Below are 112,591 nucleotides of genomic sequence, written 5' to 3'. Positions count from 1 at the left end.
CCGACCCCAACGCCCGCCCCAACACCTCATCCAGACCCGGCTCGAAGAACGGCGCCTTCCCCTCCCCCAACGCGGCCACCTTCACCGCATCAACATCAACCCCCACCACCTCGAACCCCAAATCCGCCAAACACGCCGCATGCACCGCACCCAAATACCCGGTACCAATCACCGAAATACGCAACGACATGTCAGCGGCTCCGTCTCGTACGGCGGTCTGTCCGGGCGGCGGACTGACCAGGGTAGAGGGCGCTCAGGCGGCCGCGGGCAATCCCAGCCGAGTCAGCGCCGCGCGCTGTCTCGGCCCGACTCGCCAGCTCGGTGGCAGGGCGCCCAGGGTGGCGCGTACCGCACGAACCGCGACCGTCCCCGGCAGCTCGTCGATCATCGACCAGGGCAGCGTGACCCCGCCCAGCGCCGGCCCGAGCAGCGACCCGCCGTACAACCGCTTCGCCCAGCCCGGCAGCGTCGCGAATGCCGTGGCCGCCAGGGTGGTCCACGCAGGCGCTGCGGGAGTCAGCAGCCTCACCCGGGCCGGCATGGGTGGCAGCAGCAGGAAGCGGGCGGCCTCTCGCGCTTCCGGGGTCGCCTGCAACTGCGGTCGAACGGCGGCCAAGTAGCCAGCCAGCTCCGTCGCGGTGCGAGGGACATCCGCCGGCTGCAGCCCGACCAGCGTCGCGGCTCGTACCTGTTCGGCGACATACTCGTCGGCCCGTTCGGCCGGCAAGCCGGCACCGGACCGGCGGTGGACCTGCAGCGCCGAGTCGACGAGGCTGGCGTGGACCCACATCAGCAACGCCGGGTCGTCCAGCCCGAGTCGGCGGTGCACGCGGCGTACGGCGTCGCCGGCGGCCCGCGCCTCCGTCGTGGTGCCGAACGCCACGGTGCCGACGTACTCCGCGGTGCGCGCCAGCCGGCCCCACGGGTCCGCTCGATAGTCCGACCGTGTCACGAAGCCGCCCATGACCTGTGGATGCAACGCCTGCAGCAGTAGCGCACGCAGGCCGCCCACGAGGGCGATGGGGTCGCCGTGCAGTTCCCAGGTCGCGCTGCCGGGACCGAACAGCCCCGGGTCGGGCGTGCGGTCGTCGGGTTCGCCGAAGCGCGGGCCAGCAGCAGCCATGACGAGGCCAGGGTGACACGACGAGGCCACGGCTGCGACCGTCCGGCCGGTAAGGTCGGCGCACCCGGGACGTGCCCACTGCCGTCGAGGGTCCCGACGCCGACCTGCCAGGACGACAGGAGAACCCGTGGCCAGCATCGATGCCGTCATCGCCCGCGAGATCCTGGACTCGCGAGGTAATCCGACCGTCGAAGTCGAGGTGTCGCTCGACGACGGGGTCGTCGCCCGCGCCGCGGTGCCGTCCGGCGCGTCGACCGGCGCGTTCGAGGCATCCGAGCGTCGCGACGGCGACGCGGCACGGTACGGCGGCAAGGGCGTGCGGGACGCGGTCGCCGCGGTGGAGGACGAGATCGGGCCGGAGTTGCTCGGTTTCGCTGCCCACGAGCAGCGGCTGATCGACCAGACGATGATCGACCTGGACGGGACGCCGACCAAGTCGAGGCTGGGCGCCAACGCGATCCTGGGTGTCTCGCTGGCGGTGGCCCGGGCGGCGGCCGAATCCGCGGACCTGCCGCTGTTCCGGTACGTCGGCGGCCCGGGCGCTCACCTGCTGCCGGTGCCGATGCTCAACATCCTCAACGGCGGTGCCCACGCCGACACCGACGTCGACATCCAGGAGTTCATGATCGCGCCCATCGGGGCGGAGTCGTTCGCCGAAGGTCTGCGGTGGGGCGCGGAGGTCTACCACGCGCTGAAGTCGGTGCTGAAGAGCCACGGCTACGCGACCGGCCTGGGTGACGAGGGCGGCTTCGCGCCGAACCTGCCGAGCAACCGGGACGCGCTGGACCTCATCGCGGCCGCCATCGAGAAGACCGGGCTGTCCGTCGGTTCCGATGTCGCACTCGCGCTGGACGTCGCGGCCACGGAGTTCCACGCGGACGGCTCGTACACGTTCGAGAAGGCAGCCCGCTCGGCGGAATGGCTGACCGCGTACTACGCCGAGCTGGTGTCGGCCTACCCGTTGGTGTCCATCGAGGACCCGCTCTCCGAGGACGACTGGGCGGGCTGGAAGCACATCACCGACACCCTCGGAGCTCAGGTCCAGCTCGTCGGCGACGACCTGTTCGTCACAAACCCGGCCCGGCTGCAGCAGGGCATCGACGCGGGCACCGGCAACGCGTTGCTGGTGAAGGTCAACCAGATCGGCACGTTGACCGAGACGCTCGACGCGGTCGCGCTGGCCCACCGCAACGGATACCGGGCGATGATGAGTCACCGCTCCGGCGAGACCGAGGACACCACGATCGCCGATCTGGCCGTCGCCACCGACTGCGGACAGATCAAGACCGGCGCGCCGGCGCGATCCGAACGGGTCGCCAAGTACAACCAGCTGTTGCGGATCGAGGAGGAACTCGACGACGCGGCGCGGTACGCCGGCGCGACGGCGTTCCCGCGATTCCGCCGCTGACCGTGCGAGCATCGGGCGAGTGAGCCGCCGTCCGACCCTGACCAGCCGGACCGCGGTCCTGGGACTGGTCGCCGGGGCCTTGTTGTTGCTGCTCGCGCTGCCGGTGCGGTCCTGGGTCGAGCAGCGCAACGAGATCGCCGCGCTGGACGCGGCGGTGAGCGCGCAGCGCGATCGGGTCGCCGCGCTGCAGCACGAGCAGGCCCGATGGGCGGATCCGGCGTACGTCGCGGCGCAGGCCCGGCAGCGGCTGCATTTCGTGCAGCCCGGCGAGGTGGGGTACGTCGTGCTGGACCCGCAGGTCGTCACGCCGGCTGCGAGCCCGACGGTGGGCGCTGCGGTCACGTCGGCCGACGGACCCTGGTACGCGGCCCTGTGGGACAGCGCCAAGCGGGCGGCCGGCGAGCAGCCGGCAGTCACGCCGTCGCCGACGGTCAAGCCGCCGGTGCGTCCCGACGCACCCCGATGACGATGCCGCTCGACCCGCACGACCTGGCGGTCGTCAGCGCCCAACTCGGCCGGCCGGCGCGCGGGGTCGTCGGCGTCGCGCACCGGTGCTCCTGCGGCCTGCCCGACGTGGTGCAGACCTCGCCCCGGCTCCCGGACGGCACCCCGTTCCCGACGACCTACTACCTGACGTGCCCGCGCGCGGTTGCCGCGGTGGGGACCGTCGAAGGGGCGGGCGTGATGCGTGAGCTGCAGGACCGGTTGTCCGACGATCCGGTCCTGGCCGCGGGCTATCGCGCGGCGCACGAGGACTATCTGCGGGCGCGTGCCGACCTCGACGACGTGCCGGAGATCGCCGGGACCTCGGCCGGGGGCATGCCGGCGCGCGTGAAGTGCCTGCACGCGCTGGTCGGGCACTCCCTGGCCCGCGGGCGCGGGGTGAATCCGGTGGGAGACCTGGCCCTGGCGATGCTCGACCCCTGGGGGGACGGCGGTCCGTGCGTCGACGCGGCGGCCGCCCAGGACGCGGCGGAGCAGGCGGAGTGAGGGTCGCTGCGATCGACTGTGGGACGAACTCGATCAGGTTGCTCGTCGCCGACGTGGAGCCGGGAGCGGGGGCGGTCATCGACGTCGAGCGGCGCATGGAGGTCGTGCGGTTGGGCGAGGGCATCGACCGCACCGGCCTGATCTCCGACGCCGCGTTGGCGCGGACGCTGGCCGCCTGCGACGACTACGCCGCGGTGATCGCCGCGACCCGGGCCACCGCAGTGCGGTTCGTCGCGACCAGTGCCAGCCGTGACGCCCGCAACCGGGACGCCTTCGTCGCGGGCGTCCGAGCCCGGATCGGCGTCGAGCCGGAAGTCGTCAGCGGCGCGGTCGAGGCGACGTTGTCCTTCGCCGGGGCTACAGGCGGCCTGAGGGGGGCGGAGCTGCCGTACCTCGTCGTCGACATCGGCGGCGGCTCAACGGAATTCGTGCTGGGCACGACCGGCCCGCAGGCGGCCCACAGCGTCGACGTCGGCTGCGTCCGGATGACCGAGCGGCACCTGCACGACGACCCGCCCACCCCGCAGCAGCTACGCACCGCGCAGGCGGACATCGACGCGGCGATCGGCGAGGCCGGCGCTGTCGTGCCGTTCGACCAGGCTCGCACCCTGGTCGGGCTCGCCGGCAGCGTCACCACCGTCGCCGCGCTGGCGCTCGGGCTGCCGCAGTACGACCCCACCGCGATCCACGGCAGTCGTATCCCGGCCGATCAGGTCCGTACGGTGACCGCCCAGTTGCTCGCCATGACGCGCTCGCAGCGGGCCGCCCTACCGGTGATGCATCCGGGCCGCGTCGACGTCATCGGCGCCGGATCCCTGGTGTTGCAGCGCATCCTCGAGCTGACCGGACTGCCGGAGGTGCTGGTCAGCGAGCGCGACATCCTCGACGGCATCGCCCTGTCCCTCGTCCCCGGCTAGCCGCCGGCGGGTGGGGCCTCCCGGTCCGCGTCGACCAGCGGCGATGCCCTGCCTGGCAACGCATCTGCCGTACCGGACCGTCGGGCGCGTCGGCTCATCATCGGCACGGTGACGATCGCCAGGCCGAGCGCCGACATGGTCCCGGCGGCCAGGCCGATCGCCGGCGTACCGCTGAGGCTGAGCAACGCCGCGCCGGTGGCAGCCGCCACCGCGGCGCCCAGGTAGAGGCCGGAGCTGTTGAGGCCCATGGCGAAACCGCCGCCGGCGGGACCCGCCGCATCCAGCAACCGGGTCTGCTGCGCGGGAATGACCATGCTGCCGAAGGCCGCCCAGCAGGCGACGCAGACCAGTCCGACCGCCCACGACCCGGCGACGGGAAGCACCACGACGCTGACCCCGAGCATGACGAAGCCGATGAGGAGGACCGGGCCGGCCCCGAACCGATCGACGAGGGAGCCGGAGGCGAACGTCCCGACCGTGCTGAAGACGCCGTACACGAACACGACCAGGGTCAGGCCGGCACCGATCGCACCGAACGCGTGCTCGGTGATCGGTGCGACGTAGGTGTACACGAGGTTGGTCGCCGTCGACGCGAGCAACGAGACGAAGACGACGAGGAGGACCCGGCGGTCGCGTGCGGCCTGGAAACGCCCGGCCTGGCTGTGGACCGGCAGCGGTGCCACGCGCGGGACGACGAGGACCACAGCGACGATGGCCAGCGCTGCCAGCCCGGCGACCAGGACGAAGACGCTGCGGAACCCGACGGTCCGGGCCAGCACGGTGGCCAGCGGGACGCCCACCAGCGAAGCACTGACGATGCCGCCCAGGACCCAGGACAGGGCACGGCCCCGCCGCTGCGGCGGGCTGAGCGCCACCGCGGTCACATACGCGGTCGGGGTGTACGTCGCTGCGCCGAGAACGGCCACACAGCGCAGCACGATGAGCACGACCAGCGTCGGGGCGAAGGCGGCAGCCGTCGAGCCCGCGACGAAGACCGTGAGCCCGCCCAGCAGCACCCGGCGTCGCTCGTAGCCGCGGGTGAGCGCGCCGAGAAGGGGTGCGGCCAGCGCGTACAGCAGCGACGACGCGGCGACGACGAGCCCGGCGGTCGGTACCGATACGTCGAGGCCGGCCGCGATGAGCGGCAGGATCGCCGAGACGGCGAAGATCTCCGTCCCCAGGGCGAAGGTCCCCAGCGCCAGGACCGCGACGCGGGCACGCTGGTCGCCTTCCCGCCTCGTGGCCATTGAGGGGAGCGTAGTCACGACCGCGGCCGCGCCGCGGGCGGCGGCGGCGAGGCCGCGCCTAGGCTCGGCATGTGCCGTCGGTCCCTGAAGTAGCCGACGACGAGGTGGCGCACGACGCTGACGCGGTACGTCGGCTGGCCGCGTCGGCGGGAGGCCTCGCCGTACTGGACGCCCGGGTGAGCGTGTGCCGAGCGTGCCCGCGCCTCGTCGGCTGGCGCGAGGAGGTGGCACGGACCCGGCGGCGGGCATTCGCGGCGGAGTCGTACTGGGGCCGGCCCGTCCCGGGCTGGGGGGACGCGCAACCGCGGATCCTCGTCGTCGGCCTGGCGCCCGCGGCGCACGGCGGCAACCGGACCGGGCGGATCTTCACCGGCGACCGCAGCGGTGACTGGTTGTTCGCGTCGTTGCACCGAGTCGGTCTCGCGTCGATTCCCACCTCGGTGTCAGCCGGCGACGGGCAGCAGTTGTTCGGCGTCCGGATGGTTGCCGCCGTTCGTTGCGCGCCCCCGGCGAACAAGCCCACGCCGGCCGAACGCGATACCTGCGCCCCGTGGCTGGACACCGAACTGGAGTTCGTCCTCGCCGGCCTGCGCGCCGTTGTCGCGCTCGGCCGGTTCGCGTGGGACGCCAGTCTTGCCGCGCTGCGCCGCGCGGGTCTGGAGATTCCCTCGCCCCGGCCGGCATTCGGGCACGGTGCGGCGGTCGACTTGGCCAAGCCGGGCGGGCTGACTGTGCTCGGCTCGTACCATCCAAGCCAGCAGAACACCTTCACCGGCAGGCTGACCGCCGACATGCTCGACGACGTCCTCGGCCGAGCAGCCCGGCTCGCTGGCCGGGCCGGTCCGCCGCCAGCTGATTAGGCTGTCGGCGTCGAGCAGGCGGCGCGCCCAGCCCCCGGCGGCGGGGGACCACGAGCCAGGGAGGCATCCGTGGCAGACCCGAGCAGCGCAGCGCACCATCGCGACCCGGACCATGCACCGATTCGGCGCACCGCGGTGGCCGATGACTCGGCCAGGTATCCGGACGGGCCGCCGCGGCGCATCCTGATCGTGGGCGGCGGATACGTCGGCCTCTACACAGCCCTGCGGCTGCAACGCAAGCTCCGGCCGGACGAGGCGGTGGTCACCGTCGTCGACCCGCGCCCGTACATGACCTACCAGCCTTTCCTGCCGGAAGCAGCCGCCGGCTCGATCCAGCCACGCCACACCGTCGTCCCGCTACGAAAGACCTTGCGCCGCACCACGATCGTGTCCGCGTGGGTGACGAAGATCGATCATGCCCGCCGCACTGCCTGGCTGAAGCCGCTGCAGGGCGATCCGCAGCAGGTCGACTACGACATCCTGGTCATCGCCGTCGGATCGGTGCCGCGGACGCTTCCCATCGCCGGGTTGGCGGAGAACGGCATCGGATTCAAGAACGTCGAGGAGGCGATCGCATTACGCAACAGGGTGATCGAATGCCTCGATATCGCCGAGACCGCAACCGATCCGCTCGTTCGTGAATGCAACACGACCTTCGTCTTCGTCGGCGGGGGGTACGCCGGCGTCGAGGCCCTCGGCGAGATCGAAGACTTGGCCCGATACGCAACTCGGTTCTACCGCAATGTGTCTGCCGCAGACCTTCGGTTCGTCCTGGTCGAGGCTTCCGATCGGATCCTGCCCGAGGTGGGCCCCGACATGGGGCGGTACGCCCTCGCCCAGCTGCGTGCGCGGGGAATCGACGTACGACTCGGTACCCGGCTGGAGTCTGCGGTCGATCGCGAGATCGTGCTGTCCGACGGCCAGCGGGTGCATTCGGACACCCTCGTCTGGACCGCCGGGGTCAAACCCAACCCGATGCTGGCCGACACCGACCTCCCGCTGGATGCCCGCGGCCGGGTTCGGTGCACCGCGGACCTGCGGGTCGACGGGATCAGCGACGCCTTCGGCGCGGGCGACTGCTGTGCCGTACCCGATCTCACCAAACCCGGGGAGTTCTGTTCGCCGTCGGCCCAGCACGCGGTTCGCCAGGCGACCGTGCTGGCCGACAACATCATCTCGTCGATGCGGGGATTCCCGTCGCGGGACTACGAGCACCGCTACGCCGGTTCCGTGGCCTCGCTCGGGCTGTACAAAGGCGTGGCGCAGGTCTACGGAATCAAACTCAAGGGTTTCCCAGCGTGGTTCGCGCATCGCACGTACCACATGAGCCGGGTTCCTACCCTGCAGCGCAAGGTCGCGGTGGTGCTGGACTGGACCATCGCCCTGCTGTTCCAACGCGACGTGACCTCGCTGTGGCCCATGCACGAACCGGGGAAGTCCTTCACGGACGCGGCGAGGACGGCGTCGCCGGGGACCGGCTCGCCGCGCGGCGGGGACGGCGGCCGCGGCTAGGCTGGCGCCATGAGCATCGCGGTCACCGTCGTCGGTCACGACCGGCGGGGCATCATCGCCGACGTGACTGGGGTGCTGGCCGAACTGGGCGGCAACATCGAGGACTCGTCGATGACGTTGCTGCGCGGGCATTTCGCGTGGACGCTCGTCGCCGACGTCGATGCGGACGTGGCTGCCGTGCAGCAGCGTCTGGCGTTCCTCGGCGGTGAGGGCCTGGTCGTCTCGGTGCTGCCCGTCCCGGACGAGGAGTTGTCGCAGCGGCCGGAGAACGGCTGGCTGGTGTCGGTGCACGGATCGGACCGTCCGGGGATCGTGTCGGCGGTCATGCGGGTCCTGGCCGACATGGGGGGCAACGTCACCGACCTGACGACCCGGTTGGGTGCCGACCTGTATCTGATCGTCGCGGAGGTGGAACTGCCCGGCGACGTCGACCGCGGGGAACTGTCCAGCCGGCTGGCCGCGGTCGCCCACGACCTGGGGGTCGAGGTCTCGCTGCGCCCGGCCGAGTCTGACGTCCTGTAGCTGGTGACCGAGCCATCCGAGGTCACCGCGCCTCCCGTGCTGGCTGCCCTGCCACCCGGCCGGGTCCGCTCTGTCCTGCATGCGCCGGCAACACCGCTGTCGGCACCGTGCCGGCTCGTCGAGGATCCCGGCGATCCGGTCGTGGTGCAGCTGTGCGCCGACCTCGTGGCCACGATGGCAGCCTCGGCGGGATGTGTCGGCCTGGCAGCCAACCAGGTCGGCGTCGGCCTGCGGGTGTTTGCGCTGGACGTCCGGGATCACCCCAAGACCCGTCGCTGCCATGGCCGTCTGGTGCTGCTCAACCCGGTGATCGAGGAGGCCAGCCGGCGGGAGCGGGGCCGCGAAGGCTGTCTGTCGGTGCCGGACTTCACCGGTGACGTGCGGCGGGCCACGCGACTCACCGTCTCCGGCGTCCTGCCGGTGACGGGAGAGCCGGTGACGCTTCGAACGGACGCGTTCGAGGCGATCGCCGTGCAGCACGAGATCGATCATCTGGAAGGTCTGCTGTTCCTTGACCGGGTGACCGGCGCGCACGCCGTACACCCGCGCCGTACCTATCTGTAGGGCCACCGGCCCTTTGTCACGTCGCCGGCCCGGCCACGGGCGCCTTCGGTCCTCCTTGAGGAGCCACCGATTCGCCACGGCCGGCCTTCGGTCGGGCGGCCGCGCCTACAGTGGTGCCGCCCGCTGGCCCGGGTGGCGGAATCGGCATACGCAGCTCCCTTAAAAGGAGCCGCCGGCGACGGCTTGTGGGTTCGAGTCCCACCCCGGGCACCCGGTGCAACGCCGGACCGTGCTTCCCGCTGGTTGTCGCCGCACCGTGCCGCCGCTGGGCCGACTGCGGTCGACGTGCGCCCACAATCCTGAGCGTGAGCTACCGTGTTTCTCAGCGGCGCCGCCAGGGAGGTGGCGTTCCGCTCGAGGAGGACCACCCCCATGGAGACGCGCAATCCCATCCTGTCGAGGATGGCCAAGCCCGAGCAGGGCGGCGCCGGCTTCGCGTACGACGAGGGCCGCTCGGCCTACACGCAGGCGGCCACCGGTACGGCGACGGCCGCGACGCCCGCCCCGTCGGCTGACGACCTCCGGCGGATGTACACCGCGGGGACTCCCACCGGCGTCGGTGCCCGCGTCACGCTCAACGACGTCATCGTCAAGACGGGGATCTGCTTCGTCCTGGTCGTCATCGGTGCGGTCGTCGGCTGGAACACCGCCGACTCGATGCCGCTGATCTGGTTCGGGGCCGCGATGATCGGCCTGGTCCTCGGCCTGGTCAACGCGTTCAAGCGGCAGGTCTCGCCGGCGCTGGTCCTGCTCTACGCCCTCGTGCAGGGTGTGTTCCTGGGCGGTATTAGTTACGCCTACAACGACTGGGTCATCCGGTACGCCAACTACCAGGGCCTCGTCATGCAGGCGGTCATCGGCACGCTGACCGCATTCGGCGTGATGCTGCTGGTGTACAACACCGGCCTGATCAAGGTCGACGGCAAGTTCGCCAAGGTCATGGTCGTCGCGATCATCTCGTACGCCGTGATCGGGCTGATGTCGCTGGTCGCCGCGATCTTCGGTGTGGGCGGCGGTTTCGGCTTCTACGGGATGGGCTGGCTCGGCGTCGCCCTGTGCGCCGTGGGTGTCTTGTTGGCGTCGTTCACCCTGTTGCTGGACTTCGAAGCGATCAAGCAGGGGATCGCGATGGGCCTGCCGGAACGCGAGTCGTGGCGGATGTCCTTCGGGCTGCTGGTCACCTTGATCTGGCTGTACCTGGAGATCCTGCGCATGCTCGCCATGATCGCGGCGGCCAGTCGCTAGGCCTGCGGTCATCCCGTACGACGACGGCGGGGCACCTCCACCCAGGAGGTGCCCCGCCGTCGTGCGTGGTGCCGGCCGGTCAGCTGAGCCGGCGCGCCGCGCGGGCCATGTCGTACTCGTGGACGATCGCCGTGCTGTGACCGTGCGGCAGGTCGTGTTCGTCGCGCAGCCAGGAGACTTTCTCGTCGAAACGGGAAAAGGCCGGTCCGGCCTCGAGTATCGAGAACCATTCGTCCATCTGTCGGCCGGTCGTGGCCGGCACCCGGTCGACGAGCTGTCGGTGAGTTTCCTCCGAGTGGTGCAGGGCCATGGTCGGTCTCCTCTGCGGTCCGGACGTGGGAGCCACGGTAGTCCTCGTCCCGCACTCCGGCGCAAGGGAACGCGGTGATCGACTCCACGCCGCCGGCCGGCGCGGCCGACGCCTTCGCCGTCGAGCTGCACCGGACAGTGGACCTGTTGCGGAGCCTGTCGCCGGCCCGCCTCGCCGGTCTGGCGGAGCCCGTCCGCACTGCGGCACAGGAGTTTGCCGACGCCGCGGCGGACGCGGCGGGCGACGTACGGCGGTCGCTGCCGGTGCTGCCGCCCAGGGCGGTCCCCGACCAGTTGGCCGTCACCGGGCAGGACCTGCTCGAGCTGGCCGGCTCCGCTGGGTCAGCCCCGGTCGACGCCGTCCTGCGGCAGGGGGTCGAGCGCCTCCGGGCGCTGCGGCGTGCCACCTGACCTGCCGCCGGCCGCGCCACCTGACTCGCTACCGGCTGCGCCAGCGCCCGGTCCGCCGCCCTCGCGGAGGTCGACCACGGCCGGTTCGTCTGCCTCGGCGGCACGCCCACCGTGACCGCGCAGGCGCAGTCGCGCCCACCGGCCACGAGGCCCCCGGTCCTGACCGCCGACCTGAGCCGCCTCGACGGCCGCACCGGCCAGCTGCGCCGCCGCCACCGCCGCCTCCGCGACCGGCAGCGGCGCCGACCAGCGGGCCGGGAGGAGATCGGCCCCGGTGCCGTGCCGGATCCCGGCGAGCACAGCCGGCAGCAGTGCCTGCGCGGCGGCCCGGTAGCCCTCGGCCGACGGATGGAATCGGTCGGCCGAGAACATCGTCTCCGGGCGCGCGTCGAACTCCGGCCCCAGCAGGTCACCGAGGGAGACCGCACGCCCACCGGCCTCGACCGCTCCGATCGCCTGCGCGGCAGCCAGCGACCGCGACAGGCGGCGGGCGACGTACCGCAAGGGTTGGGCGATCGGTCGGACCGTGCCGAGGTCCGGGCAGGTGCCCACGACGACCTCGGTGCCGTGCTCACGCAGCCGGCGTACCGCCTGCTGGAGTTGCCCCACCGAGACCTGCGGGCGCACCGCGTGGGTGACGTCGTTCGCGCCGATCATGATCACCGCGATGTGGGGACGCAGGACCAGGATCCGCTCCACCTGGTCGGCCAGGTGCCGGGACTGCGCGCCGACCACCGCGACGGTGGTGAGCACGACGCCGCGTCCCAGGGTCGCGGCGACCGCCCGAGCGAGCGTGGCACCGATGGTGTCGTCGCGGTCTGCGACGCCGAGGCCCGCCGCACTGGAATCGCCGAGCATGGCCAATCGCACCGACGTCCCGTCTCGTGGGCCGTAGCGGCCGTCCTGGTACGGCGCGACGTCGCTGCGCGGTCCGATGGCACGCCGGGCGGCGCGAGCCTGGGCGACGAGGAGACCGAGCGTCGCGGCGCCGGCGCCGGCCGCACCACCGCTGCCGAAGGCCGCAGCCTTGGCGATACGACGGGCGTGCGCGACCTTGCTCACGAGTCGAATGATCTCATCGGGCGCCGACATCGGGCCTTCTCGCGTCCGGCCCGTACTCTCGGCGGGTGACGGTCTACGACTCGGTGCTCGATCTCATCGGCAATACCCCGCTGGTCCGGCTGCGTTCTGTCGCTGCCGGTTCGCCGGCCACGGTGCTGGCCAAGGTGGAGTACCTCAACCCGGGCGGTTCGGTGAAAGACCGCATCGCCGTGCGGATGGTCGACGAGGCCGAGCGGTCGGGCGCGCTGCGGCCCGGCGGCACGATCGTGGAACCCACCAGCGGCAACACCGGCGTCGGCCTGGCCCTGGTTGCCCAGGCGCGCGGCTACCGGGCGGTGTTCGTCTGCCCGGACAAGGTCAGCCTGGACAAGATCAATGTGCTGCGGGCGTACGGCGCCACCGTCGAGGTGTGCCCGACCGCGGTCGAACCGGACGACCCGCGGTCCTACTACTCGGTCAGTGACCGGCTCACCCGCGAGATTCCGGGCGCCTGGAAACCCGACCAGTACTCCAATCCGGCGAATCCTCGCTCGCACTATGAGACGACCGGTCCGGAGATCTGGGAGCAGACCGCCGGCCGGGTCACGCATTTCGTCGCCGGCGTGGGGACCGGCGGGACCATCACCGGCACCGGGCGCTACCTCAAGGAGGTCAGTGGCGGCCGGGTCCAGGTCATCGGTGCGGATCCGGAGGGGTCGGTGTATTCCGGCGGGACGGGCCGGCCCTATCTGGTGGAAGGTGTCGGAGAGGACTTCTGGCCGACCGCCTACGACCGCGAGATCTGCGACGAGATCATCGCGGTGTCGGACAAGGACTCCTTCGTGATGACCCGACGGCTGGCCCGCGAAGACGGGCTGCTGGTCGGCGGTTCCTGCGGCATGGCCGTGGTCGCCGCGCTCCAGGTCGCCGCCCGGTCCGGCCCCGACGATGTCGTCGTGGTGCTGCTGCCCGACGGCGGCCGCGGCTACCTGTCCAAGGTGTTCAACGACGAGTGGATGGCGTCGTACGGCTTCCTCGAGTCGTCCTCGACCGACGACCGGACCGTCGCCGATGTGCTGCGGGGCAAGGACACCACGGGGTCCGGGGCCATACCGCCGTTCGTTCACACGCATCCCACGGAGACCGTGCGCGACGCGATCCACATCCTGCGCGAGTACGGCGTCTCCCAACTGCCTGTCGTCAAGGCGGAGCCACCGGTGATGGCGGCGGAGATCGTCGGCGCGGTCGTCGAGCGCGACCTACTGGACGCGCTGTTCACCGGCCACGCGGCGATGGCCGACGCCGTCGACCGGCACATGTCCGCGGCGCTCCCCATCGTCGGCGGTGGGGAACCGATCTCGGCAGCCGTGGAGTTGTTGCGCACCAGCGATGCTGCCGTGGTCATCGTCGACGGCAAGCCGGTCGGCGTCGTCACCCGTCAGGACGTGCTGGGCCTGCTCGCGGCCGGCTGAGCCGGATGGCCACGACGGGGGAGCCGGTTCCCGGAGTAGCGCTCTTCGTCGCACTCGTGTTCACGATGGTCGCTGTCGTGGTGACGATCGTCGGCTACCTCGTCGCGATTCCGGCCGCGGTGGCCTGGGCGGCGGTCGCGAGCTTTGCCGGCGGAGTGGTGATCGCGGCGGTCTTGGCGTATCGAGACGCACGAGCTACCGGAGTATCGATACCTCGCGCGGTGGGCCGGGCGATTCGCCTCGGCGGGCGGTGGATCGTCGAGTTCATGCCCTGAGGCGGGGAGGACGGCGCGCGCAGCAGCTAGTCCTTGCAGCTCTGCCGCACATATAGATCGACCGCAAAGTTCGGTCCAGCTCGTGTCGATCCTTCGCGTGCATAACAGGCGGCGAGAATTCGCGCCTTCTCAAGGTCGCCCGGATCGGCGAGCGCAGGACCGCGGAAGCGCCGAACAACCCACAGCCGGTTGTGCTGCTGTAGGGCAACATCCATTCTTGATGGGGATATCTCCGTCCCGGTGAGCGTACCGGAAGCGGCACCGGACTCCTGCAGCATGGGATCCGCGATTGTAACCGGTCCAAATCCTCGGTTTAGAATACGTAGGTTGTTCGGCTGGTACAAAATTGCGTCGCCTGGTAGAGCATCCTTCTCGATAATACTTGCTACCGCTCGGACATTCTCGCCATGTCCATCGGTGGCCCGAACGGAGGCCTGTGCGCTCCAGCCAAGTACCAGAAGGCACGCCGTGACGGATAGGGCGATGACGGTCCCCACTTGCCGACGCGCAACCTGACGTGGCAGTCGGATGTCGGCGATCAATGCAAATGTCATGGCCACGCCGGGAATGCAGACGACCAGGTATCGAACATCGAATAGCGGATGCACTTGAGAAACCAGCCACAGGGCTACCGCAGGTGCGGCAGCCCACGTCACCGCCAGGGTTGCTGTCCGGCGAGAACGACCCCAGGCCAGTACGACAACGGCAGCAACAAGCAGCAAGAAACCAGCAACAGACGTCCAGCCGAATGAGATCGCTTCCCAAAGGTCTGCGCCGCTAGGTCGACTTAACCAGTCAACCTGCCCGATCTGCTTCGTCGCGAGGGCAGCAAACGGACCAACCAAAAGAAATGCAGCCCCTATGCTAGCCAGCCACCGCCGCGTGGCATGGCGATCCCAGGCGACGTAAGCCAAGTGTCCCAGCAGTACGGAAAGTGCCAAGATATTGATCAAGCCAAGCACGACGATGCACGCTGCATATCCGATCCACATCCCATAGTGACGTCGCCGACAGGCGACTACTAGGGCCAAGGTTCCGGCGGTCGCAACGAAGGTGGCCAAGGCATATGGCCTGGCTTCTTGGGCGTACCGACTTGATATCGGGCATACGACCAAGACCAGGGGTGCCGCAATCATCACGGCGGTCGAGCCCAGCTGCCGTCCGAGAACTGCCAACAGGCCAGCGGTCGCAGCCATGGCGGCCGCCGACAACCCGCGAAGTGCTGACAGATCGCCGCCAGCTGTCACGACGCCGCGTGCCACAGAGTAGTAGAGGCCGTGGACGAGGTCAGCGTTGCCAAGGGCGCGCCATAGATCCCCAGTTGAGCGTGAGGCCATGTCGAGTGTTACGAGTTCGTCGCGCCACGGACTCGCTCCGTCGATGCGCCAAAAGAAGACGCCAAATGCTACGACACTCACCACTGCCGGCCACCAGCGGAGCCAAACAGCACCGCTCGCGGGAGCTGAGGACCCTGCGCCTGCCGTTCCCGCATCCGAAGCCGGCGCGGAGGCAGATCCCGACTCGCCACCTGCAGTCACTGAGCTCGGCCCCCGTCCTTGGTTCGACTCCCTCGATGGTGCGCACCATAGCCGCATTTCGGGCCTGTTGTCCGGTCGTGGCGCCTACCGAGGTTCCGAGTCTGTCTTGTCCTCTAGCTCCGTTGTCGCCCTCGATCACAAGTTGCCTGAAACAGCTTCACATCACACTGATTGCAGTCTTTTCCCGAGCTAAACGAGTCGTTCCATCCGTCGAGCAAACTCTCGACCGCATAGTCGGTATCACTGACGGTTGCCGTGAAAACTCCGGGCCCGGAGACGCGATAGCGAGATCCGGCGAAACCTGCGTGCTGAAAGAATTCGACGCGAGTAGACGAGCCGCTGCCGACGTCTTTGTTGCTTGAAGGGTCAGCGAAGGCCGGGACGGCGTCGTTTCGTCGGCCAGACGGTGAACTCTTGCCACAGGCTCGATCGGTCGCTGTTGGGCACACGCGACGCATCTGCACGACGGCGCGTCGGGGTGGCGGCCACGGAGAGTTAACGCACAGTTCTGCTGCCATGAAGGCGGCGCTCCCAGCGGCCTTAGCGGTGTTCGCCATCATGGAACGACGTCTGCACCATGCCTGGTGCGTTCTGGACGAGGAACAACTGCGGCCCTATGCCAGATTTGTTGTGGGTCGGGCTCGAACATCATCACCACGATGTAGGCCAGGCCGAGGAGGAGATACACCGCTCCCAGAACGGGTTCCACGAGAGTCGTGTGTGAGCCGAAGACATCCGACAGCGGACCCAGCCACCAGACGGCGTACGTCGCGGTGGCGGCGATGATCGTGGCGAGCAAGATGATCGCGGCGCGGCGGGCCCGGCGCACCTGCCAGAGGGTGCCGACCGCGGGTACGAACCATACCCAGTGATGGGTCCACGAAATCGGCGAGGCGGCCAGCATGGCGAAGCCGACGACGCAGGTCGCCGCGAGGCGAAGGTCGCACTGCCACAGCTGGGTCGCGATATGGCAGGCGGCGCCGACGAGGGCCACCGCGATCGGTAGCCACAGCCATCCTGGCGGCTGTCCGTCCGCGGCGCGCGCGAGAACGCCGTACAGCGACTGGTTGCCGAGATAGGTGACGCCGCCGACCCGATCAGGCTGGTAGGCGAGGTCCGTCCAGTACTGCCAGGCGGCGGCGTAGGGCAGGAGCACGCCGATCGCGGCTGCGCCGACGAATGTGGCGGCCGTACGCACCGCGTCCCGGCGCCGGCCGGCAGCCAGGTAGAGCAGCACGAATCCGGTCGGGACGAGTTTGATCGCGCCGGCGATTCCGGTGAGGACGCCGCCGAATCGTCGTCCCACCGCGGACGACACGTCCTCGACGACCAGCCACATGACCAGGAGATTGACCTGACCGAACCCGAGCGTCGCGTGCACCGGTTCCATGCACAGCGCCAGCAGGACGAGGACCGCGGCACGCCGCCCGCGGCGCCGCGACGGTCCGGCCACACTGAGCCAGCAGACGCGGACCAGTGCGGCCAGTGACGCACAGGTCAGGACGATCTTCGCTGTCAGCAGCGGCAGCACTGCCAGCGGCGCGAACAGCAGCGCGGCGATCGGCGGATAGGTGAAGGGGAGCCCATCCGGACCGGTCACCTCGTACAGCGCTGTCGCGTGAACCGCGGCATCGCCGCCGGCGCGGTACACGAACAAGTCGATCATTTCCAGCCGGGCGCTCAGCACGACCGAGACGGCCACGATCCCTACAGCGACAGCGGCAATGGCCAGTCGGCGGCCGCCGACAGCAGGCCGCCGTGAGGTCAGATCGATCACTGGCGCCCCCGGGCCCGGCAGGGGTCCGCTGACCGGTCTGGCCTGCCCGAGCACCCCGCCGCCCCGATGCTGACATGCGTGCCGACCGTGGGGCAACGTCGGCCGCCGAGATCGCGGTCACCAGACGTCGCCGGCCGTTGCGTGCGCGGCCGGGGCGGAGGCGAGGACCGGGAGCGTCCTGTCTGGCCGCGCCGTGGATCCGTTACAGCGGAGGCAACTGCGCCAGCGGCGGCAGCGAGATCCCGGTCTCCGCGTGGCAGTCGTAGCCGTGCGGAACCTTGTACAGGTACTGCTGGTGGTACTCCTCGGCGTAGTAGAAGGGCCGGTCGGCGGCCGGGCCGATCTCCGTGGTCACCTCGCCGTATCCCTTGCCGCGCAGGATCGCGTCGTACGCCCGGGCGGTCCGTTCGGCGAGTTGTGCCTGCTCGGTGGTCGTCCAGTACACCGCGCTGCGGTACTGCGTACCGACGTCGTTGCCCTGGCGGTAGCCCTGGGTCGGATCGTGGTTCTCCCAGAAGACCTTCAGGACGTCGTACGTGGACACCTTCGTCGGCTCGTAGGCGACCAGGACGTTCTCGGCGTGACCGGTACGTCCGGTGCAGACCTCGTCGTACGTCGGGTTCGGGGTGTACCCGCCCTGGTAGCCCACCGCCGTCGAATAGACCCCCGGCAACCGCCAGAAGCGCTTCTCCGCGCCCCAGAAGCAGCCCAGTCCGACGTAGAGAATCTCGACGCCGTCCGGCCAGGGCTCCTCCATCGGCTTGCCGAGGACCTGATTCGCGGCCGGGACGTGGAACGGGCGGACCGGCCGGCCCGGCAGGGCGTCGGCTTCGGTCACCATGCGGGAGCGGGCGCCGAACAGCGAGGAGAACGACATGCCGCCATTGTCCTCCGTCCAGTCAAGCGCCCCGGGCCGCACGAGTCCGCCGCACGAGCCGCCGCCGCCCAGCCGACCCGGTGTTGTTCGCCTTCGCGACCCGGTGTTGCGCGCCTTGTGGTTGCTATGCCGGCCCGGATTGGCCTGCTGAGCGACCGTACGGCGCGCAACGCGAGATGGGGGGCGGGTCGGCTGCGCGACTGCCGACTAGGGTCGCGGCCGTGGGTACCGCCGAGTACGGAGCCGAGTACGGATTCGAGACGCGCGCCATTCATGCCGGCCAGGCGCCGGACCCGACCACTGGTGCGGTGGTCCCGCCGATCTACCAGGTCTCGACGTACAAGCAGGACGGCGTCGGCGGCCTGCGCGGTGGGTACGAGTACTCCCGGTCGGCCAACCCGACCAGGACTGCCCTCGAAGAATGCCTGGCCGCGTTGGAGGGCGGTGTTCGTGGTCTGGCGTTCGCCTCCGGGCTGGCTGCCGAGGATGCCCTGCTGCGGACGGTGTGCGAGCCCGGCTCGCACGTGGTGCTCCCCGACGACGCGTACGGCGGCACCTACCGGCTGATCGCCCGCGTCGCCGGGCCCTGGGGGGTCGGCCACACCGCCGTACCGCTGCAGGACCTCACGGCGGTGCGGGCGGCGATTCGTCCCGGGGTCACCCGGATCGTGTGGGTCGAGACGCCGACCAATCCGCTGCTCGGCATCGCCGACATCGCCGCGCTCGCCGAGATCGCCCACGACTCCGGCGCTCTTCTGGTGGTGGACAACACGTTCGCCTCGCCGTACCTGCAACAGCCGCTGGCGCTGGGAGCCGACGTGGTGGTGCACTCCACGACGAAGTACCTCGGCGGCCACAGCGACGTCGTCGGTGGGGCGCTGGTCACCGGCGACGCCGAACTCGGTGAACGGCTGGCATTTCACCAGAACGCGATGGGCGCCGTCGCCGGCCCGTTCGACTCCTGGTTGGTCCTGCGGGGGACGAAGACGCTCGCCGTCCGAATGGACCGCCACTGCGCCAACGCGGCGGCGGTCGTCGACCTGCTGAGCCGCCATCCGGCGGTGGTCGAGGTGCGCTATCCCGGCCTGCCGGATCACCCCGGCCACCTCGTCGCGGCGCGGCAGATGCGTGGCTTCGGCGGGATGGTGGCGTTCCGCGTCGCCGGGGGCGAACGGGCAGCCCTCGATATCTGTTCGCGGACAACGGTCTTCACCCTGGGCGAGTCGCTCGGCGGCGTGGAGTCGTTGATCGAGCATCCGGGCCGGATGACGCACGCCTCGGTGGCGGGTAGCGCACTGGAGGTGCCGGCCGACCTGATCCGGCTCAGCGTCGGGATCGAGACCGCCGCCGACCTGCTCGCCGACCTCGACCAGGCCCTCAGCGGCGGTTGAGCGGGGCCGACCTCGACCAGGCCCCAGCCGCACGCCAAGTACGTCGACGACCGCTGAGCACGTCGACGACCCGCCGGCGCGAACAGTGTCGGCTGAGCGCGATCAACCGGACGCCGGTACGGGCGTCGGCGGCGTACGGCGGAGGGTTTCCGGCATCGTCGTGGTCAACGCGACAGTGACGACGGCGACGACGGCGCCGGCGAAGAACGCCCAGCCGTAGCCGACCGAGTCCGCCAGCAGCCCCGCCACGAGCGGGCCGACGATCGTGCCCACGTCCGACGCCATCTGGTACGCCGCGATCGCCACACCGCGACGTCGACCGCCGACGACGTCGCCGACCACGGCGGCCGGCGCCGAGCCCAGGCAGGCGGCCGAACCACCCAGCACGAGCATCGCGAGCAGGAAGACGACCGGACCGGAACTCAGCGACAGCGTGAGCATTCCTGCCAGCAGCAGGATCGACCCGCCGATCATCACCGGGCGACGCCCGCGGTGGTCCGCGCTGCGGCCCGCGGGGACGAGCAGCACTGCTTGCGCTGCGGCACCCAGCAGGAATCCGGCGCCGGCCAGCGACGGCCCGCTGCGCAGCGACTCGACGACGAAGAGCGGCACCAACGCCGTACGCAACCCGAACGAGACCATCCCGTTGCCGAAGTTGACCGCCAGCGCTGCCCGGTATGCCCTGTCGCGCAAGGCAGCCCGCAGCCCGGTCGCTTCGGCAGACTGCTCGGCCACGCCGGTGTCGTCGCGCAGCTGGGTATGGGTGAGCATCACCAGCGTGACGGCGACGGCGGCGACCAGGGTGGCGGCGTAGACGAAGAAGGGGGCGCGCAGCGACCAGCCGACGACAAGGCCACCAAGAGCCGGACCGGCGATGCCGCCGAACAGGAAGCCGGCCTGGAACGTGCCGGCCGCGCGGCCCCGCTGTTCGGGAGCGACCACCCGAAGCAGCAGCGCGAACGCCGAAACCGTGAACATCGCCGAACCGATCCCGCCCGCGCCCCGCAGGACGAGCAGCCAGGCGAACGACTGCGCGAAGCCGGCCAACAGGCTCGACAGCGCGACGATGCCCAATCCGGTCGCCAGGACCGACCGCTCGCCGAGCGTGTTGACCAGCCAGCCCGCGCCGGGGGAGGACACCAGACGCATCAGGGCGAACACGGAAATCACCGTGGTCGCCGCAAAGGCGCTGACCCCGAACGATCGGGCGAACACCGGCAGGGCCGGCGCCAGGATCCCGAACCCGAGCGCGACGCAGAAGGCGACTCCGGCCAGTGCCCCGACCTCGGGCGGCAGTCCGCCGAGAAGCCGGCGCCTCACGCCAGCGCAATGGGATCGGACACGTCGGCAGCCTAGTAAGCGCGGCGCGCCGGCTTCAGACGGACCGTCGCCGGCCGTGTCGCCGCCGCCGTCAGGCGGGCCGTCGCAGGCCGCGTCGCCGGTGTCAGGCGGATCGCCTCCGGCCCCGCCGCCGGCGCAGATAGTCGCTGACCACGTAGTCGCCCAGCCGGTCGGTGGAGGGGCTCAGCACGCGGCCGCCGTTGCGCCGCGCAACCTGGTCGAGGAATCGCGCCAGCCGCGGCTCGTCACCCAGCCGGAAGAACGTGATCGGCACCCCCCGGCGGGTCATCCGGTCGACCTCGGCGAGAGTCAGCTCGATCGTCTGCCGAGCCGGCGGCCACATGAACGACCACTCGCCGTCGCTGTCGATGTGGGCGGTCGGCTCGCCGTCGGTGACGACCAGGACCACCGGTTCGGCGTCGCGGTGACGATCCAGGAACCGTCCGGCCAGCATCAGCGCGTGCTGCAGATTGGTGCCCTGGACCTCGTTCGCATCCAGATCGGGCAACTCATGCGGCCGGATGATGCGCGCCAGATTGGCGAAGGCGATGAGCTGCACCGCATCCTGCGGAAACGCCGTGCTGGCCAAGGCGTGCAGCGCCATCGCGGTGGTCTTCGCCGTTCGCCACGTGTCGTTCATGACCATCGAGAAGGACTGATCGACCAGCAGGACGACGGCGGCCCGGGTTCGCCGCTCGGTCTCGCGGATCTCGAAGTCCTCGCCACGCAACGGCAGCCGCAGCCGGGAGGGGGACTCGTCGGTGTCGGCTGAGTGCCGGGTCGCCTGCAGGGAGCGGCGTACGGCGTTGCCCACTGTCCGCACCACGTCGATGGGTTGCTCGTCGCCGAAGCGCCATGGCCGGGTCGATCCGGTGAAGTCCCCGGCCGAGCCCGCGTCGTGCAGCTCGTGGTCACCGCGCCGCGCGCCGTCCAACGAGGAGAACACGTGACGCAGCGCGGCTTGGCCCAGCCGCCGCATCGCCTTCGGGGTCAGTTCCAGCTTCCCGTTGCGGCGTAGCAGGTATCCCTGCCCCTCCAGCTGCCGTTGGACCTGCTGCAGCCGGCGCAGGTCGTCGACCGCCTGCCGGCCGAGCGCCCGCCGCACCGCCTCTTCGTCGACGTCGTCGAGCATCGCCCCGTCGTAGTCCTGCCGCATCGCCTCTTCCAGGGCAGCGAGGTCGGCGAGCTCGGCCAGCGCCGTCGTGGCGTCGCCCAGACCCATGGCCTGTTCACCGTCGACGCGTTGCCGGCCAGTCCACGGCAGGTCCGGGCGCAGCGCCCGGAGGTTGTCGGAGAGCCGGCCCAGCTGCGCGGCCAGATCCAAGTCGCCGAGCGCCTGCTGGATCAGTTCGCCGAGCTCGGCGCGCTGCTGGGGTGACAACGAATCCAGCAGCCGCGCGGCAGCAGCGGCCCGGCGCGCCAGCTCGTCCAGCAGCTGGTCCAGGTCCTGCGGCCGGTCCGGGAAGAACTGTCCATGCCGGGCCATGAAGTCGTCGAAGTCGGCCGCGGTGTCCTCGCCACGAGACCGCTTCTCCAGCAACTGGTTGAGGTCATTCATCATGTCCTTGAGCTGCTGCTGCTCGGCGGGATCTCCCGGATCGCGCAGCGACTGCTTGAGGCCCGCGAACTGTTGGTCGAGCACTTCCCGCCGCAACAGGTCCTGGAGTTCTTCGTACGCGGCCCGCGCGGCCGGTGACCGCCAGTCGTAGTCGGCCAGCTCCCGGACTGCCCGGGCAGTGTCGTCGGGCAGCGCGTCGAGCGACGCCTCACGGAAGCGCGCCTCGTCGGCCGGATCGGCGAACAGCTCGCGCCGCTCCGCGGCCAGCGCTCGGTCCAGCAGCTCCCGTACGGCGGCCAGCGTCCCGTCCAGCCGGCCGGAGCGCTGCAATGCCTTGCGGCGCTGGCGAACCTGTCGAAGCAGATCGTCGAGTCCCCGCAGTCCGTCGGTGCCTCGACGCAGCAGGTAGCGCATCGCGTCGCGAACCGAGTCGCCGTCCAGGATCCGTTCGCCCAGTTCGTCGACGGCCCGTCCGACGTCGTACGGCGCCGCCAGCGGGTCGGGCCCTTCGTGGTAGGAGCCGTAGCGGTAGGCCATGTCTCAGACGCTCCCGTAGACGGTTCGACCCTCGATCTCGTCCTTGGCGATCCGGCGCGTGAGATACAGCCCATCCAGTGCCAGTTCCAGGCAGGCCGCGACGACTCCGGCGGATTCGCCGGCGTCACCTTCCAGCGCGGACACGATGCGTCCCAATCCATCCAGCGGCCCGACCTCGGCCAGCAGCGCAGTCGCCGGGACCAGGTCGCCGGACACGATGGTGATGCCCTCGTCGAATCGGGCCACCAGTGGCGCGAGATCGACGCTGCCCAGGTGGGAACGGAAGGTCTCCGCTATCGCCCGCCGGAGCAGATGGTCGAGGACCTCCTCCTCACGACCTTCCTCACTGACGTCGAACTCGACCTTGCCCCGCAGGGTGGGGACGACAGCCGGCAGATCGCATACCCGGGCGACCGCTTCGGCCTCGCCGGTGAGCGCAGCACGCCGTAACGCGCCGGCGGCCACCGACTCTGCTGCCGCCACGGCGAACCGCGCCGACACCCCGGACCGCGCGTCGATGGCGGGGGATTCCCGGACGAGGCGGGTGAACCGGCCGACGACCTCCAGCAGATGGCCCGGAACGACGGCGGCAAGGTCGGCCTCCTGGCGCACCAGGGCGACTTCGTCGGCGAGTTGGACCGGGTAGTGGGTTCGGATCTCGGCGCCGAAGCGGTCCTTCAGCGGCGTGATGATGCGGCCGCGACTGGTGTAGTCCTCCGGGTTCGCGCTGGCGACCATCAGCAGGTCCAGCGGCAGGCGCAACGTGTATCCCCGGACCTGGATGTCGCGCTCCTCCAACACGTTCAGCAGGCTGACCTGGATCCGCTCGGCGAGATCGGGCAACTCGTTGACGGCGAAGATGCCTCGATTGGTTCGCGGCACCAGCCCGTAGTGCACGGTCTCCGGGTCGCCCAGCGTCCGGCCCTCGGCGACTTTCATCGGGTCGACGTCGCCGATGAGGTCCCCGACCGACGTGTCCGGCGTCGCGAGTTTCTCGCCGTACCGCTGCGAGCGGTGCAGCCAGCCGACCGGCAGCTGGGGGCCGAGGTCGTCGGCCAGCCGCCGGCACCGGGTGCATACCGGCGACAGCGGATGGTCGTTGATCTCGCAGCCGGCGACGACCGGCGTCCATTCATCGAGCAGGCCGACGAGGGTGCGGATCAGCCGCGTCTTGCCCTGTCCGCGTTCGCCGAGCAGGACGATGTCGTGTCCGGCCAGCAGCGCGCGCTCCAGCCGGGGGCGGACGGTGTCGGCGAATCCGACGATGCCGGGGAAGGGGTCCGCGCCCGAGCGCAGCCGGGCCAGCAGGTTCTGTCGTACCTCCTCCTTCACCGAGCGGTGCTCGTACCCGCCGGGGGCGAGGTCGGCGCGGGTGGTGGGCAGGGCCGCGGGCGGCTGGGGCGGCAGCGACGTCATGCCCCGACGGTACGTCGGATACGCAGCGGCCGTCGCCGTCCGCGACAGGCGCCCGGCTGAGCGAGGATGGGCGCGTGGTGCAGATCGCCGAGGGGATGGCGGCCGGCGAGGACCTGCTGGCCGCGGCCACTCGCGCGGTCGCCGAGGCCCTCGCGGGCCTACCGCCGCGTGACCACTCCGGCGAGGCCGTCGACCCGCGTGCGACCGTCGACCCGGGCGAGGCCGCCGGGGTGGACGAGGACGCGACGCTCGGCTTCGTGTTCGTGTCCGGCGGCGAATCCCCGGTGGCGGCCGCGACGCTCGCCCACGTCGCCGGGCTGCTGCCCGGGGTGACCGTGGTGGGGTGTACGGCGGATGGCGTCATCGGCGGCGGGGCAGCGGTCGAGAGTGCGCCGGCGGTGGCGGTCTGGCTGGCGCGCCTGCCGGGTTGCCGGCTGCGGTCCTTCCACCTGGAGGTGATGCGCTCGGCGGAGTCCATCTCGGTGCTGGGAATGCCGTCGCGCCACGACGACGACGTGGTGGCGATCCTGCTGGCCGATCCGTGGTCGTTCCCGGTGGATGGCTTCGTGGCACGGTCGGCCGACAGTCTCGACGGGCTGCCGCTGGTCGGCGGACTGGCCTCCGGCTCACTGGGTCGCGGCCAGTCCCGGCTGATCGTCGACGGGGTGATCCACGACCGGGGCGCGGTCGGGGTCGTGCTGTCCGGTCCCGTCGCGGTCCACAGCCTCGTCAGCCAGGGCTGCCGCCCGATCGGCCCGGCCATGACGGTGACGGCCGCGGAGGGCCCGGCGATCTTGGAGCTGGCCGGGGCGCCGGCGGTGCAACGCGCCCGCGAGGCGGTGGCGACGCTGCCGGCCGAGGAGCAGGCGCTGGCGGTGCGCGGGCTGCGACTCGGACTGGCCATGGACGAGTACGCCGGGCACCACGGTCACGGGACCTTCCTGGTCCGGGGACTGCTCGGCGTCGAAGGCCAACCCACCGCCATCAGCGCCGGTGAACCGGTGGCGGTCGGGCGCACCGTCCGATTCCACCTCCGCGACGCCGAGGCTGCCGAGGTCGATCTCGATGCCATCCTGCAGGCGTTTCGGCAGCGACCCGGCGGCAGCGACGTTGCGGGCGCCTTGCTGTTCTCCTGCAATGGACGCGGGCGTGCGATGTTCGACCGGTCCGACCACGACGTGCGTGCGGTACGGCGAGGTCTGGGGGCCGGGCCGGTGGCCGGTTTCTTCGCCGGCGGCGAAATCGGCCCGGTCGGCGGACGCAACCACGTGCACGCCTTCACCGCATCGGTCCTCGTCTTCGACGCTGCCGCGGGCAGCGGCCGTCACGACGAGGTCGGCCGGCCGGAGACCGGCGATCCCGACGACATCGACGCGGACATCGACGCGGCCCTGCGGGAACTCACCGACGACTGACCCGCGCGGCCCTGCCAGCCACGACCCTGCCGGCGCTGCTACTCCGACGGCACGGGCAGCGGCGTAATGGCGTCGTCGTTGAGGCTCTCGGAGTCACGTGGCGCGGTCCGCAGCGGGTGCTCCTTGAGGAACCAGGTGATGACGAACGCCACCAACACCACCGGAACCGCCAGCAGGAACGTCGTGTCCAGCGCGTGGCTGAAGGCGGCCACGAGCGCGTGGTACAGGTCCGAGGGCAGCGCGAGGAGGTTCTGTACCGATGCTGTGGCCGCACCGTCGCCCTTGGACAGTTGTTCGGCGGCAGCCGGTCCCAGGCTTGCGGTGATCTCATGCTGCAGTCGGGCGGCGTACACCGCGCCGAAGGCGGCCGTCCCGAACGACGCCCCGATCGAACGGGCGAACGTCGTTGCGCCGGTGGCGATCCCGATGTCGTGCGGCGACACGCTGTTCTGCGCGGCGATGGTCAGGACCTGCATGACGAAGCCGAGACCGAGCCCGAGGATCAGGGCGTAGAGCGCGAACAGGACGTACGGCGTGTCCGGATGAAGGAACGACATGAGGTAGATGCCCAGCGCCGCGAGGCCGGTACCGACGATCGGCAGGACGCGGTACCGCCCGGTCCTGGCGACAAGCCGCCCGCTCCCGATCGACGTGATCATCAGGCCGAGCATCAGGGGAAGCAGTTGCAGCCCAGCCTCGGTGGGGCTGGCGCCGCGGACGACCTGCGTGTAGATGGACAGGTACACGATCGCACCGAACATGGCGAAACCGAGGATGAACATGACCGCGGTGGCCACGCGCATGGTTCCGTTGCGGAACAGGCGCATCGGCAGGATCGGTTCGGGGTGGTGGAGTTCCTGCAGCACGAACAGGACGAGGGCGACGACGCCGCCGGCGGCCAGCCCGAGGATCGTCGCCGAGGTCCAGTCGTACTGCTGGCCGCCCCACACCGTGACCAGCAGCAGCAGCGTGACCCCGACGAGCAACAGGGCCGAGCCCAGCCAGTCGATGCGTGGCTTGGAACGCTTGGGGGGCAGGTGCATCGCGATGCCGATCACGACGAGCGCCACGGCGCCCAGCGGCACGTTGATGTAGAAGATCCACCGCCAGGACAGATGCTGGGTGAACAAGCCGCCCAGTAGCGGGCCGATCACGCTGGCGAAGCCAAACACGGCGAAGAACAGGCCGGTGTAGCGCCCGCGTTCGCGGGCCGGGATGAGGTCGGCCACGGCCGCCAGGATCAGCACCATGATCCCGCCGCCGCCGACACCCTGCAGCGCGCGGGTGGCGATGAGCTGTGCCATGTCCTGACTCGCTCCGGCCAGGACCGAGCCCACGACAAAGGTCGAGACCGCTATTTGCAATATCACTTTGCGGCCGTAGAGGTCGGAAAGCTTGCCCCACAACGGCGTCGTCGCCGTCGAGGTCAGCAGATAGGCCGTCACGACCCACGACAGCTCGGCGAGCCCGCCCAGGTCGGAGGTGATCGTGGGCAGGGCTGTCGAGACGATCGTCTGGTCGAGTGCGGCGAGCAGCATCGTGATCAACAGAGCGGTCAGCACGGCCCGGGGGGCTCGGAAGGGCACCGGCGGTGCCGGCGGGGTGGCGGTGGTCGGACTGGTCACTGGTCATCTCCTGCTCGCCGGGAGGCGCCACCGGACGCCGCGCCGGACAGTTGGGGTGCGGGCGTACGCCCGGGGCGAGAGCACTTGCCGAGGTCGCCGGCCAGGCGGACCAGCAGCCGGTACAAGGTGGTGCGGTCGGCAGGCGTCCACTGCTCCACAGCGGGCGCGATCGACCGGAGGCCGCCGGCGCAGACCTCGGTCAGCGCGGCGTGCCCCCGCTCGGTCAACGACACGGCGTGCGCCCGGCGATCGACCGGGTCGTGGCTGCGCACGATCAGGCCTGCCTGCTCCATTCGCGCGAGATGCCGGCTGACCGTCGAGGAGTCCAGGCCGATCACGTCGGCGACGTCGGCCGCTCGACAGCTGCCCCGCTCCTGCAGGGTCATCAGCAGCGACAAGGTGCCGAGGTCGAGCGAGGCCGGGCCCGCGACGCGCCGAGCAGCCCGGGTCACCTGGAACAGCGCCAGCGCGACGTCGTACGCCGCGGCCTCCGTGACATCCGTCGGCCCAGCGGCGTCCAGCGTGGCTGCCGCCGGAATAGTTGGTTGGTGCATGCAACTATCTGACCACGCCAGGCTTCGACCTGCCAAATCGACGGTGCCCGATGCGAGGATCCGGCCGTGGTGAACTCGGACAGCACAGGCCAGGACGCCGCCGCGGGGCTCGGCGCCGGCTCGGTTCCCGCCGTACCGATCACCGTCGCCACGGTGCGGCAGGCACGCGACGAGTTGCGGGGGGTGATCCGGGAGACCCCGATGTCCGGCGCCCGCTGGCTCGCCGATCGGGTCGGCGGACCGGTGTGGCTGAAGTGCGAGAACCTGCAGCGCGCGGGTTCCTTCAAGATCCGTGGCGCCTACACGCGCATGGCACGGCTGCCGCCCGGCGATCGCGTCCGCGGGGTCGTCGCCGCCAGCGCGGGGAACCACGCCCAAGGTGTCGCCGTGGCCGCGCAACTGCTCGGCATCACCGCGACCGTGTTCATGCCGGAGGGGGCGCCGCTGCCGAAGGTGAGCGCCACTCGGGCGTACGGCGCCGACGTCCGGCTCGCCGGGTCGTCGGTGGACGAAGCACTCGGGCACGCGGTCGCGTTCGCGGAGGCGACGGGCGCGGTGCTGATCCACCCGTTCGACCACGCCGACATCGTCGCCGGCCAGGGCACGGTCGGGCTGGAGATCCTCGAGCAGTGCCCCGACGTCCGGACGGTGGTCGTCGCGGCCGGCGGTGGCGGCCTGCTGGCCGGAATCGCCTTGGTGCTCAAGCAGTTGCGGCCGGAGATCCGCGTCGTCGGCGTACAGGCCGCCGGTGCGGCGGCACTACCGGCGTCGCTGGCCGCGGGTCATCCCGTACCGCTGTCCACGACGACCACCATGGCGGACGGCATCGCGGTCGGACGGCCGGGCGAGCTGACCGTGGAGTTGGTCCGCCGGTACGTCGACGAGATCACCACGGTCAGCGAGGAACAGATCTCCCAGGCGCTGCTGCTGTGCCTGGAGCGGGCCAAGCTCGTGGTGGAGCCCGCTGGAGTCGTGTCGGTGGCCGCGCTGCTGGCGGGGCTCGGCGGCCTGCAGCCGCCCGTCGTCGCCGTACTCAGCGGCGGCAACGTCGACCCGCTGCTGCTGCTGCGAGTGATCCGCCACGGCATGGCCGCCGCCGGTCGATACGTCTCCCTGGCCGTACGGATGGCCGACCGGCCGGGCTCCCTGGCCCGGTTGCTCGCCGAACTCGGGGACGTCGGGGCCAACGTGGTGGAAGTGGAACATCGCCGGACCGACCCGCTCCTGGCCATCGACGAGGTCGACGTCGTCGTGGCGATGGAGACCCGCGGCCCGGAGCACTGCGACGCGGTCGTCGCGCGGCTACGAGAGCGCGGCTACGCGGTCAGGGACCGCGCAGATTGAAGAATAGAAAGGATGACTTGACACTTTGGTAAGCCAGCGCCAGGGTTCTCGGCATGACGAACTCTCAGTCCACCCCCGACGCGGACGACCTGCGGCGGGTGCTGGAGCGGGTCGCCAGCGGCGACCTCGACCCGGCTGCCGCCGTCGGCCTGCTGGATGCCGTCGCTGCCGCGCCGACCGCGGCCAGCAGCGCTGAGCGGGGCCCAGCCACCCGGGTCCGGGTGCGCGGCGACCGCGCCCGGCTCACCGTCGTGTCCGATCCGACCGTCGCCAGCCTCACCGCGGAGGGCCAGCACCGCATCACCCGGGACGGCGACGTCCTCGTGGTGGACGTGTCTCCGCTGGCCTCGGCAACGGGCGGCTGGTCCCAGCCGGACGGCTACCGGATGGGCGGCATGGACGGCTGGGGCAACTGGCGGCGCTGGGTCGGCGGAGAAGCGCGCGCGACCCTGCGGGTGAATCCGGCGCTGCCCCTCGAGATCGACGCCATGGCGTCGTCGTTGGACATCGCCGGGCGACGGTCGCCGATCGCCGTGCGGATCAGCGCATCCGCCCTCCGGCTGCGAGACCAGCAGGCCACCCTCGAGATCGTCGCCGCGTCCTCGAAGGTCGACGTCGAGGCCCGCCTGCTGGGCGGGTCGTCGTCGATCGATGCCGACATGTCCAGGGTCGTTGCGGTGCTGCTCGCTGGTTCCGAGGTGGCCGTCGTCGGGGACGGGGAGATGAGTTCGATCGCCATCCCGAGCGACAGCCGGGGACGCGGCCGACGAGCGGCGGCCGCCGACCCGGCAGGCGGCACCGGACAGCTGCGGGTGTCCGGACGGATGAGCAAGATCACGGTCGAGCGGAGGGACCGATGACAGCCGCGCCGGGGCGCTCGTCGCCGGCCGATTCGCCGGGGCGGTCGTCCCAGCCGGAGTGGCCGGGACGCGCGTCGCAGCCGGACGTGCCCGCCTATCGCGCGCCGGTGAGCTGCCCGGTCTGCGACGACGCGCTGGTCGTCACCGGCCTGGGCTGCCGTACGTGCGGGACGCAGGTCAGTGGCGAGTTCCGCCATTGCGAGTTCTGTAGCCTGTCGGACGACGACCTCGCGACGTTGCGCAGCTTCCTGACGTCGCGCGGCAACATGCGGGAACTCGCCGTACACCTCGGGGTGAGCTACCCGACCGCCCGGCAGCGGTACGCCGAGATCCTCGGCCGGCTCGGCTGGGATTCCGGCACCGCGGCGCCGGACCGGGACCAGGTGCTCGTCGACCTGGCGGCCGGGCGGTTGACCGTCGACGAGGCGGAGGCGCTGCTCCGGCCCTGACCTGCTGTCCCGGCAAACTGCCGGGCGGATTGTCTGATCGATTCTCTAGGTTCGTTTCCAGCACGCACCCCGACGGCCGTGCGCACCACGGCCAGGTGCCCATCCCGGCGGGTGTCCACGACGCCGGTGCCCACACGGCCAGGTGTCCACGACCTGACGCAACAACGACCGAGCAACAACGACCCGAGCAACAACGAGGGGAGACAGTCATGACCGAGGCGATCGTCGCCGAGGGCCTGGTGAAGCGCTACGGCAGCGAGGTCACCGCACTCGACGGACTCGACCTGGTCGTCGAGGAGGGCCGCGTGCTCGGCCTGCTTGGTCCGAACGGGGCAGGCAAGACGACCTGCGTACGGATCCTGACGACGTTGCTGCAGGCCGACGCCGGGCGAGCTCACGTCGCCGGTTTCGACGTGGCCAGGCAGCCCGACGCCGTACGCCGCAGCATCGGCCTCACCGGGCAGTACGCCGCAGTTGACGAATATCTGACCGGCCGGGAGAACCTCGAGATGGTCGGCAAGCTCTACCATCTCGATCCGGACTGGAGCCGGCAGCGGGCGACCGAACTGCTCGCCCAGTTCGATCTGGTCGAGTCGGCCGACCGCATCGCCAAGGGCTATTCAGGAGGCATGCGTCGTCGCCTGGACCTGGCGGCGTCGTTGGTGGCGCACCCGAAGATCCTGTTCCTGGACGAGCCGACGACCGGGCTGGACCCGCGTTCCCGGCTGGCCCTGTGGGCAGTGATCCAGGAATTGGTGTCGGGCGGGACGACGGTGCTGCTCACCACGCAGTACCTGGAGGAGGCCGACCAGCTGGCGGAGTCGATCTGCGTCATCGACCACGGCCGGGTCATCGCGCAGGGGACCAGCGACGAACTCAAGACCCAGGTCGGCGGCGACGTCGTCGAGCTGGTGGTGCGCGACCGGGCGCAGATCGGCGATGCCGTCGCGGCGTTGCGCGGCCTTGCTCGGGGCGATGTCGTCGGCGACGAGGACACCCGCCGGGTGTCCGCTCCGGTCGACGGTGGTTCGACGGTGCTGATCGAAGCGATCCGGGTCCTCGACGGCGCCGGGATCGCGTTGGACGACGTGGTCTTGCGCCGGCCGACGCTGGACGACGTCTTCTTGTCCATCACCGGGCACGCGGCCGAGGTCGCCGCTCCGGAGGAAGCCGACGGTCGCGGGCGCCGCGGCCGGAAGGGAGGTTCACGATGACGGCCACCACCACGGCCATCGCGCAGGTTCCCGTGCGCCGACGGCCGATCTGGGGCTGGAGCGTGCAGGACGGCCTGGAGGTCACTAAGCGCAACCTCTTGCGCTCCACCAGGATTCCGGAGCTCTTCGTCTTCGCGATCGTGCAGTCGATCATGTTCGTGCTGCTGTTCGCTTACGTCTTCGGCGGGGCCATTCCGGTGCCAGGAGGTGGCGACTACGTGTCGTTCCTGCTGCCCGGGATCATGGCGCAGACCGTGGCCTTCGCGGCAGCGGCCTCGACGGTCGGCTTCGCCGAGGACATGTCCAAGGGCCTGATCGACCGCTTCCGCTCCCTGCCGATGTCGGTGTCGGCGGTGCTCGTCGGCCGCACGGCCGGCGACGCGGTGCGCAACCTGTTGCAGTTCGTTGTGCTGGCCGTCACCGGTCTGATCATCGGATGGCGCATCGAGAACGGCTTCGGCAATGCGGTCGCCGCGTTCGCGCTCTTGCTGTTGTTCGCCTATGCCTTCGCCTGGATCGGGACCTGGGTCGGCATGCTCGTCCCGAACACCGAGACAGCCAACACGGCGGGATTCATCTGGCTGTTTCCGGTGACGTTCATCTCCAGCGCGTTCGTCCCGATCGAGGGAATGCCGTCGTGGTTGCAGCCGGTCGCCGAATGGAATCCGGTGTCCGCGGCCAGCCTCGCCGCCCGTGAGCTGTTCGGGAACCCGACCGGTTTGCCCGGCGATTCGTGGCCGATGACGCACGCGACGTTGTGGACGGTGCTCAGCTCGTTGATCCTGCTGTTGATCTTCGTCCCGTTGTCGGTCCGCCGGTATCGGGGAGCGACCGCTCGCTGAGCCGGGCCGATGGTGCCGGTTGCGGCGCACACACGATGGGCCCGTCCCCCGGTGGGGGCGGGCCCATCGCGTTGAGCGGGCGGGTCAGCCGCCGTACGGCGCGACGGCGAGCACCTCGACGGCCATCTGCTTGCCATTGGCCAGGGTGTAGGTCGTCGCGTCCCCGACCTTCGTCCCGAGCACGGCGGCGCCCAGCGGTGACGTCGGCGAGTAGACCTCGACGGTCGCGTGAGCCGCCTCCTCGCGTGAGCCGAGCAGGAACGTCTCCTCCTCGTCGAACGACGGGAAGCGGACCGTGACGACCTTGCCGGGGGCGACTTCGTCGTCGGCAGAGGACGGGGCGCCGACCCGGGAGTGCTCCAGCAGGTGCTGCAACTCGCGCACCCGGGCCTCGTTCTTGCCCTGCTCCTCCTTGGCGGCGTGGTAGCCGCCGTTCTCCTTGAGGTCACCCTCCTCGCGCGCGGCCTCGATCCGCTTCACGATCTCGGTACGCCGGGCGCCGGTGCGGTCCTCGAGCTCGCTGCGCAGCCGGTCGTAGGCGTCCTGGGTGAGCCACGTGACGTCCTGATCGGTGGGGTTGCTCACGGGAACTCCGTCGGGGTCGGCGACAACAGGCGGTCGGGATGGCGGACGGCCGGCACCGACGTGCGGTCCGGCCCACGGGGTACCCGCTCGCCGTGGGGAAACATCGAGGGTAGCCCGTCGCCTGCCGGAGAGCCCGCCGTCAATCCGGTCCGGGCTGTCGCCGACGCATCCAGGCCGTATCGACCCGGCTGGGCCCGACTCAGCCGGCCCAGGGCTGCGGGGGTGGCGCGACTCCGGGTGGGAACTGCGGCGGGGGGACATCGCGGGGTCGCGCCCCGGCGCCGCAGCCGAGCACCTCGGCGGCGAACGCCGGGGCGAGGGTCCGCAGCCGGAAGGTCGGTTGCTCGTACGCCGTCCCCGCCGGCAGCGTCAGCTCGGCGTAACCGACGTCGACGTGGTCGGCGTCCTGCGCCCGCAGGACGCAGACCACCGGCTGGTCGGCGGGCCGGCGTACCTCGAAGGTGACGTCGACGCGGTCCGCCGCCACCACGCGCCAGGTCAGCAGCGTGCTCCTGACCGGCTGGTCGGTCAGCCGCAGCGCGACCAGTCCGCCGGCGCCGACCAGGATCGCGACCGCCATCACGATCACCGGTACGACCCACGCCGGGCGGCCCCGCACGCCGTACCGCAGTCGCAGGTTGGCCGGCAGGTCTGTCCGCGTCATCGGTCCCTTGATCGATCCCTGGCCGCTCGCGGCCCGGTCGGGGCGGGCGTCGGGGAGAGCCTGCCGCCAGACTAATCTCGACGGCAATCAGGACCGGCGGAGGGAGGCACAGCAGTGGTCGGCAACTCCGGACAGGCCCCCACCGACGAGGCCACCACCCGCGCGAGCGCGGCTGCCACGCCCGGCGCGACTGCGGCCGACGGGGATCGGTTGCGCCTCATGGCGGTCCACGCGCATCCCGACGACGAGTCCAGCAAGGGCGCGGCCACGACAGCTCGGTACGTCGCCGAAGGTGTCGAGGTGCTCGTCGTGTCCTGCACCGGTGGCGAGCGCGGCGACATCCTCAACCCGGCAGCGGATTCCGAAGCCGCCCGCACCGACATGCCGGCGGTCCGGCGCGCCGAGATGGCCGCCGCGGCGCGCATCCTCGGTGTGCGGCACGCCTGGCTGGGGTTCATCGATTCGGGTCTGCCCGAAGGCGATCCGCTGCCGCCGTTGCCCGCCGGCTGCTTCGCGGCGTTGCCGCTGGACGACGTCACCGGGCCGCTCGTGGCGCTGGTCCGCGAGTTCCGGCCGCACGTCATGACGACGTACGACGAACACGGCGGCTATCCGCACCCCGACCACATCCGCTGCCACGAGGTCAGCGTGGCGGCGTTCGAGGCAGCCGGCGACCCGGCGAGGTACCCGGGGATGGGTCAGCCGTGGCAGCCGTCGAAGCTCTACTACAACGGCCGCAGCAAGCGTTCGCTGCTCGCGCTGCACGAGGCGATGCTCGCCGCCGAGTTGGAATCGCCGTACGGGCCGTGGCTGCAGCGCTGGGAGGATCGCCCGGAGGACGCCGAGCGGATCACCACCCGGGTCGAATGCGCCGAGTACTTCCCGGTCCGCGACGACGCGTTGCGGGCGCATGCGACGCAGGTCGATCCCACCGGGTTCTGGTTCGCCGCGCCGTTGGAACTGCAACAGGAGGTCGCGCCGTACGAGGAGTTCGAACTGGCGCGGTCACGGGTGGCGACGCAGCTGCCAGAGGACGACTTGTTCGCCGGTCTGCGCGAGGCGCCAGGCCGGCAGGAGTCGGCATGACGCTGTTGGCGGCGCTCGCGGCGACCCCCAGCCCGTCGGCGCCAGCTGGGTCGGCGCCGATCGACGCGAGTCGCGTGACGCCGGGCCTGCTGGGGCTGCTGTCGTTCATCGTGCTGATCGCGGCGGTGATCATCCTCGGCCGGTCGATGACCCGTCACCTGCGCCGGGTACCGCCCACCTTCGAGCCGCCGGTCCAGGGGTCGGAGTCCGAGTCCACCTCGTCTCCCGGACCGCGGCCCGACGGCGCCGACGGTCCGGCGTCGGACGCTGCGGACGGGCAGGGCGGCCCAGCTCGGCGTACGCCGGGCGGATGAACCGGGCGGACCAGGTGCGCGCCGAGGTGTCCGGGGTGCTGTTCACGCCGCGCTGGGTCGGTCTGACGGCAGCGGCGATCGCCGCCGTGGTGCTGTGCGGGCTGCTCGGCTTCTGGCAGTTCGAGCGGGCCCAGCAGCTGCGTCACGCCGAGGCGGCCGCCTTGGCGGCCCCGGTTCCGGTCGCCAGCCTGGTCGCGGCCGGCGACGACGCGTCCGGGACGGCGCTCGGCCGGCCGGTCGTCGCGCGCGGCCGCTTCGCCACCACCGGCCAGGTGACCGTCGCCAACCGCACCGATGCTGCGGGGCGCACCGGCAGTTGGGTGGTCTCCCCGCTGCTGCTGGACGACGGGACCGCCGTGGCGATCGTGCGCGGCTGGGTCGCCGATCCGCAGGACCCGGCCGCGGCCGTCCCCGCCGGTGAGGTCGAGGTCACCGGCGTGCTCCAGGGGTGGGAGTCCTTCTATCGCGGCGCGACCGGCGTCGGCGCGCCGACAGCGATCAGTCGGGATCTGGTGGCCGACCGCGTGGACGTCCCGCTGCGAGGCGGTCTGGTGCTCGCCACTGCGACGGCGCCGGCTCCCGCGACGGCCCCGGCTCCGGTCGCGATCACGGTCGCAACGCCGACGCCCGGCTGGCCGTTGCAGAACGCGGCGTACGCGGTGCAGTGGTGGATCTTCGCGCTGTTCGCGGTCCTGCTGTGGGCTCGCTGGCTGCGCGACGACCTTCGCCGCGCCCGAGCCGATGCCGCCGGGGCTGCTACGCCCGCCCCGGCCCGCTCGGTCGAGCAGACCTGATCGGAAGTCCGATCCGGCAGTCCGGTGCCACCGGATGCAGGGGCGCCCGGCGGCTGCCCGGCACGGCGCGCGACAGTAGGGGGACGGTTGGACGGCTGGGCAGGAGGAGATGGCATGCGGGGTGCGCTGCTGCGCTACCGGGTGATGGCGTGGCTCACCGGTGTCGTGCTCGCGGTGATGACACTGGCGCTGTGTTACAGCCTGACGGTGTCATCGTTGCGCGAGACCGGGTTGTACTCGGTCGGCTGGGTCGCGCACGGTTGGCTGTTCGTGGTGTACGTCGTGACCGCGCTCGATCTCGGCTTCCGGCTCCGGTGGCCGCTGTGGCGGTTGATCCTCGTCGCGCTCGCCGGCACGGTGCCGTTCGCCTCGTTCTTCGCGGAGCGGTGGGTGAGCCATCGGGTCGAGGCGCAACTAGCCGAGGCCAGTTCCCGGGCGCCGGCGACGTCCGGCTGAGGTTTCAGGCCGCCGCCGAAACCCGGCCCGCGATAGAGCGCACCCCCACGGATTGCCGCGGGGGTGCGCTCAATCGAAAACTGGACGTCGCGTCAGATGGCTCGAACGCTGTCGGCCTGCGGGCCCTTCTGGCCCTGCGTGATTTCGAACTCGACGCGCTGGTTCTCATCGAGGCTGCGGTAGCCGTCGGCGACGATGGCGCTGAAGTGAACGAAGACATCCGGCCCGCCGCCGTCCTGGGCGATGAAACCGAAACCCTTGTCGGCGTTGAACCACTTGACTGTGCCCTGTGGCATGTTCCTACTCCTGTGCTGCGGGGTTCGGACGTGCACGGCGCACGCCGGTGCCGGTGTCCCGCGGCCGATCCTGGGGGAATACGACGAAACGCCCGCTACCAGACCGCGGGCGTTCAAGAACGTTCGTGGGACAGAGGCAACGCGGTTTACCGTACACAGTCGCCCCCGAGTTGACCATAGGTCGCGCGGGACCCGGGTTTGCCGCCGCAGCGGTGTCCGCCGCGGCCGTGTCCGGTACGGCGGTGACCGGTGCACGTCCGCCGCGGTGAGTCAGTCGTCGGCGACGGGTCCTCGTAGTCGTTTGGTGAGACCGCGGCGTTGTTTCGATTTCAACCGTCGCTCGACGGCACCGAGGCCGGGCCGTGTCGGGCTACGGCGCGGGCCGGGTGGATCGGTCGCCTCCCGCAGTAGCCGGGCCAGCCGGTGCAGCGCGGCCTGCCGGTTCAACAGTTGAGATCGTTCCCGCTCGGCGTGAACAGTGAGTACGCCGTCGGCGAGGCGGTCACCCAGCCGGGCCAGCGCGCGGTCACGCAGCGCGGCCGGCAGCGCCGTACCGCGCTGGACGTCATACGACAACGACACCCGAGAATCCGTCGTGTTCACCGACTGGCCGCCCGGCCCGGACGAACGGGAGAAACGCCACGACAACTCGGCGGCGGGGATGACCACTCCGGGCCGCACGAGCAGGGGTTCGGTCACGGTTCGGCGTCGCGGAGCCGGCGGGGCAGGAAGGCCGCACCCGGGCCGGCCGTCGCTGCCCGGTCGTCGGGGTTGGACAGTCGGCATCGTCGTAGCGACAGGCAACCGCAGCCGATGCACGAGTCCAGGCCGTCGCGCAGCGCAACGAGCGCGTCGATGTCGGCGTCCAGCCGAGCCCGCCAGAGCCGGGAGATCCGGGACCAGTCGGCTCGCGTCGGGGTTCGCGACGACGGCAGCGTGTCGAGGGCTGCCCGGACCTCGGTCAGGCCGATGCCGACCGTCCGGGCCGCGCGGATGAACGCCAACCGCCGCAGTACCGCTCGTTCGTAACGCCGCTGCCCTCCGGCGGTGCGATGAGCTTCGATCAGGCCTTCGCGTTCGTAGAACCGCAGTGCGGAAGGCGACAGACCCGATCGTGCGGCGACCTCTCCCACGGTCATCGGGTCGTCGACGGAGGCCACGACCGCGATGATAGGACGCGGCACTGGCCTGCTCCAGCGATATTGACTTGAAGTCAACTTCAGATTTTAGGCTCCCGTTCATGGCATCGGAGCAGGCCGTCGCATCGCCGTCGCACGTCGCCGTCGTGACCGGCGGTTCCCGCGGCCTCGGCCGAGAACTCGCCCGGTCGCTGGGCGGTCGAGGCTGGACGGTCATCATCGACGGCCGCGACCCCAGGGCGCTGGCGGCGGCAGTCGAGGCCGCCACCGACATCGCGGAGGTCCCTTCAGCGGGAACCGGTTCCGGACGGCTCGTCGCCATCGCCGGTGACGTCGGCGACCCGGCGCATCGCGAGTCGATCGCCACGGCGGTCGCGGCGTACGGGCGGCTCGACCTGGTGGTCAACAACGCGAGCACGCTCGGGACCAGTCCGCTTCCACCCTTGCGCGACTATGACATCGAGACGTTCGCCGCTGTGCTGCACACCAATACGGTGGCTCCGCTTGCCTTGCTCCAGCTCCTGCTGCCGCACTTGCGGGCCACCGCGGGGACGGTGATCAACCTCAGTTCGGACGCTGCCACGGAGGCCTACGTCGGTTGGGGTGCGTACGGCGCATCCAAGGCCGCGCTCGATCAGCTGTCGGCTGTCCTGGCGGCGGAGGAACCCGACCTGCGCAGCTACGCCTTCGATCCCGGCGACATGCGGACCGCGATGCACCAGTTGGCCTTTCCCGGACAGGACATCTCCGATCGCCCGGAGCCGGTCACCGTGCTGCCCGCTCTGTTACGGCTGATCGACCAGCGCCCGCCGAGCGGCCGCTTCCGCGCGGCGGATCTGGCGCCGTCGCGTCCGTCGCCGGAGCGGCCATGACGACGTCGAGGGTGGCGTCCGGTCCGGACGCCCGGACGCCGATTGAGGCGGGCGGCGGGCGACGTGACGACGTACGTCTGCTCGTGGTCACGACCGGCGCGGGCGGTCCGGTGCTTCGCCACCACCGGCTCCCTGCGCTGCCGTCGGTCCTGCGGGCCGGTGACCTGGTGGTGGTCAACACGTCTGCCACCTTGCCCGCCGCGGTCGACGGGGCGGCGCTGGGCAGCGTCCCGGTGACGGTTCACGCCATGGCGTCGCCCGGTGGGCGGCGGGAATGGGTCGTGGAACTGCGCCGACCGGACCGCAGCGGTCCGGTGCTGACCGCTGCGGTCGGCGACGTCGTCGAGCTCCCGGGGGAGGTCAGTTTGCGGCTGACGGCACCTTTCCCCGCAGGGCAGTCGGCGCGCGGCGCCCGGTTGTGGCGCGCGGCAGCCGCTGTGGAGGGCGGCCTTGAGGGATACCTTCGTCGGTACGGGCAGCCGATCGCGTACTCCCACGTCGAAGGATCCTGGCCGCTGTCGGCGTATCAGACGGTGTTTGCCACCGCGCCAGGTCCGGACGCCGATCCCGATGCGCCGGTCGGCAGTGCGGAAATGCCCAGCGCCGCACGACCGCTGACCGCCGAGGTCGTGACGTCGCTGGTCGCGGCAGGGATCACGATCGCCCCGGTCGTGCTGCACACCGGCTTCTCGTCGCCCGAGGCCGCCGAGCCACCGGCGCCCGAGTGGTACCGCGTGCCAGCGCAGACCGCCCGCCTCGTCGAACTCACCCGGGCGAGCGGCGGTCGCGTCGTCGCGGTCGGTACGACGGTGACCCGGGCACTGGAATCGGCGGCGCTGCCGGCCGGCCGTGTCGTGCCTGGTGAGGGGTGGACCGACCTCGTGCTGGGGCCGTCCCGACCGGCGCGCGTGGTGTCCGGCTTGCTCACGGGATGGCATGAGCCGCAGGCGTCGCACCTGTTGCTGCTGCAGGCCATTGCCGGTCCCGACGCGGTCAGCGCGGCGTACGCCGAGGCGGCGAGGTGCGGTTACCGCTGGCACGAGTTCGGCGACTCCTGCCTGCTGCTGCCGTGACGTGAGCGATTGCGCCCCCATGCTGGGCGGCCATAACGTCATCGACGATCGTGACGGGCGACGACACTGCGAAAGCCGGCTGAACAGTGTCGGACGGCTCCCGTAACGTCCCCGGCGTGGCTGAGGCGCACTCACCGCATCGGCAGGGCAGGGGTTGCCAAGACGTCCCCGTTGACAGGCTTGAAGTCGGGCCGCACCACCTGCATCCTGCGGAGCGGGGAAGGCTCAGCAGCCGCCGGGGCGGCAGGAGAGGACGGGGTATGAAGCGATCGCGGCCAGGGGAATGGGGAGCATGAGCATCCGGGGGTACGCCATCGATGTCGATTTCGACGGTCATACGCTGCGCGTGCGGGGCCGCAACAAGATGGCCACACTGGGTGTTGCAGGAACCAAGATTCCGGGCGAACCGATTCCGTCCGAGGTCAAGGTCGCCATCAACGACATTGCGACTGTTGACTATCGCGATGCGAACATCGTCAGGAATGGTCGACTGGATATTCGGACTAAGGGCGGCAGACGTCACCAGTTACATTTCCTCAAGAAGCACACTGCCGGCTTCGCTGCCCTCTACGAGGAACTGACCCGCGCACTGGCCGAACGGTCACAGGTCGACCCTGTCGCGCACGAGGGTTCCTGGCCTGCAACGGTCAAGCTGCGGATCGTTCCCGATCTTCCGCCGCCTCCGCCGCCGGACGTTCCCGCTGGTTGGTATCCGAACCCGCACGGGCCGGGTCAGAAGTACTGGGACGGTTCGGGCTGGACCGAGCACACCGCGCCCCAGGCCGCCCCGCCTCCGCACTGGTAGCCAGTGCCAGGCGGGCGTCGCAGTAGGTGCCGGAGAAGCGCGGGGCCGGGGAAGGGCGAGAATCAAGATCGAATCGACCTTTGCGGTTCGTGCGATCGACCTTTTGCGGATTCTCCAGCTGAGCACGCGGCAGATCGAGGCGATCTACGAGGTCGCGCGACGGTCGACGACCTGGAAGTAGACGCGAGCAGATTCGCCAAGGTTGGCAGCCTAGCCACTCCGAGCAGTCGAGGTCCGCCCGGTTGTTGGTGCCGGCGCCCACACTGCGAGCGCCCATCCCAAGCCCGACCGCGTTCAGTTCATCGACGCGGGAACCGAGAACGTCTCGCGTTCGCGGACTTCTATACCAACCTCGTGCAGCAGGCATCCTGTCATGGCGACATCGGTACCCAACTGAAACGTCAGATTGAGGCCGTCCGGACCAAGTTGGAATCGGCCATCCGAGGACACGACTCGTTCGACGCACTGGCATTCCTGCCGATGGGGCCGGGCCATCGGACTTCACGGGACTCAACGAGAGCGAGACGCCCGTCGAGACTTCGCAGTTGCCCAAGATGTCACTGCGCTCGCGTTTCTCGGCCTACCTGGCGGGGGCGGCCTTAAGTCCGTACCTGCTCCAGCACGCCGACAATCCAGTGGATTGGTCGGAGTGGGGACCCGAGGCGTTCGAGGAGGCTAAGCGCCGCGACGTACCGATCCTGCTGAGTGTCGACTCGCCGCCGCCACTGGTGCCACATGGTCGCCGCGTAGATGGTCGTTGACGGGTTTCGGCTAAACCGCAGGTCAGAGAGCGCTTGGCGTGCCGCGTCGGTTCACGCCGTATCGCCGTTGAACGCTGTACCCGGGACAGTTTGCATCACTACTTTGCATCACGGGGGCACCTGCCTCCCGGCCGATGTCGGTAGTCGCCGATAGCGTTGACGGTGATGGCGAGCTCAAAGAAGCGAAAGAACGCTCCGGCGCCAACTGTGCGCATTGGGCCCTCTCCTGACGACCCGCACGACATCGTCTACTTCAAGCGGCACGTCGAGGACGACGCCGGTCAGACCGAGCCCGGTCGCAATGCCCTGCGCTCCTGGCCGATCTCGGTCCGTGCGAAGGCCAGCGCCGTTCTCATCGCCGTTGCTACGGCACCGCCCAAGCGGTTCACCGGCGGCGGCTACTGGGAGGCGATGAAGGGCGACATGAGAGGCTGGTTCGAGGTTCGCATCGACGGACCGAGGCGCCACCACTACCGCTTGTTCTGCCTGCTCGACTACGAGGCCAAGGGGCAGGAGAAGCCGCTGTTGGTCGTTATCGACGGTCGTGACAAGCCGTTCCGCACGACGTTGAGCGACGCCGACTACGCGGCGGTGCGCTCGATGGGCAAGGAATACCTCAACCGCAACCCGCGCTCGATCGGGTGACGTCAGGCCGGAACCTTGGAGCGGGTCCGCAGCTCGTGGAGGTGGCGAGCCAGGGCGGCGGGGTCGGCGGTCCGTCCAGCCAGGAGGGGCTCGGTAACCTTCGTCCGCTCGTCCTCATCGAGCGGCTCGATAGTAATTCGCATCCCGAGCGCTGCGGCGACCTCGGCCAGCGTGCCAAGCGTCGGGTTCGACTTGTCCGAGGCGAAGAGGCGCCGGATCGTCGCCGGCTCGACCTGGATGGCGCGAGCAAGCTCAGCCTTGGACAGCCCAGCGGCCTCGCGTGCGTCATCGAGCGCGTTGACTACCTTGTCGACGGTGGCGATGCGCATGGACTCGACGACGAACTCCCGGAGGAACTCAGGATCCTCAAGGTCGCGGGCAAGGTCATCCCAGAAGGCACTGTTGCCGGTCATGTCGATCACTCCTCTCCAGGGAGCGAGCGTATCATAGATGTTACGGAACTAACGGCTGGGCGGGCCCCGATCTGTGGAGAAGCGGCGGCGCGTTCGCTCAAGTTCCGCACGCCAAGGCCCTACTCCGGGTCGTTCGCGGCTTCTTCTTCCCCTGACGCACCCACGGCGAAGGTCCAGGATCGTGCGGCCTCGATCCGTAGGTCAACGTACGGGACGACGGGAAGCGGACTGTGTTCCACCAGCGGCGTCAGTAACGGGCCGCTGGTGACGATGCTCCCGACGACTTGCCACGGTCCGTCATCGGGATCCACGCCGAGGCTGCGTACGACCTCGGCGAGGTTCTCGCGGAGCCACGCGAGCCGCCGGCTGTGCAGCTCAACCGTCGACTTCTTGCCCTTCTTCCTTTGAGGAGCTTCTCGAACTCCCGGCGATCTCGGCGGGGTCCGAGCGATCTCGCAGTCTTTCGCCTCCACCGCGACGATGGATCGAGTCGACCGGTGTGCGGCCAGGATGTCGACGTCTCCGAGGTCCTGACCCTTCGAATCCACGAGCCGCTGTTGTCCGATCTTGTTCACCGACAGCTTCGTTGTCATCCCGAGCTGCTCAAGCTTCGCTGCAACCGAGCGTGCGAACGACTCGGTGACCCTCCCTCGCACCTCGGAGATGAACTGCTTCATCTCCGAGGTCTTCGCTCGACTCTGCAGGCGTCCAGACAGCCTGCCGTCCGCCCAGTAGGGGCCTAGTCGGTAGATGCTCCGGAGTCCGATCACCAATTCATCCCCGCACGCCGGCGGCCGCGGGAGTCTCCCTCTCGGCGTCGAGTGCGGCTTCGGCCTGGGCGAAGATCTTGCGCGCTCCTCCTCCGATGAAGCTCGCCGCAGGACTCGCTTCCGCGGCTCACCTTCACCGGCCGGGGCCTTGAAGATGACCTGGTAGCCGGTTTCGCCAGTGGCGGGCCCGTAGAGCCGCACCCGCCACGACCAGCCGGTCCCGTCGAGGCGGCGCTCCCTTGCCCTGGGCGAGCAGGGTGGTCTTCGTGCGAGCTGCCACCGTGACCACCTCTCCTAGGCTGGAGTCGGGACTCCGCTCGACATGCCGGGCAGAGGGCCTCCACGGAAACATCATTCAAGGATCTCTCATGCAAACACCACTGGCAGGAGTGACAGGACATGGCCAACCGACTCGCATCGGCGACAAGTCCGTACCTGCTCCAGCACGCGGAGAATCCGGTGGATTGGTGGGAGTGGGGACCCGAGGCGTTCGCGGAGGCCAAGCGCCGCGACGTACCGATCCTGCTGAGCGTCGGGTACGCCGCGTGCCACTGGTGCCATGTCATGGCGCACGAGTCCTTCGAGGATGCGGCCACCGCCGGGCTCATGAATGCACGGTTCGTCAGCGTCAAGGTCGATCGGGAGGAGCGTCCCGATGTCGACGCGGTGTACATGCGCGCGACTCAGGCGCTGACCGGTCACGGGGGCTGGCCGATGACCGTGTTCGTCGATCATGACGGATCACCGTTCTACGCCGGGACGTACTGGCCGCGGGAACCGCGCGCAGGTTCGCCGGCGTTCACCCAGGTCCTGCTCGCCGTCGACGATGCGTGGCGCGATCGTCGGGACGCGGTCCGCGGTTCGGCCGCGGACATCCGCGATCTGCTGTCCCGTCAGCAGATTCCGGCGGTGACCGGTGGGCCACCCGATGCTGCCTTGCTCGACGAGGCGGTCGCGGTCCTCGCCTCGCAGTACGACGCACAGTTCGCCGGGTTCGGCGGTGCGCCGAAGTTCCCGCCGTCCATGGTGCTGGAGTTCCTGCTCCGTCATCATGGCCGAGTCGGCGACCGGCGTGCCCTGGCGATTGTCAGCGCCACCTGCGAGGCGATGGCACGCGGCGGGATGTACGACCAGCTCGGCGGCGGCTTCGCCCGGTACGCCGTCGACCGCTCATGGACGGTGCCGCATTTCGAGAAGATGTTGTACGACAACGCATTGCTGCTTCGGGTTTACCTGCACTGGTGGCGTGCCACCGGCCACCGACTGGCGGAGAGGGTGAGCCGGGAGACCGCGGACTTCCTGCTGCGGGAGTTGCGGACCGAGCAGGGCGGCTTCGCATCGGCCCTCGACGCCGATGCGGCCGGCCTCGAAGGGTCGACGTATGTGTGGACCCAGGAGCAACTGGCCGCCGCGCTCGGGACGGCCGACGCCGCGTGGGCCGCACGACTGCTGGAGGTGACGACCACCGGCACCTTCGAGGGCGGCAGCTCGGTGCTGCAACTGCCGGCCGATCCCCAGGACAGCGTGCGATGGGAGTCCGTGCGGCAACGGTTGCTCGCCGCGCGCGCCGGACGGCCGCAGCCGGCCCGCGACGACAAGGTCGTCGCCGGCTGGAACGGACTGGCGATCGCGGCGCTGGCCGAAGCTGGTGCCCTGCTGGGAGTTCCGGCGTACCTCGACGCAGCAACGGCAGCCGCTGACCTGCTCGTCGCCGTCCACCTCGTGGAGTCCGACCGGGTACGACTGGCCCGGGTGTCCCGCGACGGGACGGCCGGCCGGCACGCCGGAGTGCTGGAGGACTACGCCGGGGTCGCCGAAGGACTGCTGGCGCTCTACCAGGTCACCGGGCGGCCGCGCTGGCTCACGGTGGCCGGTCAGCTGCTCGACGTCGTCCTGTCCCAGTTCCGTGACGACACCGGCGCCTTCTACGACACCGCTTGGGACGCAGAGGAACTCGTCGCGCGGCCCCAGGACCCTGCGGACAACGCGACTCCGTCGGGCAGCAGCGCCGCGGCCGGCGCCCTGCTGACGTTCGCTGCTCTCACCGGCAGCGTTCCCCATCGCGACGCCGCTGGTGCGGCCCTGGGAGTCGTCGCCGCGATCGGCCGCAGCCAACCCCGCTTCGCCGGCTGGGGGTTGGCGGTCGCCGAGGCATGGGCGGACGGGCCACGGGAGGTCGCTGTCGTGGGGCCGGACGATCCGGCGCGGGCCGCGCTGCATCACACCGCCCTGATGGGGACGGCGCCGGGGCTCGTGGTCGCCGTGGCCCCACCCGCCGCCGACCCTCCGGGCGCCGACCAATCCGCAGCCGCCCTGGTGGTCGGCCGTCCGCTGCTGGCCGATGGGGCGACGGCGTACGTCTGCCGCGACTTCAGCTGCCAGGCGCCGACCGCCGACGTCGGACAGTTGGCCGCCCAGGTCGGCGCGCTGCCCGAACCGGGGCGCCCGCCGGGCCTTCCTGCATCGACGTAATCGTGTAATCATCGCGCTATGACTCAGCACCTCACCGACCAAGTACGGGGCTGGCTCACCGGCCGCGTGCCGCAGGACTGGTTCGACGGTGACCTCGAGGTGGTCGTCGACCGGGAAGAGATCACCGTCGTCGGCCGGCTCCGGCCGGTCGAGCTGGCTGCCGGAGCTTCGGAGGCCGAGCGCACTGCGGCCGCCGCCGGCCGCACCAAGGAGTTCCGCGAACGCACCCGACCGCAACGCATCGACATCGCCCGCGAGCTGGAGCACCGCACGGGTCGCAAGGTGGCCTGGGGTGTCGACTGCGACGGTCGTCGCGAGCTGTTCACGACCCTGTCGGTCCCGGTCATGACGCGACTGCGGCAGCAGGACCGTCTCGTGCTCGACACGTTGGTGCAGGCCGGCGTCGCCCGCTCCAGGTCCGACGCGCTGGCCTGGTCCGTGCGGCTGGTCGGCCGTCACGAACAGACGTGGCTGGCCGAACTGCGCGAGGCCATGGCCGCCGTCGAGCGCGTCCGGTCGCAGGGTCCCGACGCCGCCTGAACGACCTCCTGGGTTCAGGGCCGAACGCGTGCTCTGGCGTGCACGACAGGGTTTCCCGCAGGCGGCGGCGGTAGCCTTCGCCCCATGGCGCTGTCGGATCTGGTCTACCGCGCCTACCTCCGCCGCCTTCGTGCCGACCTCGACCCGGCGCAGCTGCCCCGCCACGTCGGAGTGATCCTCGACGGCAACCGGCGCTGGGCCAGCGAGCGGAGTTCCTCGTCCGCGGAAGGGCACCGCGCTGGCGCGGCGAAGATCGACGAACTGCTCGGCTGGTGCGAGAGCCTGCACATCGAGGTCGTCACGCTGTGGTTGCTGTCGACGGACAACCTGGCGCGTCCCCCGCAGGAGCTGACGCAGCTTCTCGGGATCATCGAAGACACCGTGCGCCACCTGGCGGCCGCCCGCCGCTGGCGGGTCAACCCGGTCGGCGCGCTGGACCTGTTGCCGTCGTCGACGACGGCCCTGCTCAAGGACGCTCAGGAGACCACCGCCGGCGTACGCGGCCCGCTGGTCAACGTCGCGGTCGGGTACGGCGGTCGACGGGAGGTGGTCGACGCGGTTCGTGCGCTGCTGCAACAGCACGCCGAGCGTGGCACCAGCCTCGACGACCTCGCAGCGCTGCTGGACGTCGAGCACATCGCCGAACACCTGTACACCAAGGGCCAGCCCGACCCGGACCTGGTGATCCGCACCTCCGGCGAGCAACGGCTGTCCGGTTTCCTGCTGTGGCAGAGCGCTCATTCGGAGTTCTACTTCTGCGAAGCGTTCTGGCCCGACTTCCGCGAGGTCGACTTCGTCCGGGCCCTTCGGGCGTACGCCGACCGGGAGCGCCGCTACGGCTCCTGACGGCCAGGCAGCGTGACTGCTGGGTGTTGTGAGGCAGCCGTTCATCTCGATGTCACCTGCCGCCCGGCGTGGCGGTCGTTCGGCGACGTTCGATGCGCCTAGCGTCACGTCATCGGGCCGGCGCCCGGCCGGCCCCCCGACACCGGAGGCCGATGTGCCCACTGCGCACCGCAACGCTTCGCGAGCCGCTGGCAGTCGCCGTACCTACGTCATCGACACCAGCGTGCTGTTGTCAGACCCGAACGCGTTGTTGCGCTTCGACGAACACGAAGTCGTGGTCCCGGTCGTGGTCATCACCGAGCTCGAGGCCAAGCGCACCCATCCGGAACTCGGCTTCTTCGCGCGCAGTGCGCTGCGCCTGCTCGACGATCTGCGGGTCGAGCACGGCCGGCTCGACCAGGCCATCCCGGTGGGAACTGCCGGCGGCACGATCCGGGTCGAACTCAATCACACCGATCCAACGATCCTGCCGAAGGGATTCCACCTGGGGGACAACGACACTCGCATCCTCGCGGTCGCCCGCAACCTGGCTGCCGACGGTGACGACGTCGTCGTGGTGAGCAAGGACCTGCCGATGCGGGTCAAGGCGTCCGCGGTGGGATTGACCGCCGAGGAATACCGGGCGGAACTGGTGGTCGAGTCCGGCTGGACCGGGATGGTCGAACTCGACATCGCCGGACACGACCTGGACCGGCTCTTCCAGGACGAGCGGATCGACCTGGCCGAAGCCCGTGATCTGCCGTGCAACACCGGCATCGTGCTGGTCAGCGAGCGTGGGCACGGCCTCGGTCGGGTCACTGCTGACAAGCAGATTCGCTTGGTCCGGGGTGACCGGGAAGCGTTCGGCCTGCACGGTCGCAGCGCTGAACAACGGATCGCGCTGGACCTGCTGCTCGACCCGGAGATCGGGATCGTCTCGCTCGGTGGTCGCGCGGGTACCGGCAAGAGCGCGCTGGCGTTGTGTGCGGGACTGGAATCGGTGTTGGAACGGGAACAGCACCGCAAGGTCGTGGTGTTCCGCCCGCTGTTTGCCGTCGGTGGTCAGGATCTCGGCTACCTGCCGGGTACCGAGCACGAGAAGATGTCGCCGTGGGCGCAGGCGGTCTTTGACACACTGGGAGCCCTTGCGACACAGGAGGTTGTGGAGGAGATTGTCGATCGCGGGATGCTCGAGGTCCTGCCGCTGACACATATCCGCGGGCGTTCGCTGCACGATGCCTTCGTCATCGTCGACGAAGCACAGTCGTTGGAGCGCAACGTCCTGCTCACGGTGTTGTCGCGCATCGGCCGGGATTCCCGGGTCGTGCTGACACACGATGTCGCTCAGCGCGACAACCTGCGGGTGGGCCGACATGACGGCGTCGTCGCCGTCGTTGAGAAGCTCAAAGGCCATCCGCTGTTCGCGCATGTCACGCTGACCCGGTCCGAGCGATCGCCGATCGCCGCGCTGGTGACCGAGATGCTGGGTGACGTGGGCACTGATCTCGGCTGAGGCTGAATGGCCTGGCCGAGACCGACTTTCGTCACCAAGTTCTACCGGCCGTGACGACAGTGCGACACGCCGTGAGCGAATGTCGAGATCTGTCGTCCGCCATGTGGACACACGGCTGTGCAACACGTCACAGGAATTCGCCGATATCAGGGGTAGTTCTCCCCTAGATGTCCGATTAGTCGTGAAATGAAGCGCCGGTGAGTGGTCCTCCTCACGGCCCATGGTCTTGGCGCTGTGGGACCTGCTCGGCAGGGTAGAGCCCGATCAAGAGCCCCGTGACGGGCAGATCGGTCAGTCGGCCCCGTGCCGGATCGATGGTGCCCGCGCCGCCCCTGCGGGGGCCTGTGCAGTGCGTGCGCGCCGACCCTGGACCCGTTCACGCCCTGCCTGTGCCAGCGGCCCCGTCGACTCGCCCACCAGGGGGCGTGTCCGAGGAAGGGACACGTGTGTCCAAGCAAGCCCTGCGAGGCCTGGCCGTCGCGACCGCCCTGACAGTCGGCGCTGGCGCCCTCGTGGCACAGGCGTCGGCGGACGCTGCCGCCGTCGATGCGACCGAGCCGGCCGCGACGTCAGCTACCGACGCTGCGGCCCCACCGTCCACTGGCCTGGTAGCCGCCCCACTGACCGCTCCGGCATCAACCACGTCGGCCTTGACCGCACCGTCGTCGACCACGGCGACGGTGACCACGGCAACGTCGGCCACGGCAACGTCGACCACGGCAACCTTGACCGCGGCGGTCACGACCGGCTCTACCGCCGGCGCAGCCGTTGTGCCGCAAGCAGTTTTCACGACCAAGACCTCCAAGTCGGCGTTGCGCACGGTTCGGTCCTTGGCGCCCGCCCGCTTCGGGACAGCGACGTACAACCGCTGGTATGCCCGGCAGTACATGGGTCGCAAGTACCGCTGGGACGGCGCGCAGTACACCGCGCTCGTGGCGATGTGGCAGCGCGAGAGTTCCTGGCGTCACAAGGCCCGCAACCCGAGCGGCAAATACCTCGGGATTCCGCAGACGTCGGCTGCGGTGGTCCGTGGCAACGGCTACACCGTCGCGCAGTACATGGCCTCGCCCGAGATCCAGGTCGAGGTGGGACTGCGCTACATCCGCGCTCGCTACGGCACCCCGGCCAAGGCGTGGTCGTTCTGGCGCTCGCACCACTGGTACTGACCCCGCCGGTTCCTCCTGGCCTCGCCGGCTCTCTCCGACGCGGCCGCCTGGCCGCCTGTCGCTTCCTGACCTCGGCCGGCTGCTGCTGACCCGCGTCGGCTGCTGCTGATCGGGCGTGGCTCAGTCGTCGTGCGGCCGGGCCATCCGCCGTACGTCGAGCAGGTCGTCGAGCTCGGCGTCGGTCAGCCGTCCGGCGTCGACGTGCCCGCGGGCCAGGACGACCGCACGCAGGCTCTGGCCTGTCGCACGCGCCTCCTTGACGACCGAACTGGCTTCGTCGTAGCCGAGTCGCGTCGCCAGCGGCGTCACCACGGCATCCGAGGAGGTCGCCAGGTCCCGCATGCGTTCGACGTCGGCGACGATCCCGTCGACGCAGCGGTCGGCCAGCAGCCGCACCGACGCCGCGAGCCAGTCGACCGACTGCAGCACAGCGCGTCCCATCACCGGCATGACGACGTTGAGCTCGAACGAGCCGCGGGCTGCTGACCACGCGACAGTGGCGTCGTTGCCGATGACGGCCGCGCAGACGCCGATGACGGCTTCCGGGACGACCGGGTTCACCTTCCCGGGCATGATCGACGAGCCCGGTTGCAGGGCCGGCAGCGTGATCTCCGCGAGACCGGCGTTGGGTCCCGAGGCCATCCACCGCAGGTCGTCGCAGATCTTCGTCAGCGAGATGGCGACCGTGCGCAGCTGGCCGGACAGCTCGACGAGGCCATCGCGGCCGCCGGCCGCCTCCGCGTGGTCGCGGGCCTCCCGCAGCGGCAGCCCGGTCCGCGCCGCCAGCCGCCGGGCCACCTCGCCGCCGAACCCCTTCGGCGCATTCAGGCCCGTCCCGACGGCCGTACCGCCGATCGGCAGTTCGCCCAACCGCGGCAACGTCGCCAGCAGACGCGCGATGCCGTGGTCCACCGACGTGGCGTAGCCGTTCAGCTCGGCACCGAACGTCGTGGGCGCCGCGTCGACCAGGTGCGTCCGGCCCGGCTTCACCGCGTCGCGATACTGCTCGGCCTTGCCGCGCAGGCTGTGCGCCAGATGCTCCAATGCCGGCACCAGCCGGTCCACGACAGCCTGCACGGCGGCGACGTGAATGGCAGTCGGGAAGACGTCATTGCTGGACTGCGACGCGTTGACGTCGTCGTTGGCGTGAACCGGTCGGTGGAGCCGACGTTCGGCCAAGGTCGCGACGACCTCGTTCACGTTCATGTTCGTGGAGGTCCCGCTGCCGGTCTGGAAGACGTCGACCGGGAAGGCCTCCGGGTAGGCCCCCTCGACGATCTCATCGGCGGCGGCGCTGATCGCGTCGGCGACGTCCCGTGGCAGCACACCGTGCTCGGCATTAACCTGCGCCGCAGCGGATTTCACCAGGGCAAGGGCTCGCAGCAACGACGAGGGAAGCGGTTCGCCGGAGATCGGGAAGTTCTCGACAGCCCGCTGGGTCTGCGCCCGCCAGAGCGCGCCGGCGGCCACACGGACCTCACCGAGGCTGTCGTGCTCCACCCGTACGTCCTGCCCCGCTGAGCCGTCCATGCCCCTATGGTCGCGCGAATTCGCGGCTCCCGCCGCCAGCGACGCGGCCGCATTCGGCCCGATCGCGGTCAGCCGGCGGTTCAACCGCCGGTGGGCGCCCCGACCGGAATGCGCAGCGTCGTCGGACGCATCGTCTCGGCGAAGAAGTCGTTGCCCTTGTCGTCCACCACGACGAACGCGGGGAAGTCCTCGACCTCGATCCGCCAGACCGCTTCCATGCCGTAATCGGGGAAGTCGAGCACCTCCACCTTGCGGATGTTGTCCTGCGCCAGTCGGGCCGCCGGACCGCCGATGGAGCCCAGGTAGAACCCGCCGTGCCGCTGGCAGGCTTCGGTCACCGCCTTGCTCCGGTTGCCCTTGGCCAGCATGACCATGGAGCCGCCCGCGGCCTGGAAGCTGTCGACGTACGCGTCCATCCGGCCGGCGGTGGTGGGACCGAACGAACCGGAGGCGTAGCCGGCGGGCGTCTTGGCCGGACCGGCGTAGTAGACGGCGTGGTCGCGCAGGTAGGCCGGCAGGGGTTCGCCGTTGTCGAGCATCTGCTGGATCCGGGCGTGGGCCATGTCGCGTGCCACCACCAGCGGTCCGCGCAGCGACACCCGGGTCTTGACCGGCAGCGTGCTGAGCTGGGCGCGGATCTCGTCCATCGGGCGGTTCAGGTCGATGTGGACGACGTCGTCGTCGAGGTGCTCGTCGGTCACGTCGGGCAGGAACCGCGCCGGATCGTGCTCGAGTTCCTCCAGGAAGACGCCCTCGGCCGTGATCTTGGCCAGGGCCTGCCGGTCCGCCGAGCAGGAGACCGCGATCGCGACCGGGCAGGACGCACCGTGGCGGGGGAGCCGGATGACCCGGACGTCGTGGCAGAAGTACTTGCCGCCGAACTGCGCGCCGATACCGAACTCCTGCGTCATCCGCAGGATCTCGGCCTCCATCTCGTGGTCGCGGAAGCCGTGGCCGACAGCCGATCCACTCGCCGGCAGCGTGTCGAGGTAGTGGGCCGACGCATACTTCGCGGTCTTGAGGGCGAACTCCGCGCTCGTCCCGCCGACGACGACCGCCAAGTGGTACGGCGGACACGCTGCGGTTCCCAGGCTGCGCAGCTTCGCGTCGAGGAAGGTACGGAACGCCTTCGGGTTGAGGACTGCCTTGGTCTCCTGGAAGAGGTAGCTCTTGTTCGCCGAGCCGCCGCCCTTGGCCATGTACAGCAGCTTGTACACCGCCTCGTGGCCCGGCGCGGTGTCGGCGTACAGCTCGACCTGGGCGGGCAGATTCGTCCCGGTGTTGCGTTCGTCCCACATCGTCAGCGGCGCCATCTGCGAATACCGCAGGTTCAGGGTCGAGTAGGCGTCGAAGATGCCCCGGGAGATGGCGGCCTCGTCGTCGCCGGGGGTGAGCACGTGCTGGCCCCGCTTGCCCATGACGATCGCCGTACCGGTGTCCTGACACATCGGCAGCACACCGCCGGCGCTCACGTTGGCGTTCTTGAGCAGATCCAGGGCGACGAACCGGTCGTTCGGACTGGCTTCCGGGTCGTCGAGGATCGCGCGCAGCTGCGCCAGATGAGTGGGTCGCAGCAGGTGTGAAATGTCGCGGAGGGCCTCGAACGACAGCAGCCGCAGGGCCTCGGGCTCGACGTGCAGGAAGGTGCGACCGGCCGCCTCGACGGTGCTGACGCCGTCGGCGGTCACGAGGCGGTACGACGTCTCGTCGGGTCCCAGTGGCAGCAGGTCGGAGTACGCGAAATCGGCCATGCGCGCAGCCTAGGCACGGCCGGCGCGGGCACGCCCGTCAGGGGCTGCCGCTCACCGGCGCAGGCCAGGCGGCCGCTGCGTGTCCGTCGGGGCGGCCGGTGCGCGGTCCCGTTCCGGGAGCGATCAGGCTCCGCCGTCGAAATCCACCGCGGAGTACAGGCCGAGCTTGTCCAGCCGGTGCTCGCTCTTGATCTCACGGATCGTCCCGCTCTTGCTGCGCATGACAATCGAATGAGTACGGGCCTGGGTGCCGCTGTAGCGCACACCGCGGACCAACTCGCCGTCGGTGATGCCGGTCGCGCAGAAGAAGATGTTGTCGCCGGTCACCAGGTCGTCGGTGAGCAGCACCTGGTCCAGGTCGTGACCGGCGTCCAGTGCCTTGCGGCGCTCGTCGTCGTCGCGGGGCCACAGCTTGGCCTGGATGGTCCCGCCGAGGCAGGTGATCGCCGCCGCCGCGATGACCCCTTCAGGCGTACCGCCGATGCCGATCAGCAGGTCGACGCCCGTGCCGTCGCGGGCGGCCATGATCGCGCCGGCGACGTCGCCGTCGCTGATGAACTTGATGCGTGCGCCGGCCTGCCGGATGTTGCGGACCAGGCCCTCGTGCCGGGGCCGGTCCAGGACGCAGACGGTCAGGTCGGCGATGCGCTCGCCCTTGGCCTTGGCGATCCGGCGCAGGTTGGTCTTGACCGGCGCGGTGATGTCGACGAGGTCCGCCGCCAGCGGCCCGGTCACCAGCTTCTCCATGTAGAAGACCGCGCTCGGGTCGTACATCGCGCCCCGCTCGGCGACGGCGATCACCGAGATCGCGTTGGGCATGCCCTTGGCTGCCAGCGTCGTCCCGTCGATCGGGTCGACTGCGACGTCGCACTCCGGTCCGGTGCCGTCGCCGACGCGCTCGCCGTTGAACAGCATGGGAGCCGCGTCCTTCTCTCCCTCTCCGATGACCACGACGCCGTTCATCGACACACTGCCGACCAGCGCCCGCATCGCGTTCACCGCGGCCCCGTCAGCGCCGTTCTTGTCGCCGCGACCCACCCAACGGGCAGCAGACATGGCGGCGGCTTCGGTCACCCGGACCAGTTCAAGGGCCAGGTTGCGGTCGGGCGCTTCCCGAACGGCCGCTTTGCTCGGTGTCATGGGCCCTCCGGTGTCGGCGCGGCGCAGGGAGCGTCCCCGGCATCCGACGGAGCTTATCGGCGGACGGCCCGCGTCGTCGGTCGGTGCGACCGTCCGGGAGCATGGGGGTCATGGCAGCAGCCCGGCGCCGGAGCCTGGCGCAGAACCTGCGCGACATGGTGCTGTCCATGGTCGTCGTCGTCCTCATCTGCCTGGTGGTCGTCGCTGTCGCCGGCCGCGCCCAGCCGACCCCGACCACCCGGGTCGACTATCAGCCGGTCCTGATCCGGGCCCGGGCGGCCGCGGACTTCCCGGTCCTGGCTCCGGTCGTCAGCCCAGCGGACTGGACGCCCACGAGCGCCCGGTACGAGCCGCTGCCGGACCTGCCGGGGGTCCCGGTGTGGCAGGTCGGGTGGGTCACCGCGGGCGAGCAGTACGTCGGGCTGTCCCAGGCGCGCACCACCGACCGGCGGTTCCTGGCCGAACGGACCCGTGACGGCCGCCGGGTCGGCGTGGTGACCCTCGGATCGACGGCGTGGGAACGCTGGGAGAACGCCGAGGCCGGCGAGCGCTCGCTGGTCTGCACCACCGATGGAGTGACCACGGTGGTCACCGGGACGGTCGACTGGACCGTTCTGGAACCTTTCGCCACCTCGCTGCAGGGCGGCTGACGGCGCCGGCGTTCCGTGTGGCGCAGCAAGATCTTTCGTTCCGAGCGTCCGAAACAGCTGCTCGTGAAATGTTTCCGGCAGTGACTCATTGACGGTCTACCTGGGTCGTGTTAGCTTCGCCAAGCTACTTCACAGACGTTAAGTACCTTGCCGAAAGGGACCGTCGACATGTCACAACCGGAGTACGCGAATCGGTATCCGACCCTGGCCTTCGAACGTTTTGACGACGGCGTCCTGGTGATGCGGTTGCAGGATCCGGACGGGACGACCGCCGACTACGCGCAGGAGCACCACGAGGACTGGGCGCCGGCGCTGCGGGACATCGCGGCCGACCGCGAGAATCGGGTCGTCATCATCACCGGGACCGGCGACGCCTTCATCGGCTCGCACGGTCCGTGGCGCGAGCGCTTCACCACCCCCGACCACCACGAGTTCACTGCCCGGCGGCAGAAGATGCAGTACGACTACCTGTTCCAGATCGACTGCCCGGTGATCGGTGCGGTCAACGGACCGTCGATCCACCACTCCGAACTGGTGGTGCTCAACGACATCGTGCTGGCCGCCGACCACGCGTACTTCACCGACGGCCACGTCTACATGGGCGAGCCGCCGGCCGACGGCGCCCATATCTTCTGGCAGGAACTGCTCGGCCCCAATCGTGGCAAGTACTTCCTGCTGACCGGCCACAAGATCACCGCCCAGCAGGCGCAGGAGATCGGCTTCGTCAACGAGGTCATGCCGCTGGACGAGCTGATGCCGCGCGCGCTGGAGTTGGCGCACCAGCTGGCGACGTTCGACACGCTGGCCCTGCGGTTCATGCGTCGGGCATTCGTCTCGCGCTGGCAGCGAATCTTCCGCGACGACGTCGGAGTCGGATATGGCATGGCCCTGGAGGTCATGCTGCACGTCGACCGGGCGTTCAATCCCTGGGAAGCCGCCGAGGGCGAGAATCAGGGCGAGGACGAACTGACCAAGGGTCTGCGCAGCGCATCCGGTTTCACCCGTCCCCGTGCCTCCAAGCCGCGCAGCCTCTTCCAGGGTCAGTACGGCGAACCGCACACGACGGACTGACCGCGCGATGAGTGCCCAGGAAACGTTGCGTCCGTTCCGTTTCGGAATGCAGACCGCGCACGTGTCGCCGTCGCGTGTGCGCCGCCGGCAGGACTGGGTCGACATGGTCCGGGAAGTCGACGACCTCGGCTTCGACGTCATGTTCGTCTCCGACCACGTCGACGACCGGATCGGCCCGCTCGCCGCGATGGCATCAGCTGCCCAGATCAGTGATCGACTCCGCCTCAGCTACCTGGTGCTGGACAACGACTTCCGGCATCCGGTCGCGTTGGCCCAGGAGACCGCCTCGATCGACATCCTCTCCGACGGCCGGTTCGAGTTGGGCATCGGTGCCGGCTGGATGGAGAAGGACTACACGGCGCTCGGTATGCCGTTCGATCGTGGCGGGGTCCGGGTCGGTCGGCTGGAGGAATCGCTGACCGTCCTCAAGCAGGCCTGGGCGGGCGACCCGTTCACCCATGACGGCCAGTACTACCCGTCGGTGAACGTGCAGTCGCCCCTGCTGAAGCCGGTCCAGCAGCCGCACCCGCCGATCATGGTCGGCGGCGGCGGACCGCGAATGCTGACGATCGCGGCGCAACACGCCAATATCGTCAACGTCATCCCGCAGACCGAACCCCGGCAGATCCCCGGCCAGCCCAATCACAAGTTCGACGACTGCACGCCCGAGGCGTTCGAACGAAAGATCGCCAAGGTCCGGGAGGTGGCCGGCGACCGCATGCCCGAACTCACCCTGGCGGTCAACATCTTCAGCATGGTCCTGGACGACGGGAAGGTCCAGGTGGACGAGGCTCCCACCCGGCACCAGCTCATCGTGCAGGCGATGCAGGGCACGCCGTGGGCGTATCGCGGTTCGGTCGCATCCGTCGCCGACCAGATGCGGATGTACCGGGAACGCTACGGCATCTCGTACTTCATCGGTCTGAACTACAGCAAGGACGCCATGGTCCACGTCGTGGCCGAACTGGCGGGAAGCTGACCGTCGTTCGCGCGAACTCGGTGCGGTCGAACTCATTGCGGTGAGGAGCGGAATGGACGAGGCAAGGTACGACGGCCAGGTGGCCATCGTGACCGGTTCGGCCCGGGGGCTCGGCCGGGCACACGCCGGGCTGCTGGCAGCTCGGGGTGCCGCCGTCGTGATCAACGACCTGGGGATCGATCTTGCCGGTGGCGGCCGCAGCCTGCAGCCCGCCGAGCAGGCGGTGGCCGAGATCGTTGCGGCCGGCGGCAGGGCTGTGGCCAATGGGGACGACATCGCCACGTCGGCCGGCGCGGCTGCGGCGGTCGAACAGGCGCTGGACGAGTTCGGCCGGCTCGACATCGTGGTCAACAACGCCGGGATCGCCAACGAGTCGCCGCTGGCGGAGTTGTCGTACGCCGAGTTCGAGAACATGGTCCGGGTCCACGCCGGCGGGCATTTCAACGTGACGGCTGCCGCGTGGCCGCATTTCGTGGCGCAGGGTTACGGGCGGGTCGTGATGACGACATCGTCGGCGATCTTCGGTACGCCGCAACCGGCGTACACCGCGGCGAAGGCGGGGGTGTACGGGCTGACCCGGTCCTTCGCCCTGCTCGGCGCGTCGGTCGGTGTCCGGGTGAACGCGGTGAATCCGGCCGCCTTCACCCGGCTCGCCGATGTCACCTTCCCCGTGGGCCACCCGCGCCGCGAGGCCCAGCAGCAGTATTCCGCGGACCTCGTCGCGCCACTGGTCGGCTGGCTGTCGCACCGTTCGTGCACGGTCAACGGGGAGGTGTTCGAATGCCGCGCCGGCTCGGTGGCCCGGGTGTTCCTCGGTCTCGGGGCCGGGATGCACGACCCGGAGTTGTCGGTCGAGTCGGTGGCCGAGAACATCGACCGGATCATGGCGGTCGACGAGTTCACCATCCCCGCGGACAACACTGCGGCCAAGTTGTGGCTGGCTGAGCAGGTTTCCTAGCGGCGACACAGCGGGCGCTGCGGGCACCGATCCTGTCAGGACGACCGCTTGCTCGTGGCGGTGTTGTCGCCGGCTGTCGTGTCGCCCACCGTCTGGCCGCGGGTGGTGTCGCTGCCAGTCGTGTCGCTGGTGGTGGCGTGCCGGCGGGCGGCAGCGTCCAGGCGGGCCGCAGCGCCGTCGAGCCAGCGCCGGCATACGGCGGCCAGTGCCTCGCCGCGTTCCCAGAGCGCGAGCGATTCCTCCAGCGTCGCGCCACCGGCCTCCAGCGCCCGCACGATGGTCGTCAACTCGTCGCGGGCTTGCTCATAGCCCAGACCGGCGAACTCGTCGGCGGTGTCCTCGCTCGCTCCGGATGCCGACTCGGCTGCCGTCGCATCGTCGCCCCTGGTCACGGCGGCCACTGTAGGCGGCTCGCCGCCGTTGGGCTGCCGCGCTGGCTCGGCGGCTTTGCGTGCGGCGCCTTGCCTGCGTGCGGCGCCTTGCCGCGTCCGGCTGCTCGACTACGGCGCCTTGCGTCCGGCGCCTTGCGTCCGGCGCCTTGTGTCCGGCGCCTTGTGTCCGGCCGCTGTGGCTCGCGACCGCCAGCCGGCCGTATCGGAATGCGTGGCGGTCAGCGCGCGTCCGGACGGGCCGTCAGTTCGCCGTCGGCCAGCCTGATCCGCAGTAACTCGTCGGCTTCGACGCTGGCCGCGGAGCGGACGACGGTCCCGTCCGCCCGTCGTACAACGGCGTACCCACGTTCCAGCGTCGCCGCCGGCGACAGCGCGCGCACCCGTGCGGTGACGTGGGTCAGGTCGTCTTCGGCGCGATGGAGCCGGTGTCGCAGCGTGGTCACGGCCCGGGCCGTCAGTTGGTCGAGGAGGTGGCGGTGGCCCTGCAGGATGGTGCCGGGCTCGGCGAGGACGGCGCGCTCGACCGTCGACTGCAACCAGCGTTGTTCCGCGTCGAGCCGGCCGCGGGTCCGTGCCGAGGCCCGGCGCGCGAGGTCGTCGATGCGCCGCCGCTCCTCGGCGACGTCGGGGACAACTCGGCGGCCGGCGTCGGTCGGGGTGGAAGCGCGCAGATCGGCCACCAGATCGAGTAGCGGCGAGTCCTGTTCGTGGCCGATGGCGCTCACGACCGGTGTCTGGCACGCCGCGACGGCCCTGACGAGGGTTTCGTTGCTGAACGGCAGGAGATCCTCGACGCTGCCTCCGCCGCGCGCGACGACGATCACCTCGACGGCGGCCAGCGTGTCGAGTTCCCGCAGTGCGGCGACGATCGCCGGGACGGATTGCGGACCCTGTACGACGACTTCCCGCACCTCGAATCGCGCCGCGGGCCAGCGTTGGCGCGCATTGGCGACGACGTCGCGGAGCGCGGCACTGTTGCGGCCGGAGACCAGACCGATCGACCGCGGCAGAAAGGGGATGGGGCGCTTGCGGTCGCTGCTGAACAGGCCCTCGGCAGCCAGTACGGCCTTGAGTTGCTCGATCTGCGCCAGCAGAGCTCCCAGCCCGACGGGCCGAATCTCGGTGGCCCGCAACTGCAATTGGCCACGACCGGTCCAAAACTCGGGCTTGGCCTGGACCACGACGCGCTGACCTTCGGCCAGCGGGGGCGTGACGGAACCGGCCACGAGCAGCCCGGCGACGACCTGCAGGCTCATGTCCGCGTCCGTGTCGCGCAGCGTCAACCAGACCGTACGTGCCCCGGGACGCCGGGTCAGTTGCGCCACCTGGCCCTCGATCCAGACCGCGCCGAGGCGGTCGACCCAGTCCGAGACGAGCCGCGCGATGGTGCGAACCGGAGCCGGCTGCTCGGGTGAGGTTGCCAGTGCCACGGCCGCGAGGCTAGCCGCCGCCACCTACCATGGGCCGGTGAGCGCCACGCGGAAGGTCCTGCTGGCTGCGCCCCGCGGTTACTGCGCCGGTGTGGACCGAGCGGTCGTGACGGTGGAGAAGGCGCTGGAGGTGTACGGCCCGCCTGTCTACGTGCGCAAGCAGATCGTGCACAACCGGCATGTGGTGGCCACCCTGGAGGCGGCTGGCGCGATCTTCGTCGACGAGACCGAGGAAGTGCCCGAGGGCGCGACCGTGGTGTTCTCCGCCCACGGGGTCGCTCCGGTGGTCCACGAGGAAGCCAAGGCTCGCCGGCTGCGCACCATCGACGCGACGTGCCCCCTGGTGACGAAGGTGCACGCGGAGGCCAGGCGGTTCGCGGAGGAGGGCTACCGCATCCTGCTGATCGGTCACGACGGGCATGAGGAAGTGATCGGGACAGCTGGCGAGGCGCCCGACCACATCACCCTCGTCGACGGGCCCGACCAGGCGGCCACGGTCGAGATCGGCCAGGACGCGCCGGTGGCGTGGTTGTCGCAGACCACGCTGTCGGTCGACGAGACGCTGCAGACGGTGGCCCGGCTCCGCGAACGGCTGCCGCTGCTGGTCGACCCGCCGAGCGATGACATCTGCTACGCCACACAGAACCGGCAGAGCGCGGTCAAACAGATTGCGCCCGACTGCGACGTGCTCATCGTGGTCGGTTCGGGGAACTCGTCGAACTCCGTCCGGCTGGTCGAGGTCGCGCTGGAGGCGGGGGCCGGATCGTCGTACCGGATCGATCACGCCGGTGAGTTGCACGACGAATGGTTCGCGACGGCGACAATTGTCGGCCTCACCAGCGGCGCCTCGGTGCCCGAGACGCTGGTCGCCGGCGTCCTGGAGTGGTTGGCGCAGCGGGGCTTCGAGGACGTCGAAGAAGTCGCCGCTGCGGAGGAACATCTGGCGTTCGCGCTTCCGCCGGAACTGCGCCGCGACCTACGCAAGGCCGAGGCCGCCTCGTCGTAGCCCCTGCATCTCGTAGCCCCTGCATCTCGGGGCCCCTGCATCTCGGGGCCCCTGCGTGCCGGGCGGCTCGCGGGCCGATGTGTCTCGTGGCCGGCTGGGTGTCGGGAGCTGTTGTGTTTCGGCGCCGCTGCGTGCAGGGCGGCTCGCGTGTTCGGGCGCGGTTCGACGCGGGGCGGGGCGATTCAGGCGGGCGGCGGTCCTGCGGCACCGGTCGTCGGTGACGTGCCCACCGCGGCTTGCCGCGGTGCGGCAACGGCGCGGCGCCGGACCAACACGATCACCAGGGCCGCCAGGGTCGCGGCGAGGATCCAGGGGGCGTTGAACGACAACGTCGACACGATCATGATCGCTTCGCGGGTCAGCAGGGTGCCTTCGCCCAAGGTGAGCTGTCCGGCGATGAGCACCGTGACCAGGTAGGCCAGCGGCGGGGTGAACACGGCGGTCCACAGGTCGTTGAGGCGTACGGCGAACGCGGCGTACACGCTGGACAGCACAAGCCCGACGCCGGTGACCCAGCCGAGCCGGCCGGTGCCGATGATCGCGTCCGCCAGACCGAGCAGCAGCGTGACGCCGGTGACGACGACGGCGACGCCGCGAGCGTTCAGGCCCGCGCCCGCCGGGCGAACGGCGGCGGGACCCGCTGACTGCGGCCGGGACTGCACGGCGGCCGGTGGCGGCGAGGCCGCGGTTGCCGCGGCGGCTCGGGCCGCCAGCATCTCCGGCGTCAACGCCGGAATCGTGCCGGTCGTCGCCGGACCGGCGGCGCCGGCGGACCGATACAACCGGCCGACGTCGACCGCAGGCGCTGCGCGGACCGGGACGGGCTCGGCCTCCTCGTGGCGTACCGAACCTGCGGGCTGTGCCGAACCCGGTGCCCCCGCCGAACCATCGGGGTGGGCCGTGCGGGCTGTATGGGCGGGGCCAGTAGCGGTCTCCGTTGCCGGATCGCCAGGGACAGCTGAGCCCGCGATGGTCGACGCCGCGGCGGCTGACGATCCGGCGATGGCGGGCGAGGACTGCACTGGCGCGGCCGCGGTGGGCACGGGTCGGCCGTTGGCCGCGCGGGCGGTCTCCCAGGCGGGGTCGAGCACCGGCGGAGTGTCGACAGGATCCTCGAACAGGGTTCTGTCGTGAGACGGGACGCCAGGGTCGCCCGCCGGCTCGGCCGCCGCCGCGTGGTCAGGGATGCTCATCGCCCCATACCGTACGGCAGGACATCCCGCACGCCCCGCCGTCCGCCGACAACACGCGACCACTCAGGCAGCCGGGCCGGCTCGCTGTCGCTGCGCCGCGGGCTGGCCACCACCGAGCAAGCCGCCGGCGAGCCAGTCGTCGTCCTCGTCCTCGTCGTATCCCATGGCCAGGAACTCGGGCGCGGTCACCGGCCGGGGCGCGACGTCGACCGGCGCGGGGGAGTCCAGTGGCGCGTCGACGACCTTGAGGGTGGCCAGTCGACGGGCCGTCACCAGCACCCGGCCTTCGAGGGAACCGAGCGCGGCGTTGTAGTCCTGGACGACGCGACCCACCGAGCGGCCCAGCTTGTCGACGTGACCGGCCAGCGTGGCGAGGCGGTCGTAGATCTGGCGGCTGAGCTCGAGCACCTCCGTGGCGTGCCGCGAGACGGCGTCCTGCCGCCAGCTGAGGGCGACCGTGCGCAGCATCGTGATGAGGATGGTGGGCGTGGCCAGCACGATGCGGCGGCTGGCGGCGTACTCCAGCAGCCCGGGGTCGTGTTCGAGTGCTGGCGCGAGGAACGCTTCACCGGGCACGAACAACACGACGAATTCCGCGGCGCCCGGCAGCTGGGCCCCATAGTCCTGGCCCGCCAAGTCGTCGACGTGGTTGCGCAGATGCCGGGCGTGCGCCTGCATCCGTTCGCGGTGGACGTCAGGGTCCGACGTCGCCGCCGCTTCGAGGAAGGCCGACAGCGAGACCTTGGCGTCGACCACGACATGGCGATCGCCGGACAGGTGGACGACCAGGTCCGGCCGACGGCTGCCGTCGGCGGTCCGCAGCGTCGACTGCTCATCGAAGTCGCAGTGCTCCACCATCCCGGCGACCTCGACCACTCGGCGCAGCTGCATCTCGCCCCATTGACCACGGCTCTGTGGCGCGCGGAGGGCAGTGACCAGGGCGCGGGTCTGGCTCTCCAGCGATTCCGACGCGCGGCGCGCGGCACCGAGCTGCTCAATGAGGCTCGCCTGGCTCGAGATCCGCGTGTGCTCCATCGATCCCAGGGTCTGCTCGACCTTCGCCAAGGCCTCCTGGAGGGGTGCCACGAGCTGCCCGACTGCGTGCTCCCGTTGCGCCAGTTCCGCAGCGGCGTGGTCCTGCGTGGCCCGCATCCGGGTCTCGGCGAGCGCGAGGAACTGGTCGTTGTTGGCCCGAAGGGACTCCGCGGCCAGCCGAGCGAACTCGGCTCGGCTGCTCCGGGCGGCGCCGCGACCGACGTACAGCCCGGCGGCGTACGCCAACACACCGACGACGATGACCGCGATCACGGCGAACGGATCCATGGCCCGATGGTGTCGGAGGGGTCTGACAGGTCGCCGGCAGGCGGTGGCGCCACTCGCGCCTAGACTCCCGGCCCGTGGCGCTCACCATCGGCATCGTCGGCCTGCCGAACGTCGGCAAGTCGACGCTGTTCAATGCCCTGACCAAGAACGACGTGCTGGCCGCGAACTACCCGTTCGCCACCATCGAACCGAACACCGGGGTGGTCGGCGTACCGGATGCCCGGCTGGCGCGGCTCGCGGCGCTGTTCGGCTCTGCGCGCGTGGTCCCGGCGACGGTGACGTTCGTGGACATCGCCGGGATCGTCCGTGGGGCCAGCGAGGGACAGGGGCTGGGTAACAAGTTCCTGTCACACATCCGCGAGTCCGACGCGATCTGCCAGGTCATCCGGGCCTTCACCGATCCCGATGTCGTCCACGTCGACGGCAAGGTATCCCCGCCCGACGACATCGAGACGATCAACACCGAGCTGATCCTGGCCGACCTGCAGACCCTGGAGAAGGCGATCCCGCGGCTGCAGAAGGAGGCGCGGCTGGTCAAGGAGAAGGCCGTCGTGCTCGCTGCGGCCGAACGGGCACGAGAGGTCCTCGACGCCGGCCGGACCGTGTTCGGCGCCGGCCTGGATCCGGAGCCGCTGCGAGAGCTGTTCCTGCTGACGGCCAAGCCTTTCCTGTATGCGTTCAACCTCGATGACGACGAACTCGGCGACGACGAGCTGCGGAGCCGGCTGGCGGCGCTCGTGGCTCCGGCGGAAGCGGTGTTCCTCGACGCGAAACTGGAATCCGAGCTGGTCGAGTTGCCTGACGAGGAGGCGCTGGAACTGCTGGAATCCGTCGGACAACACGAGAGCGGGATCGCCGCACTCGCCCGGGTCGGATTCCACACGCTGGGACTGCAGACGTATTTGACCGCTGGCCCCAAGGAATCCCGGGCGTGGACCATCCCCACGGGAGCGACTGCACCGCAGGCCGCCGGGGTGATCCATACAGACTTCCAACGGGGATTCATCAAGGCCGAGGTCGTGTCGTACGACGATCTCATCGAGGCCGGGTCGATGGCCGAGGCGAAGGCGCGCGGCAAGGTCCGGGTCGAGGGCAAGGACTACGTCATGGCCGACGGCGACGTCGTGGAGTTCCGCTTCAACGTCTAGCGTTCGGGATTCGCCGGTAGGCGTTGAGAGTCGCGGGCCCTCAGGTTCGAGTCGGTCCGCAGACAGTCCGCAAGCCGGTCGACCATCGGGCTTCGTCCTGCGTGGACGAGATCGTCGAGTGGGTGCGGCCGGCTGCGCTCTGGGCTGGTCCGCCCGCCCGATTGGATTGCTCAAAGTGTTTCTCATTATTGACTTAGCACGCCATATGACTAAAATGAGCAACATGCCGGCCTCTAGCCCTTACACAAGCTCTGAACAACAGGCGGACCTCGAACGCCTCGGCGCTCGACTGCGCGAACGCCGAAAGGCCCTCGGCGTCACGGCAACCGCCTGCGCCGAAGCTGCTGGCGTTTCGCGTGTCACCCTGCACAGGATCGAGGCAGGCAACCCCTCGGTCACGATCGGCGCCTACATCAACGTTGCAGCCGCACTCGGACTCCACCTCGTCGTCCCGATCCTCGACGCTCCAGCAGCAGAACCGGCGACGATCACGGTCGGCGACTACCCCGGTCTGCGCACGCTGGCGTGGCAGACCGACGCCGGCACCACCATCACCGAGACAGAGGCACTCAACCTCTACGAACGCGGCTGGCGACACCTCAACCAGCAAGCCCTCACCGATGACGAGAAGGCGTTCATCCAGCACCTCGCGGACACCTACAGCAACGGGAGGCTCCTTGTTTAGGCGGTTGCACCACCAGCAGGTGGCCGAGCTGCTGTCGATGCTCGACGGACGGCTCCTGACCGAGCACAACTGCTGGTTCGGCGGCGGCACCGCGATCGTCCTCGCCAACGGTGAGTTCCGCGAATCGGTCGACATCGACTTCCTGGTCTCCGACCAGCAGTCTTACCGCGCGCTGCGCCAGATCGTCAGGGACCACGGGCTCGACGCTCTCGCCACACGCAAACTGAACCTGGGCCGAACACCTTCTGTCGACGGCTACGGGATCCGGACGTCGGTGTTCGTCGCAGGAGTTGCGATCAAGTTCGAGATCATCCACGAAGGCCGCATCGACCTCGACACTCCCTCCCTGGACGATGAGATCTGCGGGGTGCGGATCCTGACCCGAACCGACCAGGTCGCAACCAAACTGCTCGCCAACGACGACCGTTGGGCAGACACGTCGACGTTCGGCCGCGACCTGATCGACCTGGCCATGATGAAACCCGACATCACCGCCTTGAGAACTGGCGCGCGTAAGGCGGACGCTGCGTACGGCAGGACGGTCGGCGACAGCCTCACCAGGGCGGTCACCTACCTCCAAGACCGCCCGCAACGGCTCGACGAATACATCCGAGCACTCAAGATCGACGCGCCTCGAGCAGTTGTCTGGCAGCGCATCCGCGATCTTTCCGCACGGTACGCGACGATCGAAGGTCTAGGTCAGGGCTCGGACTAGCCTGACCGTCGCTCAACACCGTCGTCGTGGGAACGTGGTGACCGGTCTCGTTCTGTGCGATCCCGTACATCCCACCCCCGAGCGAGGGAGCGTTCATGAAGCTCACGATCAGCCTGCAGATCACTCTGGACGGTGTGGCGCAGGCGAACGGCGGAAACAACGAGGCGATGGACCCGGGTTTCACCCGCGGCGGTTGGGGCCGCTCGCTCAACGACGACGGCGCGGTGCAGTACATCCTCGACACGTGGCGGCGGCCCGACGCATTCCTGCTCGGGCGGAAAACGTACGGCTTGTTCGAGACGTACTGGGGAGCCCGCAGCGACGACGGCGGTTTCGGGGAGGCGATCAGCTCGAAGCCGAAGTACCTGGTCTCCGCCACGGTGAGGACGCCCACGTGGAATGACACTGCGGTCATCTCCGGCGACATCGAAGCGCGCGTCCGGGAGCTGAAGGCGCAATCCGGCGGTGAGCTGCTCGTGGTGGGCAGCGCTTCGCTCGCGCGGTGGCTGCTTCAACGCGAGCTGGTCGACGAGCTCAACCTCGTCCAGTTCCCGGTGATCGTCGGCGAAGGAGAACGGCTGTTCCCCAAGAGCGGCCTGGACTTCGCACTCGACCTGACCGACTCGCGCGTGTTCGGCACCGGGATCGTCGCGCTCACGTACGGCGTGGGCGGCCGTCCTCGGTACGCCTGACGAAGGCACTGTCGCCGTCGTCGCCCAGTTGTCACGTCGCCTGCTCATCCGGGACCGGTGGCGGAGGCGACCTTGGGCCATGGGCCTTCTGGCCCTACTCGGCTCTGGTTGGCCGATCCAGCCTGAGGTCAGTAAGGCTGCCCGTTGGTATCGCCCGGTGATCGGCCGCTGCAATGCGGCGACCGTCGCCATCGACGATCGGAAACCGGAGGGATGGCGAGATGAACACTGTGCTGAAGGTGCCGGCAACCCCTGACCGTGCTGTGGCGCTGCCGCGATGGCGCCGCACTCTCGGCATCACCGCAGCGGCCACCAGCGTTGCCGCGGTTGCGGGATCGGTGCAGCTCGTCACTGGCACCTTCACTCCTCCAGTCAGCGACCTCGAACCCTTGGGCCTCACCTCGTGGGTCGTGCCCGGAATGTGGCTCGCCGCCAGCGTCGCCCTGCCGTGTGCGATCACGGCGGTCATGGCGTGGCGGCGTTCCACCCGGCTGGGTTTGGCCGCCGTCGGCTCCGGTGTCCTGCTGCTGGTCGAGCTCGTCGTGTAGATCCCGTTCGTCGGCCCGGATGTACTCCAAGGAGTCATGGCAGTCCCGGCGATGACTCTGGTGATCCTCGGCGTCTCCTCGCATCGCTGCGCCCGCCGCACCTCGCGGCGCAGCGAGGTTTGAGGTCCAGCCGAGCTCGGTTCCGTCAGTGGAGCCGGCGGAAGCCTCGGCTGAGGGTTGCGCGGTCAGACCTGAACGTCGTACTCCGCGAGTTCGGGTCGCATCGCTTCGATGACGAAGTCGACGAACGCCGCCGGCGCATCCAGATAGAACTCGCGATCGGAGTAGACCCCGACCGTGGCCGGCAGACCACGCTCGCCGAGCCAACCGACGAGGTCGTCGAGATCCTGCCGGGGTTGCAAGCTGAGGAAGGACACCTGGGAGCGCCGCTTGTCGTCGTCACGGTTCGAGGTCGTGCTGTGGGTCAGCTGCAGGTCGATGTTCGTCCCCGGCTGACGCAACCAGATTGCTCGGTCGATCCTACGCAGTTCGACGAATCCCAACCGGGCGACCAGCATGTCGACGATCAACTCGAAATGGGCCGGATCTATGCGTACGGCCACGTGGTTGAACTGCATGAAACTCCGAAATGACGACCTCGTCGCGCCCGTTCGAACCGCAGCCGGACCGGGGCGAGCCAGCGATGATGGGAAGGGACGGCCGGGTTACGGCGTAACGCGGATGCCGCCGACGTCGCTGTTGAAATGGACCGGGGGCTGGTCGTTGACGTGGATCGGCAGGTCGTCGGGGTTCGTCGTGGCGTCGATCACCAGCGGGACGGCGTCCGGTTGCGGTTCTGCCGCCGGCAACGCGTCCTGGTCGGCAGCGCGTTCTCCGCTGGTCTCCATCCGGGCCTCCTTCGTCCGAAGCGACCACGACACCGGATCGGTCGGGTCGACACCTTCCACCTCGTCCGCGAACAGGTCGGTCACCGACCGGTGCTCGGGGCCCATGCCAACCACCTCCGTCGAGCTGACTGACGACCCGATTCGTACCATCGCCCGGCACGGCCGTCTACCCGGGATACGCCGTTGGCCGTCCAGTCCGAGGACTCCGGCTGCGCCGAGGCTGCCGGCGACCCGGTGGCGCTGTCACGAAAGGAGTACTCGGTGAGTTCTCGTGCCGCGGTCCTGGAGGGTCCTCGCCGGCTGCAGCTTCGCCGCATCGCGATACCGGACGAACTCCCCGCCGGCGCCGCCCTCGTCCGCATCGAAGGCGGGGGGATGTGCGGCACCGACGTGCACCAGTACCGAGGGCTGGCCGGCGCCGCCGGTCAGCCGCCGCCGTACCCGATGGTCCTCGGTCACGAACCGGTCGGCGTCATCGAACGGCTCAGCCCCGACGCGTCGCCCGGCTGGGGAGTTTCGGTCGGCGACCGGGTCGCGGTGGAGCCCACCGCATCCTGCGGGGTCTGCCCTCGCTGTGCGGCCGGCCAGCGCCACCAGTGCCCGGACCGGCAGGTGTATTCGTACCTGCCGATCGACCGCGCACCGTCGCTGTGGGGTGCGTACGCCGACTACCTGGTCGTGCTGCCCGGCACGGTGCTGCATCCGATGCCGGCGCACGTCGAGATCGCCGACGCGGTGTTCTTCAATCCGCTCGCCGCGGCGCTGTCGTGGACCATCGACGTCGGCGGGACGCAGCGCGGTGAGGACGTCCTGGTGATCGGTCCGGGCCAGCGTGGCCTGGCCAGCATCATCGCCCTCAAGGAAGCCGGTGCCGGCCGCATCATCGTCGCCGGCCGGGAACGCGACGGCCGGAAGTTCGACATCGCGCGATCCCTGGGCGCGACTGACGTGCTGGAGGACCTCGACGTCGCGGATGCCGTGCTGGACATCACCGGCGGCCGTGGCGTGCATCGTGCCTTCGACTTCACTCCGGCGCCGGACGCGTTGCGGCTGGCGGTGGCCGCGACTGGTCGCGGTGGGACGGTCATGTACGTCGCACGCCACGGCGAGGCCGGTCTGCCGGCAGACGACCTGCTCCGCAAGGAACTCACCGTCAAGACCGCCCTGGGCGCGGAGTCGGCCGCGTTCGCCCAGGCAGTCGCCGTACTCGCGTCCGGCCGGCACGACCTGTCGGCGCTGCACACCCATCGCATCGGCCTGGACGATGTGGACTTGGCCGTGCGGATCCTGGCCGGCGAGGTCGACGGGCAGGACGCCATCCACGTCACCGTGGTGCCGTGACGGGCTCCCCGGCGTCCTCGGTCGGCTCGGGGGCGACCCAGGGAGAGGCGACCGAGGACAGCACGATCTCGATCACCTCGGACAGCGCGGCATTGGGCATGTCCGCCAGCTCCGGAAACATCCCCGACGTCCGCCCCAAGGTGATGCCCGCGAAGGCGGCGACAGCGATTTCCGCTCGCAGCCGAGGCTGATCGAGCCCGTCCCGCTCGAATCGTTGCGCGAGCGGCTCCACCATCCGGGCGGTGAGGACCTCACGGGCGATCCTGGCGATCGTCTCGTCGCTCTGCGGATGCGTCGCGGCCCGCAGCAGCGGTCCAGGCCCCGCCGTGCCCACCCGGTCGAGCGTCGTGGCGATGCGGCCCGGGTACAGCAGGTCCGGCGGCGGCCCGCTGGCGAGGTCCAACTGCAGCGCCGCCAGATACAGCTTGGCCTTGCTCCCGAAGTAGCGGGTGATCAAGGTGGCGTCCACGCCCGCAGACGCCGCGATGTCTCGGGTGGTCGTCCTGTCGTAGCCGCGTTCGGCGAACATCGTCCTCGCGGCGGCCAGCAGGGTCTGACGGGCCTCGCCTCGGACGGCCATCAGGTCTCGTTCGTCCGCGGGGCGCCGATGGGATAAGCGTCGGCCATGCTCTCCTCCTCGAGGAGCGCTGCGTCGGCGCGGTCGACGTCGTGACCGCGGGCTCGTCGTTGCAGAACGGCGGCGACGATACCGGCCAGCACGAGCGAGATCATGGACGTCCAGACGATCACCACGTACCCGTCCAGCGTCGGCAGGTGGGCGCCCACCGGCGTGTGGTTCTCCAGCACGGTCGCCGTCAACGCGCTGCCGACCGCGCCACCGAGGAAACGCAGCACCTGGTTGAAGCTCATCGCGCTGCTGGTCTCGTCCGCCGGCACGGAACGCACGATGAGGCCGGGCATCGCCGTCGAGGTGCAGCCCATGGCGAGCCCACCGATACCCATGATGAGGAAGATCTGCCACAGGCTGCTGTGTGCCAGCAGGAACGTGGCGCCGGCGGCGGCGAACAGGAAACAGCCCAACGGCAGGATCAGGTCGGGACCGAACCGGCGCGCCAGCGGACCGGTCAACCGGTTGGCCGCCACGGTGAACACCGACAGCGGGACCAGCGTGAGGCCGGCGACGAAGACCGATTGACCGAACCCGTAGCCAGCATCGGTCGGCGTCTGCACGAAGCGGATCGACACGGTCATCGTGGTGTAGACACCGAACGTCCCGAAGAACCCGATCAGGTCCGCGGCGAGAACTCCGGGCAGGATCACCAGCCGCAGGTTCACCAGCGGGGCGGCCGAGTGGACCTCTCGGACGATCCACGCTGCAAGCAACACGAGCGCTGTCGCGGCGATCACCGCGACCGCCTGGCCGGTCCAGGTGCCGTACTGGCTCATCGCCAGCAGCAGCAGAGCCAGTCCGGGTGCCACGAGCAGGCAGCTGACGAGATCCAACCGACGCGGCGGCCGGTCGGGCGTCCGTGGGAACGTCGGAATTGCCGCGACCAGGGCGACGGCGGCGATCGCAGCGCCGAACCAGAACGCGGCCCGGAAGGACCAGACCTCGGCGACCAGGCTCGTCAGCGGGTAGCCCAGGCCGATCCCGGTGGCGGTCGACACCGACAGCATCGCGATGGCGCGCCGTCCCCGTTGGCCGGCGATCGCGTCGCGCGCAGCTGCCATCGCCAGCGGGGTCAGGGCCAGCCCGACGCCCATCAGGCCACGGCCGGCGATCAACGCCGCGAACGACAGCGGAAGCGCGGCGAGCACCGCGCCGACGACGACGAGGACGAGTGCGGTCAGCGCCGCTTCGCGTCGTCGCCGGCCGTCGCCGAGCCGACCGAGAATCGGGGTGGCGATGGCGCCGACCAACAGGGTCACCGTGAGGATCCACTGCGCGGTCGCCAGGGAGACGCCGGTTTCGGTCGCGATCGTCGGGATGAGCGGTGCCCCAAGGCTCGAGATGATCGAGACGACCAGGGTGACGAAGACGAGAGTCGGCAGCAGCGCCCGAGATTGTGATGGTGCTCGGGACGGTGTGAGCGTTCGGGACTCCGTCATCATCCTCCCGCCCACAGTCATGTCCTCACATGATGACATGCCGGGACGGTGGCCTCCTACTCAGGCCAGTTCGGATAGGACGAGCTGAGGACGGGTATGCCGCGCCCATCAGCCGACGCAGCGCCGCACCGGAGACGACGACGGGACCCAACTCGCCCGGGCACGTCGCCTATCGACCAGCGAGGAGGATCGGTATGCCGAACGCGAGCCTCAAGGACACCGAACAGTACGAGGCGTTGCGGAAGGAGGGCATGAGCAAACAGAAGGCCGCACGGATCTCGAACGCATCGGCGGCAAGTTCCCGATCTGCCGTGGCCAGGCGTGGCGGTCGAGCCGGCGCCTACGACGACATGACGAAGAAGGAGTTGTACGAGCGGGCGAAGCGGGTCGGGATCCCCGGTCGCGCCAGCATGTCGAAGGGCCAACTTATCGACGCGCTCCGCCACCACTAGCAGCGGCGCTGTTCACCACGGAACTGCCCGGCCCGGCGCCGCTCACCACGGTGGCGTTTCACCGGTGCTGCAAGTGGTTCTCCGATTGCTGGGTACTCGGGCCCGGCTACGGCGTACGACCGGCCGACACGGCGACGACCTGCTGCGCGGAACCGTCGCCGGCTGCGCTGGGCGCGCCCGGCGGGGCGTCCCACATCCACCGCAGCGCACCGATGTTCGGTGCCACGACGCTGGCGCCGGCCTCGACCAACTCGGCGGAGCCCCAGCCCCCGGTGAGCACCGTCGCCGTGCGCAGGCCGGCCCGGCGAGCGGCCTCCACGTCCCAGCCGGTGTCGCCAACCATGATCGCGTCACGGGTGCCGAGCCGCGTCAGTGCGATCTCCACCAACTCGGGATCGGGTTTGCTGTGGCTGGCGTCGTCCGCGGTGGTCCATCCCACGACCGCATGCTCGGCGCCGAGCAGTTGCACGTAGTGCTCGATGTCGACCCGGCGGCCTGAACTGGACAAGAACACCGGGACGCCGCGGTCAGCAGCCGCCGTCAGCAGCTGGCGGGCTCCGGGCAGCGGCCGGACCTGCGGCCGCAACGAGTCGAACTCCGTTTCCCACCGCTGGCGTATCGCCGGACCGGCAGCGTCCTCCGCCTGTTGGCCGGCGACCTGGGCGACGAGCTTGTCGCCGCCCAGGCCGATCGCGCGATGCACTGTGCTGTGGGCGATGTCGAGGTCGTGCGCCCGCAGCGCGCGCACCCAGGCGACGGTGTGCTGATACACCGAGTCCACCAGAGTTCCGTCGACATCGAGCACGAGCGCATGCGGCCAGGTCATCCCGACGTGCTACCCCGCACGCCGCCCGGCTATTCCCGATGGCGCTGCCGGTCTCAGGTCACGCCAGCCGGGTCGCCCAACCGATGGCCGACGCGGCTGCCAGCGAGGCGAACAGCAGGGCCAGGCCGGCGGCGAGCGCAGTCAGGTCGTACGACTCGACGTCGTACCCGACGATGCTGCCGATCTGCTCGTACACCGACCCGAGCTGATCTGCGCTCTCGGCGGTGAAGGTCTGCCCGCCGGTCGCCTCGGCGATGCCCGCCATCGTCTGCGGGTCATAGGGAACTGCGACCTGCTCACCGCGGATCGTGACCGACCCGTCCGGGGTCCCGAAGGCGATGGTGGTCACCGGGACGCCGTCGGACGCGGCGCGGGCCGTCGCCTCGTCGAGGGTGTCAGTGGCCGACTGCCTGCCGCTGCCCACGGTCGGAGCGCCGTCGCTCATCAGGACGATCGCCGCCGGCGCCTTCGTCCCGTCGTCGCCCGGCGGGACGCCTTCCAGCGTGCTGAGTGCCAGGTCGATGCCGGAACCGGTCGCCGTGCCCTGCCCGACTCGCATCGCGTCGATTGCCGCCAGCAGCGTCGTCCGATCCGTCCCAGGGGAGACGAGCAGACGGGCGCTCTGGTCGAAGGTCACCAGGCCGACCTGCAGGCCGGCCGGAAGTGCGGCAACGAAATCGCGCGCTGCCTGCTGAGCTGCTTGCAGCCGGGACGGGTCCACGTCGGTGGCCAGCATCGACGCCGAGACGTCCAGCGTCAGCATGATCGTCGCGCGTTCCTTCGGTGTCCGCATCGCCCAGGCCGGCTGGGCGAAGGCGAGTACGCCGACGACGATCGCGGTCAGCAAGGAGGCCCACGGCACGAACCGCTGCCAGCCGGACCGCTTGGGCGCCACCGTACGCAGCAGCTCGGCGCTGCTGAAGCGGACCGCCGCCTGACGGCGCGACCGCAGCATGACCAGATACGCCACGAGCAGCAGAAGCGGGACCAGCAGCAGCAACAGCCGCCAGCCGGACAAGAACGTCATGACGAGACCCCTTGGAGTGCAGCGGTTCTGCGGATGACGGCCCGACCGGTGGCGAAGCCGATGACATCGGTCAGCCAGTCACGGTCGGTGGACAGCGATACCAGGGCGGCGCCGGTCGAGCGGATGGACGTGTGGATCCGGTCCTGTCGCGCTTGGGCCGCTTCGGCGAATCTCGATCGCAGTTTGGGCGACCGGGTCTGCACATGAAGCAGGCGCCCGGTTTCCGGATCGACGACGTCCAGCATGCCGACGTCGGGCAGCACGTTGTCCCGCGGATCGGTGACGACCGCGGCGATGACCGACTGTCGTAGCGTCAACTCCCGCAACGCATGGGCCCAGTCGGCGTCGTCGTGGAAGTCGGACACCACCACGACCAGGCCGCGGCGCGGTTGGACGCGCGGCAACGTCCGCAGCGCGGCAGCCAGATCGGCGCCCGGTCCGGGAGTTCCGCCCTGCCGGGCGCAGTCGTAGAGCGTGGCCAGGCCGGCCAGCATGCCGCGCCGTCCCGTGGCGGCCGGCCGGTGCACCAGCGCGTCGCCACCGAAAGCCATGACCCCGAAGCGATTCCCGGCCCGGGCCGTCAGCACGCCGAAGGCAGCGGCGACGCCGAGCACGACGTCCCGCTTCTCCCGCTGCGCCGTACCGAAGTCCATACTCGCCGACCGATCGGCGAGCACCCAGGTTTCCAGTTCGCGGTCGGCCTCGGTGGTACGGACGTGCGCCGTCAGTGATCTCGCCGTGAGGCTCCAGTCGATGCGCCGCGCGTCGTCGCCGGGCTGGTACGGACGGGCGGCCGCTCGCTCACTGCCCGGACCGTACGCCGCGGTCCGATGGTCGCCGGTGAGGCGGCCGTCCAGCCGCCGGATGACGTCGAGCTCGAGACGACGGAGCACCGCGGCGCGATTGACCTGAGTGCCAACGGATTCAGAGACCCAGTCGGTCGCGGTGGGTCGGCCCGGCAGCCTGGTCATCCGGCGGCCTGAGTGCTGAAGTCGGTCATCGTGACATTGCTCGAACCCTGCTGCGAGCGGACTGCCGGCGCCGGGACGGTGGCGAGCACGGAGGCGATGACCTCGTCGACGTCGACGCCTTGCGCGAGAGCGTCGTACGACAGCATCACGCGGTGCCGCAGTACTTCCGGCGCCACGTCGAAGACGTCCTGCGGGACCAGGAAGCGTCGTCCTCGTACCACGGCCAGGGCCCGGCCGGCGGCGAGCAGGCCGAGGGTGCCACGTGGGCTGGCTCCCAGGGCGATGAGCGGCTGCAGTGCCGGCAGGCCCCACGCCTGCGGTTCCCGGGTCGCCATGACGAGGCGTACGGCGTAGTCCTGCACCGCGTGGTGGACGAAGACGTCCTCGGTCTCGCGTTGCAGCGCCGTGAGCTGCTCGATGGTGAGGACCTGCTCCGGCCGGGGCGGATGGACGCCCATGCGGCCGGCGATCGCCGTCTCCTCCTGGTAGGACGGGTGTTTCACCACGACCTGCATGAGAAAGCGGTCGCGCTGTGCTTCGGGCAAGGAGTAGACGCCCTCGGATTCGATCGGGTTCTGCGTGGCGAGGACGAGGAACGGCGCAGGGACCGGCCGGGTATGACCGCCGATGGAGACCTGCCGCTCGGCCATGACCTCCAGCAGCGCCGCCTGGACCTTGGCGGGCGCCCGGTTGATCTCGTCGGCCAGCACTAGGTTGGCGAAGACCGGTCCCCACTCGATGTCGAACTCTTCACGCGACGGGCGCCAGATCCGGGTCCCCACCACGTCCGCCGGCACCAGGTCGGGGGTGAACTGCAATCGCGAGAAGTGCCCGCCGACGACCCGTGCCAGCGTGGACACGGTCAACGTCTTGGCGAGCCCGGGGACACCCTCGATGAGGCAGTGGCCGCCGGCCAGCAGGCAGAGGAAGGCCCGTTCGACCAGCCGGTCCTGACCGACGACGACGCGCTTGACCTGGAAGATGGCGTCCTCCAGCAGCGCGGCGTGGTCGGTGGCGACCTGGCGCGGCGGAAGCACCGCGGTCGCGTTGTCGGCCCCGGCCGGTTGCGGTGCGGCGTACTGCGGTTCGGAGTGCAGCGGTGAGGTGTCCATCGGTTCTCCGTTCCCCGGGAGTGCTCGACCCGGCGCTTCGGTGGTCGTCGGTCACGTGTCGCGGCGCCGGGCGCCCGAGCGGTCGCAACGGCGCGCCGCCGACAGACACTGTGCGCCCCTGACGTAAGAGACGACCATGCCGCATGTACGGGGTCGGTGAAGACCGCTGCGCGGGTTGGCCTCACGGCCGCGGCTCGTGATGCGATGGGGCCGCTGGCCCCGGCCGAGCGCGTGCCAACGCGTCGCAGGACGCCCGACCTGACAGGACCTCACGTGGACGAGTCGCGACAGACCGGCCACCCGGACCGGTCCGGGTGGTACCCCGACCCGTGGTTCACCGGCCAGCGTCGGTACTGGACGGGATCGGAATGGACCTCCGACGTCTTCCCGGAGGCAGTGCCGGGCTCCACGGGGGACGGCGTACGCCCGATCGACTCGACGATCGCGCAGTACGGTCCGGCGCCGACAGCGCGGGTCTGGCCGCCGCCGCCCCCGCCGACCTGGGGCACGGTGACCCCGGCCGGCGACAGCCGCACTGCCGAGGTCGTCTCGCTCGGTCCGCCCCCGAAGCCGGGACGGCCCATGGGATGGGTACTCGCCGTGATCGCCGTCGCGTTGGTCGTCCTCGGCGGCCTGGTGGGGCTGGGCGTCGCTGCGCTGACGCGGGACAGGTCCGAACCCAGCGCCGCATTCCGGCCGTCACCCCGGCCGACCAGCCCCGCGCCGGCGACGAGCCCGCCCTCGACCACGTCGCCGAGCGCACCGGCGCCGTCCGGTCCGGCGCCGTCGGGTACTCCGACGCCGCCGGTCCCTTCCGGTGCGCCCGCGACGGCGGCGTCGTTGCGGGACCTGGTGGTGCGGCAGTCCGACGTGCCCTCCGGCTACCTGGTCGAGCCGATCCCCGACGGGACGCAGGTCGACGGCACGGTGACGATCGACTTGTGCGCGTCGGCGCGCTACCCGAGCGAGCAGTTGCGTTCCGCGCGGTTGCAGGTCAGGGCCGTCGACGTCCTCGGTGGGCCGGGGATCAGCACGGAGGCAGTGGCGTACCGATCGACGGCGGCGACCGAGCAGGCGTTCGCCGAGATCGCTGCGTCGGCTCGCAACTGCCCGGACAGCAGGGTCACCGACTCCTCGGGGCTGCCGCTGGTGACGACGGTCGGCCCGCTCGACGACTCGTCCTGGGGGTCGACTCCGGGTGTGCAGCGACTGACGTACGAAGTGACCACGAGTAGCGGCGACGGCGACTCCGCCCGTGCCGTCGTCTATCTGCGCCGCGGACCGCTGCTGCTCGGCCTGTACTTCCCCTCGGCAAGTGGCGAGCAGGTCGCCGTGGAAGGACGAACGACGATTCCCGCGATCGTGAAGCTCTTCGAACAGCGACTGCTGCGGTACGCCGCGACCGGGGGCGTCCCGTCCCCGACCGCGCCGGTTCCGGGTGCCTCACCGAGCGGCCGGCGGACGGGTATGGCGGCGTAACACTGCCCGTCGGCTGGTTGGCCGGGCTCGGTGTCAGCCGGCGGGGCCTTCGGTGAGGGTGACCGTGGCGGTGTGGCTGCCGCTGGCATCGCGCCAGCTCACCGCGACCTTGTCCCCGGGGGCCAGGCGATTCATGACCTGGCTCAGCGCATTCGGATCGCGCACCGGGGTGCCGTCGACGGTGGTCAGCACGTCCCCGGCGGCGAGTCCTGCCTTGGCTGCCGCCGAACCGTCGACGACGCCGGCGATCTGGACACCTCCGGACGCCGCGCCGGCCACCTGAACTCCGAGGAATGCGGTCGGCCCGATGTGGATCGTGTCGGTCGCCTTGCCGGACCGGATCTGCTCGGCGATCCCCAGTGCGACGCTGCTGGGAATCGCATAGCCCTGTACCGCGTCGCGCCGGTTCGTCGGACCCTGTCCCGTGGCGGCAGCAGAGGCGGCGGTATTGACGCCGACCACGGCACCGTCGGTGTCGACCAGCGGCCCACCGGAGTCACCGGAGCGGATCGCTGCGTCGGTCTCGATAAGGCCGTGGAGGGTCTCGGAACTGCCGTCCGAGGCATCCGTCGCGGTGATCGTCTCGTTCAGCCCGGTGACCTTGCCCGCCGCGACACTGGGCGCCCCGCCGTCGCCACCGGCATTGCCGACCCCGACGACGATGTCCCCGATCGCCACGTCGTCGTGGGCGAAGGTGGCCGGCGACAGCCCGCTCGCCTTCGTCAGTTGAATCAGCGCGATGTCGTGAGACTTGTCGTAGCCGACCACGGTGGCGCGGTACGTCGCGCCGTTCGACGCGAGCTCCGCCGAGATCGTGGTGGCGCCGCTGATCACGTGGTTGTTGGTGAGCACGAGCCCGTCCGCCGTCAGCACGATGCCGGTGCCGGCGGCTTGGCCAGAGCCGAAATTGATGGTCGTCGTGATGTTCACGATCGATGGCGTGATGACGGCGGCCGCCGCCGCGCTCGGGCTGCCGGCGGAACCGTCGGCCGTGCCGCCCGAGCCAGCCCCGCCCGAGTCAGCCCCGCCCGACCCCCGCTCGGCTGGCGGCACGTCGCCCGGAACTGTCCCGGCGCCCGGGCCGGGGAGCGGGCTGGTCCGTCCCGGGCTGAACGCCGACGCCGTGGGATCCGTTGCGGACGAGGGGAAGATCGCCCTGCCCGCACCGAATCCAGCGGCAGCACCGAGGATGAGCAGCGCCGCGGCGGCGATGGCCAGCGCCGACCACCGGCGGCGGCCGGCCGTGCCGGTCGAGGTCCCAGGCCCAGGCGGTGGGGGGCTGTCCGGCGGCCTGGGCTCGGTGTCGGTTGCGTCGAGGTACGGCGGGGCAGCGGGGTACGGCCCCGGCGCGACCGTGGTCGACGCCGACGGTGGCCACCTGATGTCACTCACGACGCCTCCTGCGGTCGGCGGGCCATCACAGCCAACCGCGGCAACCTCAGGACCAGCTGAGCGGAATGTCAGAGCCAGGTAAGGAAAGGCCGCGCCGCAGGCTCGCCTGCCGGGCTAACCGGTGGCCGTGGTGCCACCCACTTGGGTGCAACTGTCGTGGATGCGATGCGCCAGCTCGATATCCAGCTGGGTCACCCCGCCCGAATCGTGCGTGGACAGAGCGAACGACACGGTGCGCCACCGGATGTCGATGTCGGGATGGTGGTTCAGTTCTTCCGCCTCGTTCGCCGCGGCCCCGACGGCCTGGATGCCGGTGAGGAAGTCAGGGAAGGTGTAGGCGCTCCGGATCATCTCCGAGGAGCCGTGCCAGCCGGGCAGACCGGCCAGCTGGCGTTCGAGTTCGGCGGCGTCCAGAAGTCGCGGCATGTGGCGAGCCTGGCAGAATCGCGGCGCGTGAGCTATGCCGCCGGTTCAGGGCGCGAGCCGCGGCCGGATCTGACGGGCCGGCAGCTCGTCGTCGGGGCAGCGATCATCCGGGACGGTCGGTTGCTGGCTGCGCGGCGGGTCGAACCGCCGGAGCTGGCCGGCGGTTGGGAACTGCCTGGCGGCAAGGTCGAGCCGGGCGAAGACGACCACACCGCGCTCGTCCGCGAGATCGCAGAAGAACTCCGGGTACACATCCAGCCGGGGGCACGGATCGGCGGCGACTGGCTGCCCGGCGACACGTACGTCCTGCATGTGTACCTGGCGCGGCTGGCCGTGGGTGCCCAGCCGCTGCCGGCCGAGCAGCACGACGCGATCCAGTGGGTCGGCCTCGCGGACTTCGACGCGGTGGCGTGGCTTCCCGGTGACGTCGAACCGGCGCGTACGGCGTTGCGGGCGGCGACCTAGCCAAGGGCGGACCGTTGCGCTGACGAAACGTCGGCGCAACGACCTGGGCCGCCTGCTCACCTGATCGTTACGCGCCACGCTGTCGGCCGAAACTCGGCCTCCCTAGCGTCCCGGCCCATGGATGCAGCTCCGGACACATGGCCGGGCACGGCTCTGGATACCGGTTCGGATACCGCCCAGTCCGGCGTCGCCTCACTGGGACGTCGTCGTGCCTCCCGGGCCCGGCTCCGACGCGAAGAGGTCTACGCCGACCTGCGCCGCCGGATCCTGGCCGGGGACTTCCCGACGCGGACCAGGCTCGCCGAAGAACCGCTCGCCGCCTTGTTGGAGGTGTCCCGGACCCCGGTTCGGGAGGCCCTGGTGCGGTTGCACGCCGATCGGCTGCTGCGACGTTCCAGCGACGGCGGCTACGAGGTCGCCGAGCCGGACGTCACCCAGTTGCGCGACCTCTACGAACTGCGCATTGCACTGGAAACCCGTGGCCTGCAACGGGTCCTGGAGACAGGGGTACCTCACGATCCCGCGGTGATGGCCGACCTGCTGACCACGTGGGAGGGCCTGCAGGAGTCGCCGCCGGCTCCGGACTCGCAGTTCGTCGACTTCGACGAGGACTTCCACGTCCGTCTCAGCATCGCCGCCGGCAACCCGCTGCTCACCGAGACCCTGGAGACCGTGAACGCCCGGATCCGTCCGGTGCGGATGTACGACTTCCTGACCGCAGACCGCATCGAGCTGACGATCGTGCAGCACCTGGCCATCATCCGTGCGGTCATCGCCGGTGACATCGACGAAGCAGTGGAACAACTGCGGCGCAATGTCGGTGAGTCGATGGCGGTAGTCGAACGGCGGGCGGTCCACGCCATCACGCAGATGGCGCTGCACCGGGGTGCTCGACCATGACCGAGTTCCCGAGTGAGTCGGCTGCCACTGCGGAGCCGGCCCCCATCGTTCCCAACCCACGAGGCGAACGGCATACCGGTCCGCCGGCGCCGCTGCTGGAGGTCCTCGGGTTCACCAAGCACTTCGGTGAGGTCAAGGCGAACACCGATGTGGACCTCAATGTCGTTGCTGGCGAGGTCCATGCGCTGGTCGGGGAGAACGGCGCCGGCAAGAGCACGCTGCTGAAGATGATCTACGGAATCTATGTTCCGGACGACGGGAAGATGCTGGTGGCTGGAACCGTCGTGGCGCCGGGCAGCCCGGCCGATGCACGCGCACTGGGCATCGGCATGGTGTTTCAGGACCTTCGCCTGGTGCCGGCACTGACCGTCGCGGAGAACGTGGCCCTGGCCATACCGGGCGGCCTCACCCTCGGCCTGGATCGTCTGTCGGCGCGCATCGCCGCCGCCAGTGCCGAACACGGCCTCGCGGTGGATCCCGAAGCCAAGGTGCGGCACCTGTCGATCGGCGAGCGGCAGCGCGCCGAGATCCTCAAGGTCCTGATGACCGGCGCCCGTCTGGTCATCCTGGACGAGCCGACCAGCGTGCTGGCACCGCAAGAGGTCGCAGCGCTGTTCAGCGTGGTCAATCAGCTGCGCAACAACGGCTTCGGCATCGTCATCGTCACGCACAAGCTGGGCGAGGTACGGACGATCGCCGACCGGGTCACGGTGCTGCGTGGCGGTCGGGTGGTCCTCAACGGGGCCAAGCCTGGCGACTACTCCGACCCGGAACTGATCGAGGCGATGGTGGGCCGCCGGGTTGCGCCGTTGACGCGGGAGCGCGATCCGGTCAGCGTCGGGCAGCGCAGTGTCCTGGCCCTGGATGGCGTTCGCGCCAACGGCGACCGGGGGCACGAGGCGCTCAAGGGCATCACCTTCGAGGTGTTCCCCGGCGAACTCGTCGGAGTCGCGGGGGTTGCCGGCAGCGGGCAACGCGAACTGTGCGATGTGGCAGTCGGGCTGCGCCCGGTCACCGCCGGGAGTGTCCGATTGGCCGATGCGGCGTTGGGCAAGGAGTCGCCGCGGGCCGCGTTGGCTGCTGGAGCGGTGACGATCCCCGAGGATCCCGTCGCGGACTCCGTGGTCGCCCGGCTGGACGTGGTGCAGCACATGGCTCTGGACGGCAAGGCGCTGCCGCGCCGACGGTGGGGAATCGACTGGAAGGTCGTCGCCGATCGCACCGCCGAGTTCGACAAGCGGGTCGGCCTGCGCATCGCCGCTCCGCACCGCAAGGTGGCGGAACTGTCCGGGGGAAACATTCAGCGAGTGATTCTGACGCGGGAACTCGGGCAGCCTGCCGCCTTGGTCGTGGCCGCCTATCCCAGCCGGGGGCTCGACATCGCCAATACCCGGCGAACTCAAGAGGTGCTGCTGGAGCAACGAGCCACGGGGGCAGGGATTCTCATGGTTTCCGAAGATCTCGACGAGTTGATGTCGGTTGCCGATCGCATCGTGGTCATGCACGACGGCCACGTGGCGGGAATCGTGGCCGCTGCCGACTTCGACCGCCAGCGGATCGGCCAACTGATGCTCGGAGGAGCCGCATGAGCGTCACCGTCTCGGCCGAGCCGGCGCCGGCGGAGCCTGCTGGACCACCGCCGAGTCCGGCGGAGGCTCCTGGGGAGAGTCTGGCTTCCCGAGCGCTGGCGACGACGCTGCGATGGGTGGTCGCGCTCGGGGGGGCCCTGGTGGTGTTCGGCGCCTTCGTCATGGCCAACGGCGCCAACCCGCTGCAGGTGTATTCCGACATCTGGTCGTCGACGCTGGCGCGCGGTACGTCGTTGCAGCAGATCCTGATCCTGGCGACACCCATCGTGCTGACTGCCCTCGCGGTCGTCGTCCCAGCTCGAGGCGGGATGGTCAACGTCGGCGGCGAGGGCCAGTTGATCATCGGGGCTGTCGCGGCCGCGGGGGTCGGGCTCATGCTCGATCAGCGCGTCAACGGCACCGTGGTGCTGATCCTCATGCTCGTGGCGGGGACGGTGGCCGGCGCCCTGTGGGCCGGGGTGGCCGCAGCGATGCGGCTGACGGTCCGGGTCAACGAAGCGGTGACGACCCTGCTGCTGAACTACGTGGCGCTCTTCGTCATGCAGTACTTGATCATCGGTCCCTGGCGTGATCCGGGTCAGAACGGCCGCATCGCCAGTCGGGAGCTTGAGACGGGCGCCCTGCTGCCGGTCCTGGGTAGTTCCAAGGTCCATATCGGTATCGCCATCGCGGTCATCGCGACGGTGGCCGTCTGGGTGCTGTTGCGGTTCACGACCTGGGGATTCCGCCTCTCGGTCGTCGGCGGTAACGCCGAGGCCGCGCGCCGGGCCGGCTTCAACGTCCGGAAGCTGTTGCTGGGCGCTCTCCTGCTTGGTGGCGCCTTTGCCGGTCTCGCCGGGGTCATCCACCTGACCGGCAAGGAATATCAACTCGTCTCGACGTTCGGGGCCAACATCGGATACCTGGGCTTCCTCGCCAGCTGGCTTGCCCGGCATCGGCCCATCCCGGTCCTGGTCGCCTCGTTCGCGCTGGCAGCCATCGCCATCGCCGGCGACAGTCTGCAGCTGCGGTCGGGTCTGCCGGCACCGACGGTGAACATCCTGCTGGGCCTCGTCCTCATCGCCGTTCTCGGCTGGACCACCAAGAAGGGGGCGAAGCCGTGATCGAGCAGATCCTGGCCAGCGCCGTGGTCGGCGGTACGTCGATCATGTACGCGGGTCTGGGCGAGACCATCTCCGAGCGAGCCGGCGTCATCAACCTGGGCACCGAGGGAAGCATGCTCGTCGGTGCGCTCGGTGGGTACGTCGCGACCTCCGCCACCGGTTCGCCGCGGCTCGGCGTGCTCGGCGGTGCGGCGTTGGGGGCGCTGCTGGCCAGCGTGCACGCCGTACTCGTCGTCCTGCGGGGGGCGAACCAGTTCGCCAGTGGGCTGGCGCTGGTCTTTCTGGCCTTCGGCCTCACGGCGCTCTACGGCGCTCCGTACGTCTCCGGGACGATCAACTTCTTCCAGACCTGGGCGATACCGGGACTCTCCTCGATTCCGCTGGTGGGGCCGGTGTTGTTCGATCACGATCCGCTGACGTACCTGGGATACCTCGCCGCACCCCTGCTCTGGTGGGTGTTGTTCCGGACCCGGGCGGGACTCATCGTCCGGACGGCCGGCGAGCGCGCCGACGCGCTCGAAGTCCACGGGTACAGCGTCGTGAAGGTCCGGTGCGCAGCCGTCGCAGTGGGCGGCGCGCTGGCGGGTGTCGGCGGGGCCCAGATCTCGCTGGCACTGACTCAGGGGACGTGGTACGAGAATGTCACTGCGGGAAGAGGATTCATCGCCGTAGCCCTGGTCATCTTCGCGATGTGGAATCCGATCCTGGTGCTGGCCGGCTCCTACCTGTTCGGGGTGGCGTTGTCGCTGGGCAGCGCGCTGCAGACGCAGGGAATCGCGGTCAACCAGGCGATCCTCGGTGCGCTTCCCTTCGTCCTGACCCTGGCCATTCTCGCCATCCTCGGCAAACGCACGCTGCTGGCAGCGCCTGACGAGCTGCTTCGCGTGCTCGACAACAGCAAGACGACTTAGCGCACAGCATCGCCTGATCCCGCTGTGTGTCGTTGTGCCGCAGGACAACGGTCGCGTCCTGTATCCACGTCCGCTCCGCGCTTGCGGAACCTCGAAAGGAAGATCATGAGAATCGGGAGAACCCGCGTCGGGCTGCTGGCTTCGATAGCGGCCGTCGGAATGGCGCTGGCCGCCTGCTCGAGCCCCGCCACGTCGTCGAGCCCCTCCGGCGGCACGGCGCCCGGGCAGGGCGCGACGAAGGTGGGGATCATCGCGGTGGGGCCGAAGGACGACTACGGCTACAACCAGGCGGTGTTCCAGGGCGCGCAGGCGATCCGCAAGGCCTATCCGAACGTGGAAGTGATCGATGCGTACAGCATTCCGGAGAACGACTCCGCTGCGACCACCATGGAGCAGATGATCTCCGATGGCGCGACGATCATCTTCGCTACCAGTTACGGCCACCTGCAGACGGCCCTGAAGGTGGCGAAGGCCCACCCCGACGTCGTGGTCGTGCATCAGGGTGGTCTCATCCCGACACCGATTCCCGCGAATGTCGGCTCCTACTTCGGGGCTGTCTACGAGCCGGTCTATCTGGGCGGAATTCTGGCCGGAGCGGCGACCACCTCGGACAAGCTCGGGTACGTCTACGCGATCCCGATCCCGCAGACGTTGGCCAACATCAACGCCTTCGAGCTCGGGGCGCAGTCGGTCACGCCACAGTCGCAGACGATCGCCGTCTCGACGCCGTCGCAGACGAACCCCTGGTGTGACCCGCCGGTGCAGGCGGACAAGATCGCCGCGTTGCTCAGCCAGGGGGTCGATGTCGTCACCCAGCACCAGGACTGCACCAAGACCATCATCCAGGCGACCGAGAACGCCGGAAAGTACACGGTGGGCTATCACGCGGACGCTTCCTCGCTGGCGCCCAAGGGCTGGCTCGGCGGTTCCGAGTGGAATTGGGGACCGTTGTACGTCGACATCGTCAAGACGGCCATCGACGGCAAGTTCACCGGCAGTACCTACAACGCCAACTATCGGGCGAACATGGCCAGCGGGAAGAACCCCTTCATCTCCTCGGCCTACGGACCGTCGGTCACCGCCCAGACCAAGGCGTTGGTCGACGCGGCCACAGCGAAGCTCAAGAGCGGGTGGACGCCGTTTACCGGGCCGCTGTACAAGCAGGACGGCACGTTGATCGTGCCGGCAGGCACGTCGTTGACCGTCGACCAGATCGAGACGATGGACTACTTCGTCAAGGGTGTCGTCGGTACCACCAAGTAGAGGTCCGCTTCCGCCAGCCCGTGCCGGCAGGCACGGGCTGGCGGAACCCGGCAGGTCGGTGAGGTGAGATTCATGGCCGACGCACCCGTTTCCGGGGTTGCGGGTACGACGCCGTACCCGTGGCCCTTCGACGGCAGGCTCGATCCGCGCCGGCTCGTCCTGGTGCTGGTGTCACCGATGGAAGCCGGAAGTGCTGCGCCGCAGAGCGAATCGACGGCTGCTGCCGTGCGGATCGCAGCGGCTGTGACTGCGGTCGGCGGCAAGGTGGTGCACGTCGCCACTATTCCACCGGGACGTCCGAGAGCCTCGGTGCAGTGGGCGGGAGCAGCTGCCGGCGGCAGCGCAGACGGCCCGCTGGCCGCGGCCGCCGACGTCACGATGGTCGCCGCGGGGATCGACGGCTTCTTCGGAACTTCGCTGGATCATGCGTTGCGCAGTTGGGGTGTCGACCAGGTGCTCATCGGCGGAATCGGTCTGGAGACCAGCGTCCACTCCACCATGCGCTCGGCGAACGACCGCGGTTTCGAGTGCCTGCTCGTCGTCGATGCCTGCGCCGCAGCCGATCCGAGCCTGACTCCAGCTGCGGTGTCCATGATCGAGATGTCCGGCGGCATCTTCGGCGCCGTCGGCACCACTCCTGCCGTCCTCGCAGCTCTGCAGAGTTGCTGATCCATCCCGATCCTGAAACGCCCGAAACGCCGAGGAGCCAGCATGTCCGTGACGGACTCTGCCGCCATCACCACCTTCGGAGCGGTCGCCGCCGATCCGTACCCGTGGCCGTACGACGGCACCTTCCAGGCCAGCACGACCGCGATCATCAACATCGACTGGCAGGTCGACTTCTGTGGTCCCGGCGGTTACGTGGACGCCATGGGCTACGACCTGTCGTTGACCCGTGCCGGTCTGGCGCCGACCGCCGCCATGTTGGAGGTCGCCAGGCCGCTGGGCTTCACCATCGTCCATACCCGTGAGGGCCACCGCCCCGATCTGTCCGACCTCCCGGCCAACAAGCTGTGGCGGTCTCGCCGGATCGGTGCCGGAATCGGCGACAGCGGACCGTGCGGCAGGATTCTCACCCGCGGCGAACCGGGCTGGGAGATCGTGCCCGAAGTCGCTCCGCTGCCCGGCGAGATGATCATCGACAAGCCGGGCAAAGGGTCGTTCTACGCGACCGATCTGGACCTGCTGCTGCGAACCCGTGGTATCACCCACATCATCCTGACGGGCATCACCACGGACGTCTGCGTTCACACCACGATGCGGGACGCGAACGACCGGGGCTACGAATGCCTGCTGCTGTCGGACTGCACGGGCGCCACGGACCTCGGCAACTACGCCGCGGCCTTGAAGATGGTCACGATGCAGGGCGGGGTGTTCGGTGCGGTCGCGACATCGGAGGCGTTGCTGCAGTCGCTGGTCGCCCCGCTGCCGGCGTGAGAGCGCAGCGCGAATCCGCGCCGATTCCGCTGCAGTACGACGACGGACTCACGTCGCTGCAGATTCCGGCCCTGCACCAGGCCTACCGAACCGGTCAGCTGACCGTCGGCGACGTCGTCCGCATCATCGTGAACCGGCGTGAATCGTCGGCGGCGGAGAACGTCTGGATCTCGGTCGTGGCGTCTGACGACCTGGCGGCGCGAGCCTCGGAGCTGGACCGGCTGCTGCGGGTAAACCGTGAGCAGGGCCTGCCGTTGCCGGCACTGTTCGGGATCCCGTTCGCGGTCAAGGACAACATCGATGTCGCCGGCCTGCCGACGACCGCCGGATGCCCGGACTTCAGCTATCGGCCCGAGCGCGACGCCGCTGTCGTTGCCAGGCTGGTGGCCGCTGGGGCGATCCTCGTGGGCAAGACGAATCTTGACCAGTTCGCCACCGGCCTGAGTGGTACCCGTTCGCCATACGGTGCGTGCCGGTCACCTTTCGATCCCTCGTTCATCGCGGGTGGATCCAGTTCCGGCTCTGCGGTCGCGGTATCGGCGGGCCTGGCGTCGTTCGCCCTGGGGACGGACACGGCCGGCTCGGGCCGGGTCCCTGCCGCCCTGACCAACGTGGTCGGTATCAAGCCGTCCCGTGGCCTGGTCAGCACCACCGGAGTTGTCCCGGCGTGCCGGTCGCTGGACTGCGTCAGCGTGTTCTCGTTGAGCGTGGCCGACGGCGCCGAGGTGATGGCGCTCATCGCCGGATACGACGACGCCGATCCGTACTCCCGGCGGCTGCCGCTGCCCGCCGCCGCACCACAGCCAGCCGACTTGACCACGGTCACGATCGGCGTCCCGGTGCGTCAGCAGTGGGAGTTCTTCGGCGACACGCACTTTCGGCACGCCTACGGCGGCACCGTCGATCGGCTGATCAGGAGCGGCATCAGCGTCGTCGATGTCGATCTCGCGGCGTTCCTGGCTGCCGGCAGGTTGCTCTACGACGGGCCGTGGGTCGCCGAACGATCGGCTGCGGTGGGTGACTTCGTCCGGTCGCGGCCCGAATCGGTGCATCCGGTCATTCGGTCGATCCTGGACCGCGGCGACGCCGTCTCCGGCGTCGAAATGTTCCGTGGCCGGTATGCCCTGGCGGAGCTCGCCCGTGCCGTCGAGCCGGTCTGGGCGGAGATCGATGCGCTGCTGCTGCCGACCGTGGCCACGAGCTACTCGGTCGCCGATGTCGTGGCTGACCCGGTGAACCTGAACAGCACCCTGGGGCACTACACGACGTTCGCGAACCTTCTGGACCTGTCCGCGGTGGCCGTCCCGGCGGCGTTCACCCCGGCCGGCCAGCCGTTCGGCATCACCCTGTTGGCCCCCGCCGGTCATGACGACGCGCTGTTGTCCCTGGGCTCGGCCGTACACGCCCGATGTCTGCGGTTGGCTGCTGCCACCGGCGAAATCGTGCCGGCCGACGACGTGGCTACTGCTTCGATAGCCAGCCGCTCGGCCATGCCCCCCGCAGGCACGGCCAGGGCCTCGGTCGCTGCGAGCCTCCCTGCCCGGATCTCCACCGACGGCTGGGTTGACCTTGCGGTCGTGGGTGCCCATCTGGCCGGCCTGCCGTTGCACTACCAACTCACCGACCGCGGCGCTGTTCTGGTCGGGCCGAATGCGACTGCGCCGGACTACCGGCTCTATGCGCTGCCGGGCGATTCGGTGCGCCGCCCGGGTCTGGTCCGCGATCCCGGACGCGGTGCCTCGATCGAGGTCGAGATCTACCGGCTGTCGACCGAAGCCCTGGGCTCGTTGCTGACCGAGATCCCGGCACCGCTGGGACTTGGCCGGATCGAACTCGGCGACGGCCGCGAAGTCCTCGGATTCCGGTGCGAGACCCACGTCATCGGCGACGCACAGGACATCACCCGATTCGGTGGCTGGCGCGCCTACCTGGCCAGTACGGAGGCTGCAGCGCTACCGGCCGACGACGAGCAGGCCGCTCACGGCCGGTAGGCTGCCGGGACCGCCTCCGACGAATCGAGCGACCAACGCATGCCCGTACGCGAAGACCTGCGCAACGTCGCGATCATCGCCCACGTCGACCATGGCAAGACCACGCTGGTGGACGCGATGCTGTGGCAGTCCGGTGCATTCCGAGCCAACCAGGACGTCGCCGAGCGCGTCATGGACTCGATGGACCTGGAGCGTGAGAAGGGCATCACGATCCTGGCCAAGAACACCGCGGTGCGGTACGCCGGACCCGCGGCACCGGCCGGAGGCGTCACGCTCAACATCATCGACACCCCCGGACACGCGGACTTCGGTGGCGAGGTCGAACGCGGCCTCGAGATGGTCGACGGGGTGCTGTTGCTGGTCGACGCCAGTGAGGGCCCCTTGCCGCAGACCCGGTTCGTGTTGCGGAAGGCCTTGCAGAAGCGATTGCCGGTGGTGCTCGTCGTCAACAAGGTCGACCGGCCCGATTCCCGCATCGCGGAGATCGTGGACGAGACGTACCAACTCTTCTTCGATCTGGATGCCGACGACAGTCAGATCGATTTCCCGATCGTCTACGCCAGCGCCCGGGCCGGCCGTGCCTCGCTGACCCGCCCGGCTGACGGCGGTCTGCCCGACAGTGAGGACCTTGAGCCGCTGTTCGCCACGTTGCTGGCGACGGTCCCGGCGCCGGCCTACTCCGAAGGCGCACCGCTGCAGGCGCATGTGACGAACCTGGACGCCTCGCCGTACCTGGGCCGGCTGGCACTGTGCCGGGTCCGCGCCGGCACCATCCGCAAGGGTCAGTCGGTCGCCTGGTGCCGTGCGGACGGGACGACCGAGCGGGTGCGGGTCAGCGAGTTGCTCATGACGGAGGCGCTGGAACGAGTGCCGGCCGAGCAGGCCGGTCCCGGCGACATCATTGCCGTGGCGGGTATCCCGGAGATCACGATCGGCGAGACGCTGGCCGACCCCGAGAATCCGGTCCCGCTGCCGGCTATCACCGTCGACGAGCCGTCCATTTCGATGACGATCGGCATCAACACCTCGCCGCTGGCCGGGCAGAGCGGCACGAAGCTCACCGCGCGGCTGGTCAAGAGCCGGCTGGAGTCCGAACTGGTCGGCAACGTGTCGATCCGCATGGAGCCGACCGAACGGCCCGACACCTGGGAGGTCCAGGGCCGCGGCGAGCTGCAATTGGCGATCCTGGTCGAGATCATGCGCCGCGAGGGGTTCGAACTGACCGTCGGCAAGCCGCAGGTCGTGACGCGGGTCGTCGACGGCGTGGTGCACGAGCCGATGGAGCACCTGTCGATCGACATTCCCGAGGACTACCTCGGGGTGATCACCCAGCTCATGGCGCTGCGCAAGGGCCGCATGGAGCAGATGGTGAATCACGGCACCGGGTGGATCCGGATGGAGTACGTCGTGCCGGCCCGTGGACTGATCGGATTCCGTACCGAGTTCCTGACCGAGACCCGGGGTACCGGTCTGCTGCACCATGTCTTCGACCGGTACGAGCCCTGGCACGGTGACCTGCGAACTCGCCCCACCGGTTCCCTGGTGGCGGACCGGCGTGGGCCCACCACCGGCTTCGCCCTGGCGAACCTGCAGGAGCGCGGGACGATGTTCGTCGGGCCGGGGACCGAGGTCTACGAGGGCATGATCGTCGGGGAAAACTCTCGTGCCGACGACATGGACGTCAACCCCACCAAGGAGAAGAAGCTGACGAACATGCGTCAGTCCTCCAGTGACGTCCTGGTCCCGCTGATCCCGCACAAGCAGATGTCCATGGAGCAGGCCCTGGAGTTCTGCCGCGAGGACGAATGCATCGAGGTGACCCCAGCGAACGTCCGGATCCGGAAGGTTCTGTTGGGCGCCACCGAACGGGAGAAGGCACGCAGCCGGTCCCGGGTCCGCAGCTGAGCCGTCCGGGGCACAGCCGCGTCGCTGGCCGGTAGGCCGAACTGCTGTCGCTCGCATCACCATCGCTGAGGCTCCGGCCTGTCAGCAGGACTCCCGCGTCGTGGTCACGTACGGTGCGCGTGTCCCCCGGGGGAAGGAGATCGGACGCGGCCGAAGGAGGCGTGCGCCATGTCGACAACCGCTCCCGCGGCACTGCCCGGGCCCGCCTCGCCATCACTGGCTGTGAGCGTGCCCTCCTCGACGTGGCGACGGTTGCGACGCGATCGGGTGGCGATGGGCGCATTCGTCGTCGTCTGCCTCGTGGTGGCCGCGGCGGTCTTCGCTCCGGTGATCTGTCGCGTCCTCGGTATCGATCCGCAGCAGTTCAACATCGACCTGATCGATTCGTCGACCACCCTGCCCAAGCCGCCGTGGGACAGCATGACGATCCAGCATCCCCTCGGCGTGGAGCCGGCCAACGGCCGTGACACGCTCGCCAGGATTCTGTACGGCGCGCGGTACTCCTTGGTGATCGCCGTACTGGCAGCGGCGCTGTCGGTCGTTCTCGGCCTGGTGGCCGGCGTCGTTGCGGGGTCGGGTGGTCGAGTGGCCGACTCGTTGATCAGTCGTTTCATGGACCTGATGCTCGCCTTCCCGGTGCTGCTGTTCTCGATTGCGCTGGTGGTGATCCTGCGCGACGTGGACAGCGTCCTGGGCATCGGCGGCACTGCGCTCGACGTCGCCGTACTGGTCCTGATCATCGGCTTCTTCGGTTTCGCCTACATCGGCCGGGTGGTCCGGGGCCAGGTCCTCTCGCTGCGCGAGCGAGAGTTCGTCGACGCCGCCCGCAGTCTGGGTGCCAGCCGGCTGTTCATCCTGCGGCGGGAGATCCTGCCCAACCTGTTGGGCACGCTCATCGTGTACGCGACGTTGCTGGTGCCCACGTACATCCTGGCCGAAGCGGCGCTGTCGTTCCTCGGCGTCGGCTTGGAGCCACCGACGCCGTCGTGGGGACAGATGCTGTCGACGGCCATGGCGACGTTCTCGGTCTATCCGCTGTACATGCTCGCTCCCGGTGTCGCGATCCTGCTCACCGTTCTCGCGCTCAACCTGTTCGGCGACGGACTACGCGACGCGCTGGACCCCAAGGGGGCCACGTGATGACGAACCGATTGCGGCAGAGGCCCTTCCGAAGCTCGAGTCACCCCCGTATGAAGGCGGACACCTTGATGAGCACCTCCCGATCGTTCCCGGCTGTCGTCGCGGTCACGGGGGTCGCGGTCCTGGCGCTCAGCGCCTGTACCAGCTCCAGCGCCCGCGGTCCGGCCGCTTCGAGCCCCGCGCCGTCGGGGTTCGACGCGGCCGTCACCTCGGTGGTCAACCCGTCGTCGGCGACCGGCGGCACGTTGCGGCTGGCGGCCAGCGCCGACTGCGACAGTTGGGATCCCGCTCGTACCTACCTCACCTGGTGCTGGGACCTGCAGCGGCTGATGACCCGCACGCTGGTGGGCTACGCGCCCAAACCCGGACCTGGCGGGACCGAGATCGTCGGCGACCTCGCGACCGGGCCCGGGAAGCGCAACGCCGACGCGACCGTCTGGACCTACACCCTGAAGCCGGGTATCACGTTTGAGGACGGCACTCCGATCACCAGCCAGGACGTGAAGTACGGCATCGAGCGGAGTTTCGACGTCGAGCAGATCAGCGGTGGTCCCAGCCAGTACCTGATCCCGCTGCTGACGGAGATGGACGACAAGGGAAACCCGGCGTATCAGGGCCCCTACAAGAGCGGGGCCAAGGATCTGACAAGCGTGACGACACCGGATCCCTCGACGATCGTGTTCACGCTGCGCAAGCCGTACCCCGCCTTCGACTACGTGATGGCGTTGCCGGTCGCGGCTCCGGTGCCCAAGGCGAAGGACACTGGCGGCAAGTACGGCAGTCACCCGGTGGCCTCCGGGCCGTTCAAGATCTCCGACTACAAGCCGGGCGTCTCGATGACCCTGGTGCGCAACGACAAGTGGAACCAGGACAGCGACAGCATCAGGTCGCCGAAGGTGTCGACGGTCAGCCTGACGGTGTTCAGCAACAGCGCCGACGCTGATGCCCGGCTGGAAGCCGGCACCCTCGACCTGGTGGTCGACACCGGCGTTCAGTCCGCTTTCCAGACCAAGATCCTGACCGATTCCACCCTCAAGGCCAACGCCGACGCCCCGGTCACCGGGAGTATCTCGTACCTGGCGGTCACCCCGAGTGTGGCTCCGTTGGACAACAAGGCCTGCCGCGAGGCGGTCTTCTACGCGCTGAACAAGCGCAGCGCACTGCTCGCGCAGGGCGGCGACATGGCCGGCGAGATCGCCACGAACATGGTGCCGCTGAACCTGCCGGGCAACGATCCGGCCTACGACCCGTACCCGAGCGGGACCGACGGCTCGGGCGACGTGTCCACGGCGAAGGCCAAGCTCGCCGAGTGCGGCCAGCCGAATGGATTCAGCACCAATGTTGCTTACGCGGCGACAGAGAAGGGCCAGGCGCAGTTCGCCGCCTTCCAGGAGGCGCTCGCGCGCGTCGGTATCACCGTGGCGGCCAAGGCGATCAACCCGCCGGACTACTTCGGCTACATCGGCAGCCAGCAGACGGTGGTCGACCAGAAACTGGGACTCATGGTCGTCAACTGGACACCGGACTTCCCCAACGCGCAGGGCCTCTGGGCGCCGATCGTGTCCTCCGACATGATCTCGGACGAGGGCAACACGAACTTCGCCCTGCTGCGCAGCCCGGTGGTCGACCAGGCTCTCGCCTCGCCGAAGTCCGGCGATCCGTCCCCGGCGGCTCAAGCCGAGGTCAACACGTCGATCAACCACGCCGTCATGGACAGCGCGAGCTACCTGCCGTACGTCTGGGATCGCGTGTTGCGCTATCGCGCACCGCGGTTGACCAACGTCTACCTGAACGGCGGCCTCGGCAACAACTACGACCTGGTCAACATCGGGGTGTCGGACGGCAAGTGAGCCGGCCACTGGCCTGACACTGACCCCGGCAGCAGATCACCACGCTGCCGGGGTTCAGCCCGTCGGGGACCGGCCCGGTTCCGGTCCGCAACGCCAGCGGGCGACCAGGACCGGTGGAGGGGGAGCGGTGGCGTGGTACGTCCTGCGGCGCCTCCTCGGCGCCGTCGTCGTGGTGTGGATCATCAGCATCGTCACGTTCGTCGTCTTCCAGGTGGTGCCGACCCTCACCGGTGTGAGCCCCGCCTACCTGTACGTCGGCAAGGTGTCCAACGAGGCCCAGATCGCCGCGGTCGAATCACGGCTGGGCCTGGATCAACCCCTCGTGCAGCAGTACGCCACGTGGGTCAGTGGCGTCGTTGCCGGCCGCGAGTACTCCGACGGGGTCACCACGGTGCAGTGCGCCGCACCGTGTCTGGGCTACTCCTTCCGGCTCAACCAGCCCGTCACCGAACTCATCGTCGACCGGTTCCCGGTGACCTTGTCGCTGGCTCTCGGCGCGGCCGTGCTGTGGCTGCTGGTCGGTATCGGGCTGGGCGTGCTGTCGGCGTTGCGCCGGGGAACCCTGCTCGACCGGGCGGCGGTGGCTGTATCGCTGGTCGGTGTCAGCATGCCGGTCTTCTTCACCGGCATGCTGCTGCTGGCCGCGTTCAGCTACGGCCCGAGCTGGCTGCGCTGGTTCCCGGACGTGCACTGGGTCCCGTTCACCGAATCGCCGTACCTGTGGTTCGCCAATCTCGTGCTGCCGTGGATCGCGCTGGCATTCCTGTACGCCGCCGTCTACGCCCGGGTGACTCGCAGCACGATGCTCGACACGCTGGGGGAGGACTACGTCCGGACCGCGCGCGCCAAGGGGCTGCGGCGCCGGCGGATCGTCGGCAAGCACGCCATGCGGCCCGTGCTCACCCCGCTGGTGACCTTGCTCGGCCTCGATCTGGGGGCGTTGCTCGGCGGTGCCATCCTGACCGAGGTCACGTTCAGCCTCCCCGGGCTGGGCCTGTTGTCGTACGACGCGATCGCGGCGCGGGATCTGCCGGTCATCATGGGCGTGACGGTCGTGGCCGCGGTGTTCATCGTGCTGGCCAACCTCGTCGTCGACGTGAGCTATGGCTTCCTCGACCCGAGGGTGAGGATGACCCGGTGAGTGCTCCCCTGCTGGAGGTCGCCGACCTGCGGGTGCGCTTCAGGACCGACGCAGGCGCGGTCACGGCCGTCGACGGCGTCGACCTCCGGCTCGAGCGAGGTGGATCGCTTGCGCTGGTGGGCGAATCGGGCTCCGGCAAGTCCGCGCTCGCACTCGCGCTGCTCGGCCTGCACGATCGGCGACGGACCGCAGTGACCGGCGGGATCAGCCTCGACGGTCTCGACATCCTGACGATGCCGGATCGAGAACTGCGGCGGCTGCGCGGCGACCGGATCGCCATGGTGTTCCAGGATCCGGGGACGAGCCTGCACCCGTACTTCACCGTCGGCGAGCAGGTCGCGGAGGCCTACCGGGCGCACAACGACGTCAGCCGGCGGCAGGCCCGTTCACGGGCACTGGACATGCTCGGCCGGGTGGGTATCGCCGACCCGGCGCGGCGGTACGACGACCACCCGCACGTGCTGTCCGGCGGTCTGCGGCAACGGGTCCTGCTGGCCATGGCCTTGGTGTGCGAGCCGGACCTGCTGGTCGCCGACGAGCCCACCACGGCGTTGGACGTCACGGTGCAGGCGCAGTTGCTGGACCTGTTCGTCGACTTGCGCCGCGAACTCGGCACGGCGCTGCTGCTGATCACCCATGATCTCGGCATCGTCGGTCAGGTGGCCGAGGATGTCGTGGTGATGTACGCCGGCCGGGCCGTCGAGGCTGGCCGGAGCGACGAAGTGCTGCGGAACCCCCAGATGCCCTACACCTGGGCTCTGCTCGGTTCGGTCCCGCGGCTGGATCGTCCTCGCTCGCAACGCCTCGCCCCCATCCCCGGGTCGCCGCCGCCGGCCTACCACCGGTCCGCCGGCTGCGCCTTCGAGCCGCGGTGCCCGTACCCCGGGCTGGTCAGCGGACACCGCTGCGTGGTTGCGGACCCGGAGCTTCTCGACGTCGCTGCGGGGCATCGCACGCGCTGCCATCTCACGGCCGAGCAGCGGGAGCAGATCCTCGCCAGCGACGTACGGGCGGTGCTGTGAGCGCGACCGACGACGTCCTGCTCGACGTCCAGGACCTGACGAAGCGGTTCGGGATCCGGGGCCGCCGTCGCGGCGAGGTGACGGCGGTCTCCGGTGTCTCACTGCAGGTCCGGGCCGGCCAGACGCTGGGGATCGTCGGTGAGTCCGGCTGCGGCAAGACGACGACCGCCCGGATGATGATCCGGTTGCTCGACCCGACGTCCGGGTCGGTGCATTTCGCGGGTCGCGACATCACTTCGCTGTCGTCACGGGCGATGCGACCGCTGCGGCGCGACCTGCAGATGGTGTTCCAGGACCCGTTCTCCGCGCTGAACCCCCGCCGGACAGTCGGTTCGAGCATCGCGGCGCCATTCCAGATCGCCGGGGTGACGCCGCCCGGCGGGACACGGCAGGCGGTCGGTGAGCTGCTGGAGCGAGTCGGTCTGGCCGCTGCCGACCAGGGACGGTATCCCCACGAGTTCTCCGGCGGGCAGCGGCAGCGCATCGGCATTGCCCGCGCGATCGCCCTGCGGCCCAAGCTGATCGTCTGCGACGAGCCGGTGTCCGCGCTGGACGTGTCGGTCCAGGCGCAGGTGCTGAACCTGCTGGCAGAACTGCAGGACGAGACCGGCGTCGGCTACGTGCTGGTGGCCCACGACCTGGCCGTCGTACGCCACCTGTCCCACCGCGTCGCGGTCATGTACCTCGGCCGGGTGGTCGAGGTGGCGGATCGGGATGCGCTCTACGACAGCCCGTTGCATCCCTACACCCACGCGCTGCTGTCGGCGGTCCCCTTGCCGGCCGATGCGACCGGTGCGCGTCGCGAGCGGATCCGGCTGCAGGGCGATCCGCCGAGTCCGGTTGCGCCGCCGTCCGGCTGCGTCTTCCGCACCCGGTGCTGGAAGGCCCAGGACCGATGCCGGGACGAGGTTCCCGCTCTCGACGAACTGCGCCCCGACCACCTCGTCGCCTGCCATTTCCCGGAGGAGTCGACGGCGGCCGGCCGGATCATCGTGGGACCAGCACCGCCGCAGGATGATCCGGTGCTCACGGCTCGTCCGGTGCCGCACCCGCTCGAGGTGATCAGCGAGGTCGCGCCGATGGGAACTGCCGAGCCGTCCGGTGCCGAGTTCGTCGACCCGCGCGACGCCGACTGACCCTCGCGGACTGACCCGTCGCGGACGGACGCAACGCCGTCGTGCCGGGTCAGCCGGCGGCCAGCTGCTGCCCGAAGAAGGCGATCTCCAAGCGCAGCAGGTTCTCCGCGACGACCTCCTGCGGGGTCATGTGGGTGACCCCGGACAGCGGCAACACGGAGTGCTCGCGGCCGGCGGCCAGCAACGCGGCGGACAGCTGAAGGGTATGTGCGGCAACGACGTTGTCGTCGGCGAGGCCGTGCACCAGCAACAACGGCCGCCGCAGTTGCGCGGCGATCGGCAGCAGCGACGTGCGTTCGTACGGCTCCGGGTCGTCCGCCGGATGTCCCAGGTACCGCTCGGTGTAGCAACTGTCGTACAGCCGCCAGTCGGTGACCGGCGCACCGGCGACCGCTGCGTGGAACCGGTCGGGCCGGCGCAGGACGGCCAGCGCGGCCAGGTAGCCGCCGAAGGACCAGCCGCGGATCCCCACCCGGTCTGGATCGACATCGTCGGGGTAGGACGCCAGCACGCTGTCGAGCGCCGCCACCTGATCGTCGAGCACCGGTGTCGCCAGATCCCGGTAGACCCCGCGTTCCCAGGCCGGCCCGCGTCCGGGCGTGCCGCGGCCGTCGGCGACGACGACCACGAAGCCCTGGTCGGCGATCCACTGCTCGGTACCGAACGACAGTCCCGAGGCCACCACCCGTTGCGCGTGCGGGCCGCCGTACGGCGACAGGATGGCCGGCAGCCGGCGGCTGCCGCGGGTATGGTCACGCGGGAACAGCACCGCCGTGCGCAGGGCGCGAGATCCACTGCGCACCAAGGTCACCGCGGGTGAGATGACCGGGGTCTCGGCGTAGCTGTCCAGGTCGCCGAGCGCCACGCCGTGACGCCGCACGGTCGTCGTCGTCGCGGTGGTGTCCAGCGTCGTCTGCGAGACCACGAGCACCGCCGCGCCGGCCCGGGCGGTACGCCATCCGGGGCCCTCGGTCAGCGGGGTGACCGTGCCGTCCCAGCCGACCCGGACGAGCTGGGTGTCGACCGGTTCGGTTGTCGCCGAGACGATCGCGGCGTCGTCGGTGCAGCCCAGCACCGCCCGGATCTGCAGCCCCGGTGGAGTCAGCGCGACACCGTCCAAGGTCAGCCGGCGGGTGTCGTTGCCGTTGTCGTCGGTGACGTCGAGCAGCCGTCCACCGGCAACCAGCTGCGGGACACCGGCAACCAGCTCCACCCAGCAGCGGTCGTGGCGTTCGGCGGCCGCTGTCGCGGTGGCGGTGCGCGGATCGATCCGGTAGGTGACGACGCGGCGCTGGTCGCGGCTCATCGCGGTCAGCAGCGGGTCGCCGTGCTCACCCCAATGCACCTCGACCAGGTACGGCAACTCCGCGACGTCCCACTCGATCTCCCGCCGGCCGCCATCCGAATCGAACAGCCACAGTGACACCTGCGGGTTGGTCGCCCCGGCTGCCGGGTAGCGATGTGCGGTGGCCGGCAGTTCCGGTCGCGCCGGATCGGCGATCCACCACGTCGCCACGGCCGACTCGTCGGTCAGCTGTACCAGCAGGTGCGACCCGTCCGGCGACCACCAGAAACCGCGGGTACGTCCCAGCTCCTCGGCGGCCAGGAAGTCCGCGAGCCCCCAGGTCTGGGTGGCGGTGTCCGGGCGGGCCAGTTCGCGCAGTTCCCCGGAGCGCAGGTCGGCCACATAGAGCCCGCGGTCGCTGACGAACGCGACCTGCTGCCCGGTCGGATCCGGGCGCGGATCGAGCACCGGTCCGGGCGCGGGCAGGGCGCGCGGCGGTTCGCCGGAGTCCAGATCCACGACCCACGGCACGCCGGACAGGGCGAAGGTGACCTGTCGTCCAGCACGGTCCACGGCGTACGTCGTGATCCCGGCGGCGACTTCGCGAACCCGTTCGCGCCGTGCCCGTTCGGCGGCCGGCAGCTGCTCGCCGTCGCCGGCCAGCAGCCGGGTCGGGTCGGCGACACAGCGCGGCGGCGGTAGCGGGCCGGTGGCCGGCACCTCGAGCGCCCACAGCCGATTCACCGGATCGGTGCCGTGCACACTGCGACAGAACAGGACACGGGACCCGTCGGCGGAGACCGTCACCGCGGTCGGGGCGCCCAGCCGGAACGAGCGGGTGCGGGCGCGCTGCCGCGGGTACGAGTCCGAGACGTCGCGGTGATGCGACGGTGCCGGTGCGGTCATGGCGGCATCTTCGCGGACTGGTCGGTCCAGCCGGGCGGGCCGGGCCGGCCGACGTACGCTCGCGACATGACCGCGCAGCGCCGGATCCTGTTCGTGCACGCCCATCCTGACGACGAGTGCATCGGGTCCGGCGTGACAATGGCGCGCTACGTCAGCGAGGGTGCGCATGTCGCGCTGGTCACCTGCACCTTGGGCGAGGAAGGCGAGGTCCTCGTCCCGGAGCTGGCTCATCTCGCGTCCTCGCAGCGCGACGAACTCGGGCCGCACCGGGCCGGTGAACTGGCCGCGTCGATGGCGATTCTGGGGATCACCGATTGGCAGCTGCTGGGTGCCCCCGGTCGCTACCGCGACTCCGGCATGATGGGCACCGCCAGCAACGATCATCCGGACTCGTTCTGGCGCAGTGACATCCTGGCGGCGGCGTCGGACCTCGTCGAGGTTCTGCGGTCGTTGCGGCCGCAGGTGGTCGTCACCTACGACGACTACGGCGCGTACGGGCATCCCGACCACATCCAGGCCCACCGGGTCACCACGTACGCCGTTGCGCTGGCTGCCGCGCCGTCGTTCCGGCCGGACCTGGGCGCTGCCTGGGACGTGCCGAAGGTGTACTGGACGGCGATTCCCCGCAGCCGGCTGCGGGAGAGCGTCGTACGGGCGCGGGAACTCGGCCTCGGTGGCTGGTTCAGCGAGATGGATCCGGACGACCTGCCGCTGGGGTGCGACGACGACGCGGTCACCTCGGCCATCGTGGCGCCCGAGCATGTCGAGGCGAAGATGGCGGCGCTGGCCGCCCATGCGACGCAGGTGACCGCCGACGACGTGTTCTTCCTGATGTACGAGCGGATCGGGCCGCAGACCATGTCGACGGAGTACTTCCGGCTGGTGCGCGGGACGGCGGCCGGCGAGCGTGACGAGCGAGGCCACGAGACCGATCTGTTCGCCGGAGTCGCGTAGGAGCGGTGGTCGCCGAGCGTCACAGGCGAACGACGCTGCGCGACAACGGCCCCCCGCGGCAGTGAATACCGCGCCGGGAGGTCCCCGTCACGGCGCTGCTGCCGACAGGATGGCTCCGCCGCGTGCTGCGGCGACGTCACCGCATGGCTGGTGGCGCGGAGGCGGGAGGGCCCATGGCCGTGGACAACCACAGCGCGGCGCTGCTGGACGACGTCGGCGTCGGACGTATCGGCGCGGGGGCCGGCGACGTCGGGGCGACCCGCGAGCGCCGCCGCCGCGGCCGGTTGCTGCGGCTGGCGGCGATCCTGCTGGTTCCGGCGGTATACCTGTGGATCCGGGTCGGCGCCGGTGACCCGCTGGACATCACCAACCTCACGTGGCCCACGCTCGATCCGCTCGTGCTCGCGCCGCTGCTGTTCTTCGTCGTGCTGATCGGGCTGCTGGTGGCCACGACGGTCGGCGCCGGTCGTTCGCCGCACGTCGCCTTCCGTCCCGACCAGATCACCACGACCCTCGACGACGTCGTCGGCATCGACCCGGTCAAGGACGAGGTGATCCGTTCCCTCAATCTGTTCCTGGCGCACAAGGCATTCGCCACGCACATGGGCGGCACGCCTCGCCGCGGCATCCTGTTCGAAGGGCCCCCTGGGACCGGCAAGACCCACCTCGCCAAGGCGATGGCACGCGAGGCCGGCGTGCCGTTCCTGTTCGTCTCCGGCACGTCCTTCCAGTCGATGTACTACGGCGCGACCGCCCGCAAGATCCGGTCCTACTTCAAGGCGCTGCGCAAGGCAGCGCGGCAAGAGGGCGGAGCCATCGGGTTCATCGAGGAGATCGACGCGATCGCGGCCACCCGCGGCGGGATGCCGGCGACGGCGTACGCCGATCCGAACGCGGCGCACCGGTCGGCCGTGGCGCTGCACTGCGGTGGTCTGACGGGCCTGCCGGCGTCGTACGCCGCTGCGTCCGGCAACACGGTCGTCAACCGGGTCGTCAGCGAGGGCGTGGGCGGGGTGGTCAACGAACTACTGGTGCAGATGCAGTCGTTCGACCAGCCGACCGGCGCGCAACGCTTCCGTGGCTGGCTCACCGACCAGGCCAACCTCTTCCTGCCGGCGCACCGGCAGCTCGCGCGTCCGGCGTCCGTGCCGACGAACGTGCTGCTCATCGCCGCGACCAACCGCGCGGACTCGCTGGACCCGGCGCTGCTGCGGCCGGGCCGGTTCGACCGGCGGCTGAGCTTCGACGCGCCGACCAAGGCCGGCCGCCGGGCGTTGATCGACCACTTCCTGGCCCGCAAAGCCCACGAACCGGAGCTGGATTCCGGCGACGTACGCGACCAGGTCGCCGCGGTGACCCAGGCCTACACCCCGGTGATGATCGAACACCTGCTGGACGAGGCGCTGGTCCATGCGCTGCGCGACGGCAGGACGGCGATGTCGCGGGTCGACATCGAGCGCGCCCGCCTGGTCGAGGAGGTCGGCATCGGGCAGCCGGTGGCCTACACCGACCACGAGGCGCGGCTGATCGCCACACACGAGGCCGGCCACGCGACGGTCGCCCATCTGGTCGCGCCGCACCGCCGGCTCGAGGTGCTGACCATCATCAAACGCCGCGACGCGCTGGGCATGCTCGCGCACGGCGACGTCGAGGACGTCTACACCCGCTCGCGTGCCGAGCTCGAGGGCCTGATCAAGATCGCGATGGGCGGCCAGGTCGCCGAGGAGCTGTTCTTCGGTGACATCTCGACCGGGCCGGCCGGCGACCTGCTGTATGCGACGAACGTGGCCGCGCAGATGGTCGGCGCCGCCGGGATGACCGACACCCTGGTCAGCTACTCCGCGGTCCAGAACAGCGGGCTGTCCGACACGAACCTCGTCGGCCGGGTGCTGGCCGACGCCGCCGGCCGGGACCGCGTCGAGCGGTTGCTGCAGGAACAACGGACTGCCGTCCGCATGCTGCTGAGCGAGAACCGGTCTGTCGTCGCGGCCCTGCGCGACGCCCTGCTCGAACGGCACGAACTGATCGGCTCGGAGATCACCGACATCCTGACCGCGGCCACGGGCGCGGTCGCCGAGCGTGCCGCCCCGCAGGCGGTGGACCTGCGCGACTCCGCGCCGCGGGCCGCGACGGGAGGCCGCGACGCCGACGCCGCCGGATGACCGGTGCGTCCGCTGCGGGCCCGTACCATGGGCACGCCGCGGGGGAGGACTGAGGGCCCGCCGCGGTCGCCCTGCTTCCCCGCATCGATAGGACGACGCCTGCGTGAGCCTGCCCGCCGCCCCGCCGTCGTCGCAGCAGTCCGACCTGCCCCGCCGCGACCGTCGCCGTACCGTCCTCGTCGTCGCCGGGGCGGTCGTGGCCGGCCTGGCGGCGCTCTACCTGGTGGCCGTCGCCCTGTCCTCGTCCGGCGTACCGCGGGGGACGAGCGTGCTCGGGGTCGACATCGGCGGCCAGAGCCGGGAGCAGGCGATCGCCACGCTCACCTCGACCGTGGGAGCCACCGCGGCGCGGCCGATCACGGTGGATGCCGCGGACACCAGCCTCGACCTCTCGCCCGGCGATGCCGGTCTCACCTTCGATGCCGCGGCGACCGTCGACGCCTCCGCGGATTCCCGGTGGAACCCGTGGAGCCTGGCCCGCCACCTGCTCGGCACCGTGTCCGTCGACCCGGTCGTCGTCACCGACGACGCGGCGTTGCGGACCCAGATCGACCAGGTCGCCGACGGGGTGGACGTGAAGCCGGTCGAGCCGACCCTGGCGGTCACCGGCGCCACGCCGAAGCTGACCAAGGGCAAGCCCGGCCGGGCGCTCGACCGCGACGCCGCGGCAGCCGCGGTACGCCGTGCCTTCCTGGCCAGCCGGTCGGGGCCGGTGAGGCTCCCGGTCACCGACCTGGCACCGGCGGTGTCCGCGACCGCGGCGCAGCAGGTGGTCGAGCAGGTGGCGCGGCCCGCCCTGGCGGCTCCGGTCACGGTGCGGGCCGATACCGCGACGGCGACCCTGAGCCCGGCGCAGCTTGCCGCCGCGTTGTCGTTCGTGGTCCGCGACGGTGCGCTGGTTCCCGAACTCGACGGCTCGGCGCTGCACGCCGCGATCGCCGGGGACCTCGCCGGCGTGGAGACCGGTGGCAACGAGGCGACCTTCACCATCGTGAAGGGCAAACCGCAGGTCGTGCCGTCCAAGGTCGGCAAGGGGGTCGCCGACGCCGACCTCGCCGCGGCGGTGCTGACCGTGCTGCCGCAGCCGGCACCGAGGACCGCGACGGTGGCCGTGACCACTCGTGAACCCGCGCTGTCCACCGAGGTCGCGAAGACCTTGGGGGTCAAGGAGAAGCTGTCGAGCTTCACCCAGAACTTCCCGTACGCCGCCTACCGGGTGAAGAACATCGGGCAGGCCGCGCAGTACATGGACGGCACCCTGGTCATGCCCGGCGCGGTCTACTCGATGAACGACACGATCAAGGAACGCACCGTCGCCAACGGATACACCGAGGGCTTCGTGATCGGCGAGGGCGGCATCTTCCGGGAGGACCTCGGTGGCGGGGTATCCACCGCGACGACCGCCAACTGGACCGCGGCGTTCTACGCCGGTATGGAACGGGTCAACGTGCAGGCGCACTCGATCTGGATCTCTCGCTACCGCCCCGGCCTGGAGGCGACGGTGGCGTGGGGCAGCTTCGACATGCAGTGGCGCAACAACTCCCCGACCGCCGTGTTCATCCAGGCGTCGATCACCAACACGTCGGTGACCGTGACGTTGTGGGGGACGAAGTCCTACGACCGCATCGAGGCGGTGTCGGGACCGCGGACCTCTGTCGTGCCGTTCAAGAAGGTGTACAGCCAGGCCCCGGACTGCATGGCGCAGGGCGGTGTCGAGGGTTTCACCATCGTCGTCGACCGGGTGTTCGTGCGCGGCGGTGCGGTGGTTCAGCGCGAGCCGATCACGACCAAGTACGCACCCTCGCCGACGGTGATCTGCGGGGAGAAGCCGGACAAGAACGCCCCGCCGGATCCGACGGCGTCGCCGAGTCCCGGCGCGACCGGCGTTACCCCGGTGCCGGCACCGTCGCCGTCGGCGTAGCAACGCCGTGGCCGGCCGGCGGCCACCTCGGTCAGGCGTGTTGTTCGTATCCGGGCACGACCCCGACGGCCAACGCGGGGAACAGCGCGACGGTGGCGAAGGCCAGCGGATATCCCAGGACGCCGATCGCCGCCCCGACGAGCGGGCCGACCGCGGTGGCCGCGACGGCTTGCCCGGTGTTCTGGATGCCCAAAGCCCGACCGGCCCAGGCCGGGCCGGCCGCTTCGGCCACGGCAGTGAAGGCGAGGCCGTTGCCGGCGACCGTCGCGGTCGCCGCTACGACGAGGGCCACGCCGGCCAGCCGTCCGCCGGTGGCGTCGACAATGGCCAGCGCCAGCATCACCACGCTGGCGGCGGCAGTCGTCCAGCGGAGGAGCCGCACCCGGCTGCCGATCCGATCGCTGATCGCACCGATCGCGATGCGGCCGGCGGCTCCGACCACCTGGGACGCCGCGATGACCAGACCCGCTGCCACCGGCTCCCAGCCGATGCCGCTGATCAACCAGACCAGACCGAACGTCGAGACCGTGAATTGCGAGAAGACCAGCAGGACCGAGGCGGTGTGGACGCGTAGCAGGAATCGGTTGGCGCGGTAAGGATTCGGCTGGGCGACCGAACCATCGGCGGCCGCCGCCCTGGGTGGGTCGACCAGGCCGAGCCCGCAGACCACCGCGACGCCGGCCGCGATCGCGGCGGTCAGCAGCAAGGCGGCGGCGACGCCGTTGCGGGAGGCGAGGCCGGGAATGGTCACCGCGGCCAGCGCGGTGCCGAGCAACGGGGCCACCTGCCGGATACCCATGGCGAGGCCGCGGCGGTCCCGAGGAAACCAGCCGATGACCACGCGCCCGCTCGCTGCATTGCTGCTGGCGGCGGCCATCCCGCACAACAGGAAGGCCAGGCCGAGGGCGACGACGCCGATGTTCGCTGCCGCCGCTGCCGTGGCAGCGACGACGGCGGTGAGGACGAGGCCGCCGGTGATGACCCCGCGTTCCCCGACCCGGTCGGTGAGGGCGCCCCAGGCGACCAGCGTGGTCACCATGCCGAGCGTCGGCGTGCTGGCAAGCAGGCCGGCCGCCGCCAGGCTGAGCCCGGACTCGATGTGCAGCGTCGGAATCAGGAACGCCGGTGCCATGACGACGACGGTCCCGGCGGTCTGGGCCGCCATGCCGAGCGCGAGCATGCACCAGGCGCGGCGGCCACCCAGGACGGCCGTCGTCCCGGGGTTGCGACGTCCCCAGCCGACCGGAGTCCCCACGTGAGGACCATGCCACGGTTGTCCGGATGGCAGAAAGGCCGTCCCGTATGACGGAACAACTCAGTCCAGCCTGACGGATGACGATGGGCACTTCTGTGCATTCGGCCGACGGAACTGAGCTGTAGCGGCGGGCTTCCGGCACGCTCGCCCAACCGAGCCGCGCAGCCCGTTGAGCCGCGCTGCCTGTTGAGCCGCGCTGGCTAGTTGAGCCGGGCGTGGGCCTCCCGCGCGATCCGTCGTACGCGTTCAGCCTCCAGCGGCCAGCGATCGGCCACTACCTCGGCGTAGGCGTGCAGTTCGGCGGCGCCTTCTGCCCACCGGCCGAGCGTCACCAGCGTCTCGCCGCGACGGCCGCGCACGGCCAGGTCGTGGTGGGGCAGCAGCAGCGTGAGATCCAAGGCCCATAGCCGGGTGCGCACCCGGTCGGGTGTGGCAGCCCACGCGACGATATTCCCCAGTACGCGCGCCACCGTGGCGACCGGATCGTGCGGCCGCAGGTGGTGCGCGCGCAGCGTCACGCCCGCCTCGTCGGCGTACCGGCGGGCCCGGTCGTACGGCAGCAACCGGCCACCGTCGAACGGGTCGACCAGCACCCGGTCGGCATCTGGGTCGCCGACGCCGACGACGAAATGGCCGGGCAGGCCGACGCCGTACGCCGCGATGCCCGCGCGCCGCGCCACCTCGGTCCAGACCGTCGACAGCAGGATCGGCAGCCCCCGGCGGGACTCCAGCACCGCCGGCAGCAGCGAGGCGTCCAGGCGCTGGTAGTCCAGCGCCGACCCGCCGAACGAGCCGAGCACGGCGCGCAGCCGTTCGTCGGGCCGGCCTGCCTCGGGTACCGCGGCTGCCAGCTCGTCGAGGGCGGCCCGGCCGCGTTCGAGCCAGGAGTGCAGCCCGGGCTCGTCCAGCGGCTCCGGGTGTGTCTCGGCGGCCAACAGCAGCAGGGCTTCGTCGAGGTGATCCGGCTGGCGCCGTACCGCTTCGGCGAAGCGGGCCCGTGACAGCGCGCTCACCGCGGCAGGCCCGCCACCGGCCGCGCGCGATGCTCGACCTCGTGGTGGGGGGTCAGCCCGGCGTCGCGGGCCCGCGCGATCGCCGCGTGGTCGGCCAGCGCGGCTGTCGACCATTCCCACCGGTCGCCGCGCCGGCCGACCAGGACGAGCGAGCGCTGCTGCACCAGCCAGCCGCGTGCCGCCAGGTCCGCCTCCCGCAGGGTCGGCGAGACCAGTTGCAGCACAGGCGGTAGGTCCCGGCTGTCGTAGAAGGCGTCGACCCGGTCGAGCGCGTCGTCCAGCGGGACACCGGGGTCCCCATCGGCCCGCGCGGAACAGGCCCACAGGTCACCGGCCGCCGCCGACTCGACCGCAGCGCGCAGTACCCAGTCGCCGAGGGTTTCCCGCACGGCGCGGTGGGGCGCGGCATCGATGGCGGCCTGCACCTGCAGCGCGCTGCGCTCGGGCGCGACGACGCGGGCAGCCACGAGATCGGCCGTGCTGATCCGTGCCCGGGTCCCGGTGCGGCGGCGGATGACGAGGTCTCCGGTTGTCGCCGACCACGATTCGAGTTCGCCGACCACGTCGGTCAGTGTCGGCCTGCCGGGTTCACACCGATGCCGCACTGTCACGCGGCGGCCGACGTCGGCCGGGCAGATGCGGACAGCAAGGACGGCCACCGGCCCCCGACTCGTCCGCTCCACAGGTGCACCCCTTGTGGTCTGGCCGGCTCGCTGTCGCGATACTAGGCGCCGACCGGTCGGGGGAGCCGCCGCCGGGGTCGGGTGTGATGTGGGAGGAGCCAGGTGACGTACGTCATCGCGCAGCCGTGTGTCGACCTCAAGGACAAGGCCTGTATCGAGGAGTGCCCGGTCGACTGCATCTACGAGGGCGCTCGGATGCTGTACATCCATCCCGACGAGTGCGTGGACTGCGGCGCGTGCGAGCCGGTGTGCCCGGTCGAGGCGATCTTCTACGAGGACGACGTCCCGGAGCAGTGGCGTGACTACACCGCGGCCAACGCGGAGTTCTTCAACGAGTTGGGTTCGCCGGGCGGTGCCAGCAAGCTCGGTCTGATCGACAGCGACGCGGCCCTGCTGGAAAGCGTCCCCCCGCAGGAGCACGAGCACTGACCTCGCCGCTCACCAGGGCGCTGCCGGCCTTCCCCTGGGATTCCCTCGCCGCAGCGACCGCGATCGCGCAGGCTCACCCGGACGGCATCGTCGACCTGTCCGTCGGTACGCCGGTCGACCCGACGCCGACGGTCGTGCAGGAAGCGCTGCGCGGTGCTGCGGATTCGCCGGGCTACCCCGCGACGCATGGCACGCCGGCGCTGCGGGCCGCCGCCGCCGACTGGCTGCGCCGGGCGCTCGGGGTGACCGTGGACCCGACCGCGGTGCTGCCGGTGATCGGGACGAAGGAACTCGTCGGCTGGCTGCCCACGCTGCTGGGCCTGGGCCGCGGGGACGCGGTCGCCTTTCCCGCCCTGGCCTACCCGACGTACGACGTGGGTGCCCGGGTCGCCGGGGCCACGCCGGTGCCGGTGGCCGACGGCGAGGTGCCCACGGCGGCCGGCGTACGGCTGGTCTGGGTGAACTCCCCGGCCAACCCGACCGGCCGGGTCGCCTCGGCGGCCGAGCTGGGCCGGCTCGTCGCGTGGGCCCGCTCGGTCGGGGCGGTCGTGGTCAGCGACGAGTGCTACGTCGAACTCGGCTGGGACGCCACGCCGGTCTCGGTGCTGAACCCCGAGGTGTGCCAGGGCTCGCACGCCGGCCTGCTGGCCGTGCATTCGCTGTCCAAGCGCAGCAATCTGGCCGGCTACCGAGCCGGCTTCGTCACCGGCGACCCGGCCGTGGTCGCCGACCTGCTCGAGGTGCGAAAGCACCTCGGCATGATCGTGCCGGGCCCGGTGCAGGCGGCCGCGGCGGCAGCGTTGCGCGACGACGAGCACGTCGAGGTCCAGCGTGGCCGGTACCGGCAGCGCCGGCAGCAGCTGCTGGACGCGCTGCGCGGGGCGGGTTTCCGCATCGATCACAGCGCGGCCGGGCTGTACCTGTGGGCGACGCGGGGTGAGCCCTGCCGGGACACCGTGGCCTGGCTGGCGCGCCGCGGCATCCTCGTCGCGCCGGGCGACTTCTACGGCGCGGGCGGTAGCAGTCATGTCCGGGTGGCCCTGACGGCCACCGACGAGCGGGTCGCCGCCGCGGCGGGGCGGCTGCGGGCCGGGTGAGGTGCTTCACCGGGCGCTGCTGGTGGCGTGATCGCCGCCCCCGGCGGTCAGCGGGCAATCGGCGTCGCTAGCGTTGCCACACCACCGTCACACCGCACCGGCCACGAGCCGAGGAGAGGGAGCGTCCGTGCCCGAGGTATCCCTGCAGCACCCCGGCGGCTCGTTGGATCTCGCAGAGGTTCCCGCGACTGTCGGCGACCCGGGGCTCGACGTGTCGAGCCTGCTCAAGGTGACCGGCCACGTGGCGTTGGATACCGGTTTCCTCAACACCGCGTCCTGCAAGTCCGCCATCACTTTCATCGACGGCGACAAGGGGATCCTGCGCTACCGCGGGTACCCGATCGAGCAGTTGGCGAAGGGTTCGACGTTCCTGGAGACGGCGTACCTGTTGATCTACGGCGCGCTGCCGACCGAGGCGGAGCTGGCCTCGTTCACCGAGTCGATCACCCGGCACACCATGCTGCACGAGGAACTCAAGCAGTTCTTCGATGGTTTCCCCCGCGACGCGCACCCGATGCCGGTGCTGTCCAGCGCGGTCAGTGCGCTGTCGACCTTCTACCAGGACTCGCTGGACCCGTTCGACCCGGCGCAGGTGGAGATCTCGACGATCCGCCTGCTGGCCAAGGTGCCGACGATCGCCGCCTACGCGTACAAGAAGTCGGTCGGCCAGCCGTACCTCTACCCGGACAACTCACTCGGCTTCGCCGAGAACTTCCTGCGGATGACCTTCGGCGTCCCCGCCGAGCCGTACGAGCTCGACCCGGTCGTGGTCGACGCGCTCGACCAGTTGTTCATCCTGCACGCCGACCACGAACAGAACTGTTCGACCTCGACGGTCCGCCTCGTCGGCTCGTCGCATGCGAACCTGTTCGCCTCGGTCTCGGCCGGCATCAACGCCCTTTTCGGGCCGCTGCACGGTGGGGCGAACCAGGCCGTCCTGGAGATGCTGGAGACGATTCACGCGTCCGGCGGCGGGGTCAACACGTTCATCCGGCAGGTCAAGGATCGCGAAGAAGGCGTGAAGCTCATGGGCTTCGGCCACCGCGTCTACAAGAACTACGACCCGCGCGCGGCAATCGTGAAGCAGAGCGCCCACGACGTGTTCGAGAAGCTGTCGGTGAACGACCCGCTGCTGGACATCGCGCTACGGCTGGAAGAGGTCGCGCTCGCCGACGACTTCTTCATCTCCCGGCAGCTGTACCCCAACGTCGACTTCTACACCGGCCTGATCTACAAGGCGCTGGGCTTCCCCACCCGGATGTTCACGGTGTTGTTCGCGCTCGGCCGGCTGCCGGGGTGGATCGCGCAGTGGCGGGAGATGATCGAGGACCCGACCACGAAGATCGGTCGGCCGCGGCAGGTCTACACCGGTGAGCCCGAGCGCGACTACGTGCCGCTGGCGCAGCGCTAGGCCGTACGCCGGCGCCACTGCCGCTGACCGTACGCCGGCCTCCCGGCGTACGGTCAGGCGTTGGCGTGCAGGTCCGCGTTCAACCCCGACCACACCTGACCGGCCGGAACCGCTTGCAGCGCACCGGTGACCGAGTGGCGGCGGAACAGCACGCCGTCGCGGCCGGACAGCTGGCTGGCCTTGACCACCGTGCCGTCGGGAAGCGTGAGTTTCGCGCCGGCGGTGATGTAGCACCCGGCTTCGACCACGCAATCGTCGCCCAGCGAGATGCCGATGCCGGCGTTCGCGCCGACCAGGCACCGCTGGCCGATCGTGACCACCTCTGTCCCGCCGCCGGACAGCGTGCCCATGATCGATGCGCCGCCGCCGATGTCGCTGCCGTCCCCGACGACCACGCCCGCGGAGATCCGGCCTTCGACCATCGACGATCCGAGGGTGCCGGCGTTGTAGTTGACGAAGCCCTCGTGCATGACGGTGGTGCCGGCAGCCAGGTGGGCGCCGAGCCGCACCCGGTCGGCGTCGGCCACCCGGACACCGGTCGGTACGACGTAGTCCAGCATGCGCGGGAACTTGTCCACGCTGAGCACGGTGAGCGGCCGGCCCTTCGTGCGGGCCCGGATCCGTACGTCGTCGAGGCGGTCCAGCGCGACCGGGCCCAGCGACGTCCACGCGACGTTCGCCAGCAGGCCGAACACCCCGGCCAGGCTGATCGTGCGCGGCCGGACCAGCCGGTGGGAGAGCAGATGCAGCCGGAGGTAGACGTCGGCCGCATCGACCGGATCGGCCTGCAGGTCGGCGATCGTGGTGGTCACGGTCTGCACCCGGACGCCGCGGATCGGGTCGCTGTCGATGGCCGAGGCGATGTCGGCGACGTCGACCGGCTCGCTGCCCAATGACGGCGCCGGGTACCAGACGTCCAGCAACTGGTCGTCGCAGAAGGTCGCGAGACCCAACCCGCTGGCAGGGCCGGTCACCGGGGTCAGGGCAGCAGGAGTCGCGGCAGTCACCCGGCCTACTGTAGGGACGTGCCCGGAGCAGCAGTGATCGACATCTCCGGCGACGTGGTGGCCCTGACAGCCGCCCTGGTGGACATCCCGAGCGAATCCGGGCAGGAGGCGGTGCTGGCCGACGCGGTGGCGGCCGCGCTGCGGGAACTGCCGCATCTGACGGTCCGGCGCGACGGCAACGCGGTGGTGGCCAGCACCGACCTGGGCCGCCCGCAACGGGTGGTCCTCGGTGGCCACCTGGACACCGTCCCTGCAGCCGGCAACCTGCCGCACCGCGTCGAGGCGGGCGAGCTGGCGGGCCTGGGTTCCTGCGACATGAAGGGTGGCGTCGCCGTTGCGTTGCGGTGCGCCCACGAACTGCGGACCCCGGCGCGTGACGTGACGTACGTCTTCTACGACTGCGAAGAGGTCGCGGCGGACCGCAATGGCCTGCGGCGGCTGGCCACGCACCAACCGCAGTGGCTGGCTGCGGACTTCGCCATCCTGCTGGAACCGAGCGACGCCCGGGTCGAAGCCGGCTGCCAGGGGACGCTGCGCGCCCAGGTCACGACACGCGGCAAGCGCGCGCACAGCGCTCGTTCCTGGTTGGGGGAGAACGCGATCCACGCGGCCGGTGACGTGCTGCGCCGGCTGGCGGAGTACCAGCCGGCGCGGGTGATGATCGACGGCCTGGAGTACCGGGAGGGTCTCAACGCGGTGGGTATCCGCGGCGGGGTCGCCGGCAACGTGGTCCCGGACGAGGCTGTGGTGACGGTGAACTACCGCTTCGTACCCTCCCGGCCGGCTGGCTGGGCCGCCGATCACGTCCGCGACGTCTTCGCCGGATACGACGTCGAAGTGGTCGACCTGGCCGGTGGGGCGCTGCCCGGCCTCAGCGACCCCACGGTCGCGGATTTCGTCGCCGCGGTGGGATCGCCGCCGAGCGCGAAGCTGGGCTGGACCGACGTCGCGCTGTTCGCCGAGTTGGGCGTGCCGGCGGTGAACTACGGGCCGGGCGACCCGGCGCTGGCGCACGCCGCCGACGAGCGGGTCGCTATCGCGCAGCTGCGCGAATGTGAGCAGCGGCTGCTCGGCTGGCTCGCCGGCTGACGGCCGCAGCCGACTGCGGGCGAGCCAGCCGGTGACTCAGACCGGCTGGACGGCCGGCTCGCTCACCCGGGTCGCGGCGACGTCGAGCTGGAGGCGGATTTTGTCGCCCAGCAGCAGGCCACCGGTCTCCAGCGCGAGGTTCCAGGTCAGCCCGAAGTCGCTGCGGGAGATCTCCGCGGTCGCCTCGAAGCCCGCGCGGACGTTGCCGAACGGGTCGAGCGGCAGCACGCCACCGAGTTCGACGGCCAGTTCCACCGGCCGGGTCACGTCCTTGATGGTCAGGTCGCCGACCAGGACGAAGTCGTCGCCGCGCTGCCGTACGCCGGTCGAGCGGAAGCTGATCGTCGGGTAGTGCTCGGCGTCGAAGAAGTCACCGGACCGCAGGTGGGCGTCGCGGTCGGCGTTGCCGGTGGTGATCGAGACAGCGTCGATCGTGACCTCGGCGGTCGAAGCAGCCGGGTCCGCGCCGTCGAGGACCAGCGTCCCGGCGAACGACTGGAACGAACCACGCACCTTGGTGACCAGGGCGTGGCGGGCGGCGAAGCCGA

General features: G+C 70.2%; 111 protein-coding genes, 1 tRNA gene and 1 pseudogene (1 of these 113 cut by a window edge). 69 read left to right on the top strand and 44 right to left on the bottom strand.

What is annotated here, in order from left to right:
- Together EPO13_11430 and EPO13_11425 are read right to left on the bottom strand one after the other, a co-directional pair.
- On the bottom strand, positions 1-190 hold a 190-nt coding region (locus EPO13_11430; protein TAK68690.1), incomplete at its 3' end, for a UDP-glucose 6-dehydrogenase.
- Between the two features lie 63 nt (positions 191-253).
- Entirely contained in the window at positions 254-1,123 is an 870-nt protein-coding gene (locus EPO13_11425; GenBank protein TAK68689.1) for a DUF2236 domain-containing protein, read from the bottom strand.
- Positions 1,124-1,250: 127 nt separating this feature from the next.
- Here EPO13_11425 and EPO13_11420 point away from each other — a divergent pair, with 127 nt between their 5' ends.
- The 4 genes from EPO13_11420 to EPO13_11405 are packed head-to-tail and all read left to right on the top strand — an operon-like array spanning position 1,251 to position 4,438.
- Positions 1,251-2,531, top strand: a complete 1,281-nt coding sequence (locus EPO13_11420) for a phosphopyruvate hydratase (protein ID TAK68688.1) — start codon at positions 1,251-1,253, stop codon at positions 2,529-2,531.
- A 10-nt stretch (positions 2,532-2,541) separates the two neighbouring features.
- Complete coding sequence (locus EPO13_11415; protein ID TAK68687.1) at positions 2,542-2,997, top strand: septum formation initiator family protein; 456 nt, start codon at positions 2,542-2,544, stop codon at positions 2,995-2,997.
- Positions 2,994-3,521 carry a DUF501 domain-containing protein gene (locus EPO13_11410; protein ID TAK68686.1) on the top strand — a complete coding sequence of 176 codons (528 nt, stop codon included), beginning with the start codon at positions 2,994-2,996 and terminating at the stop codon, positions 3,519-3,521. Before EPO13_11415 ends, EPO13_11410 begins: the two co-directional genes overlap by 4 nt.
- The gene (locus tag EPO13_11405) at positions 3,518-4,438 is read left to right on the top strand and encodes a Ppx/GppA family phosphatase (protein TAK68685.1); all 921 of its coding nucleotides are present in this window, start codon (positions 3,518-3,520) and stop codon (positions 4,436-4,438) included. Before EPO13_11410 ends, EPO13_11405 begins: the two co-directional genes overlap by 4 nt.
- On the opposite strand, the gene EPO13_11400 is transcribed toward EPO13_11405, so the two are convergent.
- A complete protein-coding gene (locus EPO13_11400) occupies positions 4,435-5,685 on the bottom strand; it encodes an MFS transporter (GenBank protein TAK68684.1) in 1,251 nt (416 codons plus the stop codon). The two genes, EPO13_11405 and EPO13_11400, sit on opposite strands and share 4 nt — an antisense overlap.
- A 71-nt stretch (positions 5,686-5,756) precedes the next feature.
- Here EPO13_11400 and EPO13_11395 point away from each other — a divergent pair, with 71 nt between their 5' ends.
- From EPO13_11395 to EPO13_11370, 6 genes are all read left to right on the top strand, one after another.
- A complete protein-coding gene (locus tag EPO13_11395) occupies positions 5,757-6,545 on the top strand; it encodes a uracil-DNA glycosylase (GenBank protein TAK68683.1) in 789 nt (262 codons plus the stop codon).
- Positions 6,546-6,680: 135 nt separating this feature from the next.
- A complete protein-coding gene (locus tag EPO13_11390) occupies positions 6,681-8,057 on the top strand; it encodes an NAD(P)/FAD-dependent oxidoreductase (protein ID TAK68725.1) in 1,377 nt (458 codons plus the stop codon).
- Positions 8,058-8,066: 9 nt separating this feature from the next.
- Positions 8,067-8,579: an amino acid-binding protein gene (locus tag EPO13_11385; GenBank protein ID TAK68682.1), complete on the top strand. Its 513-nt coding sequence runs from the start codon at positions 8,067-8,069 to the stop codon at positions 8,577-8,579.
- Positions 8,580-9,143 (top strand): peptide deformylase, encoded by a 564-nt coding sequence (gene def / locus EPO13_11380; GenBank protein ID TAK68681.1) that lies wholly within the window; start codon positions 8,580-8,582, stop codon positions 9,141-9,143.
- Positions 9,144-9,269: 126 nt separating this feature from the next.
- Positions 9,270-9,356 (top strand) — tRNA-Leu (locus EPO13_11375).
- 159 nt (positions 9,357-9,515) lie between these two features.
- Complete coding sequence (locus EPO13_11370) at positions 9,516-10,388, top strand: Bax inhibitor-1/YccA family protein (GenBank protein ID TAK68680.1); 873 nt, start codon at positions 9,516-9,518, stop codon at positions 10,386-10,388.
- A 79-nt stretch (positions 10,389-10,467) separates the two neighbouring features.
- Here EPO13_11370 and EPO13_11365 read toward each other — a convergent pair whose 3' ends face one another.
- Complete coding sequence (locus tag EPO13_11365) at positions 10,468-10,698, bottom strand: DUF4287 domain-containing protein (GenBank protein TAK68679.1); 231 nt, start codon at positions 10,696-10,698, stop codon at positions 10,468-10,470.
- Positions 10,699-10,772: 74 nt separating this feature from the next.
- Here EPO13_11365 and EPO13_11360 point away from each other — a divergent pair, with 74 nt between their 5' ends.
- Positions 10,773-11,108: a hypothetical protein gene (locus EPO13_11360; GenBank protein ID TAK68678.1), complete on the top strand. Its 336-nt coding sequence runs from the start codon at positions 10,773-10,775 to the stop codon at positions 11,106-11,108.
- Here the strand turns inward: EPO13_11360 and EPO13_11355 are convergent.
- On the bottom strand, positions 11,040-12,200 hold the full coding sequence (locus EPO13_11355) for an SGNH/GDSL hydrolase family protein (GenBank protein ID TAK68677.1): 1,161 nt from the start codon (positions 12,198-12,200) through the stop codon (positions 11,040-11,042). The genes EPO13_11360 and EPO13_11355 overlap by 69 nt on opposite strands.
- 35 nt (positions 12,201-12,235) lie before the next feature.
- Between EPO13_11355 and EPO13_11350 the strand changes: the two genes are divergently transcribed.
- Complete coding sequence (locus tag EPO13_11350) at positions 12,236-13,621, top strand: cystathionine beta-synthase (GenBank protein TAK68676.1); 1,386 nt, start codon at positions 12,236-12,238, stop codon at positions 13,619-13,621.
- Between the two features lie 5 nt (positions 13,622-13,626).
- Positions 13,627-13,896, top strand: a complete 270-nt coding sequence (locus tag EPO13_11345; protein TAK68675.1) for a hypothetical protein — start codon at positions 13,627-13,629, stop codon at positions 13,894-13,896.
- 26 nt (positions 13,897-13,922) lie between these two features.
- Here the strand turns inward: EPO13_11345 and EPO13_11340 are convergent, their stop codons facing one another.
- The 3 genes from EPO13_11340 to msrA all read right to left on the bottom strand — a co-directional run bounded on the left by EPO13_11340 (position 13,923) and on the right by msrA (position 18,088).
- Positions 13,923-15,317, bottom strand: a complete 1,395-nt coding sequence (locus EPO13_11340) for a hypothetical protein (protein ID TAK68674.1) — start codon at positions 15,315-15,317, stop codon at positions 13,923-13,925.
- A 673-nt stretch (positions 15,318-15,990) separates the two neighbouring features.
- Complete coding sequence (locus tag EPO13_11335) at positions 15,991-17,136, bottom strand: DUF2029 domain-containing protein (GenBank protein TAK68673.1); 1,146 nt, start codon at positions 17,134-17,136, stop codon at positions 15,991-15,993.
- Between the two features lie 277 nt (positions 17,137-17,413).
- Entirely contained in the window at positions 17,414-18,088 is a 675-nt protein-coding gene (gene msrA / locus EPO13_11330; GenBank protein ID TAK68672.1) for a peptide-methionine (S)-S-oxide reductase MsrA, read from the bottom strand.
- A 176-nt stretch (positions 18,089-18,264) separates the two neighbouring features.
- Here msrA and EPO13_11325 point away from each other — a divergent pair, with 176 nt between their 5' ends.
- Positions 18,265-19,479 (top strand): cystathionine gamma-synthase, encoded by a 1,215-nt coding sequence (locus EPO13_11325; protein TAK68671.1) that lies wholly within the window; start codon positions 18,265-18,267, stop codon positions 19,477-19,479.
- 102 nt (positions 19,480-19,581) lie between these two features.
- Here the strand turns inward: EPO13_11325 and EPO13_11320 are convergent, their stop codons facing one another.
- The 3 genes from EPO13_11320 to EPO13_11310 are packed head-to-tail and all read right to left on the bottom strand — an operon-like array spanning position 19,582 to position 24,298.
- Positions 19,582-20,961 carry an MFS transporter gene (locus EPO13_11320; protein TAK68670.1) on the bottom strand — a complete coding sequence of 460 codons (1,380 nt, stop codon included), beginning with the start codon at positions 20,959-20,961 and terminating at the stop codon, positions 19,582-19,584.
- Positions 20,924-22,915 (bottom strand): hypothetical protein, encoded by a 1,992-nt coding sequence (locus EPO13_11315; GenBank protein TAK68669.1) that lies wholly within the window; start codon positions 22,913-22,915, stop codon positions 20,924-20,926. Before EPO13_11315 ends, EPO13_11320 begins: the two co-directional genes overlap by 38 nt.
- 3 nt (positions 22,916-22,918) lie before the next feature.
- Complete coding sequence (locus EPO13_11310; GenBank protein ID TAK68724.1) at positions 22,919-24,298, bottom strand: magnesium chelatase; 1,380 nt, start codon at positions 24,296-24,298, stop codon at positions 22,919-22,921.
- Between the two features lie 128 nt (positions 24,299-24,426).
- Here EPO13_11310 and EPO13_11305 point away from each other — a divergent pair, with 128 nt between their 5' ends.
- The gene (locus EPO13_11305; GenBank protein ID TAK68723.1) at positions 24,427-25,746 is read left to right on the top strand and encodes a histidine kinase; all 1,320 of its coding nucleotides are present in this window, start codon (positions 24,427-24,429) and stop codon (positions 25,744-25,746) included.
- Positions 25,747-25,784: 38 nt separating this feature from the next.
- Here the strand turns inward: EPO13_11305 and EPO13_11300 are convergent, their stop codons facing one another.
- Positions 25,785-27,371, bottom strand: a complete 1,587-nt coding sequence (locus EPO13_11300; protein ID TAK68668.1) for a DHA2 family efflux MFS transporter permease subunit — start codon at positions 27,369-27,371, stop codon at positions 25,785-25,787.
- Positions 27,368-27,925 (bottom strand): MarR family transcriptional regulator, encoded by a 558-nt coding sequence (locus EPO13_11295; GenBank protein TAK68667.1) that lies wholly within the window; start codon positions 27,923-27,925, stop codon positions 27,368-27,370. Before EPO13_11295 ends, EPO13_11300 begins: the two co-directional genes overlap by 4 nt.
- Positions 27,926-27,994: 69 nt before the next feature.
- On the opposite strand from EPO13_11295, the gene EPO13_11290 reads away from it, so the two are divergent.
- The 5 genes from EPO13_11290 to EPO13_11270 all read left to right on the top strand — a co-directional run bounded on the left by EPO13_11290 (position 27,995) and on the right by EPO13_11270 (position 32,634).
- Positions 27,995-29,269 carry a threonine ammonia-lyase gene (locus EPO13_11290; GenBank protein ID TAK68722.1) on the top strand — a complete coding sequence of 425 codons (1,275 nt, stop codon included), beginning with the start codon at positions 27,995-27,997 and terminating at the stop codon, positions 29,267-29,269.
- A 53-nt stretch (positions 29,270-29,322) separates the two neighbouring features.
- On the top strand, positions 29,323-30,129 hold the full coding sequence (locus EPO13_11285) for a hypothetical protein (protein TAK68666.1): 807 nt from the start codon (positions 29,323-29,325) through the stop codon (positions 30,127-30,129).
- Entirely contained in the window at positions 30,126-30,578 is a 453-nt protein-coding gene (locus tag EPO13_11280) for a DUF2089 domain-containing protein (GenBank protein TAK68665.1), read from the top strand. Before EPO13_11285 ends, EPO13_11280 begins: the two co-directional genes overlap by 4 nt.
- Positions 30,579-30,787: 209 nt before the next feature.
- Positions 30,788-31,792 (top strand): ATP-binding cassette domain-containing protein, encoded by a 1,005-nt coding sequence (locus tag EPO13_11275; GenBank protein TAK68664.1) that lies wholly within the window; start codon positions 30,788-30,790, stop codon positions 31,790-31,792.
- Positions 31,789-32,634: an ABC transporter permease gene (locus EPO13_11270; GenBank protein TAK68663.1), complete on the top strand. Its 846-nt coding sequence runs from the start codon at positions 31,789-31,791 to the stop codon at positions 32,632-32,634. Before EPO13_11275 ends, EPO13_11270 begins: the two co-directional genes overlap by 4 nt.
- Before the next feature lie 84 nt (positions 32,635-32,718).
- Here EPO13_11270 and greA read toward each other — a convergent pair whose 3' ends face one another.
- Complete coding sequence (gene greA / locus EPO13_11265) at positions 32,719-33,480, bottom strand: transcription elongation factor GreA (protein TAK68662.1); 762 nt, start codon at positions 33,478-33,480, stop codon at positions 32,719-32,721.
- Complete coding sequence (locus tag EPO13_11260; GenBank protein ID TAK68661.1) at positions 33,419-33,883, bottom strand: DUF4307 domain-containing protein; 465 nt, start codon at positions 33,881-33,883, stop codon at positions 33,419-33,421. The genes greA and EPO13_11260 overlap by 62 nt, the downstream gene beginning before the upstream one ends.
- A 219-nt stretch (positions 33,884-34,102) precedes the next feature.
- Between EPO13_11260 and mca the strand changes: the two genes are divergently transcribed.
- The 4 genes from mca to EPO13_11240 all read left to right on the top strand — a co-directional run bounded on the left by mca (position 34,103) and on the right by EPO13_11240 (position 36,533).
- Positions 34,103-34,969 carry a mycothiol conjugate amidase Mca gene (gene mca, locus EPO13_11255; GenBank protein TAK68721.1) on the top strand — a complete coding sequence of 289 codons (867 nt, stop codon included), beginning with the start codon at positions 34,103-34,105 and terminating at the stop codon, positions 34,967-34,969.
- Complete coding sequence (locus tag EPO13_11250) at positions 34,966-35,283, top strand: hypothetical protein (GenBank protein ID TAK68660.1); 318 nt, start codon at positions 34,966-34,968, stop codon at positions 35,281-35,283. The genes mca and EPO13_11250 overlap by 4 nt, the downstream gene beginning before the upstream one ends.
- Positions 35,280-36,077 carry an SURF1 family protein gene (locus tag EPO13_11245; GenBank protein ID TAK68659.1) on the top strand — a complete coding sequence of 266 codons (798 nt, stop codon included), beginning with the start codon at positions 35,280-35,282 and terminating at the stop codon, positions 36,075-36,077. The genes EPO13_11250 and EPO13_11245 overlap by 4 nt, the downstream gene beginning before the upstream one ends.
- Positions 36,078-36,191: 114 nt before the next feature.
- Positions 36,192-36,533, top strand: a complete 342-nt coding sequence (locus tag EPO13_11240; protein TAK68658.1) for a DUF3817 domain-containing protein — start codon at positions 36,192-36,194, stop codon at positions 36,531-36,533.
- Positions 36,534-36,625: 92 nt separating this feature from the next.
- Here the strand turns inward: EPO13_11240 and EPO13_11235 are convergent, their stop codons facing one another.
- The 3 genes from EPO13_11235 to soxR all read right to left on the bottom strand — a co-directional run bounded on the left by EPO13_11235 (position 36,626) and on the right by soxR (position 37,968).
- Positions 36,626-36,829 carry a cold-shock protein gene (locus EPO13_11235; protein TAK68657.1) on the bottom strand — a complete coding sequence of 68 codons (204 nt, stop codon included), beginning with the start codon at positions 36,827-36,829 and terminating at the stop codon, positions 36,626-36,628.
- Positions 36,830-37,099: 270 nt separating this feature from the next.
- Positions 37,100-37,615: an aminoacyl-tRNA hydrolase gene (locus EPO13_11230; GenBank protein ID TAK68656.1), complete on the bottom strand. Its 516-nt coding sequence runs from the start codon at positions 37,613-37,615 to the stop codon at positions 37,100-37,102.
- On the bottom strand, positions 37,525-37,968 hold the full coding sequence (gene soxR / locus EPO13_11225) for a redox-sensitive transcriptional activator SoxR (protein ID TAK68720.1): 444 nt from the start codon (positions 37,966-37,968) through the stop codon (positions 37,525-37,527). Before soxR ends, EPO13_11230 begins: the two co-directional genes overlap by 91 nt.
- A 101-nt stretch (positions 37,969-38,069) precedes the next feature.
- On the opposite strand from soxR, the gene EPO13_11220 reads away from it, so the two are divergent.
- The 5 genes from EPO13_11220 (at position 38,070) to EPO13_11200 (ending at position 42,124) form a co-directional block, all read left to right on the top strand.
- Complete coding sequence (locus EPO13_11220) at positions 38,070-38,840, top strand: SDR family oxidoreductase (protein TAK68655.1); 771 nt, start codon at positions 38,070-38,072, stop codon at positions 38,838-38,840.
- The gene (locus EPO13_11215; protein TAK68654.1) at positions 38,837-39,913 is read left to right on the top strand and encodes an S-adenosylmethionine:tRNA ribosyltransferase-isomerase; all 1,077 of its coding nucleotides are present in this window, start codon (positions 38,837-38,839) and stop codon (positions 39,911-39,913) included. The genes EPO13_11220 and EPO13_11215 overlap by 4 nt, the downstream gene beginning before the upstream one ends.
- A 364-nt stretch (positions 39,914-40,277) precedes the next feature.
- Positions 40,278-40,718, top strand: a complete 441-nt coding sequence (locus EPO13_11210) for a DUF2510 domain-containing protein (protein TAK68719.1) — start codon at positions 40,278-40,280, stop codon at positions 40,716-40,718.
- Positions 40,719-41,272: 554 nt separating this feature from the next.
- Positions 41,273-41,479 (top strand): DUF255 domain-containing protein, encoded by a 207-nt coding sequence (locus EPO13_11205; protein ID TAK68718.1) that lies wholly within the window; start codon positions 41,273-41,275, stop codon positions 41,477-41,479.
- 207 nt (positions 41,480-41,686) lie between these two features.
- Positions 41,687-42,124 carry a hypothetical protein gene (locus tag EPO13_11200; GenBank protein TAK68653.1) on the top strand — a complete coding sequence of 146 codons (438 nt, stop codon included), beginning with the start codon at positions 41,687-41,689 and terminating at the stop codon, positions 42,122-42,124.
- 2 nt (positions 42,125-42,126) lie between these two features.
- On the opposite strand, the gene EPO13_11195 is transcribed toward EPO13_11200, so the two are convergent.
- From EPO13_11195 to EPO13_11185, 3 genes and pseudogenes are all read right to left on the bottom strand, one after another.
- Positions 42,127-42,537, bottom strand: a complete 411-nt coding sequence (locus EPO13_11195; GenBank protein ID TAK68717.1) for an XRE family transcriptional regulator — start codon at positions 42,535-42,537, stop codon at positions 42,127-42,129.
- Between the two features lie 119 nt (positions 42,538-42,656).
- Entirely contained in the window at positions 42,657-43,307 is a 651-nt protein-coding gene (locus EPO13_11190; GenBank protein TAK68652.1) for a hypothetical protein, read from the bottom strand.
- A gap of 10 nt (positions 43,308-43,317) precedes the next feature.
- Positions 43,318-43,587 (bottom strand): annotated as a pseudogene (locus tag EPO13_11185) (hypothetical protein).
- A 119-nt stretch (positions 43,588-43,706) separates the two neighbouring features.
- Here EPO13_11185 and EPO13_11180 point away from each other — a divergent pair.
- The 5 genes from EPO13_11180 (at position 43,707) to EPO13_11160 (ending at position 49,823) form a co-directional block, all read left to right on the top strand.
- Positions 43,707-45,779, top strand: a complete 2,073-nt coding sequence (locus tag EPO13_11180) for a thioredoxin domain-containing protein (protein ID TAK68651.1) — start codon at positions 43,707-43,709, stop codon at positions 45,777-45,779.
- An 18-nt stretch (positions 45,780-45,797) separates the two neighbouring features.
- Positions 45,798-46,319, top strand: coding sequence for a hypothetical protein (locus tag EPO13_11175; protein TAK68650.1), 522 nt, complete (start codon positions 45,798-45,800; stop codon positions 46,317-46,319).
- An 84-nt stretch (positions 46,320-46,403) separates the two neighbouring features.
- Positions 46,404-47,165: an isoprenyl transferase gene (locus tag EPO13_11170; protein ID TAK68649.1), complete on the top strand. Its 762-nt coding sequence runs from the start codon at positions 46,404-46,406 to the stop codon at positions 47,163-47,165.
- Positions 47,166-47,214: 49 nt separating this feature from the next.
- Positions 47,215-48,657 carry a PhoH family protein gene (locus EPO13_11165; GenBank protein TAK68716.1) on the top strand — a complete coding sequence of 481 codons (1,443 nt, stop codon included), beginning with the start codon at positions 47,215-47,217 and terminating at the stop codon, positions 48,655-48,657.
- An 830-nt stretch (positions 48,658-49,487) separates the two neighbouring features.
- Positions 49,488-49,823: a hypothetical protein gene (locus EPO13_11160; GenBank protein ID TAK68648.1), complete on the top strand. Its 336-nt coding sequence runs from the start codon at positions 49,488-49,490 to the stop codon at positions 49,821-49,823.
- 120 nt (positions 49,824-49,943) lie between these two features.
- Here EPO13_11160 and EPO13_11155 read toward each other — a convergent pair whose 3' ends face one another.
- From EPO13_11155 to glpX, 3 genes are all read right to left on the bottom strand, one after another.
- Positions 49,944-51,353, bottom strand: a complete 1,410-nt coding sequence (locus EPO13_11155) for a class II fumarate hydratase (protein ID TAK68647.1) — start codon at positions 51,351-51,353, stop codon at positions 49,944-49,946.
- A gap of 80 nt (positions 51,354-51,433) precedes the next feature.
- On the bottom strand, positions 51,434-53,104 hold the full coding sequence (locus EPO13_11150; protein ID TAK68646.1) for a fumarate hydratase: 1,671 nt from the start codon (positions 53,102-53,104) through the stop codon (positions 51,434-51,436).
- Between the two features lie 123 nt (positions 53,105-53,227).
- Entirely contained in the window at positions 53,228-54,244 is a 1,017-nt protein-coding gene (gene glpX, locus EPO13_11145; protein ID TAK68645.1) for a class II fructose-bisphosphatase, read from the bottom strand.
- Positions 54,245-54,345: 101 nt separating this feature from the next.
- On the opposite strand from glpX, the gene EPO13_11140 reads away from it, so the two are divergent.
- The 4 genes from EPO13_11140 (at position 54,346) to EPO13_11125 (ending at position 57,902) form a co-directional block, all read left to right on the top strand.
- A complete protein-coding gene (locus EPO13_11140) occupies positions 54,346-54,894 on the top strand; it encodes a DUF4245 domain-containing protein (protein TAK68644.1) in 549 nt (182 codons plus the stop codon).
- 168 nt (positions 54,895-55,062) lie between these two features.
- A complete protein-coding gene (locus EPO13_11135) occupies positions 55,063-55,965 on the top strand; it encodes an enoyl-CoA hydratase/isomerase family protein (protein ID TAK68643.1) in 903 nt (300 codons plus the stop codon).
- 7 nt (positions 55,966-55,972) lie between these two features.
- Positions 55,973-56,944, top strand: coding sequence for a TIGR03621 family F420-dependent LLM class oxidoreductase (locus tag EPO13_11130; protein ID TAK68642.1), 972 nt, complete (start codon positions 55,973-55,975; stop codon positions 56,942-56,944).
- Positions 56,945-56,996: 52 nt separating this feature from the next.
- On the top strand, positions 56,997-57,902 hold the full coding sequence (locus tag EPO13_11125; protein ID TAK68641.1) for an SDR family NAD(P)-dependent oxidoreductase: 906 nt from the start codon (positions 56,997-56,999) through the stop codon (positions 57,900-57,902).
- Positions 57,903-57,937: 35 nt separating this feature from the next.
- Here the strand turns inward: EPO13_11125 and EPO13_11120 are convergent, their stop codons facing one another.
- Together EPO13_11120 and EPO13_11115 are read right to left on the bottom strand one after the other, a co-directional pair.
- Positions 57,938-58,294: an exodeoxyribonuclease VII small subunit gene (locus EPO13_11120; GenBank protein ID TAK68640.1), complete on the bottom strand. Its 357-nt coding sequence runs from the start codon at positions 58,292-58,294 to the stop codon at positions 57,938-57,940.
- A 218-nt stretch (positions 58,295-58,512) separates the two neighbouring features.
- The gene (locus EPO13_11115) at positions 58,513-59,724 is read right to left on the bottom strand and encodes an exodeoxyribonuclease VII large subunit (protein ID TAK68639.1); all 1,212 of its coding nucleotides are present in this window, start codon (positions 59,722-59,724) and stop codon (positions 58,513-58,515) included.
- Between EPO13_11115 and EPO13_11110 the strand changes: the two genes are divergently transcribed.
- Positions 59,549-60,730, top strand: coding sequence for a 4-hydroxy-3-methylbut-2-enyl diphosphate reductase (locus tag EPO13_11110; protein ID TAK68638.1), 1,182 nt, complete (start codon positions 59,549-59,551; stop codon positions 60,728-60,730). The genes EPO13_11115 and EPO13_11110 overlap by 176 nt on opposite strands.
- 182 nt (positions 60,731-60,912) lie before the next feature.
- On the opposite strand, the gene EPO13_11105 is transcribed toward EPO13_11110, so the two are convergent.
- Positions 60,913-61,923 carry a hypothetical protein gene (locus EPO13_11105; GenBank protein ID TAK68637.1) on the bottom strand — a complete coding sequence of 337 codons (1,011 nt, stop codon included), beginning with the start codon at positions 61,921-61,923 and terminating at the stop codon, positions 60,913-60,915.
- A gap of 63 nt (positions 61,924-61,986) precedes the next feature.
- A complete protein-coding gene (locus EPO13_11100; GenBank protein TAK68636.1) occupies positions 61,987-63,246 on the bottom strand; it encodes a DNA recombination protein RmuC in 1,260 nt (419 codons plus the stop codon).
- Between the two features lie 74 nt (positions 63,247-63,320).
- Between EPO13_11100 and ychF the strand changes: the two genes are divergently transcribed.
- From ychF to EPO13_11075, 5 genes are all read left to right on the top strand, one after another.
- The gene (ychF, locus tag EPO13_11095; GenBank protein ID TAK68635.1) at positions 63,321-64,394 is read left to right on the top strand and encodes a redox-regulated ATPase YchF; all 1,074 of its coding nucleotides are present in this window, start codon (positions 63,321-63,323) and stop codon (positions 64,392-64,394) included.
- Positions 64,395-64,512: 118 nt separating this feature from the next.
- Entirely contained in the window at positions 64,513-65,079 is a 567-nt protein-coding gene (locus tag EPO13_11090; protein ID TAK68634.1) for an XRE family transcriptional regulator, read from the top strand.
- On the top strand, positions 65,015-65,794 hold the full coding sequence (locus EPO13_11085; GenBank protein TAK68633.1) for a hypothetical protein: 780 nt from the start codon (positions 65,015-65,017) through the stop codon (positions 65,792-65,794). The genes EPO13_11090 and EPO13_11085 overlap by 65 nt, the downstream gene beginning before the upstream one ends.
- A gap of 95 nt (positions 65,795-65,889) precedes the next feature.
- Positions 65,890-66,486 carry a dihydrofolate reductase gene (locus EPO13_11080; GenBank protein ID TAK68632.1) on the top strand — a complete coding sequence of 199 codons (597 nt, stop codon included), beginning with the start codon at positions 65,890-65,892 and terminating at the stop codon, positions 66,484-66,486.
- A gap of 221 nt (positions 66,487-66,707) precedes the next feature.
- Positions 66,708-67,034 carry a hypothetical protein gene (locus tag EPO13_11075; GenBank protein TAK68631.1) on the top strand — a complete coding sequence of 109 codons (327 nt, stop codon included), beginning with the start codon at positions 66,708-66,710 and terminating at the stop codon, positions 67,032-67,034.
- 185 nt (positions 67,035-67,219) lie between these two features.
- On the opposite strand, the gene EPO13_11070 is transcribed toward EPO13_11075, so the two are convergent.
- Positions 67,220-67,612 (bottom strand): hypothetical protein, encoded by a 393-nt coding sequence (locus EPO13_11070; GenBank protein TAK68630.1) that lies wholly within the window; start codon positions 67,610-67,612, stop codon positions 67,220-67,222.
- An 87-nt stretch (positions 67,613-67,699) separates the two neighbouring features.
- Entirely contained in the window at positions 67,700-67,987 is a 288-nt protein-coding gene (locus tag EPO13_11065) for a hypothetical protein (protein TAK68629.1), read from the bottom strand.
- A gap of 78 nt (positions 67,988-68,065) precedes the next feature.
- On the opposite strand from EPO13_11065, the gene EPO13_11060 reads away from it, so the two are divergent.
- Positions 68,066-69,223, top strand: coding sequence for an alcohol dehydrogenase (locus EPO13_11060; protein ID TAK68628.1), 1,158 nt, complete (start codon positions 68,066-68,068; stop codon positions 69,221-69,223).
- On the opposite strand, the gene EPO13_11055 is transcribed toward EPO13_11060, so the two are convergent.
- Positions 69,207-69,803 (bottom strand): TetR/AcrR family transcriptional regulator, encoded by a 597-nt coding sequence (locus tag EPO13_11055; protein TAK68627.1) that lies wholly within the window; start codon positions 69,801-69,803, stop codon positions 69,207-69,209. The genes EPO13_11060 and EPO13_11055 overlap by 17 nt on opposite strands.
- Complete coding sequence (locus tag EPO13_11050; protein TAK68626.1) at positions 69,803-71,332, bottom strand: MFS transporter; 1,530 nt, start codon at positions 71,330-71,332, stop codon at positions 69,803-69,805. Before EPO13_11050 ends, EPO13_11055 begins: the two co-directional genes overlap by 1 nt.
- A 155-nt stretch (positions 71,333-71,487) precedes the next feature.
- Between EPO13_11050 and EPO13_11045 the strand changes: the two genes are divergently transcribed.
- Entirely contained in the window at positions 71,488-71,745 is a 258-nt protein-coding gene (locus tag EPO13_11045; protein TAK68625.1) for a Rho termination factor, read from the top strand.
- Positions 71,746-71,851: 106 nt separating this feature from the next.
- Here the strand turns inward: EPO13_11045 and EPO13_11040 are convergent, their stop codons facing one another.
- The 4 genes from EPO13_11040 to EPO13_11025 are packed head-to-tail and all read right to left on the bottom strand — an operon-like array spanning position 71,852 to position 75,681.
- Positions 71,852-72,571, bottom strand: a complete 720-nt coding sequence (locus EPO13_11040; protein TAK68624.1) for an HAD family hydrolase — start codon at positions 72,569-72,571, stop codon at positions 71,852-71,854.
- 58 nt (positions 72,572-72,629) lie between these two features.
- Positions 72,630-73,598 (bottom strand): VWA domain-containing protein, encoded by a 969-nt coding sequence (locus EPO13_11035; GenBank protein TAK68623.1) that lies wholly within the window; start codon positions 73,596-73,598, stop codon positions 72,630-72,632.
- Positions 73,595-74,569 (bottom strand): DUF58 domain-containing protein, encoded by a 975-nt coding sequence (locus EPO13_11030; GenBank protein TAK68622.1) that lies wholly within the window; start codon positions 74,567-74,569, stop codon positions 73,595-73,597. The genes EPO13_11035 and EPO13_11030 overlap by 4 nt, the downstream gene beginning before the upstream one ends.
- Positions 74,566-75,681, bottom strand: a complete 1,116-nt coding sequence (locus EPO13_11025; GenBank protein TAK68621.1) for a MoxR family ATPase — start codon at positions 75,679-75,681, stop codon at positions 74,566-74,568. The genes EPO13_11030 and EPO13_11025 overlap by 4 nt, the downstream gene beginning before the upstream one ends.
- A gap of 204 nt (positions 75,682-75,885) precedes the next feature.
- Here EPO13_11025 and EPO13_11020 point away from each other — a divergent pair, with 204 nt between their 5' ends.
- Positions 75,886-77,160: a DUF2510 domain-containing protein gene (locus tag EPO13_11020; protein ID TAK68620.1), complete on the top strand. Its 1,275-nt coding sequence runs from the start codon at positions 75,886-75,888 to the stop codon at positions 77,158-77,160.
- A gap of 33 nt (positions 77,161-77,193) precedes the next feature.
- On the opposite strand, the gene EPO13_11015 is transcribed toward EPO13_11020, so the two are convergent.
- Positions 77,194-78,552: a PDZ domain-containing protein gene (locus EPO13_11015; GenBank protein ID TAK68619.1), complete on the bottom strand. Its 1,359-nt coding sequence runs from the start codon at positions 78,550-78,552 to the stop codon at positions 77,194-77,196.
- Positions 78,553-78,666: 114 nt separating this feature from the next.
- Entirely contained in the window at positions 78,667-78,978 is a 312-nt protein-coding gene (locus tag EPO13_11010; GenBank protein TAK68618.1) for a 4a-hydroxytetrahydrobiopterin dehydratase, read from the bottom strand.
- A 69-nt stretch (positions 78,979-79,047) separates the two neighbouring features.
- On the opposite strand from EPO13_11010, the gene EPO13_11005 reads away from it, so the two are divergent.
- The 15 genes from EPO13_11005 to EPO13_10935 all read left to right on the top strand — a co-directional run bounded on the left by EPO13_11005 (position 79,048) and on the right by EPO13_10935 (position 96,831).
- A complete protein-coding gene (locus EPO13_11005) occupies positions 79,048-79,443 on the top strand; it encodes an NUDIX domain-containing protein (GenBank protein TAK68715.1) in 396 nt (131 codons plus the stop codon).
- Between the two features lie 117 nt (positions 79,444-79,560).
- Positions 79,561-80,343 (top strand): GntR family transcriptional regulator, encoded by a 783-nt coding sequence (locus tag EPO13_11000; protein TAK68617.1) that lies wholly within the window; start codon positions 79,561-79,563, stop codon positions 80,341-80,343.
- Positions 80,340-81,932: an ABC transporter ATP-binding protein gene (locus EPO13_10995; GenBank protein TAK68616.1), complete on the top strand. Its 1,593-nt coding sequence runs from the start codon at positions 80,340-80,342 to the stop codon at positions 81,930-81,932. Before EPO13_11000 ends, EPO13_10995 begins: the two co-directional genes overlap by 4 nt.
- Positions 81,929-83,035 carry an ABC transporter permease gene (locus EPO13_10990; GenBank protein TAK68615.1) on the top strand — a complete coding sequence of 369 codons (1,107 nt, stop codon included), beginning with the start codon at positions 81,929-81,931 and terminating at the stop codon, positions 83,033-83,035. Before EPO13_10995 ends, EPO13_10990 begins: the two co-directional genes overlap by 4 nt.
- 44 nt (positions 83,036-83,079) lie before the next feature.
- Positions 83,080-83,946, top strand: coding sequence for an ABC transporter permease (locus EPO13_10985; protein ID TAK68714.1), 867 nt, complete (start codon positions 83,080-83,082; stop codon positions 83,944-83,946).
- A gap of 105 nt (positions 83,947-84,051) precedes the next feature.
- On the top strand, positions 84,052-85,209 hold the full coding sequence (locus tag EPO13_10980) for a BMP family ABC transporter substrate-binding protein (protein ID TAK68614.1): 1,158 nt from the start codon (positions 84,052-84,054) through the stop codon (positions 85,207-85,209).
- Positions 85,210-85,281: 72 nt separating this feature from the next.
- The gene (locus EPO13_10975) at positions 85,282-85,878 is read left to right on the top strand and encodes a cysteine hydrolase (GenBank protein TAK68613.1); all 597 of its coding nucleotides are present in this window, start codon (positions 85,282-85,284) and stop codon (positions 85,876-85,878) included.
- Between the two features lie 42 nt (positions 85,879-85,920).
- The gene (locus EPO13_10970) at positions 85,921-86,646 is read left to right on the top strand and encodes a cysteine hydrolase (protein ID TAK68612.1); all 726 of its coding nucleotides are present in this window, start codon (positions 85,921-85,923) and stop codon (positions 86,644-86,646) included.
- A 29-nt stretch (positions 86,647-86,675) separates the two neighbouring features.
- Positions 86,676-88,637 (top strand): allophanate hydrolase, encoded by a 1,962-nt coding sequence (gene atzF, locus EPO13_10965; GenBank protein ID TAK68713.1) that lies wholly within the window; start codon positions 86,676-86,678, stop codon positions 88,635-88,637.
- Between the two features lie 39 nt (positions 88,638-88,676).
- On the top strand, positions 88,677-90,542 hold the full coding sequence (gene typA / locus EPO13_10960) for a translational GTPase TypA (protein ID TAK68611.1): 1,866 nt from the start codon (positions 88,677-88,679) through the stop codon (positions 90,540-90,542).
- A 168-nt stretch (positions 90,543-90,710) separates the two neighbouring features.
- Positions 90,711-91,682 carry an ABC transporter permease gene (locus EPO13_10955; GenBank protein TAK68610.1) on the top strand — a complete coding sequence of 324 codons (972 nt, stop codon included), beginning with the start codon at positions 90,711-90,713 and terminating at the stop codon, positions 91,680-91,682.
- Entirely contained in the window at positions 91,682-93,532 is a 1,851-nt protein-coding gene (locus EPO13_10950) for an ABC transporter substrate-binding protein (protein ID TAK68609.1), read from the top strand. The genes EPO13_10955 and EPO13_10950 overlap by 1 nt, the downstream gene beginning before the upstream one ends.
- Before the next feature lie 127 nt (positions 93,533-93,659).
- The gene (locus tag EPO13_10945; protein TAK68608.1) at positions 93,660-94,673 is read left to right on the top strand and encodes an ABC transporter permease; all 1,014 of its coding nucleotides are present in this window, start codon (positions 93,660-93,662) and stop codon (positions 94,671-94,673) included.
- Entirely contained in the window at positions 94,670-95,695 is a 1,026-nt protein-coding gene (locus EPO13_10940; GenBank protein ID TAK68607.1) for an ABC transporter ATP-binding protein, read from the top strand. Before EPO13_10945 ends, EPO13_10940 begins: the two co-directional genes overlap by 4 nt.
- Entirely contained in the window at positions 95,632-96,831 is a 1,200-nt protein-coding gene (locus EPO13_10935) for an ATP-binding cassette domain-containing protein (GenBank protein ID TAK68712.1), read from the top strand. Before EPO13_10940 ends, EPO13_10935 begins: the two co-directional genes overlap by 64 nt.
- A 49-nt stretch (positions 96,832-96,880) precedes the next feature.
- On the opposite strand, the gene EPO13_10930 is transcribed toward EPO13_10935, so the two are convergent.
- A complete protein-coding gene (locus EPO13_10930) occupies positions 96,881-99,022 on the bottom strand; it encodes a S9 family peptidase (protein TAK68606.1) in 2,142 nt (713 codons plus the stop codon).
- 66 nt (positions 99,023-99,088) lie between these two features.
- On the opposite strand from EPO13_10930, the gene mshB reads away from it, so the two are divergent.
- The 3 genes from mshB (at position 99,089) to EPO13_10915 (ending at position 104,059) form a co-directional block, all read left to right on the top strand.
- Positions 99,089-99,976, top strand: a complete 888-nt coding sequence (mshB, locus tag EPO13_10925; GenBank protein ID TAK68605.1) for an N-acetyl-1-D-myo-inositol-2-amino-2-deoxy-alpha-D-glucopyranoside deacetylase — start codon at positions 99,089-99,091, stop codon at positions 99,974-99,976.
- 173 nt (positions 99,977-100,149) lie between these two features.
- A complete protein-coding gene (locus EPO13_10920) occupies positions 100,150-102,138 on the top strand; it encodes an AAA family ATPase (protein TAK68604.1) in 1,989 nt (662 codons plus the stop codon).
- Positions 102,139-102,241: 103 nt separating this feature from the next.
- Positions 102,242-104,059: a vanomycin resistance protein VanB gene (locus EPO13_10915; GenBank protein TAK68603.1), complete on the top strand. Its 1,818-nt coding sequence runs from the start codon at positions 102,242-102,244 to the stop codon at positions 104,057-104,059.
- A gap of 31 nt (positions 104,060-104,090) precedes the next feature.
- Here EPO13_10915 and EPO13_10910 read toward each other — a convergent pair whose 3' ends face one another.
- From EPO13_10910 to EPO13_10900, 3 genes are all read right to left on the bottom strand, one after another.
- Positions 104,091-105,239, bottom strand: coding sequence for an MFS transporter (locus EPO13_10910; protein ID TAK68711.1), 1,149 nt, complete (start codon positions 105,237-105,239; stop codon positions 104,091-104,093).
- A 275-nt stretch (positions 105,240-105,514) separates the two neighbouring features.
- Positions 105,515-106,441: a hypothetical protein gene (locus EPO13_10905; protein TAK68602.1), complete on the bottom strand. Its 927-nt coding sequence runs from the start codon at positions 106,439-106,441 to the stop codon at positions 105,515-105,517.
- Positions 106,324-106,890: a hypothetical protein gene (locus EPO13_10900; protein TAK68601.1), complete on the bottom strand. Its 567-nt coding sequence runs from the start codon at positions 106,888-106,890 to the stop codon at positions 106,324-106,326. The genes EPO13_10905 and EPO13_10900 overlap by 118 nt, the downstream gene beginning before the upstream one ends.
- Positions 106,891-107,112: 222 nt before the next feature.
- Here EPO13_10900 and EPO13_10895 point away from each other — a divergent pair, with 222 nt between their 5' ends.
- The 3 genes from EPO13_10895 to EPO13_10885 all read left to right on the top strand — a co-directional run bounded on the left by EPO13_10895 (position 107,113) and on the right by EPO13_10885 (position 109,947).
- Positions 107,113-107,439 (top strand): ferredoxin family protein, encoded by a 327-nt coding sequence (locus EPO13_10895; protein TAK68600.1) that lies wholly within the window; start codon positions 107,113-107,115, stop codon positions 107,437-107,439.
- 20 nt (positions 107,440-107,459) lie between these two features.
- The gene (locus EPO13_10890; GenBank protein ID TAK68599.1) at positions 107,460-108,536 is read left to right on the top strand and encodes a succinyldiaminopimelate transaminase; all 1,077 of its coding nucleotides are present in this window, start codon (positions 107,460-107,462) and stop codon (positions 108,534-108,536) included.
- 127 nt (positions 108,537-108,663) lie between these two features.
- The gene (locus tag EPO13_10885) at positions 108,664-109,947 is read left to right on the top strand and encodes a citrate synthase (GenBank protein ID TAK68598.1); all 1,284 of its coding nucleotides are present in this window, start codon (positions 108,664-108,666) and stop codon (positions 109,945-109,947) included.
- Positions 109,948-110,000: 53 nt separating this feature from the next.
- Here the strand turns inward: EPO13_10885 and dapD are convergent, their stop codons facing one another.
- Complete coding sequence (dapD, locus tag EPO13_10880; protein TAK68710.1) at positions 110,001-110,921, bottom strand: 2,3,4,5-tetrahydropyridine-2,6-dicarboxylate N-succinyltransferase; 921 nt, start codon at positions 110,919-110,921, stop codon at positions 110,001-110,003.
- Positions 110,922-110,987: 66 nt separating this feature from the next.
- Between dapD and EPO13_10875 the strand changes: the two genes are divergently transcribed.
- Complete coding sequence (locus tag EPO13_10875; protein TAK68709.1) at positions 110,988-112,043, top strand: succinyl-diaminopimelate desuccinylase; 1,056 nt, start codon at positions 110,988-110,990, stop codon at positions 112,041-112,043.
- 36 nt (positions 112,044-112,079) lie between these two features.
- Here the strand turns inward: EPO13_10875 and EPO13_10870 are convergent, their stop codons facing one another.
- Positions 112,080-112,591, bottom strand: partial view of a polyisoprenoid-binding protein gene (locus EPO13_10870; GenBank protein ID TAK68597.1) — the 3' portion only. 58 nt of this gene lie beyond the right edge of the window; only the last 512 of its 570 coding nucleotides appear in the window; its start codon lies off the right edge, out of view; the stop codon is at positions 112,080-112,082.

Source organism: Actinomycetota bacterium (assembly GCA_004297305.1).
Classification (GTDB): Bacteria; Actinomycetota; Actinomycetes; order S36-B12; family FW305-bin1; genus FW305-bin1.
This window is presented reverse-complemented; position numbering and strand designations above follow the sequence as displayed.

Bases quoted from the DNA above. Each gene is read 5' to 3' on its own strand.
- EPO13_11425 (TAK68689.1), bottom strand. From the start codon at position 1,123: ATGGCTGCTGCTGGCCCGCGCTTCGGCGAACCCGACGACCGCACGCCC.
- EPO13_11410 (TAK68686.1), top strand. From the start codon at position 2,994: ATGACGATGCCGCTCGACCCGCACGACCTGGCGGTCGTCAGCGCCCAA.
- EPO13_11400 (TAK68684.1), bottom strand. From the start codon at position 5,685: ATGGCCACGAGGCGGGAAGGCGACCAGCGTGCCCGCGTCGCGGTCCTG.
- EPO13_11385 (TAK68682.1), top strand. From the start codon at position 8,067: ATGAGCATCGCGGTCACCGTCGTCGGTCACGACCGGCGGGGCATCATC.
- EPO13_11370 (TAK68680.1), top strand. From the start codon at position 9,516: ATGGAGACGCGCAATCCCATCCTGTCGAGGATGGCCAAGCCCGAGCAG.
- EPO13_11365 (TAK68679.1), bottom strand. From the start codon at position 10,698: ATGGCCCTGCACCACTCGGAGGAAACTCACCGACAGCTCGTCGACCGG.
- EPO13_11355 (TAK68677.1), bottom strand. From the start codon at position 12,200: ATGTCGGCGCCCGATGAGATCATTCGACTCGTGAGCAAGGTCGCGCAC.
- EPO13_11345 (TAK68675.1), top strand. From the start codon at position 13,627: ATGGCCACGACGGGGGAGCCGGTTCCCGGAGTAGCGCTCTTCGTCGCA.
- msrA (TAK68672.1), bottom strand. From the start codon at position 18,088: ATGTCGTTCTCCTCGCTGTTCGGCGCCCGCTCCCGCATGGTGACCGAA.
- EPO13_11325 (TAK68671.1), top strand. From the start codon at position 18,265: ATGGGGGGCGGGTCGGCTGCGCGACTGCCGACTAGGGTCGCGGCCGTG.
- EPO13_11315 (TAK68669.1), bottom strand. From the start codon at position 22,915: ATGGCCTACCGCTACGGCTCCTACCACGAAGGGCCCGACCCGCTGGCG.
- EPO13_11305 (TAK68723.1), top strand. From the start codon at position 24,427: ATGGCGGCCGGCGAGGACCTGCTGGCCGCGGCCACTCGCGCGGTCGCC.
- EPO13_11295 (TAK68667.1), bottom strand. From the start codon at position 27,925: ATGCACCAACCAACTATTCCGGCGGCAGCCACGCTGGACGCCGCTGGG.
- EPO13_11285 (TAK68666.1), top strand. From the start codon at position 29,323: ATGACGAACTCTCAGTCCACCCCCGACGCGGACGACCTGCGGCGGGTG.
- EPO13_11280 (TAK68665.1), top strand. From the start codon at position 30,126: ATGACAGCCGCGCCGGGGCGCTCGTCGCCGGCCGATTCGCCGGGGCGG.
- EPO13_11275 (TAK68664.1), top strand. From the start codon at position 30,788: ATGACCGAGGCGATCGTCGCCGAGGGCCTGGTGAAGCGCTACGGCAGC.
- EPO13_11270 (TAK68663.1), top strand. From the start codon at position 31,789: ATGACGGCCACCACCACGGCCATCGCGCAGGTTCCCGTGCGCCGACGG.
- greA (TAK68662.1), bottom strand. From the start codon at position 33,480: ATGTCCCCCCGCCGCAGTTCCCACCCGGAGTCGCGCCACCCCCGCAGC.
- EPO13_11260 (TAK68661.1), bottom strand. From the start codon at position 33,883: ATGACGCGGACAGACCTGCCGGCCAACCTGCGACTGCGGTACGGCGTG.
- mca (TAK68721.1), top strand. From the start codon at position 34,103: ATGGCGGTCCACGCGCATCCCGACGACGAGTCCAGCAAGGGCGCGGCC.
- EPO13_11250 (TAK68660.1), top strand. From the start codon at position 34,966: ATGACGCTGTTGGCGGCGCTCGCGGCGACCCCCAGCCCGTCGGCGCCA.
- EPO13_11245 (TAK68659.1), top strand. From the start codon at position 35,280: ATGAACCGGGCGGACCAGGTGCGCGCCGAGGTGTCCGGGGTGCTGTTC.
- EPO13_11240 (TAK68658.1), top strand. From the start codon at position 36,192: ATGCGGGGTGCGCTGCTGCGCTACCGGGTGATGGCGTGGCTCACCGGT.
- EPO13_11235 (TAK68657.1), bottom strand. From the start codon at position 36,829: ATGCCACAGGGCACAGTCAAGTGGTTCAACGCCGACAAGGGTTTCGGT.
- EPO13_11230 (TAK68656.1), bottom strand. From the start codon at position 37,615: ATGCCGACTGTCCAACCCCGACGACCGGGCAGCGACGGCCGGCCCGGG.
- soxR (TAK68720.1), bottom strand. From the start codon at position 37,968: ATGACCGTGGGAGAGGTCGCCGCACGATCGGGTCTGTCGCCTTCCGCA.
- EPO13_11220 (TAK68655.1), top strand. From the start codon at position 38,070: ATGGCATCGGAGCAGGCCGTCGCATCGCCGTCGCACGTCGCCGTCGTG.
- EPO13_11215 (TAK68654.1), top strand. From the start codon at position 38,837: ATGACGACGTCGAGGGTGGCGTCCGGTCCGGACGCCCGGACGCCGATT.
- EPO13_11210 (TAK68719.1), top strand. From the start codon at position 40,278: ATGGCCACACTGGGTGTTGCAGGAACCAAGATTCCGGGCGAACCGATT.
- EPO13_11205 (TAK68718.1), top strand. From the start codon at position 41,273: ATGTCACTGCGCTCGCGTTTCTCGGCCTACCTGGCGGGGGCGGCCTTA.
- EPO13_11195 (TAK68717.1), bottom strand. From the start codon at position 42,537: ATGACCGGCAACAGTGCCTTCTGGGATGACCTTGCCCGCGACCTTGAG.
- EPO13_11180 (TAK68651.1), top strand. From the start codon at position 43,707: ATGGCCAACCGACTCGCATCGGCGACAAGTCCGTACCTGCTCCAGCAC.
- EPO13_11175 (TAK68650.1), top strand. From the start codon at position 45,798: ATGACTCAGCACCTCACCGACCAAGTACGGGGCTGGCTCACCGGCCGC.
- EPO13_11170 (TAK68649.1), top strand. From the start codon at position 46,404: ATGGCGCTGTCGGATCTGGTCTACCGCGCCTACCTCCGCCGCCTTCGT.
- EPO13_11165 (TAK68716.1), top strand. From the start codon at position 47,215: ATGTCACCTGCCGCCCGGCGTGGCGGTCGTTCGGCGACGTTCGATGCG.
- EPO13_11155 (TAK68647.1), bottom strand. From the start codon at position 51,353: ATGGACGGCTCAGCGGGGCAGGACGTACGGGTGGAGCACGACAGCCTC.
- EPO13_11150 (TAK68646.1), bottom strand. From the start codon at position 53,104: ATGGCCGATTTCGCGTACTCCGACCTGCTGCCACTGGGACCCGACGAG.
- glpX (TAK68645.1), bottom strand. From the start codon at position 54,244: ATGACACCGAGCAAAGCGGCCGTTCGGGAAGCGCCCGACCGCAACCTG.
- EPO13_11140 (TAK68644.1), top strand. From the start codon at position 54,346: ATGGGGGTCATGGCAGCAGCCCGGCGCCGGAGCCTGGCGCAGAACCTG.
- EPO13_11135 (TAK68643.1), top strand. From the start codon at position 55,063: ATGTCACAACCGGAGTACGCGAATCGGTATCCGACCCTGGCCTTCGAA.
- EPO13_11130 (TAK68642.1), top strand. From the start codon at position 55,973: ATGAGTGCCCAGGAAACGTTGCGTCCGTTCCGTTTCGGAATGCAGACC.
- EPO13_11125 (TAK68641.1), top strand. From the start codon at position 56,997: ATGGACGAGGCAAGGTACGACGGCCAGGTGGCCATCGTGACCGGTTCG.
- EPO13_11110 (TAK68638.1), top strand. From the start codon at position 59,549: ATGTCCGCGTCCGTGTCGCGCAGCGTCAACCAGACCGTACGTGCCCCG.
- EPO13_11105 (TAK68637.1), bottom strand. From the start codon at position 61,923: ATGAGCATCCCTGACCACGCGGCGGCGGCCGAGCCGGCGGGCGACCCT.
- EPO13_11100 (TAK68636.1), bottom strand. From the start codon at position 63,246: ATGGATCCGTTCGCCGTGATCGCGGTCATCGTCGTCGGTGTGTTGGCG.
- EPO13_11085 (TAK68633.1), top strand. From the start codon at position 65,015: ATGACGAGAAGGCGTTCATCCAGCACCTCGCGGACACCTACAGCAACG.
- EPO13_11080 (TAK68632.1), top strand. From the start codon at position 65,890: ATGAAGCTCACGATCAGCCTGCAGATCACTCTGGACGGTGTGGCGCAG.
- EPO13_11075 (TAK68631.1), top strand. From the start codon at position 66,708: ATGAACACTGTGCTGAAGGTGCCGGCAACCCCTGACCGTGCTGTGGCG.
- EPO13_11070 (TAK68630.1), bottom strand. From the start codon at position 67,612: ATGCAGTTCAACCACGTGGCCGTACGCATAGATCCGGCCCATTTCGAG.
- EPO13_11065 (TAK68629.1), bottom strand. From the start codon at position 67,987: ATGGGCCCCGAGCACCGGTCGGTGACCGACCTGTTCGCGGACGAGGTG.
- EPO13_11055 (TAK68627.1), bottom strand. From the start codon at position 69,803: ATGGCCGTCCGAGGCGAGGCCCGTCAGACCCTGCTGGCCGCCGCGAGG.
- EPO13_11050 (TAK68626.1), bottom strand. From the start codon at position 71,332: ATGTCATCATGTGAGGACATGACTGTGGGCGGGAGGATGATGACGGAG.
- EPO13_11045 (TAK68625.1), top strand. From the start codon at position 71,488: ATGCCGAACGCGAGCCTCAAGGACACCGAACAGTACGAGGCGTTGCGG.
- EPO13_11040 (TAK68624.1), bottom strand. From the start codon at position 72,571: ATGACCTGGCCGCATGCGCTCGTGCTCGATGTCGACGGAACTCTGGTG.
- EPO13_11035 (TAK68623.1), bottom strand. From the start codon at position 73,598: ATGACGTTCTTGTCCGGCTGGCGGCTGTTGCTGCTGCTGGTCCCGCTT.
- EPO13_11030 (TAK68622.1), bottom strand. From the start codon at position 74,569: ATGACCAGGCTGCCGGGCCGACCCACCGCGACCGACTGGGTCTCTGAA.
- EPO13_11025 (TAK68621.1), bottom strand. From the start codon at position 75,681: ATGGACACCTCACCGCTGCACTCCGAACCGCAGTACGCCGCACCGCAA.
- EPO13_11020 (TAK68620.1), top strand. From the start codon at position 75,886: ATGGGGCCGCTGGCCCCGGCCGAGCGCGTGCCAACGCGTCGCAGGACG.
- EPO13_11010 (TAK68618.1), bottom strand. From the start codon at position 78,978: ATGCCGCGACTTCTGGACGCCGCCGAACTCGAACGCCAGCTGGCCGGT.
- EPO13_11000 (TAK68617.1), top strand. From the start codon at position 79,561: ATGGATGCAGCTCCGGACACATGGCCGGGCACGGCTCTGGATACCGGT.
- EPO13_10995 (TAK68616.1), top strand. From the start codon at position 80,340: ATGACCGAGTTCCCGAGTGAGTCGGCTGCCACTGCGGAGCCGGCCCCC.
- EPO13_10990 (TAK68615.1), top strand. From the start codon at position 81,929: ATGAGCGTCACCGTCTCGGCCGAGCCGGCGCCGGCGGAGCCTGCTGGA.
- EPO13_10985 (TAK68714.1), top strand. From the start codon at position 83,080: ATGTACGCGGGTCTGGGCGAGACCATCTCCGAGCGAGCCGGCGTCATC.
- EPO13_10980 (TAK68614.1), top strand. From the start codon at position 84,052: ATGAGAATCGGGAGAACCCGCGTCGGGCTGCTGGCTTCGATAGCGGCC.
- EPO13_10975 (TAK68613.1), top strand. From the start codon at position 85,282: ATGGCCGACGCACCCGTTTCCGGGGTTGCGGGTACGACGCCGTACCCG.
- EPO13_10970 (TAK68612.1), top strand. From the start codon at position 85,921: ATGTCCGTGACGGACTCTGCCGCCATCACCACCTTCGGAGCGGTCGCC.
- typA (TAK68611.1), top strand. From the start codon at position 88,677: ATGCCCGTACGCGAAGACCTGCGCAACGTCGCGATCATCGCCCACGTC.
- EPO13_10955 (TAK68610.1), top strand. From the start codon at position 90,711: ATGTCGACAACCGCTCCCGCGGCACTGCCCGGGCCCGCCTCGCCATCA.
- EPO13_10950 (TAK68609.1), top strand. From the start codon at position 91,682: ATGACGAACCGATTGCGGCAGAGGCCCTTCCGAAGCTCGAGTCACCCC.
- EPO13_10930 (TAK68606.1), bottom strand. From the start codon at position 99,022: ATGACCGCACCGGCACCGTCGCATCACCGCGACGTCTCGGACTCGTAC.
- mshB (TAK68605.1), top strand. From the start codon at position 99,089: ATGACCGCGCAGCGCCGGATCCTGTTCGTGCACGCCCATCCTGACGAC.
- EPO13_10920 (TAK68604.1), top strand. From the start codon at position 100,150: ATGGCCGTGGACAACCACAGCGCGGCGCTGCTGGACGACGTCGGCGTC.
- EPO13_10910 (TAK68711.1), bottom strand. From the start codon at position 105,239: ATGCTCGCGCTCGGCATGGCGGCCCAGACCGCCGGGACCGTCGTCGTC.
- EPO13_10905 (TAK68602.1), bottom strand. From the start codon at position 106,441: ATGGTCGACAGCCGCGCTGGCCGACCACGCGGCGATCGCGCGGGCCCG.